121 protein-coding genes, 4 tRNA genes, 1 pseudogene and 1 other annotated feature (2 of these 127 running past the window's edge) are annotated in these 112,494 nt (G+C 60.6%); of the genes and pseudogenes, 26 read left to right on the top strand and 100 right to left on the bottom strand.

What is annotated here, in order from left to right; genetic code table 11:
* The 23 genes and pseudogenes from mutS to DXX99_RS01485 form a co-directional block, all read right to left on the bottom strand.
* Positions 1 to 1,930, bottom strand: partial view of a DNA mismatch repair protein MutS gene (gene mutS / locus DXX99_RS01600; protein ID WP_115791759.1) — the 5' portion only. The gene continues 668 nt to the left of window position 1, outside the view; 1,930 of the gene's 2,598 nt are visible here — the first part of the coding sequence; its start codon is at positions 1,928 to 1,930; the stop codon falls past the left edge of the window.
* Between the two features lie 85 nt (positions 1,931 to 2,015).
* Positions 2,016 to 2,402 carry a 50S ribosomal protein L7/L12 gene (gene rplL, locus DXX99_RS01595; RefSeq protein WP_115791758.1) on the bottom strand — a complete coding sequence of 129 codons (387 nt, stop codon included), beginning with the start codon at positions 2,400 to 2,402 and terminating at the stop codon, positions 2,016 to 2,018.
* 31 nt (positions 2,403 to 2,433) lie between these two features.
* On the bottom strand, positions 2,434 to 2,964 hold the full coding sequence (rplJ, locus tag DXX99_RS01590) for a 50S ribosomal protein L10 (RefSeq protein ID WP_115791905.1): 531 nt from the start codon (positions 2,962 to 2,964) through the stop codon (positions 2,434 to 2,436).
* Between the two features lie 22 nt (positions 2,965 to 2,986).
* Positions 2,987 to 3,164 (bottom strand) — a sequence feature (ribosomal protein L10 leader region).
* On the bottom strand, positions 3,159 to 3,857 hold the full coding sequence (gene rplA, locus DXX99_RS01585) for a 50S ribosomal protein L1 (protein WP_115791757.1): 699 nt from the start codon (positions 3,855 to 3,857) through the stop codon (positions 3,159 to 3,161). (Overlaps the previous feature by 6 nt.)
* 55 nt (positions 3,858 to 3,912) lie before the next feature.
* Positions 3,913 to 4,341 (bottom strand): 50S ribosomal protein L11, encoded by a 429-nt coding sequence (gene rplK / locus DXX99_RS01580; protein WP_015739886.1) that lies wholly within the window; start codon positions 4,339 to 4,341, stop codon positions 3,913 to 3,915.
* 29 nt (positions 4,342 to 4,370) lie between these two features.
* Positions 4,371 to 4,898, bottom strand: a complete 528-nt coding sequence (gene nusG, locus DXX99_RS01575) for a transcription termination/antitermination protein NusG (RefSeq protein WP_115791756.1) — start codon at positions 4,896 to 4,898, stop codon at positions 4,371 to 4,373.
* Positions 4,899 to 4,934: 36 nt separating this feature from the next.
* Positions 4,935 to 5,303: a preprotein translocase subunit SecE gene (gene secE / locus DXX99_RS01570; RefSeq protein WP_115791904.1), complete on the bottom strand. Its 369-nt coding sequence runs from the start codon at positions 5,301 to 5,303 to the stop codon at positions 4,935 to 4,937.
* Between the two features lie 29 nt (positions 5,304 to 5,332).
* Positions 5,333 to 5,482 (bottom strand): 50S ribosomal protein L33, encoded by a 150-nt coding sequence (gene rpmG / locus DXX99_RS01565; protein ID WP_015739889.1) that lies wholly within the window; start codon positions 5,480 to 5,482, stop codon positions 5,333 to 5,335.
* A gap of 246 nt (positions 5,483 to 5,728) precedes the next feature.
* Positions 5,729 to 6,229: pseudogene (locus tag DXX99_RS01560) on the bottom strand (UPF0236 family transposase-like protein); the annotation flags it as partial.
* Positions 6,230 to 7,157: 928 nt separating this feature from the next.
* The gene (locus DXX99_RS01550; protein WP_115791755.1) at positions 7,158 to 8,390 is read right to left on the bottom strand and encodes an RNA-guided endonuclease InsQ/TnpB family protein; all 1,233 of its coding nucleotides are present in this window, start codon (positions 8,388 to 8,390) and stop codon (positions 7,158 to 7,160) included.
* Between the two features lie 112 nt (positions 8,391 to 8,502).
* Positions 8,503 to 9,318, bottom strand: a complete 816-nt coding sequence (locus DXX99_RS01545) for a sulfite exporter TauE/SafE family protein (RefSeq protein ID WP_115791754.1) — start codon at positions 9,316 to 9,318, stop codon at positions 8,503 to 8,505.
* Positions 9,319 to 9,355: 37 nt separating this feature from the next.
* On the bottom strand, positions 9,356 to 9,682 hold the full coding sequence (locus tag DXX99_RS01540) for an ArsR/SmtB family transcription factor (protein ID WP_240610780.1): 327 nt from the start codon (positions 9,680 to 9,682) through the stop codon (positions 9,356 to 9,358).
* A gap of 120 nt (positions 9,683 to 9,802) precedes the next feature.
* Positions 9,803 to 10,147, bottom strand: a complete 345-nt coding sequence (locus DXX99_RS01535; protein WP_115791752.1) for a histidine triad nucleotide-binding protein — start codon at positions 10,145 to 10,147, stop codon at positions 9,803 to 9,805.
* 4 nt (positions 10,148 to 10,151) lie between these two features.
* Positions 10,152 to 11,462 (bottom strand): 30S ribosomal protein S12 methylthiotransferase RimO, encoded by a 1,311-nt coding sequence (gene rimO, locus DXX99_RS01530; RefSeq protein WP_115791751.1) that lies wholly within the window; start codon positions 11,460 to 11,462, stop codon positions 10,152 to 10,154.
* Positions 11,459 to 12,199: a helix-turn-helix domain-containing protein gene (locus DXX99_RS01525; RefSeq protein WP_115791750.1), complete on the bottom strand. Its 741-nt coding sequence runs from the start codon at positions 12,197 to 12,199 to the stop codon at positions 11,459 to 11,461. Before DXX99_RS01525 ends, rimO begins: the two co-directional genes overlap by 4 nt.
* Before the next feature lie 84 nt (positions 12,200 to 12,283).
* Positions 12,284 to 14,446, bottom strand: a complete 2,163-nt coding sequence (locus DXX99_RS01520) for an FtsK/SpoIIIE family DNA translocase (protein WP_115791749.1) — start codon at positions 14,444 to 14,446, stop codon at positions 12,284 to 12,286.
* 23 nt (positions 14,447 to 14,469) lie between these two features.
* Positions 14,470 to 15,159 (bottom strand): TIGR03936 family radical SAM-associated protein, encoded by a 690-nt coding sequence (locus tag DXX99_RS01515; protein ID WP_115791903.1) that lies wholly within the window; start codon positions 15,157 to 15,159, stop codon positions 14,470 to 14,472.
* Positions 15,131 to 16,990 carry a TIGR03960 family B12-binding radical SAM protein gene (locus tag DXX99_RS01510; protein ID WP_115791748.1) on the bottom strand — a complete coding sequence of 620 codons (1,860 nt, stop codon included), beginning with the start codon at positions 16,988 to 16,990 and terminating at the stop codon, positions 15,131 to 15,133. The genes DXX99_RS01515 and DXX99_RS01510 overlap by 29 nt, the downstream gene beginning before the upstream one ends.
* Positions 16,991 to 16,999: 9 nt before the next feature.
* A complete protein-coding gene (locus DXX99_RS01505; protein WP_115791747.1) occupies positions 17,000 to 17,665 on the bottom strand; it encodes a murein hydrolase activator EnvC family protein in 666 nt (221 codons plus the stop codon).
* A gap of 67 nt (positions 17,666 to 17,732) precedes the next feature.
* A complete protein-coding gene (locus DXX99_RS01500) occupies positions 17,733 to 20,171 on the bottom strand; it encodes an ATP-dependent Clp protease ATP-binding subunit (protein WP_115791746.1) in 2,439 nt (812 codons plus the stop codon).
* A complete protein-coding gene (locus DXX99_RS01495; RefSeq protein ID WP_115791745.1) occupies positions 20,171 to 21,247 on the bottom strand; it encodes a protein arginine kinase in 1,077 nt (358 codons plus the stop codon). Before DXX99_RS01495 ends, DXX99_RS01500 begins: the two co-directional genes overlap by 1 nt.
* Positions 21,222 to 21,755 (bottom strand): UvrB/UvrC motif-containing protein, encoded by a 534-nt coding sequence (locus tag DXX99_RS01490; protein ID WP_115791744.1) that lies wholly within the window; start codon positions 21,753 to 21,755, stop codon positions 21,222 to 21,224. The genes DXX99_RS01495 and DXX99_RS01490 overlap by 26 nt, the downstream gene beginning before the upstream one ends.
* A 24-nt stretch (positions 21,756 to 21,779) precedes the next feature.
* Positions 21,780 to 22,247: a CtsR family transcriptional regulator gene (locus DXX99_RS01485; protein ID WP_134642926.1), complete on the bottom strand. Its 468-nt coding sequence runs from the start codon at positions 22,245 to 22,247 to the stop codon at positions 21,780 to 21,782.
* A 165-nt stretch (positions 22,248 to 22,412) separates the two neighbouring features.
* Between DXX99_RS01485 and rph the strand changes: the two genes are divergently transcribed.
* From rph to DXX99_RS01455, 6 genes are all read left to right on the top strand, one after another.
* Positions 22,413 to 23,186, top strand: coding sequence for a ribonuclease PH (rph, locus tag DXX99_RS01480; protein WP_115791742.1), 774 nt, complete (start codon positions 22,413 to 22,415; stop codon positions 23,184 to 23,186).
* Entirely contained in the window at positions 23,158 to 23,748 is a 591-nt protein-coding gene (locus tag DXX99_RS01475; RefSeq protein WP_115791741.1) for an XTP/dITP diphosphatase, read from the top strand. The genes rph and DXX99_RS01475 overlap by 29 nt, the downstream gene beginning before the upstream one ends.
* A gap of 38 nt (positions 23,749 to 23,786) precedes the next feature.
* A tRNA-Gly gene (locus DXX99_RS01470) sits at positions 23,787 to 23,860 on the top strand.
* Positions 23,861 to 23,906: 46 nt separating this feature from the next.
* A tRNA-Arg gene (locus DXX99_RS01465) sits at positions 23,907 to 23,982 on the top strand.
* A gap of 46 nt (positions 23,983 to 24,028) precedes the next feature.
* Positions 24,029 to 24,718 carry a Crp/Fnr family transcriptional regulator gene (locus DXX99_RS01460; RefSeq protein WP_115791740.1) on the top strand — a complete coding sequence of 230 codons (690 nt, stop codon included), beginning with the start codon at positions 24,029 to 24,031 and terminating at the stop codon, positions 24,716 to 24,718.
* Positions 24,718 to 25,623 carry a radical SAM protein gene (locus DXX99_RS01455; protein ID WP_115791739.1) on the top strand — a complete coding sequence of 302 codons (906 nt, stop codon included), beginning with the start codon at positions 24,718 to 24,720 and terminating at the stop codon, positions 25,621 to 25,623. Before DXX99_RS01460 ends, DXX99_RS01455 begins: the two co-directional genes overlap by 1 nt.
* Here the strand turns inward: DXX99_RS01455 and DXX99_RS01450 are convergent.
* Positions 25,620 to 26,747 carry a tetratricopeptide repeat protein gene (locus DXX99_RS01450; protein ID WP_115791738.1) on the bottom strand — a complete coding sequence of 376 codons (1,128 nt, stop codon included), beginning with the start codon at positions 26,745 to 26,747 and terminating at the stop codon, positions 25,620 to 25,622. The genes DXX99_RS01455 and DXX99_RS01450 overlap by 4 nt on opposite strands.
* A 325-nt stretch (positions 26,748 to 27,072) precedes the next feature.
* On the opposite strand from DXX99_RS01450, the gene cbiM reads away from it, so the two are divergent.
* Genes cbiM through cbiQ form a run of 3 tightly spaced genes read left to right on the top strand, consistent with a single transcriptional unit; the run spans position 27,073 to position 28,967 of the window.
* The gene (cbiM, locus tag DXX99_RS01445; RefSeq protein ID WP_115791737.1) at positions 27,073 to 27,753 is read left to right on the top strand and encodes a cobalt transporter CbiM; all 681 of its coding nucleotides are present in this window, start codon (positions 27,073 to 27,075) and stop codon (positions 27,751 to 27,753) included.
* A 6-nt stretch (positions 27,754 to 27,759) separates the two neighbouring features.
* Positions 27,760 to 28,077 carry a PDGLE domain-containing protein gene (locus DXX99_RS11645; protein ID WP_115791736.1) on the top strand — a complete coding sequence of 106 codons (318 nt, stop codon included), beginning with the start codon at positions 27,760 to 27,762 and terminating at the stop codon, positions 28,075 to 28,077.
* Positions 28,074 to 28,967 carry a cobalt ECF transporter T component CbiQ gene (gene cbiQ, locus DXX99_RS01435; protein WP_115791735.1) on the top strand — a complete coding sequence of 298 codons (894 nt, stop codon included), beginning with the start codon at positions 28,074 to 28,076 and terminating at the stop codon, positions 28,965 to 28,967. The genes DXX99_RS11645 and cbiQ overlap by 4 nt, the downstream gene beginning before the upstream one ends.
* Here cbiQ and DXX99_RS01430 read toward each other — a convergent pair.
* Positions 28,959 to 30,020 carry a 3-isopropylmalate dehydrogenase gene (locus DXX99_RS01430; protein WP_115791734.1) on the bottom strand — a complete coding sequence of 354 codons (1,062 nt, stop codon included), beginning with the start codon at positions 30,018 to 30,020 and terminating at the stop codon, positions 28,959 to 28,961. The genes cbiQ and DXX99_RS01430 overlap by 9 nt on opposite strands.
* Before the next feature lie 121 nt (positions 30,021 to 30,141).
* Complete coding sequence (locus DXX99_RS01425) at positions 30,142 to 30,699, bottom strand: DUF5666 domain-containing protein (RefSeq protein WP_134642925.1); 558 nt, start codon at positions 30,697 to 30,699, stop codon at positions 30,142 to 30,144.
* A gap of 179 nt (positions 30,700 to 30,878) precedes the next feature.
* On the opposite strand from DXX99_RS01425, the gene DXX99_RS01420 reads away from it, so the two are divergent.
* The gene (locus DXX99_RS01420; protein WP_115791732.1) at positions 30,879 to 32,498 is read left to right on the top strand and encodes a methyl-accepting chemotaxis protein; all 1,620 of its coding nucleotides are present in this window, start codon (positions 30,879 to 30,881) and stop codon (positions 32,496 to 32,498) included.
* Between the two features lie 83 nt (positions 32,499 to 32,581).
* Positions 32,582 to 33,427, top strand: a complete 846-nt coding sequence (locus DXX99_RS01415; RefSeq protein ID WP_115791731.1) for a KaiC domain-containing protein — start codon at positions 32,582 to 32,584, stop codon at positions 33,425 to 33,427.
* On the opposite strand, the gene DXX99_RS01410 is transcribed toward DXX99_RS01415, so the two are convergent.
* From DXX99_RS01410 to DXX99_RS01370, 9 genes are read right to left on the bottom strand one after another with little or no spacing between them, the layout of a single operon-like run.
* The gene (locus DXX99_RS01410; RefSeq protein ID WP_115791730.1) at positions 33,424 to 33,660 is read right to left on the bottom strand and encodes a YlmC/YmxH family sporulation protein; all 237 of its coding nucleotides are present in this window, start codon (positions 33,658 to 33,660) and stop codon (positions 33,424 to 33,426) included. The two genes, DXX99_RS01415 and DXX99_RS01410, sit on opposite strands and share 4 nt — an antisense overlap.
* A 42-nt stretch (positions 33,661 to 33,702) precedes the next feature.
* Positions 33,703 to 35,277, bottom strand: a complete 1,575-nt coding sequence (gene murJ / locus DXX99_RS01405; protein ID WP_115791729.1) for a murein biosynthesis integral membrane protein MurJ — start codon at positions 35,275 to 35,277, stop codon at positions 33,703 to 33,705.
* 1 nt (position 35,278) lies between these two features.
* Complete coding sequence (locus DXX99_RS01400) at positions 35,279 to 36,679, bottom strand: phosphoglucomutase/phosphomannomutase family protein (protein ID WP_115791728.1); 1,401 nt, start codon at positions 36,677 to 36,679, stop codon at positions 35,279 to 35,281.
* Between the two features lie 16 nt (positions 36,680 to 36,695).
* Complete coding sequence (locus DXX99_RS01395) at positions 36,696 to 37,433, bottom strand: YetF domain-containing protein (protein WP_115791727.1); 738 nt, start codon at positions 37,431 to 37,433, stop codon at positions 36,696 to 36,698.
* A gap of 38 nt (positions 37,434 to 37,471) precedes the next feature.
* Positions 37,472 to 38,410: an SDR family oxidoreductase gene (locus DXX99_RS01390; protein WP_115791726.1), complete on the bottom strand. Its 939-nt coding sequence runs from the start codon at positions 38,408 to 38,410 to the stop codon at positions 37,472 to 37,474.
* 2 nt (positions 38,411 to 38,412) lie between these two features.
* Positions 38,413 to 39,285 carry a UTP--glucose-1-phosphate uridylyltransferase GalU gene (gene galU / locus DXX99_RS01385; RefSeq protein ID WP_115791725.1) on the bottom strand — a complete coding sequence of 291 codons (873 nt, stop codon included), beginning with the start codon at positions 39,283 to 39,285 and terminating at the stop codon, positions 38,413 to 38,415.
* A 45-nt stretch (positions 39,286 to 39,330) separates the two neighbouring features.
* A complete protein-coding gene (locus tag DXX99_RS01380) occupies positions 39,331 to 40,395 on the bottom strand; it encodes a glycosyltransferase family 4 protein (protein WP_240610763.1) in 1,065 nt (354 codons plus the stop codon).
* Positions 40,396 to 40,426: 31 nt separating this feature from the next.
* A complete protein-coding gene (gene fabZ, locus DXX99_RS01375) occupies positions 40,427 to 40,879 on the bottom strand; it encodes a 3-hydroxyacyl-ACP dehydratase FabZ (protein WP_338065862.1) in 453 nt (150 codons plus the stop codon).
* The gene (locus DXX99_RS01370) at positions 40,879 to 42,123 is read right to left on the bottom strand and encodes an LCP family protein (protein ID WP_115791723.1); all 1,245 of its coding nucleotides are present in this window, start codon (positions 42,121 to 42,123) and stop codon (positions 40,879 to 40,881) included. Before DXX99_RS01370 ends, fabZ begins: the two co-directional genes overlap by 1 nt.
* 139 nt (positions 42,124 to 42,262) lie before the next feature.
* On the opposite strand from DXX99_RS01370, the gene DXX99_RS01365 reads away from it, so the two are divergent.
* The 5 genes from DXX99_RS01365 to rpmB are packed head-to-tail and all read left to right on the top strand — an operon-like array spanning position 42,263 to position 47,382.
* Positions 42,263 to 42,766: a DUF4330 domain-containing protein gene (locus DXX99_RS01365; protein WP_115791722.1), complete on the top strand. Its 504-nt coding sequence runs from the start codon at positions 42,263 to 42,265 to the stop codon at positions 42,764 to 42,766.
* A 59-nt stretch (positions 42,767 to 42,825) separates the two neighbouring features.
* On the top strand, positions 42,826 to 43,890 hold the full coding sequence (locus DXX99_RS01360) for an acyltransferase family protein (protein WP_134642923.1): 1,065 nt from the start codon (positions 42,826 to 42,828) through the stop codon (positions 43,888 to 43,890).
* An 11-nt stretch (positions 43,891 to 43,901) separates the two neighbouring features.
* Positions 43,902 to 46,115 carry an acyl-CoA dehydratase activase-related protein gene (locus DXX99_RS01355; protein ID WP_205664597.1) on the top strand — a complete coding sequence of 738 codons (2,214 nt, stop codon included), beginning with the start codon at positions 43,902 to 43,904 and terminating at the stop codon, positions 46,113 to 46,115.
* Positions 46,116 to 46,117: 2 nt separating this feature from the next.
* Entirely contained in the window at positions 46,118 to 47,137 is a 1,020-nt protein-coding gene (locus DXX99_RS01350; RefSeq protein ID WP_115791719.1) for an acyl-CoA dehydratase activase, read from the top strand.
* A gap of 53 nt (positions 47,138 to 47,190) precedes the next feature.
* On the top strand, positions 47,191 to 47,382 hold the full coding sequence (rpmB, locus tag DXX99_RS01345; RefSeq protein ID WP_115791718.1) for a 50S ribosomal protein L28: 192 nt from the start codon (positions 47,191 to 47,193) through the stop codon (positions 47,380 to 47,382).
* On the opposite strand, the gene ribH is transcribed toward rpmB, so the two are convergent.
* The 13 genes from ribH to DXX99_RS01285 all read right to left on the bottom strand — a co-directional run bounded on the left by ribH (position 47,379) and on the right by DXX99_RS01285 (position 57,647).
* Positions 47,379 to 47,843 (bottom strand): 6,7-dimethyl-8-ribityllumazine synthase, encoded by a 465-nt coding sequence (gene ribH / locus DXX99_RS01340; protein ID WP_115791717.1) that lies wholly within the window; start codon positions 47,841 to 47,843, stop codon positions 47,379 to 47,381. The genes rpmB and ribH overlap by 4 nt on opposite strands.
* Complete coding sequence (locus DXX99_RS01335) at positions 47,836 to 49,071, bottom strand: bifunctional 3,4-dihydroxy-2-butanone-4-phosphate synthase/GTP cyclohydrolase II (RefSeq protein ID WP_115791716.1); 1,236 nt, start codon at positions 49,069 to 49,071, stop codon at positions 47,836 to 47,838. Before DXX99_RS01335 ends, ribH begins: the two co-directional genes overlap by 8 nt.
* Positions 49,072 to 49,088: 17 nt before the next feature.
* Entirely contained in the window at positions 49,089 to 49,739 is a 651-nt protein-coding gene (locus tag DXX99_RS01330) for a riboflavin synthase (protein WP_115791715.1), read from the bottom strand.
* Positions 49,740 to 50,822, bottom strand: coding sequence for a bifunctional diaminohydroxyphosphoribosylaminopyrimidine deaminase/5-amino-6-(5-phosphoribosylamino)uracil reductase RibD (gene ribD / locus DXX99_RS01325; protein ID WP_240610762.1), 1,083 nt, complete (start codon positions 50,820 to 50,822; stop codon positions 49,740 to 49,742).
* Positions 50,823 to 50,917: 95 nt separating this feature from the next.
* Complete coding sequence (locus DXX99_RS01320; protein ID WP_115791713.1) at positions 50,918 to 52,120, bottom strand: ABC transporter permease; 1,203 nt, start codon at positions 52,118 to 52,120, stop codon at positions 50,918 to 50,920.
* Entirely contained in the window at positions 52,110 to 52,802 is a 693-nt protein-coding gene (locus tag DXX99_RS01315) for an ABC transporter ATP-binding protein (protein WP_115791712.1), read from the bottom strand. Before DXX99_RS01315 ends, DXX99_RS01320 begins: the two co-directional genes overlap by 11 nt.
* Positions 52,803 to 52,820: 18 nt before the next feature.
* On the bottom strand, positions 52,821 to 54,113 hold the full coding sequence (locus tag DXX99_RS01310) for an efflux RND transporter periplasmic adaptor subunit (protein WP_115791711.1): 1,293 nt from the start codon (positions 54,111 to 54,113) through the stop codon (positions 52,821 to 52,823).
* Positions 54,114 to 54,237: 124 nt separating this feature from the next.
* The gene (locus DXX99_RS01305) at positions 54,238 to 54,954 is read right to left on the bottom strand and encodes a YIP1 family protein (protein ID WP_115791710.1); all 717 of its coding nucleotides are present in this window, start codon (positions 54,952 to 54,954) and stop codon (positions 54,238 to 54,240) included.
* Positions 54,955 to 55,021: 67 nt separating this feature from the next.
* Positions 55,022 to 55,729: an SdpI family protein gene (locus DXX99_RS01300; protein ID WP_115791709.1), complete on the bottom strand. Its 708-nt coding sequence runs from the start codon at positions 55,727 to 55,729 to the stop codon at positions 55,022 to 55,024.
* Positions 55,678 to 56,019, bottom strand: coding sequence for an autorepressor SdpR family transcription factor (locus DXX99_RS01295; protein ID WP_115791708.1), 342 nt, complete (start codon positions 56,017 to 56,019; stop codon positions 55,678 to 55,680). Before DXX99_RS01295 ends, DXX99_RS01300 begins: the two co-directional genes overlap by 52 nt.
* A 68-nt stretch (positions 56,020 to 56,087) precedes the next feature.
* The gene (locus tag DXX99_RS11405; RefSeq protein ID WP_165847644.1) at positions 56,088 to 56,432 is read right to left on the bottom strand and encodes a PH domain-containing protein; all 345 of its coding nucleotides are present in this window, start codon (positions 56,430 to 56,432) and stop codon (positions 56,088 to 56,090) included.
* 284 nt (positions 56,433 to 56,716) lie between these two features.
* Positions 56,717 to 56,932 (bottom strand): hypothetical protein, encoded by a 216-nt coding sequence (locus DXX99_RS11305; RefSeq protein WP_134642922.1) that lies wholly within the window; start codon positions 56,930 to 56,932, stop codon positions 56,717 to 56,719.
* Between the two features lie 304 nt (positions 56,933 to 57,236).
* Positions 57,237 to 57,647: a hypothetical protein gene (locus DXX99_RS01285; RefSeq protein WP_115791706.1), complete on the bottom strand. Its 411-nt coding sequence runs from the start codon at positions 57,645 to 57,647 to the stop codon at positions 57,237 to 57,239.
* A gap of 172 nt (positions 57,648 to 57,819) precedes the next feature.
* On the opposite strand from DXX99_RS01285, the gene DXX99_RS01280 reads away from it, so the two are divergent.
* A tRNA-Trp gene (locus DXX99_RS01280) sits at positions 57,820 to 57,896 on the top strand.
* Between the two features lie 75 nt (positions 57,897 to 57,971).
* Complete coding sequence (locus tag DXX99_RS01275; RefSeq protein ID WP_115791705.1) at positions 57,972 to 58,367, top strand: TIGR04086 family membrane protein; 396 nt, start codon at positions 57,972 to 57,974, stop codon at positions 58,365 to 58,367.
* Here the strand turns inward: DXX99_RS01275 and DXX99_RS01270 are convergent.
* The 43 genes from DXX99_RS01270 to flgB form a co-directional block, all read right to left on the bottom strand.
* The gene (locus DXX99_RS01270; RefSeq protein WP_115791704.1) at positions 58,350 to 59,552 is read right to left on the bottom strand and encodes a M24 family metallopeptidase; all 1,203 of its coding nucleotides are present in this window, start codon (positions 59,550 to 59,552) and stop codon (positions 58,350 to 58,352) included. The genes DXX99_RS01275 and DXX99_RS01270 overlap by 18 nt on opposite strands.
* Before the next feature lie 64 nt (positions 59,553 to 59,616).
* Entirely contained in the window at positions 59,617 to 60,624 is a 1,008-nt protein-coding gene (hypE, locus tag DXX99_RS01265) for a hydrogenase expression/formation protein HypE (protein ID WP_115791703.1), read from the bottom strand.
* Positions 60,625 to 60,627: 3 nt separating this feature from the next.
* Positions 60,628 to 61,734: a hydrogenase formation protein HypD gene (gene hypD, locus DXX99_RS01260; protein WP_115791702.1), complete on the bottom strand. Its 1,107-nt coding sequence runs from the start codon at positions 61,732 to 61,734 to the stop codon at positions 60,628 to 60,630.
* Entirely contained in the window at positions 61,679 to 61,951 is a 273-nt protein-coding gene (locus tag DXX99_RS01255; RefSeq protein WP_115791701.1) for a HypC/HybG/HupF family hydrogenase formation chaperone, read from the bottom strand. Before DXX99_RS01255 ends, hypD begins: the two co-directional genes overlap by 56 nt.
* Positions 61,942 to 64,263 carry a carbamoyltransferase HypF gene (hypF, locus tag DXX99_RS01250; RefSeq protein WP_115791700.1) on the bottom strand — a complete coding sequence of 774 codons (2,322 nt, stop codon included), beginning with the start codon at positions 64,261 to 64,263 and terminating at the stop codon, positions 61,942 to 61,944. Before hypF ends, DXX99_RS01255 begins: the two co-directional genes overlap by 10 nt.
* Positions 64,200 to 64,880 carry a hydrogenase nickel incorporation protein HypB gene (hypB, locus tag DXX99_RS01245; RefSeq protein WP_115791699.1) on the bottom strand — a complete coding sequence of 227 codons (681 nt, stop codon included), beginning with the start codon at positions 64,878 to 64,880 and terminating at the stop codon, positions 64,200 to 64,202. The genes hypF and hypB overlap by 64 nt, the downstream gene beginning before the upstream one ends.
* Complete coding sequence (gene hypA / locus DXX99_RS01240) at positions 64,834 to 65,232, bottom strand: hydrogenase maturation nickel metallochaperone HypA (protein WP_115791698.1); 399 nt, start codon at positions 65,230 to 65,232, stop codon at positions 64,834 to 64,836. The genes hypB and hypA overlap by 47 nt, the downstream gene beginning before the upstream one ends.
* Positions 65,233 to 65,295: 63 nt before the next feature.
* Positions 65,296 to 65,778: a hydrogenase maturation protease gene (locus DXX99_RS01235; RefSeq protein WP_115791697.1), complete on the bottom strand. Its 483-nt coding sequence runs from the start codon at positions 65,776 to 65,778 to the stop codon at positions 65,296 to 65,298.
* A 79-nt stretch (positions 65,779 to 65,857) separates the two neighbouring features.
* Complete coding sequence (locus DXX99_RS01230) at positions 65,858 to 67,321, bottom strand: Ni/Fe hydrogenase subunit alpha (protein ID WP_115791696.1); 1,464 nt, start codon at positions 67,319 to 67,321, stop codon at positions 65,858 to 65,860.
* Entirely contained in the window at positions 67,321 to 68,280 is a 960-nt protein-coding gene (locus DXX99_RS01225) for an NADH-quinone oxidoreductase subunit B family protein (protein WP_115791695.1), read from the bottom strand. Before DXX99_RS01225 ends, DXX99_RS01230 begins: the two co-directional genes overlap by 1 nt.
* Positions 68,281 to 68,283: 3 nt before the next feature.
* A complete protein-coding gene (locus tag DXX99_RS01220; protein ID WP_115791694.1) occupies positions 68,284 to 68,724 on the bottom strand; it encodes a hydrogenase iron-sulfur subunit in 441 nt (146 codons plus the stop codon).
* A gap of 250 nt (positions 68,725 to 68,974) precedes the next feature.
* Complete coding sequence (locus DXX99_RS01215; protein ID WP_115791693.1) at positions 68,975 to 71,281, bottom strand: O-antigen ligase family protein; 2,307 nt, start codon at positions 71,279 to 71,281, stop codon at positions 68,975 to 68,977.
* Positions 71,282 to 71,339: 58 nt separating this feature from the next.
* Entirely contained in the window at positions 71,340 to 72,416 is a 1,077-nt protein-coding gene (gene fliY / locus DXX99_RS01210) for a flagellar motor switch phosphatase FliY (protein WP_115791692.1), read from the bottom strand.
* Positions 72,417 to 73,400 (bottom strand): flagellar motor switch protein FliM, encoded by a 984-nt coding sequence (fliM, locus tag DXX99_RS01205; RefSeq protein ID WP_115791691.1) that lies wholly within the window; start codon positions 73,398 to 73,400, stop codon positions 72,417 to 72,419.
* 12 nt (positions 73,401 to 73,412) lie between these two features.
* Positions 73,413 to 73,784: a response regulator gene (locus DXX99_RS01200; RefSeq protein WP_115791690.1), complete on the bottom strand. Its 372-nt coding sequence runs from the start codon at positions 73,782 to 73,784 to the stop codon at positions 73,413 to 73,415.
* A 20-nt stretch (positions 73,785 to 73,804) separates the two neighbouring features.
* The gene (locus tag DXX99_RS01195; protein ID WP_165847643.1) at positions 73,805 to 74,410 is read right to left on the bottom strand and encodes a chemotaxis protein CheC; all 606 of its coding nucleotides are present in this window, start codon (positions 74,408 to 74,410) and stop codon (positions 73,805 to 73,807) included.
* 22 nt (positions 74,411 to 74,432) lie between these two features.
* Positions 74,433 to 75,203, bottom strand: a complete 771-nt coding sequence (locus DXX99_RS01190; RefSeq protein ID WP_115791688.1) for a CheR family methyltransferase — start codon at positions 75,201 to 75,203, stop codon at positions 74,433 to 74,435.
* A 6-nt stretch (positions 75,204 to 75,209) separates the two neighbouring features.
* The gene (locus tag DXX99_RS01185; RefSeq protein ID WP_115791687.1) at positions 75,210 to 75,707 is read right to left on the bottom strand and encodes a chemotaxis protein CheD; all 498 of its coding nucleotides are present in this window, start codon (positions 75,705 to 75,707) and stop codon (positions 75,210 to 75,212) included.
* A gap of 22 nt (positions 75,708 to 75,729) precedes the next feature.
* The gene (locus DXX99_RS01180; protein ID WP_115791686.1) at positions 75,730 to 76,515 is read right to left on the bottom strand and encodes a flagellar hook-basal body protein; all 786 of its coding nucleotides are present in this window, start codon (positions 76,513 to 76,515) and stop codon (positions 75,730 to 75,732) included.
* Entirely contained in the window at positions 76,412 to 76,876 is a 465-nt protein-coding gene (locus tag DXX99_RS01175; RefSeq protein WP_115791685.1) for a hypothetical protein, read from the bottom strand. The genes DXX99_RS01180 and DXX99_RS01175 overlap by 104 nt, the downstream gene beginning before the upstream one ends.
* The gene (locus DXX99_RS01170; RefSeq protein ID WP_165847642.1) at positions 76,873 to 77,631 is read right to left on the bottom strand and encodes a sigma-70 family RNA polymerase sigma factor; all 759 of its coding nucleotides are present in this window, start codon (positions 77,629 to 77,631) and stop codon (positions 76,873 to 76,875) included. The genes DXX99_RS01175 and DXX99_RS01170 overlap by 4 nt, the downstream gene beginning before the upstream one ends.
* A gap of 14 nt (positions 77,632 to 77,645) precedes the next feature.
* Entirely contained in the window at positions 77,646 to 78,302 is a 657-nt protein-coding gene (locus DXX99_RS01165; RefSeq protein ID WP_115791683.1) for a flagellar brake protein, read from the bottom strand.
* Between the two features lie 30 nt (positions 78,303 to 78,332).
* Entirely contained in the window at positions 78,333 to 79,184 is an 852-nt protein-coding gene (locus DXX99_RS01160) for a MinD/ParA family protein (RefSeq protein ID WP_115791682.1), read from the bottom strand.
* Positions 79,159 to 80,211: a flagellar biosynthesis protein FlhF gene (locus DXX99_RS01155; RefSeq protein WP_115791681.1), complete on the bottom strand. Its 1,053-nt coding sequence runs from the start codon at positions 80,209 to 80,211 to the stop codon at positions 79,159 to 79,161. Before DXX99_RS01155 ends, DXX99_RS01160 begins: the two co-directional genes overlap by 26 nt.
* Positions 80,201 to 82,252 (bottom strand): flagellar biosynthesis protein FlhA, encoded by a 2,052-nt coding sequence (gene flhA / locus DXX99_RS01150; RefSeq protein WP_115791680.1) that lies wholly within the window; start codon positions 82,250 to 82,252, stop codon positions 80,201 to 80,203. The genes DXX99_RS01155 and flhA overlap by 11 nt, the downstream gene beginning before the upstream one ends.
* Entirely contained in the window at positions 82,253 to 83,329 is a 1,077-nt protein-coding gene (flhB, locus tag DXX99_RS01145; RefSeq protein ID WP_115791679.1) for a flagellar biosynthesis protein FlhB, read from the bottom strand.
* Position 83,330: 1 nt separating this feature from the next.
* Complete coding sequence (locus DXX99_RS01140) at positions 83,331 to 84,098, bottom strand: flagellar biosynthetic protein FliR (protein ID WP_115791678.1); 768 nt, start codon at positions 84,096 to 84,098, stop codon at positions 83,331 to 83,333.
* A 6-nt stretch (positions 84,099 to 84,104) separates the two neighbouring features.
* Positions 84,105 to 84,377, bottom strand: coding sequence for a flagellar biosynthetic protein FliQ (locus DXX99_RS01135; RefSeq protein WP_115791677.1), 273 nt, complete (start codon positions 84,375 to 84,377; stop codon positions 84,105 to 84,107).
* A 14-nt stretch (positions 84,378 to 84,391) separates the two neighbouring features.
* Complete coding sequence (gene fliP / locus DXX99_RS01130) at positions 84,392 to 85,063, bottom strand: flagellar type III secretion system pore protein FliP (RefSeq protein WP_115791676.1); 672 nt, start codon at positions 85,061 to 85,063, stop codon at positions 84,392 to 84,394.
* On the bottom strand, positions 85,050 to 85,394 hold the full coding sequence (gene fliO, locus DXX99_RS01125; RefSeq protein WP_115791675.1) for a flagellar biosynthetic protein FliO: 345 nt from the start codon (positions 85,392 to 85,394) through the stop codon (positions 85,050 to 85,052). The genes fliP and fliO overlap by 14 nt, the downstream gene beginning before the upstream one ends.
* Positions 85,387 to 85,731 (bottom strand): FliM/FliN family flagellar motor switch protein, encoded by a 345-nt coding sequence (locus tag DXX99_RS01120; protein WP_115791674.1) that lies wholly within the window; start codon positions 85,729 to 85,731, stop codon positions 85,387 to 85,389. The genes fliO and DXX99_RS01120 overlap by 8 nt, the downstream gene beginning before the upstream one ends.
* A gap of 10 nt (positions 85,732 to 85,741) precedes the next feature.
* Positions 85,742 to 86,188: a flagellar basal body-associated FliL family protein gene (locus DXX99_RS01115; protein WP_165847641.1), complete on the bottom strand. Its 447-nt coding sequence runs from the start codon at positions 86,186 to 86,188 to the stop codon at positions 85,742 to 85,744.
* A gap of 15 nt (positions 86,189 to 86,203) precedes the next feature.
* A complete protein-coding gene (locus tag DXX99_RS01110) occupies positions 86,204 to 87,004 on the bottom strand; it encodes a flagellar hook-basal body complex protein (protein ID WP_115791672.1) in 801 nt (266 codons plus the stop codon).
* A 16-nt stretch (positions 87,005 to 87,020) separates the two neighbouring features.
* Positions 87,021 to 87,431, bottom strand: coding sequence for a flagellar hook capping FlgD N-terminal domain-containing protein (locus DXX99_RS01105; protein ID WP_115791671.1), 411 nt, complete (start codon positions 87,429 to 87,431; stop codon positions 87,021 to 87,023).
* A 16-nt stretch (positions 87,432 to 87,447) separates the two neighbouring features.
* Positions 87,448 to 88,551: a flagellar hook-length control protein FliK gene (locus DXX99_RS01100; protein WP_115791670.1), complete on the bottom strand. Its 1,104-nt coding sequence runs from the start codon at positions 88,549 to 88,551 to the stop codon at positions 87,448 to 87,450.
* A 5-nt stretch (positions 88,552 to 88,556) separates the two neighbouring features.
* Positions 88,557 to 88,997 carry a flagellar export protein FliJ gene (locus tag DXX99_RS01095; RefSeq protein ID WP_115791669.1) on the bottom strand — a complete coding sequence of 147 codons (441 nt, stop codon included), beginning with the start codon at positions 88,995 to 88,997 and terminating at the stop codon, positions 88,557 to 88,559.
* 3 nt (positions 88,998 to 89,000) lie between these two features.
* The gene (fliI, locus tag DXX99_RS01090) at positions 89,001 to 90,311 is read right to left on the bottom strand and encodes a flagellar protein export ATPase FliI (protein ID WP_115791668.1); all 1,311 of its coding nucleotides are present in this window, start codon (positions 90,309 to 90,311) and stop codon (positions 89,001 to 89,003) included.
* Positions 90,312 to 90,317: 6 nt separating this feature from the next.
* The gene (locus DXX99_RS01085) at positions 90,318 to 90,992 is read right to left on the bottom strand and encodes a FliH/SctL family protein (protein ID WP_115791667.1); all 675 of its coding nucleotides are present in this window, start codon (positions 90,990 to 90,992) and stop codon (positions 90,318 to 90,320) included.
* Positions 90,976 to 91,989 carry a flagellar motor switch protein FliG gene (gene fliG, locus DXX99_RS01080; protein ID WP_115791666.1) on the bottom strand — a complete coding sequence of 338 codons (1,014 nt, stop codon included), beginning with the start codon at positions 91,987 to 91,989 and terminating at the stop codon, positions 90,976 to 90,978. Before fliG ends, DXX99_RS01085 begins: the two co-directional genes overlap by 17 nt.
* Before the next feature lie 15 nt (positions 91,990 to 92,004).
* Entirely contained in the window at positions 92,005 to 93,510 is a 1,506-nt protein-coding gene (gene fliF, locus DXX99_RS01075; RefSeq protein ID WP_115791665.1) for a flagellar basal-body MS-ring/collar protein FliF, read from the bottom strand.
* Positions 93,511 to 93,527: 17 nt separating this feature from the next.
* The gene (fliE, locus tag DXX99_RS01070) at positions 93,528 to 93,812 is read right to left on the bottom strand and encodes a flagellar hook-basal body complex protein FliE (RefSeq protein ID WP_115791664.1); all 285 of its coding nucleotides are present in this window, start codon (positions 93,810 to 93,812) and stop codon (positions 93,528 to 93,530) included.
* 15 nt (positions 93,813 to 93,827) lie between these two features.
* Positions 93,828 to 94,244, bottom strand: a complete 417-nt coding sequence (gene flgC / locus DXX99_RS01065; RefSeq protein WP_115791663.1) for a flagellar basal body rod protein FlgC — start codon at positions 94,242 to 94,244, stop codon at positions 93,828 to 93,830.
* A gap of 14 nt (positions 94,245 to 94,258) precedes the next feature.
* Positions 94,259 to 94,660, bottom strand: a complete 402-nt coding sequence (flgB, locus tag DXX99_RS01060; RefSeq protein WP_115791662.1) for a flagellar basal body rod protein FlgB — start codon at positions 94,658 to 94,660, stop codon at positions 94,259 to 94,261.
* 437 nt (positions 94,661 to 95,097) lie between these two features.
* On the opposite strand from flgB, the gene DXX99_RS01055 reads away from it, so the two are divergent.
* Positions 95,098 to 95,934, top strand: coding sequence for a LuxR family transcriptional regulator (locus tag DXX99_RS01055; RefSeq protein ID WP_115791661.1), 837 nt, complete (start codon positions 95,098 to 95,100; stop codon positions 95,932 to 95,934).
* Here the strand turns inward: DXX99_RS01055 and DXX99_RS01050 are convergent.
* Positions 95,927 to 97,123: a DegT/DnrJ/EryC1/StrS family aminotransferase gene (locus tag DXX99_RS01050; RefSeq protein ID WP_165847639.1), complete on the bottom strand. Its 1,197-nt coding sequence runs from the start codon at positions 97,121 to 97,123 to the stop codon at positions 95,927 to 95,929. The two genes, DXX99_RS01055 and DXX99_RS01050, sit on opposite strands and share 8 nt — an antisense overlap.
* Positions 97,124 to 97,212: 89 nt before the next feature.
* Here DXX99_RS01050 and DXX99_RS11300 point away from each other — a divergent pair, with 89 nt between their 5' ends.
* A complete protein-coding gene (locus DXX99_RS11300; RefSeq protein ID WP_134642921.1) occupies positions 97,213 to 97,458 on the top strand; it encodes a hypothetical protein in 246 nt (81 codons plus the stop codon).
* On the opposite strand, the gene DXX99_RS01045 is transcribed toward DXX99_RS11300, so the two are convergent.
* Together DXX99_RS01045 and DXX99_RS01040 are read right to left on the bottom strand one after the other, a co-directional pair.
* Positions 97,370 to 98,290, bottom strand: coding sequence for a diguanylate cyclase (locus tag DXX99_RS01045; RefSeq protein WP_115791659.1), 921 nt, complete (start codon positions 98,288 to 98,290; stop codon positions 97,370 to 97,372). The genes DXX99_RS11300 and DXX99_RS01045 overlap by 89 nt on opposite strands.
* 4 nt (positions 98,291 to 98,294) lie before the next feature.
* Entirely contained in the window at positions 98,295 to 99,434 is a 1,140-nt protein-coding gene (locus DXX99_RS01040; RefSeq protein WP_115791658.1) for an FIST signal transduction protein, read from the bottom strand.
* A gap of 39 nt (positions 99,435 to 99,473) precedes the next feature.
* On the opposite strand from DXX99_RS01040, the gene DXX99_RS11400 reads away from it, so the two are divergent.
* The 5 genes from DXX99_RS11400 (at position 99,474) to DXX99_RS01020 (ending at position 103,099) form a co-directional block, all read left to right on the top strand.
* Positions 99,474 to 99,570: transfer RNA gene (locus DXX99_RS11400), tRNA-Sec, on the top strand.
* Positions 99,571 to 99,791: 221 nt separating this feature from the next.
* A complete protein-coding gene (locus DXX99_RS01035; protein ID WP_115791657.1) occupies positions 99,792 to 100,607 on the top strand; it encodes a basic amino acid ABC transporter substrate-binding protein in 816 nt (271 codons plus the stop codon).
* Positions 100,608 to 100,625: 18 nt separating this feature from the next.
* Positions 100,626 to 101,327: an amino acid ABC transporter permease gene (locus DXX99_RS01030; protein WP_115791656.1), complete on the top strand. Its 702-nt coding sequence runs from the start codon at positions 100,626 to 100,628 to the stop codon at positions 101,325 to 101,327.
* A gap of 11 nt (positions 101,328 to 101,338) precedes the next feature.
* A complete protein-coding gene (locus DXX99_RS01025) occupies positions 101,339 to 102,061 on the top strand; it encodes an amino acid ABC transporter ATP-binding protein (RefSeq protein ID WP_115791655.1) in 723 nt (240 codons plus the stop codon).
* Positions 102,062 to 102,076: 15 nt separating this feature from the next.
* Positions 102,077 to 103,099, top strand: a complete 1,023-nt coding sequence (locus tag DXX99_RS01020; RefSeq protein WP_115791654.1) for a radical SAM protein — start codon at positions 102,077 to 102,079, stop codon at positions 103,097 to 103,099.
* Here DXX99_RS01020 and DXX99_RS01015 read toward each other — a convergent pair.
* From DXX99_RS01015 to DXX99_RS00990, 6 genes are all read right to left on the bottom strand, one after another.
* Positions 103,096 to 104,790: a formate--tetrahydrofolate ligase gene (locus DXX99_RS01015; RefSeq protein WP_205664609.1), complete on the bottom strand. Its 1,695-nt coding sequence runs from the start codon at positions 104,788 to 104,790 to the stop codon at positions 103,096 to 103,098. The genes DXX99_RS01020 and DXX99_RS01015 overlap by 4 nt on opposite strands.
* A gap of 214 nt (positions 104,791 to 105,004) precedes the next feature.
* A complete protein-coding gene (ndk, locus tag DXX99_RS01010; protein WP_115791652.1) occupies positions 105,005 to 105,454 on the bottom strand; it encodes a nucleoside-diphosphate kinase in 450 nt (149 codons plus the stop codon).
* Between the two features lie 17 nt (positions 105,455 to 105,471).
* Positions 105,472 to 107,400, bottom strand: coding sequence for an ATP-dependent zinc metalloprotease FtsH (gene ftsH, locus DXX99_RS01005; RefSeq protein ID WP_115791651.1), 1,929 nt, complete (start codon positions 107,398 to 107,400; stop codon positions 105,472 to 105,474).
* A 117-nt stretch (positions 107,401 to 107,517) separates the two neighbouring features.
* Positions 107,518 to 108,933 carry a tRNA lysidine(34) synthetase TilS gene (gene tilS / locus DXX99_RS01000; RefSeq protein ID WP_115791650.1) on the bottom strand — a complete coding sequence of 472 codons (1,416 nt, stop codon included), beginning with the start codon at positions 108,931 to 108,933 and terminating at the stop codon, positions 107,518 to 107,520.
* 13 nt (positions 108,934 to 108,946) lie between these two features.
* Positions 108,947 to 111,319: a SpoIIE family protein phosphatase gene (locus DXX99_RS00995; protein WP_165847638.1), complete on the bottom strand. Its 2,373-nt coding sequence runs from the start codon at positions 111,317 to 111,319 to the stop codon at positions 108,947 to 108,949.
* 61 nt (positions 111,320 to 111,380) lie between these two features.
* Positions 111,381 to 112,292 (bottom strand): Ppx/GppA phosphatase family protein, encoded by a 912-nt coding sequence (locus DXX99_RS00990; RefSeq protein WP_115791648.1) that lies wholly within the window; start codon positions 112,290 to 112,292, stop codon positions 111,381 to 111,383.
* Positions 112,293 to 112,375: 83 nt separating this feature from the next.
* Between DXX99_RS00990 and hisG the strand changes: the two genes are divergently transcribed.
* Positions 112,376 to 112,494 carry the beginning of an ATP phosphoribosyltransferase gene (gene hisG, locus DXX99_RS00985; protein ID WP_115791647.1) on the top strand. 754 nt of this gene lie beyond the right edge of the window, so only the first 119 of its 873 coding nucleotides appear in the window; the start codon lies at positions 112,376 to 112,378; its stop codon lies beyond the right edge, outside the window.

The following is a 112,494-nucleotide window of genomic DNA, read 5'->3' as shown; positions in this document are numbered from 1 at the left end:
CCGCCGGGACAAAGCTCCCTATCTGCGCCATCAGCACGATTAAGGCCACCTGGCGCATGTAGGTGCTCTTGCCTCCCATGTTGGGCCCAGTTATAATGGCCACCCGCTTATCCGTTCCTCCAAGCCAAGTGTCGTTAGGCACGAAGTTTCCCGGCCCCAAAGCCCGCTCCACTACCGGGTGGCGGCCTTCCTTTATGCGGATAAGGTCGGAAGACGAGATGCGGGGGCGCACATAGTTGCCCTTCACGGCGGCCACCGCCAGGCTTGCCAGGGCATCGATCTGCCCTATGGCGCGCGCGGCCCGCAAAATGCGGTCGAGATGAGCTTGCACCTGATCCCGCACCCGGCAGAAGAGTTCGTACTCCAGGGAGTAAAGGCGCTCTTCCGCCCCCAGGATCATTTCTTCATACTCTTTGAGTTCAGGGGTCACGAAGCGCTCCGCCTGGACGAGTGTCTGGCGCCGCTGATAATCCGGAGGGACCAGGTGCAAGTTAGGCTTGGTAACCTCTATATAGTAGCCGAAAACTCGGTTGTATCCTATTTTAAGGGATTTTATGCCCGTCCGCTCTTTTTCCTTGGCCTCGAGCTCCGCCAAGTACTTGTGAGCGTCGCGCCGGATAGAGCGGAGCCGGTCCACCTCCGGATGATATCCTTCCCTAATAAGCCCACCCTCCTGAAGGGTGGCCGGAGGGTCAGGAGCGATAGCCTCCGCGATCAGGGAGGTGATATCATCAAGGTTTTCCAGTTGATCCCGCAGCCTTTCCAGTAGGCCTTTTGCCCCAGACAGCTCCTCCTTTATCTCCCCGGCCAGGATCAAGGAGTCCTTCAGGCTGAGAAGGTCGCGGGCGTTGGCCAGGCCGAAAGATAGGCGGGAAGCCAGGCGTTCCATGTCGCCCATCTTTTTGAGCCGGGCCCGGATCTCTTCTCGCTTCACCGCCTGCTCCACCAGGTAGGATACCGCTTCCAGACGCTCCTCTATGGCCGCCGGGTCGAGGAGGGGCTGCTCTATCCAGTCGCGCAGGCGCCTCCCCCCCATGCCGGTCAGGGTGTAATCTAAGACTTCCAGCAAGGTCCCCCGCCGGCTCCCGTCGGCCAGGGAGCGGGTGAGCTCCAGATTGCGCCTAGTGGCCGCGTCCAGGAGCATGAAGCCTTCTGGGCGGTAGGAGGAAATCTTCTTCAGGTGCTTCAGTTCCCGCTTTTGGGTCTCGGCCAGGTAGGCGGCCAGCACCCCCGCCGCTAAGACGGCCTCCGTTTTCCACTCCCCTTCCCGCTCGTAGCCCTCTAAGGCGGCTTCGGCCCGGGCGAGATCCCGGAAGAGCTCCTGCGGCCAGAAGGTGACCGCTGCCGCAGGTGCCGCCGCCCGCACCAGGTGCTTGAGTTCCTCGCTTCCTTCGGGGAGCACCACCTCGGCCGGCTGCAGCCGGAAGAGCTCGTCCATAAGCTTATCCTGTGCCCCCGCTCCGGCGAAACTGGTCACGCGGAACTCCCCGGTGCCGACCTCAGCGCTGGCCAAGCCGTAGGTCTTCCCGCTTCCCGGAGCTACGGCTGCTATATAGCTGTGGCTGGTCTTGTCGGTCGTTTCCCCTTCGAAGAAAGTCCCGGGAGTTATGACCCGCGTTACTCCACGTTTCACCAGACCTTTAGCCTGAGAGGGGTCTTCCAGTTGCTCGCACAGGGCTACTTTGAAACCGTGGCTCACCAGGCGGGCGATGTAGGAAGAGGCGCTGTGGCAGGGAACACCGCACATGGGAACTCTACCGAGACGACCCGCGTCCCGAGAAGTGAGGGCCACCTCCAGGATGGGGGCCGCCCTCACCGCGTCATCGAAGAACATTTCGTAGAAGTCCCCCAGGTGAAAGAAAAGAATGGCATCGGGATACTGCTTTTTTATCTCTAGGTACTGCTGCATCATCGGCGTGAGGTTGCTCATGCCAAGCCCCGCCCCCTCCTTCCCATTATAACAAAAGCGGAGGGGTCCCCCTCCGCCGATATGGCAAACTTTCCGCCTGTCAGTACTACTTGATTTCCACCGTGGCACCGGCCTCTTCGAGCTTCTTTTTGATGGCCTCGGCCTCTTCCTTGCTCACCTTTTCCTTCACCGGCTTGGGTGCGTTGTCCACCAAATCCTTGGCCTCCTTGAGGCCCAGGCCCGTGATCTCCCGCACCACCTTGATGACATTGATCTTCTTGTCGCCGGCCGAGGTCAGGATGACGTCGAACTCCGTCTTCTCCTCCTGCGGAGCCGCCGCCGGTGCTGCAGCTCCCGCCGCCGGGGCCGCCGCTACCGCCACCGGCGCCGCTGCCGTCACCCCAAACTCCTCTTCCAGGGCCTTGACCAGATCAGCCAGCTCCACTACTGTGAGCCCTTTAATGGCCTCGATGATCTCCGCCACTTTGGACATATTTTAAAACCCCCTTCTAAGAATTCAATTTTTAAGAAGCGGTAGCCTGCTTTTCCTTTATGGCCTCCAACACGTAGACCAGCTTGCGGATGGTACCGCTCAAAACTCCGACCAGGCCGTAAAGCGGGGCCTTCATGCCGCCCACCACCTTGCCGATGAGCACTTCGTAAGGCGGCAGATCGGCCAGGGCTTTAACCTGATCGGGCGTCAGAGCTTTCTTGCCCAATACCCCACCTTTGATCTCTAAAAGCTTGTACTCCTTGTTGAAGTCGGCCAAAATCTTGGCGGTCACCGCCGGATCGGCGAAACAGAAAGCCAGGGAAACCGGGCCTTTGAGAAAGGGTACCAGCTCCTCCAGGCCTACCTCCTGGGCGGCAATCCTTATTAAGGTGTTTTTGGCTACCTTGAGCTGACTCTGGTTCGACCTCAGACGCCGCCGCAACTCGGTAAGCTGGGCCACCGGTATCCCGGTGTGGTCAGCCACGAAGACCGCCTTGGCTTCCCGCAGCTTCTCTTTAAGCTCGGCCACGATCTCCTGTTTCTGAGCCCGCGCCAGTCCCAACCTTTCCTCACCTCCTTCCAGGTACTCAAAATAGAAAGGGCGGAACCGCCAAAAGCCGAGGTTCCGCCCAGTTAAAGGCTTGATTCTGAACTCAAGCAAACCCTCAACCAACTCAGCAGCACCTCGGTTGGCGGCGAAGCTTCTCGCCTTTAAGCCCTTGAAAGGGCACCAACTGTCTCAGGCAGAAAGGAATTTTATGAAGCCAGGAGCTTGGCCGGATTCACCTTTACCCCCGGGCCCATGGTGGAGGAAATGGTTATGCTGCGCAGGTACTGACCCTTAGCCGCCGGCGGCTTGGCCCGTACCAGGGCGTCCACCAGGGCTTTCAGGTTTTCCACCAGCTTTTCCACCTCAAAAGAAACCTTACCGATGGGGGCGTGCACGATCCCCGCCTTGTCCGTCCGGTACTCCACCCGGCCTGCTTTGGCCTCAGCTACCGCCCGGGCCACATCGAAAGTCACTGTGCCCGTTTTGGGGTTGGGCATAAGCCCCCGCGGGCCCAAAATGCGGCCGATGCGCCCCACCATGGCCATCATGTCAGGCGTGGCGATAGCCACGTCGAAGTCAAGCCAGCCTTCCTGGATACGGGCGATGAGGTCTTCCGCCCCTACATAATCGGCTCCCGCCGCTTCCGCCTCCTTGGCCTTCTCGCCTCGGGCGAAGACCAGCACGCGCCGCGTCTTGCCCGTGCCGTGGGGCAGCACTACCGCGCCCCGCACCTGCTGATCGGCGTGCCGAGGATCGACTCCTAGCCGCACAGCCACCTCCACCGTCTCGTCGAACTTGGCGGAAGCTAAGCGCTTGACCAACTCCAGTGCTTCATAGGGATCGTAAAGCTTGGTGCGGTCTACCTGCTTTTTTGCCTCCAGATACTTTTTGCCGTGCTTGGGCACAGTTTTCGCCTCCTTGTGGTACTGGCGGAGAAGATTCTCCTCCCACTTTCCTTGTTTAATCTTCCACGATCTCGATACCCATACTCCGCGCCGTTCCCTCGATCATCCGCATGGCCGCTTCGAGGGAGTTGGCATTGAGGTCGGGCATCTTGAGCTCCGCGATCTGACGAATCTGCGAGCGCTTGACCTTTCCCACTTTGGTTTTGCCCGGTTCTCCCGAGCCGGTTTCAATACCCGCTGCCTGCTTTAGGAGTACCGAAGCGGGCGGCGTTTTGCAGACGAAGGAAAAAGAGCGATCTTCGTATATGGTGATTTCTACCGGTATAATGGTCCCCGCCTGGGCCGCCGTCCGCTCGTTGAACTCCTTCACGAAAGCCATGATGTTTACTCCGTGCTGGCCTAGCGCCGGTCCCACCGGGGGTGCCGGCGAAGCTTTACCGGCCGGAATTTGTAGCTTTACTATTGCCTGCACCTTCTTGGCCAAGGATCTTTCCCTCCACGATCAAGCTAGTTTTATATCTTCTCCACCTGAGTATAGTCGAGCTCAATAGGTGTCTCGCGGCCAAACATGGAGATCATCACCCGCAGCTTGGCCTTTTCGGCGTTGACCTCCTCCACCACCCCGATGAAGTTTTGGAAGGGGCCCGAGGTCACCCGCACCTTTTCTCCAGGAGAAATGTCGATGCGGAAACGCGGCGCCTCTCCCCGCGTCCGCTTGAGGATCTCTTCTACTTCCTCCTCGCTTAGGGGAACGGGCCTGTTGCCGCTTCCCACAAAGCCGGTAACGCCGGGAGTGTTGCGCACCACGTACCATGACTCATCGGTCAAGATCATCTCCACCAGGATGTAACCTGGGAAGATGCGCCTCTTAGTGGCTTTCTTCTTGCCGTCCTTGATCTCGATAACGTCCTCTTCCGGGATGACGATATTAAAGATTTTGTCCTCCATGTTCATGGAGGCGATTCGCTTCTCCAGATTGGCCTTTACCTTGTTCTCGTACCCCGAATAGGTATGTATGACATACCAGCGCCTCTCGCCCACGATCGGGGGAAACTCTTCCCCTCCACCTCCTTCAAGCTACACCTTTAAGATAAAGCGCAGGATCTGGCTAAAGATAGAGTCCGCCAGCCAGATTATCAAGGTCACTAAGCCTACCGCTGCCAGCACCACTCCCGTGTAGATGAGAACTTCCCGCCGCGTGGGCCAGTGGACCTTTTTGAGCTCCTGCCAGACACTAAGGAAAAACTCACGGGTTTTGGCTATACTTGCCTTAATATCAACTTTTTTCTTGCTAGCCTCTTTGGCCTTGATGGGCGAAGCTTTAGCACCTTTGGGAGCCTTAGAGGCAGCCTCTCTTGCCCCTTTGCCCTCTTTAGGGCGCTTGAGCGGTACTAGCTTGCTAGCGGGAAGCGGGCCCTTACCGTTATCCTTTCCAAGTTTGACCATGCTCATTATCTCCCGCCCCAAAGCCCGGCCTACTTGGTCTCCCGGTGCAGGGTGTGCGTGCGGCACCAGGGGCAGTATTTGCGCAACTCCAAGCGGCCGGGGTCGTTACGCTTGTTTTTAGTGGTAGTATAGTTGCGCCGCTTGCACTCGGTGCACTCCAGCGTGATAATTACTCGCATAAACCCTATGTCACCCGCCCTTTTAAAGCAAAATAACAAAATGAGAGGGGAAAGCTGCGTTCTTAACCTTTTCCGCCCCTCCCAGGGTTCCGTCAGTAACCTCCCACCCTCGAAAGGGTGGGCCTTCCCGGCAGAGCTATTCGTAATTTAGCATACGTATATCCTGCTGTCAACCTCAAACTGGCTCTAGATCGTGTCAACCTACTGTAGGAGTCTCGAGCCCCACCATCCCCGGACCAGGACGAACTACCAGAGAAGATCGATGTTCCGGCTCAAAGCTTTGAGAGCCTTGGTTAGTGGAGTCACCGGACCTCGCAGCGCAGGAAGATTACCGAACACCTCACCCGATACTTTCCTCAGCCTCTGCCTTTCTCCCTCAACAGCTGCCTTATCGATCTCTAGAGCCTTCAAGCCCTCCCTCCATCGAGCTATATACTGCTCCTGCAAGGAAACACCGTTCGCCTTCGCTACCCGCAACCGGGCCATCCGGTCTACCCCACGAGCAAAGTCCTGAGCCATCGGCTGTGATGATAACCGCGCCGCTAAAACGCGACTTACGTGTCCCTCCGCACTCACCCCAAGCCGGGCCTCCGGGTAAAGCCAGTATGCCATTATCCCCTCCCAGTTCTGATCTATGTAGCGCCGACAATTCCGCACCGCCTTCCTCCGACCAGGTGTCTCCGCCTTCCTCACCGCTCCCTTCAGTACCTTCTCTACCCCCACCCGATCACCACGCCTCAACGCCGCCCTGGTCATCTTGAGAAAAGGGCTTGGCCTGAGCCCCGATCAGGCCGTAGGGCTGGATCGGCCCGAACTCAAGCCCCTAGAGAAGGAAGCCGCTGCGCGGGTACTGGGGAGCAACCCCTATATCCGCGTAAGCTTCCTTCTGTGCAAGGGGAAGCCCACCCTTTCAAGGGTGGGAGAAGGTCACGAGGCCTTCTTTCGGCCCCCATTTTTCGCATCCAGTCCTACTATCAGGACTAGCAAAGAGCCCGGAATGGAAGCAAGGCTGGGTGTGGAGAAAGTAACGGTGCCTAAAAAGGTAATTATTGCCGCAAAAATTCCCGCAATCAGCACCATCCGCCTGTTGCGGTACCGTGCAGCGCAGAGGGGGCAGTCCCGAAAATAATACAGTACCCGCCTACGTAAGCTACATCGAACGGGTAAAAACTACTGTGTTGTTTGAGAAAAATTACTACTGTCCAGCAACAAACGGCCAACCCCAGAACGCTGCCGAGAACGCCCAGCCACCGCTTCAATAGTGTTTCCTTCCTTTCCAGGCTTAAAGTGGCAAAGTGCTACGGTACGATATAATCTTGCCTGGTAGTTACAGTTCCGTTAGGAATATACCCATTGAGAGCGGTAACAAGCTCAGGGAGCATAAAATGTGAAAACAATACTAGATGCGAAAAAGCTTGTGGCCCCCTTTAAACATGCTTCTTACCTCCATTTCTCACAGATTTCAGAATTTAGCGAATGTCTCACGTTAACTCAGCCACCTCCCTTCCCCGAGAGATTGATGGTTCCTTATGGTCTATTGCAAAAAAACGGAGTCAAGGGTTTGTGGATGACTTTCTTGGCCCGCGGCGGCACGGGGCAGCTCTCCCGCTACCGGTCTCCACCCGTCCATAGGCCTGAGTGACGTCCTCTCCCCAATGAATTGAGGAGCATCCCTTTAAAGGGACGCACGCAGGGATTTGCCCCTGCGCCCCGGTTCGTGGACTCCGTGCCACCCCAGGTGGAGCGACAGGACCACAGGCCGCGCCACACGGCCATTACTCCCCTTCACGGGAGATACCTCGTACGCCCTCTCGAAGATGTTCAAAGAGCCGTTCACGTCCGCCTGCGCCCTCCAGCCGCAGGAACATGTGTATAACCCCCTGCTCTTCCGGTTGGAGGGCAGTACGCGCCCGCAGGCGTGACAGCGCGCGGACGTGTTCTTCTCGTCCACGTCGTCCCGGACCGCGATCCCGGCAAGCGCTCCCTTGTACTTGAGCATATTGATTAGCTTACGGTACGGCCAGGCATGTTGCCTTTGGTTGAGTTTGTCTCCGTAGTCGATGCTCTCGCGGAAGCCACGAAGATCCCCGATGGCTATCTCCCCCACGCCTCGCCTCATGCACTCCTCTATGAAGTGGGACGTGGCAATGTGGAGCAGGTGCTCCACTTGAAGCTTTTCCCGGTGGGCCACCTCCCTCCACCTGCGGGAGTTTGGCTTGAGACTCGCCCGCACCTTCTGCCAGTATCTCCTCACCGACTTAATGAACCTGCCCGAGTAGAGCAGCACGGTACCGTCCTCGAAGGCGGCCGCCATGAGGACGGTCTCCCCCAGGTCCAGGGCAGCTCTTTTTGTCCCAGGACACGGGTTCGCCTTCACCTCCACCACCAGACGGGCTTCTATCTGCCCGGACACCTTGTCGTAGATGATGGAGAGCTCCCGCACCCGCTCGTACTCCACGCCGGGACGGTGAGAGATGCGGAAGGAGACCTGTCTTACCCCGTCTTCCCGGCCGGTGCCCAGAGAAACCGTGACCTTGTCTCCTTCCACCCTGAAGCCGCTCTGGACGTACTTGAGCGGGGAGAGGTAGCTTTTCGGGCGAAATCCGGGGGCGCTGTGCCGCGTGAACCCCTTTTTCTTGAGGGCGAAGAAGGACCTGTACGCTTCTATCACTTCGTCCCTCGTGAGCTGCACGGACATCGAGTAGTAGCACTTCGCCCGGGGAAGTTTTTTTAAGATGCGGTTGAGATTACTGCGGGAAACATTTGTTTTTCCGGTCTCCTCGTACTCCTTCCGAAGATGCCAGAGGAGACCGTTGTAAACTTTGGTGGCGCAAAACATGGCGTCTTTGAGAACGGCCAGGGTCTCGGGGTCGGCGTGCACCTGGGCTTTGACGGTGACGAGGGGCACTCACGCTTCACCTCCTTCCCCTGAGCCTTTATGCCATTATACCGCGAGGGGGTCCGTGTATCCCCTCAATGAATTGAGGGGGGATTACAGCCCCCCGCGCTCCCCCGTTTTTCTAAATGGCAACGCCAAAGTAAATCAGGATGTACTTGAGCGCCACGTAGATGAAGACCACGCCGAAAAGCGCTTTCAAAGTCGCCGTCTTCACCCGGGCCACCAGCTTCGCCCCGTAAAGCGCTCCGATCACGGCGCCGATGCCAAGACACACCGCCGTCGGGATGTCCACCACGTGCTGGTAAAGCTTAAAAACGGCCCCCACCAGCGCCATCCAGATGAAGGAGGCCATACTGGTGCCGATGGCCAGCTTCATTGGGCCGCGCAGGACGTAAAGGAACGCCGGCACCAGCGCATAGCCGCCACCGAGACCGATGACTCCCGTCAGAAAACCGATTACCGAGCCGAGGACGCTCTTGCTCACCGGCGAGCCGGGCACCTTGGGAGGCGCTGAGTTCGTGCCGGGTGTTCCGGCAGCCTGTCCACCGGCTTTTGCCTGCCGCGGCGCCACAACCAGTCCCTCGTAAAGCATCCGCACCGCCGGAAGGATAAAAGCCAAACCCACGATGAGGTCGATCAGGTGCCCGTAAGGCTTCAGGTAGCCGAAAACGATGCTTCCCAGTATAACCCCCAGAACGCCGCTGTAGCCGACAATTGCCGCCGTCTCAGCATCCACATTCTTCATCTTGAAGTGCTGGTAGGCGCCGGAACCAGCCGTGAAAACCACTGCCGTAAGCGTGGTACCCACGGCCACCGCCGGGTCGAAGTGAAAGCCGAAGCGAATCACCGGCATCATCAGCACGCAGCCGCCGGTACCTAAGAGCCCACCTATTATGCCCGCCGGAATCCCCACTAAGAAAAAGATCAGGTATTGCACTTTTCTTTCCTCCCTTTTTCAACACTTTGATCGCCTCTTATTCCTCAGGAGGCTTTTGGAAACTCATAGCCACCTTGGCCAGCTCCCCAAGCCGCCGCGCCACGATCTCCCGCGCCAAATCGCAAAGCTCCAGCACCGCCGGGTCGCGGATGCGGTAGAGCACCCTTAAGCCATCCTTCCGGGCCTCAAGAATTCCCGCCTGCCGCAGCACCGATAGGTGCTTAGAGACCACCGACTGCTCCGCCCCTACCGCCGGGATGATCTCGCAGACGCACCGCTCGCCCGCCCGCAGAAAATCAAGTATCTTCAGCCGCAATGGGTGGCTTAAGGCCCGCAGTAACTCAGCTGCCAACTCCAGCCTCATCTCCTTCACCTCTTCCACCTCCTTTCCTATATGACTATATTAGCATATAGTCATATAACAAACAACCCCGGGAAGTGCTTTCTCCGGGGTTGCCGCCAAGTTTTCGGACCGAAAGAAGGTTTAGCCCGGAGGCCAGTTGAGCGGACGGCCGGCAATCAGGTGGTAATGGAGGTGGAAAATGAGCTGCCCGCCTCCACGCTGGCAGTTGGCCACTAGCCGGAAGCCCTGCTCCTCGAGCTTCATCTCTCGCGCCACTTGCACCACCGCCCGGTGCAAGCGCCCAATCAGGGCTTCGTCCTCCGGGGTGAGGTCGAAGAAAGTGGCGATGTGCTTTTTGGGTATGAAGAGCAGGTGAATAGGAGCTACGGGGTTTATGTCCTTGAAGCCTAGGATCTCCTCGTCCTCGTAAACGATAGCAGCCGGAATCTCTTTGCGTACGATGCGACAAAAGACGCAATCTTCCACCTTTTCACCTCCTTTCCAGCACCTCTGCCTCTAGGTCGTAAGTGCGCGCCTTGGTCACCCGGGCACGCACGAAATCACCCGGCTGCAAAGGCTCATCAGTCCGGAGGTATACCCACCCGTCGATCTCGGGAGCGTCGCCCTCACTCCGCCCTCGGTAAAACCTCCCCTTTTCCCCTTCCACCAGAACCGTGATTTCCTTTCCCACCAGTCGGCGGAGCCGCCAGCGGCTTAATTTTCTGGCCAGGAAAGCCAGGCGCCGGTAACGGCGCCTCTTCTCCTCTTCCGGAACCTGCTCCGGTAGAGAAGCAGCTGGAGTCCCCTCCTCCCGGTAGTAGGGGAAGATTCCTATCCGCTCAAAACCCAGCTCCCGCACTCCGCGCAAAAGGAGAGCAAAGTCCTCTTTCTCTTCTCCCGGGAACCCTACGATGAAGGTGGTCCGCAAGACCACCCCGGGCAGAGCTTTCCTTACCCTTTGCACCAGACGATAAGGATCGATAAGCGGGCGCCCCATACGCTTCAAAATCCGTGGAGAAAGGTGCTGCAAAGGGAGATCGAGGTAGCGACAGATTTTATCCTCTTTTGCCATGGCTTCTAAAAGCTCGTCCGTAATACTGGCCGGGTGGGCGTAAAGGATTCTAATCCACTTTACCTTTTCTAGAGTCGCCAGCTCCTGCAGGAGCAAGGCGAGCGAAGGTCGCCCGTAAAGGTCTATGCCCCAGGAAGTAGTGTCCTGAGCCACCAAGATGAGCTCTTTGACTCCCTTCTCCGCCAACTCTGCTGCCTCGCGCAAAACTTCTTCCGGCGGACGGCTGCGGTAAGGCCCGCGCAAGTAGGGGATGCGGCAGAAACTACACCGGTGGCTGCAGCCCTCGGCGATCTTGAGATAAGCATAGTAGGAAGGGGTGGAAAGGAGCCGGGGGGTGCCGTTGCCCAAGAAACCCGGAGGCGCCAAGTACACGGGCCGTCTTCCCTCCAGAGCCTCACCAACTGCGCTCACCACCCGGTCGAGCGCCCCCGTGCCGATAAGGCCGTCGATCTCCGGCATCTCCTCCAGAAGGGAAGAGCCGAAAAGCTCCACCAAGCATCCGGTTACCAAGAGCACCTGCCCTTTTTTCTTCTGCTGGGCCAGTTCCAGTATGGTGACCACGGCCTCGCGCTGGGCTGGCTCAATAAAGGCGCAGGTGTTGACCAGGATTAACTGCGCCGAGGAAAGATCGAGGGTAGGGGAAAAGCCTGCTTCCCGTAAAAGACCCAGCATTATCTCCGTATCCACCCGGTTCTTAGGGCAGCCCAGGCTGACCGCCGCTACCTTCAACCGCTACCACCTTCATGCACGGAAAACTGTCGGGTGACTACCTCTCCTGGCCTTCCTAGGTACCCTAGATCCTTGCCGTTGAGTGAGACGGCCACTGCTCCCGCGTTGCCCAGGCGCAGCTGGATGGTGTGGTTGGCCTGAAAGCTTTTCTCCTGTCCTGCCTGCAACTCCCCCTCAAAGGCTACCACTCCATCGGTCACCACCCGCATCCAGCAGCGGTCGTTGGTTACGCTGAGCTTTAAGGTAATGGACTTGGGAGTAACGCTCGGCTGAGACTCGCCAGCGGGCAGAGTGGTTTCCGGCGTCTTCGCTGGAGGCTTCTGCACCTCTTCCACCTGCGGAGGCTTCTCAGGCGTGCCTCCTTTAAGCCGCTGGTAGGCCTGATTGATGCCGAAAAGGAGGGCTATGGCCAGTAGCAGCACCAGTATGGTGCGTAGGCCTCTTAAGCCGCTCGGCTCCTCCTCTTCCAGGAGCCGGGCCGGCGGCTGATGGCCGAAGTCGGCAGGAGGAGGCCAGAGCGAATCGAATTCTTGGGCCAGCTGGATCTCGTCCAGCCCCAAGAAACGCGCGTAGGTGCGCAGAAACGCCTTAGCGTAGACCCTCCCGGGGAGGAGCTCAAAATCCTCTTCTTCCAGCGCCCTTAGGTACTTGCTCCTTATCTTTGTAGCCTCGGCTACCTCCTCCACCGAGAGGCCTTTCGCCTCCCGCGCTTCTCGCAGCCTCTCACCGAGGGACATGGGACACACACCCCCAAAGCGCACAGAAAGCCAATCGTACTATAGCACAGGTACTAGAACATAGTCAATTAGGGCGAAACAGGGCTATTTTTGGCGGCCGAAGAGGGTGTAGTACTGCTCCAGGGTGATGAGGACGGGACGCGGCTTGCTCCCCTCGAAAGGCCCGACTATCCCCTTGCGCTCCATGAGGTCGATGAGGCGCGCCGCCCGCGCGTAGCCTATGCGCAGCCGACGCTGCAGAAGCGAAGCCGAAGCCTGGCCGGCCCGTACCACGATTTCCACCGCCTGGGGCAAAAGCTCGTCCTCCTCCACCTCCGCCTCTTCCTCCAGCTCCTCCAGCGGCAGAGGCTCCGGCTTTTCCCCCTGAATTCGCTCCTTGAGGTACTCCACCACCGCCTCTACTTCTTTGTCGCTGACGTACGCCCCCTGGACGCGGATAGGCTTGGAGCTCCCCACAGGGCTGAAAAGCATGTCCCCCTTGCCCAAAAGCTTCTCCGCCCCTGCCATGTCCAGGATGGTGCGGGAGTCCGCCTGAGAGGAAACGGCGAAGGAGATGCGGGAGGGGATGTTGGCTTTGATAAGCCCGGTTATCACGTCCACCGAGGGGCGCTGGGTGGCCACCACCAGGTGGATGCCGGCAGCCCGCGCCATTTGCGCCAGGCGGCATATGGCGTCTTCGACGTCCACCGGTGCCACCATCATGAGATCGGCCAGCTCATCAATGACCACCACGATGTAGGGCAGGGGTTCCTCTTTCTTTAGCTGGTTGTAGCGGGCGATGTCCCGCATCCCCGCCGAGGCCAGAAGTTCGTAGCGCCTCTCCATCTCGCGCACCAGCCACTTAAGGGTGGCGGCCGCCTTCTTGGCTTCAGTGACCACTGGGCACACCAGGTGGGGAATGTCGTTGAAAACCATGAGCTCCACCATTTTGGGGTCGATGAGCACGAACTTCAAAATATCCGGGCCCGACTTGTAGAGGAGGCTTACAATAAGGGAGTTGAGGCACACACTTTTGCCCGCTCCGGTGGCCCCCGCTATGAGTAGGTGCGGGCAAGCGATGAGGTCGGCCACCACCACCTGCCCGGCTATCCCCTTACCCAGGGCAACGGTGAGGGGGGAAGGAGAATTCTGAAACTCTTTGCTTTCCAAAATCTCCCGCAAAGAGACCAGAGCCACCTCGCGGTTGGGTACCTCTATCCCTATGGCCGCCTTGCCGGGGATGGGAGCCTCTATGCGCACGCCCGAGGTAGCCAGGGCCAGGGCGATATCGTCGGCCAGGCTCACTATGCGGCTGACTTTAACCCCCGGAGCCGGCTGGACCTCGTAACGGGTAACAGCGGGGCCGCACGATACCTGGGTCACCTTGACTTTAATTCCGAAACTGGCCAGGGTGTCCTCCAGCAAGCGAGCGTTGGCGCTTATCTCCCTGCCGGCATCGGTCCGGGGACGCGGGGGTAAAGAGAGCAGCTCCAGAGGGGGAGGTTGGTAATCCGAAGGCGGAGATTTGGGTGCCACGCGCGGCTCTCTGCGGTTTTCTCCGGCAGTTGCCCTGGAAGGGGCCTCCGGCTCTTCCGTAATCAGCACCGGCAAAACCTCCTCCTGCGGCGGAGGAGGGAGTTCTTCCATTTTTCCCTTTTCCTTCTCCTCCACGTAAAGAAAGCCTTCCAGGCGCTGCTTGAGCCTGCCGGCGAAACTTTTGAGCAGCCATCCTCCCCGGCGGAAAAGTTCCGTGGGGTGGGTGGAGGTGACCAGCGCCAGGCTCAGCAAGGAGAGACCAGCCAAAAGGAGATAGGTGCCGGGAAGGCCGAAAGCCCAGCGCAAGGCGTAGCTCCCCAGAGCCCCCAGCGCCCCACCACCTATCCCCCACCAGCCGCGGACCAGGGCTTCTCCCAAAGAAGAGCTCGGCGAAGAGAACCAGAGGTCGATGAGCACCAGGACCGTGATTAGGAGCCCGGCGCCTCCTGCCAGGCGCAGCGCCTGCTCGGCCAAAGCGCCCTTTCTCAGCAAGAGATAGCCCGTCCAGCCCAGGAAAAGGGGGAAGAGGTAGCGACCCTCTCCCGCCAGGGAGGTAGCGGCGTATCTCAGCCCTTCCATGACGCTCCCCCCGTCGGGAAAGAGGAGGGCCACCGCGGCGAGTACGCCCAGCAAGACAAGGGCAAAACCGCCCACTTCGCGGTTGAGGGCGCTTTTGAGCCCCGGCTGGGCGCTCTTTTTCTTCCGGTTATTCCTCTTTCTCTTGCGCGCCACCCTTAAATTCGGTCCCCCTCAAATCAAAAGAGCGGTATCAGTTTTTCTCCCGGGCCTTTCGCGAAAAGCGCCGTGCGGCAGTAATAAAAGTCCTCTGGTTCTCCGGCAAAACCCCCGGTTTTAAGAAAAAGGGCCACCACTTCTTCCGGCCGTACATTCCCTTCCTGTCCGGCCCGTACCAGCATTTCCAAGACCACCTGCTCCCCTTTAACTTCCACCTGCAGCTGCCTGATTCCCGGACGCAGGTCAACTTCCTTAGCTCCTTTGGGCCCCCGGCGCTGGTAGGGAAGGGAAGAAGCCTCCAGGATCGCTTGCCTGGTGGTCTCTGCCTCCCTCGGGGTTATTCCCGCCAACTCTCCCTCCGCCCGGTAGGCAGCTCCCGCTACCAAGGAGGCAAGCGCCGGTGCTTCCAGAGGGACGCGCCTTACCCCCACTAAAGCCAGCCCTTGCGGGAGGACCGCTGCCAGCCGCTCTTGTATCAGAGCAGGGGAGAGGAGGGAAGAAAGGTAAACGTCTACCAGCTCCCTTAAACCCCTGACCCCCACGGGCAGAGGAGCGGCGAAGACCAGGCGGGGACGAGGATTAAAGCCGCCGGAGTAAACCACCGGAAGGGCGGAGCGGCGCAAGGCCTGCTCGAAGAGGCGCACCAGGTCTAGGTGCCCCACCCAGCAAGCCGGGCTCTCCTTACGGAAGGCTAGCCGATAGCGATACACTCTTCCCCTCCTCCGCCAGCACTGGGCGCACTCCCAAGCTCGGGCAGACCCCGCAGCCCACGCACTTACCTTCCCGGCAGTCCGGGGTCGTTTCTCCCCGGTAGGCCCGCTGGTGCTCCGCCACCAGGAACTCCTTGCTCACCCCCGGATCCAGGTGGTCCCAGGGAAGAGCTTCGTCGTAGGCGTAACGGCGGTAGGCGTAAGCGTAAGGATCTACGCCCGCCGCCGCAAAAGCCTCCTCCCAGCGGGGGAAGGAGAAGTGCTCTCGCCAGCCGTCGAAGCGGCACCCGCGCCGCCAGGCTTCCAAGAGGGCGGGAGCCAGGTTCCGGTCCCCCCGGGCGAAAACCGCCTCCAGCAGACTCATGCGTGGTTCGTGCCAGCTGAGCTCCACCCTCTTTTCCCGTCGCAACTCCGCCTGCAGGAGCCTGAGCCTTTTTTGCAACTCCTCCTGGCTTATCTGCGGCTCCCACTGGAAGGGGGTATGGGCTTTGGGCACAAAGCAGGCCACGCTTACCGCCACCCGCAGGCGCCCGCGCGGTACCCCGCACCTCTCGCCCACCGCCAGCACCGCCCGGACCAGCTCTCCAATCCCCCTGACATCTTCTTCCGTCTCGGTGGGGAGGCCTACCATAAAGTAGAGCTTGAGGCGTTGCCAGCCGGCCTTGAAGGCGGCTTCGGCCGCCCGCAACAAATCTTCTTCCGTCACTTTCTTGTTGATGACGTTGCGCAACCGCTGCGTGCCCGCCTCCGGAGCAAAGGTGAGGGAGGACTTCCTCCCTGCCATCAAACCCTCGGCCACCCCTACGGCAAACGCGTCCACCCGCAGAGAGGGGAGAGACACCGTTAAAGGGTGGGAGAGCTTGAGCTTTTTAAGGCCGTCCAGGAGGGGGAGAAGGCAGGTGTAGTCCACGGTGCTGAGCGAAGTCAGGGACAGTTCGTCATAGCCGGTGTGCCGAATCACTTCCTCCCCTTGCCGCACCAGAACCGGTACGGTTCTTTCCCGTACCGGCCGGTAGATCATCCCCGCCTGGCAAAAGCGGCAGCCGCGCGTGCAGCCGCGAAAGACTTCGATCATCGCCCGGTCGTGCACCACTTCCACCCAGGGGACCACCGGCCTGAGGGGAAAGGATGCCCGATCAAGCTCCGCCACTACCCTTTTTTTGACCCGCGCGGGCACATCGGGATGAAGGGGAACCACCCCTCTGCCCTCCTGCCGGTAAAGGGAAGGGACGTAGAAACCGGGGCGGCGGGCAAGCTCGCGCAGGAAATCCTGCTTCCTCCCTCCCTGCCGCTTGACCTCCCGCCAGAGATCTATGAGCTCGTGAACGGCCTCTTCCCCGTCACCTAGAACGAAAAGATCAAAGAAGGGGGCCAGCGGCTCGGGGTTAAAGGCGCACGGCCCTCCTCCCACCACCAGGGGCTTGTCCTCTCCCCTATCTCGAGCCAAAAGCGGAATTCCCGCCAGGTCGAGCAGGTTAAGGATGTTGGTGTAGGTGAGTTCGTACTGTAAGGTGATGGCTAAGATATCGAAGTCCTTAACCGGCCGGTGCGACTCCAGAGTGAAAAGGGGGATCCCCCTGGAGCGCAACAAGGCCTCCATGTCCGGCCAGGGAGCAAAAACGCGCTCCAGCAGGGCGTCCGGCCGGGAGTTCACTACGTGGTAAAGTATCTGCAAGCCGAGGTAGGACATCCCTACCTCGTAGACATCGGGGAAGGCAAAGGCTATCTTTACTTCCACCCCACCCCAGTTCTTACGCACCGAATTGTATTCCCCGCCCACGTAGCGAGCCGGCTTACTCACCCGGGGCAAGAGCTTTTCCAGCGCAGGCAAAATCGAGTATCACCTCGTGTAACCCAGCTTTTTCAGAGGATCCACCGGCTTCCCTCTCTCCCGGTACTCGAGGAGCAGCTCTCCCTTGGCTCCAAGCCTTCCCAGCACTTCCCCCTGCTTGACCTTCTGCCCTACCGCCACTGCCACCTCACCGAGTTGCCCGTAGAGGACCACCACGCCGTTCCCCTGGTCCACCAGGACGTAGTTTCCTAAGGTGGGATCTATGCCCACCTTGACCACCAGGCCCTCCGCCACTGCTTTAACCGGTGCGCCCCCCGTACCGGCAATTAGTATACCTGAGCTAAAGCGCTCCAGCCCGTCCGCGTCCCGGTACCAGCCGAAGGGGCGCACCACCTTACCCGAGACCGGCAAAAGCGGAGAGGAAGGCTCCGGCCCCCCTACCGGGCGCGCCACCTCTCCTAGGAAGGGTATCTGCAGGTTGACCATTTCCAGCCCGTGCCGCAGGACGCGTTCTATCACCGGACGGTAGTTCCACTCGGTGGTGAGTACCCAGCGAAGCCCCTCTTCTACCCGCGCACTCCAGGAGGAGTCGCTCTTCTTCAAGCCCCAAATTATCAGAAAAAGGACCAGGGCCGCAACCACTTGCAGGACAAGGGAGCGCCCTGGTCTTGGCCGGACGGGGGAAAGTTGAGGCCGGTATCCTAGCTTGGGCATGTCCTCCCCCTCCCCTAGGGATCTTCGTAACCTCAATTTACGAGGGGGAGGAGCAGAATATTACCTTCTAAGCCCCGGCCCCCACCGGCTCCCGCTTCACCACCACTTCGCCGTTCTCCACATCCACCAGTACCTTATCCCCCTTGGCAAAGGTGCCCTTGAGCATCTCTTCCGACAGCTTGTCTTCCACCAGGCGCTGGATGGTGCGCCTGAGGGGTCGAGCGCCGAAGTTCTCGTCGTATCCCTTCTGCGCCAGCAGCTCCTTCAGGGCGTCGGAGAACTCGACCTCCACCCCCTGCTCCTTGAGGCGCTTGGCCACGTCCTTGAGCATGAGGTCGACTATAGCCCGGATGTGCTCGGGGGTAAGAGGATGAAAGACGATGATCTCATCCACCCGGTTGAGGAACTCGGGGCGGAAGGTCCGCTCCAACTCCTTCAAAATCTTTTCCTTCATCGACTCGAAGGCCGCCTTCTCATCCTCCGTGCGGAAGCCCAAGGGCGACTCCCGCTTCAGGAAGCGGGCACCGATATTGGAGGTCATGATGATCACCGTGTTTTTGAAGTCCACCGTGCGCCCTTTGGCGTCGGTCAGGCGCCCGTCCTCCATTATCTGCAGCAGGATGTTAAACACGTCGGGGTGCGCCTTCTCAATTTCGTCCAGGAGGACCACCGTGTAGGGACGGCGCCTGACCGCCTCGGTAAGCTGCCCTCCCTCCTCGTAGCCCACGTAGCCAGGAGGAGCCCCCACCAACCGGGAAACGGTGTGCCGCTCCATGTACTCCGACATGTCGATGCGCACCATGGCCTCTTCGTCGCCAAAGAGGGCTTCTGCCAGCGCCTTGGCCAGTTCCGTCTTACCTACCCCGGTAGGCCCGAGGAAGATAAAGACGCCGATGGGCCGCCGCGGATCCTTGAGCCCCGCTCGCGCGCGCCGGACGGCCCGCGCCACTGCCGCCACCGCTTCGTCCTGCCCCACGATCCGCTGGTGCAGAATTTCCTCGAGCTTGAGCAGGCGCTCGGCCTCCTCCATCTTGAGCTGCTTCACCGGAATCCCCGTCCAGCTGGAAACCACCTCGGCTACGTCTTCCGCCGTCACCACCAGCTCCCCGTCGCTCTGCTTCTGCCGCCAGGCCTCGCGCGCGGCCTCGATCTCCGCCTTGATCTTGGCCTCTTGATCCCGCAGCTGCGCCGCCTTCTCGAACTCTTGGGCCGCCACCGCCGCCTCTTTCTCCTTCCTTATTTCCTCCAGCTTCTGCTCCAGCTCCTTAAGGTCCGGGGGCGGAGTGAAGGCCCGCAGGCGCACCCTCGAAGCCGCTTCGTCGATGAGGTCGATGGCCTTGTCGGGCAGGAAGCGGTCGGTGATATAGCGATGGGAAAGCTTGGCCGCGGCTTCTATGGCCTCGTCCGTTATGCGCACCCGATGGTGGGCTTCGTAGCGGTCGCGCAAGCCCCGAAGAATGGCGATGGTCTCCTCCACCGTAGGCTCACCCACCATGACCGGCTGGAAGCGGCGCTCCAGGGCAGGGTCGCGCTCGATGTGCTTGCGGTACTCGTCCAAAGTGGTGGCACCGATGGTTTGCAGTTCGCCCCGCGCCAGAACCGGCTTTAAAATGTTGGCCGCGTCTATGGCTCCCTCGGCGGCACCGGCTCCTACGATGGTGTGCAGCTCGTCGATGAAGAGAATCACGTTCCCCGCCGCCTTGACCTCGTCCACTATCTTCTTGAGCCTTTCCTCGAACTCACCCCGGTATTTGGTGCCGGCCACCACCGAAGCCAGATCCAGAGCCACCACCCGCTTATTGAGCAGCACCTCCGGCACCTGACCTTTGGCTATACGCTGGGCCAGCCCCTCCACAATGGCCGTCTTGCCCACACCGGGATCGCCTATGAGCACTGGGTTGTTCTTGGTGCGGCGGCTGAGGATTTGGATCACCCGCTCGATCTCCTTCTCCCGTCCCACCACGGGGTCAAGCCGGTCTTCCCGCGCCAGCCGGGTGAGGTCGCGCCCGAACTGGTCCAGGAGCGGGGTCTTGCTCCGGCCGGCGGGACCAGTCTGGGCCGCGCCGGGTGCCCCGGTGTTTAGCATCTCCAGCACCTGGGCCCGCACCTTATCGAGATCGGCGCCGAACATGGTGAGGACTTGGGCCGCCACCCCTTCACCCTCGCGGATGAGCCCCAGAAGCAGGTGCTCGGTGCCCACATAGTTGTGCCCCAACTGCCGCGCCTCGTCCACCGCCAGCTCCAGCACCCGCTTGGCCCGCGGGGTCAAGGTGACCTCGTGCAGTACCGGCTCCTCCCCCCGCTCCACTATCTGCTCCACTTTCTCCCGCACGGCCTCGGCACTTATTCCCAGGTTCTGAAGTACCTTGGCCGCTACCCCTTCGCCCTCGCGCAAAAGCCCCAGCAAAATGTGCTCCGTCCCGACGAAGGGGTAGTTCATGCGCCGCGCCTCTTCCTGCGCTAAAAGCAGAACTTTCTGCGCTCTGCGGGTAAACCTCCCAAACATCACTTCACCCCCTTGATATTCTCCAGCCTCTCCCTTATGAGCCGGGCCCGCACCACGTCCCGCTCACCGGGAGAAAGGTTCTTCCCCACCGTCTTGATGACGAGAGCCGGCTGGATGAGCACCATGAGCTCCGTCACCAGGCCCAAGGGTACCCCTTTTATGATTCCCAGCGCTACCCCCAGGCGCAGGTCGGAAAGTAAGCGCATCGCCTCCTGGGAAGTGATGGCCCGGGCGTAGCGCAGGATGCCGTAGGCGCGAAAGACACGGTCCTCCAGTTGCTCCCTCTGCCGGTAAAGCGTTTCCCGGCTCTCCCTCTCCTGAGCGATGAGCTTGCGAATTATGCCGTAGAGGTGGCGGACTATCTCTTCCTCGCCTCTCCCTAAGGTTATCTGGTTGGATATCTGGAAGAGATCTCCTGCCGCCCGCGTTCCTTCTCCGTAAAGGCCGCGCACCGCCAGCCCCAACTTACTGAGGTTGGTTATCATCTCATCTATGGCCCCCACCAGCACCAGCCCCGGCAGGTGTAGCATACTCGACACCCTGAGCCCCGTACCCACATTGGTGGGGCAGGCAGTCAAGTAGCCGTAATTCTGGTGGTAGGCGTAATCCAGGGTGAGCTCCAGGGCATCGTCTACCTGATCGGCCAGTTTCCAAGCAGCTTCCAACTCCAGCCCCGGGAGAAGACACTGGATGCGCAGGTGGTCTTCCTCGTTAATCATGACGCTTACCACTTCATCCTCCCGCAGGAGCAAACCCCGGCCGGTCAGATCCCCCTTAATGAAGTCGGGACTTACCAGGTGCTTTTCCACCAGGATCTGCCGCTCCACAGGAGTGAGGTCGACCAAGCGCACCAATTCCAGCTTGCCCACCCGGGAAGCCACCTCGGGCCGGCTGGCTGCCACCCAAACGGCGTGCAACACCTCTTCCTTCTGGGTCGGCTTCAGCCGGTGGGGAAAGAGGAAGTCCTTCAAGTTACGGGCCAGACGCACCCGGCTGGAAACCACCACGTCGGCCTCCGGCCCGTCCCCGTCCATCCAGCGGCTTCGGGGGTTAGTCAGAGTTTCCCTTAGACCCATTCTCCGCCTTCCCTCCAGTGTTCTTCTCCAGCTCCCTTATCCTGTCGCGCAACTCGGCCGCCCGCTCGTACTCTTCCCTGCGCACCGCTTCGGCCAGCTCCCGGCGCAAGCGTTCGATCTCCGTCAGCTTGCCCACCACCTCTTTTTGCCGCCGCGGCGCTTTGCCCGTGTGCCGGGCTACTCCGTGAACCCGCCGCAGCACCTGCTCTACCGCCGGACGTAGAGCGCTATAGCACTGGGGGCAGCCCAGGAGCCCTCTAGCAGCAAACTCCCGCTCGGTCAGGCCACAGCGCGGGCAGCGAACCTCTCTTTCCGCCTCTACCTCTTCCCCCGCTGGGAAGAAGAGGCCGCTTAAGAGGCTGTGGAAAGGAAACTGCGGCGGAAAGCCGAAGCTTACCCCCATTTCCCGGGCGCACTCCTCGCAGAGATGCAACTCCTTCTTCTGGTTATTTACTATTTCGGTATAGTGTACCGTGGCCGGCCTCTTGTGGCAACGCTCGCAAAGCATAAGTTTTACCACTCCTCACAGGTCTTAGTCCTGGCCGCCCAGCGCCGCGCCTATCAGCGCCCGCAACAAGCTCGCCCGCAGACGCGAGCGCCAGATTGGGGGGAGCTCCACCAAGCCGTGGGTGAGCACGTGGCGCATCAGGCGAACCTCCCGGTTAGATAGGATTCCCTCTTCTTGCAAGCGGGCGAGAAAGTTTAAAGCCTCTACCTCCCCTATACTCCCTCCCAGAGTCTGCCACAATTTGCGCAAGAGTTCCCGGTAATCCGGGGGGCAGAGGCGGGAAATGCGCAGAAATCCCCCTCCGCCCCGGCGGCTTTCTACGCAGAAGCCGTGCCAGGCGGTGAAACGGGTGCTTAAGACGTAGTTGATCTGCGCCGGCGTGCAGCCGAACTTGCTCGCCAGCGCGCTTCGCCTTACCACCACCTGACCGGTAGGGCTTTGCGCCAGCAGCTGCCGCAGATAAGCTTCGATCTCGTCAGCCAGAGAGCGCATTTCCACCACCGTTTCTAACCTTAACTTACCTTTACCTTTCAGTATAGCGCCGGCTGGCAGGTCAAGCAAGAGTTACCGCTGAAAAACAAGGAAAGCTTGCGCTCCCGCAGGAACAGCGGGTACAATGAAGGCCAGGTGCAGATAAGGAAGGAGGTCCACACTACTTTGCGGCTGGACGGTCGGGGAACGGGGGAACTGAGGCCGGTAAAGATGATCCCCGGCTACAACAAGTATGCTGAGGGCTCCTGCCTCATTGAAATGGGAGATACGCGGGTTCTCTGCACCGCCTCCATCGACGACAAGGTGCCCCCCTTCCTCAAAGGCACCGGCAAAGGCTGGGTGACAGCTGAGTACGGCATGCTTCCCAGGGCCACCGAGAGCCGCAACCTGCGCGAGGTAACCAAGGGGAGGCCCAGCGGTCGGACTCTGGAAATCCAGCGGTTAATCGGCCGCTCGCTGCGGGCAGCGGTGGACCTGGAGGCTCTGGGAGAGCGCACCATCATCGTGGACTGCGATGTGCTCCAGGCCGATGGCGGCACCCGCACGGCCGCCATCACAGGAGGATTCGTAGCCCTGGTCTACGCCCTGGACTGGTTGCGCAACGAAGGAGCGATCGAGTCTCTGCCGGTGAAAGATTTGGTGGCGGCCGTGAGCGTGGGCAAGGTCAAGGATACCTATCTTTTGGACCTCACCTTCACCGAGGATTCCGTGGCCGAAGTGGACCTCAACGTGGTGATGACCGGCAAGGGGGAGCTGGTGGAGGTGCAGGGAACGGCGGAGGGAAAGCCTTTCACCCGCGAGGAGCTAAACTTGATGCTCGACCTGGCCGCCCAGGGGGTGAAGGTGCTCATCGAAAAGCAGCGGGAAGCTCTGGGAGTGCTAGCGAGTTTCATCGGGAGGCAGGACGAGAATGCGGAAGATAGTACTGGCCAGCCGTAACGAAGGCAAGCTACGGGAACTAAAAGCGCTTCTTTCCCCTCTGGGCTGGGAAGTAGTGCCTCTAACCTCTTACCCCGATCTCCCGGAGATAGAGGAGACGGGCGAAACTTTTGCCGCCAACGCCCTCGCCAAGGCCCGGACCGTGGCTTCCCTCACAGGTGAGGTGGCGCTGGCCGACGACTCCGGCCTAGAGGTGGACTATCTCGGGGGCGCCCCCGGCGTTCGCTCCGCTCGCTTCGCCGGCCGCCAGGGAGACGACGTCGCGAACATAGCCTTGCTTTTAAAGCTCTTGGAGGGTGTGCCCTGGGAAAAGCGCAAAGCCCGCTTCCGCTGCGTTATCGCCGTGGTCACCCCTGAAGGTAGGGAGTACCTGGCCGAAGGAACGGTGGAAGGATACATCTTAGAGGAGCCACGGGGAAGAGAAGGTTTCGGTTACGACCCTGTTTTCTTCCTCCCGGAGTATGGCCGGACTTTCGCCGAGCTCCCTTTGGAGGTGAAAAACCAGATCAGCCACCGCGCTCGCGCCCTGGCCAAGATAAAGGAGATTCTGCGCTCACTTTGACTAGCACCCGACCTTTAGGTATAATGGTATATGAGCATGCGGGTGTAGCTCAGTGGTAGAGCACCGGCCTTCCAAGCCGGCTACGTGGGTTCGATTCCCATCACCCGCTCCAGGTGGAAGAGCAAGTGGCCTTAAAGGCCACTTTCCATATATGAAGCGTCCCGGTAGCTCAGCGGACAGAGCAGCAGCCTTCTAAGCTGTTGGTCGGGGGTTCGAATCCCTCCCGGGACGCCATAATTTTGCCCTCTTCCACCTGCCTGGGGATGGAGGTTACGCCGGTATGACTCAGAACTTGCAAAACGAAGCTTCCCTTCGGCGCGAGCCGCTCTATCTGAGCGAAGATGAAAAGGAACTACTGCGCAGCCTGGGGACCACGGTGAGCTACCCCAAGGGGCATATCCTCTGGGCCCCGGAGGAAATAGCCGACCGGGTCTACCTTCTGGAGAAGGGCTGGGTCAAAATCTACCGTCTCACCGCTAACGGGCGGGAAGTAACCGTGGGGGCCATCCGCAACCCCGGCGAGCTCATAGGGCTGGCGGAGGCCCTTTACCACGGCAGGCGCACCTGCTTCGCCGGCGCCATCACCGACGTCACCCTCACCATCGTCAGCAAGAGCGACTTCGTAGAGCTGCTCACTGAGAACCATCGCTTGGCCCTGAAAGTCAGTAAAACCTTGGCCGCTCGGATGCGGGAAGCAGAGGCGCTGGTGCATGAACTCGTCTGCTGGCAGGTGCCGGGCCGGCTGGCCCTACTCCTTCTCAAAATGGGGGAGAGTTGCGGCATAAGGGACGAGGAGGGCATACACATCAAGCTGCGCCTCACCCACGAAGAGCTGGCCGGTATGATCGGTACCACCCGCCAGACAGTGACCTCCCTCCTGAACACCTTCAAGAAAGAGGGCTCTATCGAGATGGAGGGAAGGGAGATAACCATACGCGACCCCCAAAAACTGGCCAGCTGGGTGGTTTAATGGACTTTATCCCCGCCTATAAAAAGCTTTCTCCTCAGGAATTCTCCCGCCGGATAGCCGAAGGCTTCCGCCGCCTGCAGGCCTGCAACCTCTGCCCGCGCCGGTGCGGGGTCAACCGCCTGCAGGGCGAAAGAGGGATCTGCCGGGCCGGACGGGAAGTGGTGGTGTCCAGTTACGGCCCCCATTTCGGCGAGGAAGCCCCGCTGGTAGGGCTCTTCGGCTCCGGCACCATTTTTTTTACCTACTGCCCTCTCAAATGCGTCTACTGCCAGAACTACGAAATAAGCCAACTCGGAGAAGGAAGCCCGATAAGCATAAGGGAACTTAGCCGCATCATGCTAAGGCTTCAGGCTCGAGGCTGCCACAACATAAACCTGGTAACCCCCACCCACTTTGTTCCCCACATCCTAGCCGCTCTTTACCGCGCCAGCAAGCGGGGCCTGGCTCTCCCCATAGTCTACAACACCAGCGGCTACGAGTCCCTGGAAACCTTAGCTTTGCTCGACGGCATTGTGGACATCTACATGCCCGACTTCAAGTATGCCGACGCCAGGGCGGCAGCCAAGTACTCCGGAGTGCGTGACTACCCTGAGGTGGCCAAAGCGGCACTTAAAGAGATGCAGCGGCAAGTGGGGGATTTAGAAATCGACGAGCGGGGCCTGGCGGTGCGCGGGCTTTTGGTGCGCCATCTGGTTTTGCCAGAAAACCTGGCTGGCACGGAGGAAGTGATGGAGTTCCTGGCCCGGGAAGTTTCCCCGCGCTGCTTCGTCAACGTCATGGCCCAGTACTACCCCGCCTACCGCGCCCACGAGTTCCCTCCTCTCAACCGTCGCATTACCTCCCAGGAGTACCGTGCCGCCGTGGAAGCGGCTTCAAAGCGGGGCCTGCGGGTCTACCGGGACTAGCCAGTGAGGCCAAGAGCTCGGCGGTAATACTCGGTAGCCGCGGGAACTTCGCCCAGCTCGGCCGAGATACTGGCCCGCAGGCTCCACAGGCGCCGGTCGTTCACCTTACCGGCCAGCCGGTGGCACAGAGCCAGAGCTTCGGCGTAGCGCCCCAGATCTACCAAGCAGGAAGCCAGGTTCAGAAGATAAAGGTGATTCTCGCCCTCACCGGCCAGCTCCGCCGCCTCCTGATAGAGCTTGAGAGCTTCCTCCTTTCGGCCGCAACTTTCCAGGGCAAAGGCCAGGTTGTTGAGCAGCACCGGATCGCGAGGGTACCGCTGCTGCAGCTTCTCCAGGAGCCTCAAAGCCTCCTCCGCCCTTCCCATCTTCAGGTAGCAGGCGGCCAGGTTGCTCCCCACCTCGATATCACCGGAGGACAGGCGGTAGGCCTCGGCAAAGTGAAACTCGGCCTCCTGGTAGCGGTGCAGGTGATAGAGGCAAAAGCCCAGGTTGTTGTGAAGCTCCGCCCCTCCAAATCCCAGCCGCCTGGCTTCCTCATAGTAGCGCAAGGCTTCCCCGTAGCGCCCCAAGCGGCTTAAGGCCACGGCCATATTGAAGCTGAGAGCCGCGTTTCTGCCCCCTAGAAGCCGCGCCTCCTGGAAGTTACGCAGGGCCTCTTCCACCGAACCCAGCGCTAGCAGGCAAAGACCGCGGCTAGAAAGGAGCGCCGCGCTGGCGCAACCCAGAGCCAGGGCCCGATCGAAGAAGGACAAAGCCCGCCTCGCCTCCCCCTTGCGCCGCCAGTAATCCCCCACCGTAGCCAGGATCCAGGCGGCGTCCCGCCGGGGCAGGTTGCCGGCCAGAGTCCCGATCCTTTCCCCCGTAAGCTCCTCTTCTCCCAGCCGAGGCCAAGCCGCCAGGAGGTGGAAAAACGCCCGCTGCAGCCGCCCCAGCTGAAAGCAGAGCCGCCCCGCCCACAAATGAAGGCGACGGTGGCGGGGAAAGCGCCCGAGCAACTTCTCCAGAAACCACAGGGACGCGCGCTTGGCCCCTACCGCTTCGCTTAACCTCGCCGTCAGCAGGAAGAACCCCTGGTGCAGCCCGTGCTTCACCGCCGTCCAAGGGTTGCCCCAAAAATGTATCATCACCAGCTCCTCCTTTTCTGCCCATTGTTTACCATCAATAAAATTAGCGGTGATAGCGGACTTATCCTGCTAATTTACGGGCAAAATATTGCGACAAAGATCTTATTCGCTCGCACACCGGAGTTCAAATTCGGAGGCGCAGATTGACGAGAAGACGGAGGCGGCACTACGATTTCTTCACCTTCTGGAATAAGCTGGCTGGAGCCAGCGAAAAACCGGCCACGGAGGCCGCAAGGGTGGCTTGCCGTGGCTTTTTTGCCGAGGGGGTGATAAAAGAAGGCTGGAAGCGTGTTACCCAAAAACCTTTTAAAGGGAGGAAAAGGTTATGCACATCCCTGACGGCTATCTTAGCCCCTCTACCTGTGCGGTTTTTTATGCAGCCATGATCCCTATCTGGGCCGCGGCGGTCAAGAAAACCAGAGAAACCCTGAAGGCCAAGCAGGTGCCCCTGCTGGCTCTGGCGGCCGCTTTCAGCTTCGTCATCATGATGTTCAACGTGCCCGTCCCCGACGGCACCACCGCTCACGCGGTGGGAGGGACGCTGGCCGCTATCGTCCTCGGACCGTGGGCCGCCTGCATCGCCGTTTCTATTGCCCTCATCATCCAAGCTTTAGTTTTCGGCGACGGTGGAATCTGGGCCATAGGAGCCAACTGCTTCAACATGGCCTTCGTCCTGCCCTTTCTGGGCTACGCCGTATACCGGGCTTTAAACGCTGGCGGCAAGCGCCGGGTATTAGCTAGCATGGTGGGGAGCTACGTGGGGATCAACGCCGCCGCCTTCTGCGCCGCGGTGGAGTTCGGCGTTCAGCCGCTTCTATTCAAGTCCCCCACCGGCGTACCCCTTTACTGCCCCTACGACCTCAGCAAGTCCATACCGGCCATGATGTTCGCCCACCTGACCGTAGCGGGAATAGTGGAGGCCATCATCACTGGCCTGGTGGTCTACTACCTGCAGAAAGCCCACCAGGAAGAGCTCTTCTTCGACGCCGCCCTGGAAAGGAGGTAGGCGGGTATGCCGGTGTACCGTAAGCTGTGGTTCTGGATAGTGGTACTCATCATCCTTTCTCCTCTGGGGCTCTTGGCCAAAGGAACTGCCTGGGGGGAGTGGGGCAGCGACGAGCTTAAGGAAATGTTGGGTATGGTGCCGGAAGGGCTGGCCAAACTAGAAGAGACGTGGCACGCTTTACTGCCGGACTATAGCATTCCAGGATTCGACAAAACCTTCGCCCAGCAAGCTGTAGGGTACATCGTAGCCGCCGTGGTAGGAGTGGTGCTGATAGCGCTGGTAGCCTACCTCCTGGGCCGTCTCCTGGCCCGATCGGAGAAATGAGCGCGAAGCCTGCACCCCGGTGCCGAGGTGCAGGCTTCGTAGAGAAAAACCTGAAGGAAATCCATCGGGTTTTCGCCGACGAACTCTTCGCCACTGCTATGGCCCGGCAACCGGGGCTTTACCAATCCCTCGATCCCCGCACCAAGGTGGTGGCCACGGTGGCCTTCATAGGGGTGGTGGGATTGGCCCACCACCTCACCACCCTGGTGCTGCTGAACCTTCTAACGTTGGCGGTAGCCTTTCTCTCACGCCTCCCCCTCAAGCTTTACCTGGCCAGGGTGTGGCTTTTTATCCCCCTCTTCACCGGCGTGATGGCCTTCCCCGCCATTTTTAACTGGATAACGCCGGGAGATCCCGTCTGCACCCTCATACCGGAAGTGAGCTTTCACCTAGGAAATTACCACTTCCAGGCACCGCTTACCATCACCGTCCAGGGACTGCAAGGGGCGGCCACCATCGTGCTGCGAGCCGCCGACTCCGTTTCCTGGGTGATTCTCCTCACCCTTACCACCTCTTGGCCCCGGTTGCTCAAGGCGCTCCGCGTCTTCCGGGTGCCCCAGCTCTTCATCCTCATCTTGGAGATGACCCTGCGCTACATCTTCCTGCTGCTTCAGCTCTCAGTGGAAACTTTCGAAGCTTACCGGTTTCGCCTAGTGGGACCGCCACCGGCCAAAGAAAAGAGGCGCTTCCTAGCCTCCCTAATCGGGAATGTGCTAGTGCGAACTCAAGCTCTAAGCGAGGAGGTTTACCAGGCCATGCAGGCCAGGGGCTACACCGGCGAGCCCCGCTCCTTAATACCCTACCACTTTGGCCGCGCCGATCTGGTCTTCAGTCTGACCTCCCTTGCCCTGGTGGCCGCCCTACTTTATCTGGACAGGTGCTTACTTTAAATCGAGGTAGCGCACCACCAGGTCCCCTACCTCGCTGGTGGTGTAGCCCATGCGCCCCGCCGCCAAGCTCTTGAGGTGCTTGGAGCAGACCTCCTGCACCGCCCGCTCTATCCGGGCCGCTGCCCTTTCCTCTCCTAGGTGCTCCAGCAGCATGGCCAGAGCCAGGATGGCCGCCAGCGGGTTTATCTGGTTTTTGCCGGCGTACTTGGGAGCCGAGCCGCCAATGGGCTCGAACATGGATACTCCTTGGGGATTGATGTTGCCGCCGGCAGCGATGCCCAGGCCCCCCTGAATTATGGCACCCAAGTCGGTTATGATGTCGCCGAACATGTTGTCGGTGACGATGACGTCGAACCACTCGGGATTCTTCACCATCCACATGCAGATGGCATCCACATGGGCGTAATCACGGGTGATGTCCGGATACTCCTCCCCTACGGCGTGGAAGACCCGCTCCCAGAGGTCGAAAGCGTAGGTCAGGACGTTGGTTTTGCCGCAAAGAGTAACCTTCTTTTTCTTGTTACGCTTGCGGCAATACTCGAAAGCGTAGCGGACGCACCGCTCCACCCCTTTGTAAGTGTTGATGGAAATCTGGAGGGCCACCTCATCCCTGGTGCCGCGCCGCAGAAAGCCCCCGGCTCCGCAGTAAAGCCCCTCCGTGTTCTCCCGCACTACCACGAAGTCGATGTCCTCCGGACCTTTATCTTTGAGCGGGGTCTCCACCCCGGGATAAAGCTTCACCGGACGGAGGTTGATATACTGATCGAGCTCGAAGCGCAGCCGCAGAAGAATCCCTTTTTCCAGAATGCCCGGCTTAACGTCCGGATGGCCGATAGCACCCAGGTAGATGGCGTGAAACTGCTTGAGCTCCTCGATGGCGCCGTCCGGCAAGGTCTCCCCTGTGCGCAGGTAGCGCTCCCCGCCAAAGTCGTAGATCACAGTTTCGTACTTGAAGCCCTCGAGCTGCGCCACCGCTTCCAGCACCTTAAGTCCTTCCCGGACCTGCTCCGGCCCCGTGCCGTCCCCTGGAATCACCGCAATCCTATAAGTCAAACTCCTCTAACCCCCCAGTATTCCGGAATTTAGCCGCAATTTTACCCCCTCCCAAAACTCTTGTCAATGAAAAAGGGGGAGCTTGCTAAAGCTCCCCCCTTTAAGCCGACCCGACCGGAAGCTATCTAGCTACTTCGACCTTAACTTGAGCTCCTGAGTTCCCGTGCCCTCCAGCCCGGAACTTGGCAGCCGGCAGTATGCGCACCTCCAGAGCTTTCCCCTCCTTGGTGGCCTTAACCTTTACCCGCTGCCCCCGCTCCAAGGTGGCGCTGCCCTTCCCCTTGGCTTCAATCTTGGTGTCAGACGTCAAAGTGAAGGTTTTGCTCTCCTGGCCACCCTTCTTGCCGCCCCGGGTCACGGTGAAGGTGTTGCCCGAAACCGCACTCACCTCGCCGGAAAATTCCACGGTGGGCTTAAGCTCCTTTATCCGGAGGTGCACCAGCCGGTCCAGAGCCCTAAGCTGCTCCAGGTTCAACTTCTCCACTGCCGTCACCAATTCCGGAGGTAGGCTCTTTTCCGCGTAAACCTTGGCCTCCACCGAGGTGCAATCGCGCAGTCGGTCCCGCTGGTGCAGGCGCAAAGTGTCCCCTCTGCCCTGATCGGCCAGAGCCGGCCAGACCGCCGCTGCTAGGAGGGCCAGGACCAGAAGCCCACTTACCAGCAGTTTAACTCGCCTCACCCTTACCACCTCACTTAGTCAGAGTTTGGTCCCCCGGTCACCTTCTCGCCTCCGCTCCCCTTTTCTCACCTCCCATCGGTTAATTACGAACTTCTCGGCGCCTTTCTGAGGGTCTCCCGGTAAAGTTTTGCGCCAGCTGAAACGATGAATTCTCAAAAAATCTACTGGAGGGAGAAGGCATGGCCCAGCCGGAGCCGAAGCAGAGGAAAGAGCGTTTCTTCAGCGTGCGGCTCAAACTTTTCGGCAGCTTCGCCGCGGTGTTGCTGCTCCTGGTAGTCACCATCGCCGCCGGCCTCTGGGGACTGAACAGGGTGAGGACCCAGTACGACGCGGTCATAAACCGCGACTACTCTTGGGCCTACCAGAGCCAGCAGGCGATGGTCTTAATGCTTCTGAGTAACCTGGACCTGCGCGATTATATGGGCACGGGCAATCCGGCCTCCTGGACCGCCCTTAAAGAGAAATTGACGCAGGCTAACAAGCTTCTCCAGGGAGTAAGCGACGCCAGCCAAGATCCTAAGGTGGACGAGCTGGTGGGGCAGGTTCAGCAAAAGCTCTCCCTTTACGAGAAATCCGCCGAGAAAGTAAGGGAACTCCAGGACCGAGGGCAGAAGGAAGCCGCCACCCAACTCAACCGCACCGAGGTAAACGGCAACCTCAAAGAAGCCGCCAGGATAGCCCAGGAGCTGCAGGACTACCTGCACCAAAGGGCTGAAGGCCGGATAGCGGAGGCGCGCCGGTACGAAGGACACACCGCCCAGATGGCCCTCTGGGGAGGGGTTTTGTCCGTCCTGGTGGGTATGGGCCTGGCCTACCTCATCGGCAAGCAGCTGGTCAACCCGATCAAAGAACTGGAAGCGGCAGCCATGCGCATAGCCGAAGGGGACCTCATGGTGAAGCTTCCGCGGATAAAGAGTCATGACGAGCTGGGGAGGCTCATCCGGGCCATAGCCTTCATGCTGGGAAGCCTCCGCCGCCTGGCAGCGGAGCTTAATGCCAGCGCCCAGAAGCTGGCCGAGGAGGCCAGGAACATAAGCCAGGGGGCGGAGCAGGCGGCCAACGCCGCCACCACCAGCGCCACCAGTGCCACCCAGATAGCCGCCGCCATCGAGCAGGTTTCCGCCAGCGCTCAGAACTTGGCCGGCACCGCCCAGGACATGGCCCGCCACGCCCAGGAAGGGCAGGGGGAGCTTGACCGCATGGTGAAGCAGATGAACGCCATCCAGGAGGTAACGCGCAATGCCAGCCAGGCCATGCACAAGCTCAACCAGAAGGCGGGTGAGATAAACCGCATCGTGGAGGTCATCACCTCCATCGCCGACCAGACCAACCTCCTGGCCTTAAACGCCGCCATCGAAGCCGCCCGGGCCGGGGAGCAGGGCCGGGGCTTCGCGGTGGTGGCGGGCGAGGTGCGCAAGCTGGCGGAGCAGTCGGCCAACGCCGCCAAGGACATCTTGAAGCTCATCGAGGCCATCCAAGAGGAGACGCGCGAGACCACCTCCCTCATGGACCGCAACCAGCAGGTGGTCCAAGAAGGAACGAAGATAATGCAGGGGGTAGCACAGCGCTTCCGGGAAATTCTGCAGGCGGTGAACGAGTTTACCGCCCAGACGGAGGAGATCGCCCGCGCCGCCCAAGAGGTGGCCGGGAACGCCACCAACGTAGCCGCAGCCGCCCAGGAGCAGACGGCCACCAGCGAGGAAACAGCCTCGGCCACCCAGCACCTCACCCAGCTGGCGGAGAAGCTCAAGGCGGTGGTGGGGAGGTTCAAGTACCAGGCAGCAGCCAAAGCCTCGTGAAAGCGGGCCGGGCGTTTGCCCGGCCCTTATTGTTTGTCCTTGGCCTTCCAAGGTAAAATTTTACCTTGGGGGGTGAAAAAAAAATGAAGATTGTCCGGCTTAAAGAGATGCGCGACCGGATACCCAAGCTTTTCGGCATTCCTTCCGGCGTACCCGGGCTTGACGATCTCTTTTTCACGGTAACCTTCGAGGAGGAGGGGTACCGCCGCGTCTCCCTCAAAGGCATCCCCTCGGCGGCAGTTGTTCACCTCACCGGGGTGCCGGACACCGGCAAATCGCTCATGGCCGAGCAGTTCGCCCTGACCCAGGCGGCGCGAGGCTTCGCCACCCTCTACGTGACGGTGGAGGTTCCTGCCCACTTCCTAGCTCAGGGGCTGAAGCTGCGGGCGCGCGCCATGAACCTGAGCTGGGAAACCATAGAGGAAGGGCTTTATCTCCTTGATCTGGCCCGCATGCCGGAAGAGAAGGAGAATATCGGGGAACTCTGCGAGTCTCTGGCCAGGATTATCCGGGAAGAGGAGATCAAGGCCTGCGTGATCGACTCGGTGACCGGGCTTTACGAAGGCAGGGAGACGGCGGCCCGCACCATCGTCCGCCGCCTCTACGAAGTGATGAAGGAGCACTACCAGACGGCCATATTCGTCTCACAGAAGCGCAGCAGCCACGAAGAGATGTCGGCGGAAGCTGCCGGCGGCTACGGCGTTTCCCATATTCTGGACTGCACCATCGTGCTGGCCAAGATGGTGGTCAGCCGCAGCACCGCCTCCTTTTACGGCAAGGCGCCGGGCGAACTGGTGCGCACCCTGCGGATAGACGGCTGCCGCCTTTGTGGCCACGACACTCGCGTACACCTCTTAGAGATAGACGACGCGGGCATCGTTAGGGTGGGACCACCTCTCAGCGAGCTGGCCAGCGAGGCACGCCTCTAAGCTTCCTCCGCCTCCACCAGCACGGCATCCACCCCGATCTTTTTCACCTGGCTCCAGGGAATTACCACATCTTTGCCCCAGGGGAAAATGCCCAAGAATCTTTTGCCGCTGTGCAGCACCACAGCGGTGATCATTCCTTTTTCGTCCACATGCACGTCTTTGATGGCACCCAGGCGCCGCCCGTTAAGCACGTTGATGAACTGCCGACGGGTGAGCTCAGAAACCTTGAACATTCCTTTACCACCCCCGCCTTCCCAGGTTATGCAGGGGGAGGTTTAAAGGTTACGGTTGAGCAGGCGGACCCGGCAGAGCTCGCTTCCCAGCCGCAAGAAAAAATACCACTCTTCGAAGCGCAGGAGATAAAGGCTTAAGGCATAAAGGGCCACTCCCCCGACAATGGCGCTGCCCAGGCTCAGAGCTTCCCCCCAGAAACCGGCGGGAGCAATCCCTCCGACGAAGCGGTATATTACCCAGGCGGCCAGGGCCAAGAGGGCGCAGGCCAGCAGGGAGCGCAGGGCGAAAGAAGACCAGGCCTTGATTTTGCGCAGGGCCGGTAAACGGCGGGCCAGAAAATAGTAGAGAAGGAAGGTGTTCACCCAGGCGGCCAAGGAGTTGGCCAGGGCCAAACCCGCGTGCTTCAGCGGGTGCATGAGGACGAGGCTCAAGACCAGGTTTACAAGCACCGTCACCAAGGTGAGCTTCACCGGGGTCTTGGTGTCGTGCAGAGCGTAAAAGCCCCGGGTCAGCAGGATGTTGGCCGCGTACCCGACCATGCCCACGGCGTAGCAGAGAAGGGCGGCCGCGGTCATGGAGGTGGCCCGGGCATCGAAGGCCCCGCGTTCGAAGAGAAAGGAAACTATGGGGTAGCGCAGCACCATGAGTCCTACCGCCGCCGGCAGGGTGAGCAGCAGGTTAAAGCGCAGGGCACGGTCGAGAAGCCGGGCCACCTCCTCGTGTTGCCCCTCAGCCGCCCGATGGGTTAGGGTGGGGAAGACTGCCGTCCCCAGGGCCAGAATGAAAAGGCCTATAGGCAGCTGAACTAGCTTGTTGGCGAAGTTGAGGGCGGAGATGCTCCCTTCCGCCATGCCGGAAGCCAGGATGCGGTCGATGATAACGTAAGCCTGGTTAATGGAAACCCCCACCGCCACCGGCACGAGCAGGGCAAAAACTTTTTTCACGCCCGGATGCCGCCAGTTAATCTCCGGCCGCCAGAAAAAGCCGACGCGCCTTAAGGCCGGCAGCTGGATTAAGGCCGCAGCCACCATGCCCAGTACCGTTCCCCAGGCCAGCCCCCGGATACCAAAGACCCTCCCCAGAGAAAGGGCCGAGGCTATAATCACCAGATTGTTGACCGCCACGCTGGCGGCCGGCAGGCCAAAGATCTGGTTGGCGTTTAGAAGTCCGGTGAAGTAGTTGGCCCAGCCGAAAAAGAGCAAGATGGGAAGCATGATGCGGGTGAGCTCCACTGCCAACCGCATGGTTTCCGGTGGGAGGCCGGGGGCCACCAAGAGAACCAGCCAGGGGGCCAGAGGCAAAGAAAGTAGCAGGGTAAGGAGCAGGGCCAGGGTGAGGAGGTTGAAAACCCAGTTAAAAACCCGCCACCCCTCCTCCCTCCGCCCGGCGGCCGCGTACTCGGCAAAAACGGGAACCACCACCGTGGCCAAAGCGCCCGTCACGATAGCCAGGAGGAGGTTGGGTATGGTGAAGGCCACCAAGTAGGCATCGGTAGCAGCCGAAGCCCCGTAAAGATGGGCGATCACCACATCCCGGAAGAAGCCCAGAAGACGGGCCAAGAGACTGAAAAAGGCGATTACCAGCGTAGCCTTAAAAACCAGACGTCCCGTTGTCACTTTATAACCCCAACTCCGCCTTCACCGTTTCGTGCAGCCGATCCACCTTTTCCTCGGTGGAAGCCTCGACGTACACCCGGAAAACCGGTTCGGTCCCCGAGGCCCGCACCAGTACCCAGGAGCCATCCGCCAGCACAAGCTTCACCCCGTCCATGGTAATCCTCTCGACCACCTTCTGCCCGGCCAGCTCCTCCCGCGACTCGGCCCAACTGGCCAATACACGGAGGATCCGCTCTTTGTCCTCCGCCGAGGTGCGGTAGTCCCGCCGCTGGCTTACCACCTCTCCGAACTTTTCCCTCACCTCTTCCCAGAGACGCCAGAGAGAACCACCGTGCACCGCTGTCATCTCCACCACCAGCAACCCCGCCAGAATGCCGTCCTTCTCCGGGACATGCCCTCTGATGGAAAGGCCGCCGCTCTCCTCCCCCGCACAGAGGCAGCCCTCCTCCCGCAGCAGCTTGCCCAAATACTTGAACCCCACCGGCGTCTCCTTCGTCGCCACCCCGAAGGCGGAGGCGATACGGTCCACCAGGTGGGTAGTGGCCACCGTGCGGGCCACCGGCCCCCGCCAGCCTCGGTAGGAGAGGAGGTGGTAGCAGAGAAGGGAAAGCACCTGGTTGGGGGTTACGAAGTGGCCTTCTCCCGTGATCACGCCCAGCCGGTCGGCATCCCCATCCAGAGCCAGACCTAGATGGGCACCGGTCTCCTTCACCTTGGCGGCCAGCTCTCCCAGTCTAGAGGGCACCGGATCGGGCAGGTCACCGCCGAAAAGGGGATCGCGCCAGTCGTGAATGGTGACCACGCTCACCCCGCAGCGCCTGAGGACCTCTTCCAGGTAGCCTATACCCGCCCCGAACATGGGGTCAACCACCACTTTGAGCGAAGCGCGGGCAATTTTGTCCCCCTCCACCAGGCGTAGAAGGTGGGCGAAGTAATCCTCCTGGGGGCGGAAGGGGTGACGCAGCGCCCTCCCCACCCCGGCCGGGGGAGAGGGAGGGGATTCGATCAGGCTCTCGATGCGCTCGGTAACGTCGGGAAGAGCTGGCCCGGCGTACTCGGGGATGAACTTTATCCCGCAGTACTCGGGAGGGTTGTGGCTGGCCGTGATGACCACCGCACCCCCCGTCTGGTAGTGCCTAATGCCAAAGGCCACCACCGGTGTGGGCACGGAGCGCTCGGGGAAGTAAACGGGAATGCCCCACCTAAGAAGTACTTCTGCCACCGCTTCGGCAAACTTATCCGCTAAGAAGCGGTTATCGAAACCCACTATGGCACCGCGGGCAGCCTGGCTCTTCTCGCTAAGGTAGGCGGCGATGGCCGCGGCTACCCGTTCCACGTTGGCAAAAGTGAAATCGCGGGCGATTACCCCCCGCCAGCCGTCCGTACCAAACTTGATTCGCAAAGGCTTCCCCCCTTGCTCACTGTCCGTTTTGTCCCGGTAATTTATCGGTCACATCGGTGAGGTGCTCCAGCTTGTCCTGGCGTTTGTCGAGGTAAAGCCTCCCTTCAGAGTCAAGAGAGGCGTAGAGTACCTCTTTTAACGACTTCACCCCCTGCTTCTCCAATTCCTTCAAGAGCCACTCTTCCGTAAGGTTGTTCTGCACCAGGTTCTGGTAGATTATCTGGCCGTCTACTATGAGCTCGGAAGGCACCCCCTCGTACTTAGTGGGGATCCCTAGATCCTCCGGCGTCACCGGGCGCTTCTGCGACTTGGGAAGGACGCTCAAAGCGCCGTTGGGTTCCACGATGGCGAACTCTACGTCGGCCAGGTTGAAGTAGCCTTTTTCACGTAACTGGGACATCAGGTCGTCCACGTTGTAGCGCATGCGGGCCATGTTGCGCTCCAAGATACACCCGTTGTGGACTACCACCGTGGGCTCGTCCAGCAAAAACTTGCGCGCCGGGCGGTAAATCAGGCTCACATACTGCACCAGGATGGTGAGGGAAGCGAAGACGGCCAGTCCGAAAACATAATACCAGGGGTTTTCTTTGATGTCGGTGGCCAGGCAGGCGGCTATGGAGCCGATAACTATGCCGTTGACATAGTCGGAGATGGTAAGCTGCCCCACTTGGGACTTGCCCACCAGCCTGGTGATGAAGAGTACCCCCATGAAGGCCCCTACCGCCCGCAAAAGAATCTCCAAAAAAGGATTCATTAACCAAATCCCCCTTGCCTTAAAGCCTCTCCGATAAATTAAAGTTCGCCTCCCTCCCCTCGGCTATACTTGAGCCACCAGTCCCAGGTGGTCTTGAGCCCCTCTTCCAGAGAACGACGGGGAGACCAGCCCAACTTTTCCCGGGCTTTTAAAGGGTTCAGGACACTGTGCCTGATATCTCCCGGCCGCGGTGGGCGGTAAACCGGAGCAAGCTTCCTGCCGCCTACGCGGGACAAAATCTCCCACAAAAGGTTGACGCTCACCCCTTCCCCTGTGCCGATGTTGAGCACCTCTCCCTCGCCAGCGGTGAGCGCCGCCAGGATGGCTTCCGCCACATCTTCCACATAGATGAAATCTCGCGTCTGCTCTCCGTCCCCGTAGATTTCCGGCGGCTCCTCGGCCACCATCTTCCGGCAGAATACGGCCACCACCCCTCCCTCCCCTTCCTCCCCCTGCCCCGGGCCGTAAACGTTGGCCAGACGCAAAACCACCGGGGTGATGCCGTAAAGGCGCCGATAGGTGAAGAGATAAACCTCGGCCGCGTACTTAGAAGCGCCGTAAGGAGAGAGGGGACAGATAGGGTGCTCCTCGTCCACCGGCAGGTAAAGAGGGTCACCGTAAACAGCCGCCGAAGAAGTGTAGACGATTCTTTGCACCCCCGCCCTGACCGAGGCTTCCAGGAGGCGAATGGTTCCCAGTACGTTGGCTTCGGCGTCAGCCACCGGCCGGACAAGGGAAAGGGGAGCAACCGTTTGGGCCGCCAGGTGGACCACCACCTCCGGTTGCTCGCACCGGAAGAGCTCCTCCAGCGACGAGGAAGCCAGGTCGAGAAGATAAAACGGGACGCCGGGAGGAATTCTCTCCCGCCGCCCCGTGCAGAGATTATCCATAACCGCTACCTCGTGGCCGCTTCTTTGCAGAAGTCTTACCACGTGCGCGCCGATAAAACCGGCTCCGCCGGTCACCAGCACCCGCATATTTAAAGCTTCTCCACCACCGTACGCAGGTACTCCCGGAAAGCCGGGCCAAGATCCTCGCGCTCCAGCGCCAGCTCCACCGTGGCCTTGAGGTAGCCTAGCTTGTCGCCGGCATCGTAGCGCCGGCCGGTGAAGGCGTAGGCGAAAAGTTTATCTTCTTTGGCCAGCACCCTCAGGGCATCGGTGAGCTGGATTTCCCCGCCGGCGCCCGGTGGCGTCTCGCGCAGAATGCCGAAGATGCGGGGAGTGAGGACGTAGCGCCCCGCCACTCCCCAGCGGGAAGGGGCCCGGTCCGGCTGGGGCTTCTCCACCAGATCGCGCACGGCGAAGACCCTGGACCTTATTTCCTCCCCGTCTATGATGCCGTACTTGGAAACTTCGCTTAAAGCCACGCGCTCCACCGCCACCACCGGCGCCTGCACCTCTTCGTAAAGCTCCAGCATCTGGGCCAGGCAAGGCGGATCGGAAACCACCACGTCATCGCCCAGAACCACGGCAAAAGGGTCTTCCCCCACGAAGTTTTGGGCGCAGAGCACGGCGTGCCCCAGCCCCAGGGGCTCCTGCTGCCGCACATAATAAATGTTGGCCATGGTGGCGATGCGGCGGATCTCCTCCAACCAGTCCCACTTGGCGCGCTTCTCCAGGTAGTACTCCAGCTCCAAGCAACGGTCGAAGTGGTCTTCGATCGCCCGCTTGCCGTGGCTGGTGATGATCAGTATATCTTTGATGCCCGAACTTACGATCTCCTCCACTATGTACTGGATTATAGGTCGGTCTATAAGGGGGAGCATCTCTTTAGGCTGGGCCTTGGTGGCTGGCAAAAAGCGCGTCCCCAGTCCAGCAGCTGGAATTACCGCCTTTCTTACCCTCTTCATCTGCCTCCTCCTTTGCCCTGGTTTTGTCCAGCAGTGCAAAAGGCTTCAGCCTTTGAGAACGTCCTCCGCCGCCCGGTGCCGCTTTAGGCTCACCCAGCGCTTTCCTATAACCCCCAGACGCAGGGCGGCTAAGAAAAGCAGGGTGACCACACCGGCCAGGAGCAAGAGACCCTGGGGGAGGGTCAGTTGGGTGAGAAGTACCGCCGTAAGGCCCAGCAGGGCGCTCACGGCGTAGATAAAAAGCACCGCGCCGCGGTGGCTGAAGCCGATAATTAGCAGACGATGGTGTAAATGCTCCCGATCCGGGCGAAAGATGTGCCGGCGGGAGTGGACGCGCCGGAGGATGGCGAAGAAGGTATCGAAGAGGGGTATGCCTAAGATCACCACAGGAACCAGGAGGATGACCGCCGTGGCCGTTTTGGCCACTCCCTGCACGGAGGCTCCGGCCAGGAAGAAGCCCGCAAACATAGAGCCACAGTCGCCGAGGAAGGTACGGGCCGGGTGAAAATTGAAAGGGAGAAAAGCCAAGAGGCAAACGCTTATCACCAGCGCCGGACCGATCCCCTCCGTACTTCCCGCCAGGCCGGCAGCTGCTGCCAGGGTCAAGCCAGCTATGCTTCCCACCCCGGCCGCCAGCCCGTCCAGGCCGTCGATGAGGTTGACGGCGTTGGTCACCGCCACCAGCCAGAAAACGGTGAGGGGAAGGGCCAACCCGTCGAGGGGGAACACCTGCCCCTCGTGCAGCGGATGCCCGACAAAAGAGAAGAGTACCCCGCTTCCGGCCGCCACGGCCGCCGCCAAGATCTGTCCTAAAAGCTTAAGCCAAGGGCTAAGCCCCCTTATGTCGTCTGCCAACCCACAAAGGAAAACCAGTGTGGCTCCCGCAAGCAGCCCTAACCACTCGGTTGGCGCCCCGGCCACCAGCCACCCGGCCCATACACCAGCAAAGATCGCCAGGCCTCCCAGCCGGGGCATAGGCTGCGAGTGCACCTTGCGCTCGTCCGGTTCGTCCATAGCCCCCAATTTCGGGGCCAGGCGTATAGTCAGAGGTACCGTCAGGCCCGTTACCGCTGCCGCCACCCCTAAACCGCAGATAAGTTTTAGGTCCAAAACCTTTTCCTCCTCGGTCACCCACCGTATCCTATATTCCGTCTTTTTCTTCCTCAGACTTCCTTTCTCCTGCCGCGAAGACGATCTCCGCCTCCGCCGCCAGCTCCTCCCCCACCCAGGCCTGGCCTTTCGCCTTCCCCACCATCCCCTTTAGGCGCAAAACCTCAACCTCCAGGCGCAAAGTGTCACCCGGGAACACGGGGCGGCGAAAGCGGGCCTTATCAATGCCGGCCAGCAGGGGAATCTTATCCTGAAAATCGGCAAGCTTTAAGACCGCCACAGCAGTAAGCTGCGCCAGAGCTTCCAGTATCAGCACGCCGGGCATGACCGGGTAGCCGGGGAAGTGCCCGGTGAAGAAGGGCTCGTTGACGGTGACGTTCTTTATCCCCACTGCCCGCTTGCCGGGTTCCAGGAGAGTGACCCGGTCCAGCAAGAGAAAGGGGTAGCGGTGGGGAAGGAGCTTCTGAATGGCGCGCACGTCCATCAAGGCTGTGCCCCTCCCGCCGTCTTGTCGCCGGCAGCACTTTTACCTGAAGGAGGAGGCTGCGAAACCTCGGTCTGCTCCTTGCCGGCAGGCGAAGACTCGCTACTGCTGCCGGAGGAGGGCTGGCCGGAAACGGGGCTCGTCGGCTCTATCTTCACTTCTAATGGTTGAGTCTTTGCCGGAGACGTCTTTTCCGGAGGAATGGAAGTGGTTTTCCCAGCGCTGGTCTCCTTGGAGTTGGCAGCCGGGGGGGAGCCCTTCTTCTCAGGCGAAGTCAGAGTTCCTTTGTTTTTGGAAGCACTTTCCTGGCTGTAGGTGTGCGAAGGAACGGTGGTGGGCACCGTCCTGGGACTGGTCCTTACCTCCACCCCAGCAGGAGTTTCCAGGATGAACTGCTTGATAGGCTCGCCCTCCATAAGCCGGGCCACCACTTCCCGAGCCTCGCGGGGATCGACGTGCCAGTAAGGGTCGTTGCCGAAATACCCAGGAAGGGTGCCGGTTACCACTTGCACATCATGCAGGTCCGCGGCCAGCTTGGCCAACGCCACTGCCTGATTAAAGGGCAGGTTGGTAGTGAAGCAATCCCAGATCTTGGGAAGGAGGATGGGCAGGCGCAAGAGGTTGGAGGGTTTGGTCATCTCCTCCACCAGGGCCCGCAGGAACTTCTGCTGCCTCTCTACCCGGGCGATGTCCCCCAGGGGATCGCTGCGGTAACGCACATACATGAGGGCGTGGCGCCCGTCCAGGTGCTGCTTGCCTTTCTTGAGGTTTATAGAGTAGATTCCGCCGTCCTGGGGATCGTAGTGGTACATGTCCTTCTCCACGTCTATGGTGATGCCGCCCAGAGCGTCGATCAGCTTGACAAAACCTTCGAAGTTGAGCACCACATAGTAGTCAACCGGCTGACCTATGAGGTCGGACACCACCCGGCAGCTGAGCTCCGGGCCGCCGTAGAACATAGCTTCATTGATGCGGGTGCGCCCATGGCCTGGAATGTTCACCAGGGTGTCGCGGGGAATGGACAGAGCTATTATCCGCTTCTTGCCGGGATCGGCACAGAGGTACATTATGCTGTCGCTGCGGGCCCGGGTCTCCCCCTTACGGGCATCGGAGCCCAAGACCAGCAGATGGATCTTCTCAGCTGCCAGAGCATTTTCTCCCATGCCTGGAATTAAGCCTTTAGGAAGGAGGTACTGCCACGCTCCGTAGGCTCCGGCTGCTACCAGTAGGAGCAGCAAGGTCAAAGTAAGCCACAGCCTTCTCGGCGACTTTAGTCTGCGGGCCAAAATTCCATCTCCTTTCTGGCGTTGACGTTGGCAAAAGCTTTGCGCTAAATTATAATTCGGTTGGCCCGGGCAAGCTTTTTAAGGAGGATAAGACTCCATGCAACTGATCGACGAAAAAGGAAAGCTTTTTGGCCTCGTCAACGTGCTCGACCTTTTCCTTATTCTCCTGGCGCTGCTCATCGTCGGAGGACTCACCTATAAGCTTCTCCTTCCGCGCTCCTCAGTGGCGCCGACCAAAGTTACCTTCGTGGTGCGGGTACCCGCCGTTCCGCCGGAAACGGCCCAGATGATCCACGTGGGAGACCGCATGGTAGCCGGTGCCGAGTACACTGGCGTCAAGGTGATTGACGTTAAGGTTGAGCCCGCACTCACAACCGAAACTAACTCCCAGGGCCAAAAGGTTCTGGCGCGCGACCCTTACTTTAAAGACGTCATCGTGACCCTTCAGGGAGAAACCCCTTTGACCTCGGCCGCCATAAGAATGGGCAACCAGGAAATAAGGGCCGGCCGCGAATATTACGTCAAGTCACTAACGTATGAGCTTAGAGGTACTATCATAAAAGTATCACTGGAGCCGGCACCGGACAAGCCCCGCTCTTGAAAAATTTCCCGAAAGTTAGCACCTGGACTCTCTTCCGGTCTAATCCTAGCGCGCCTGAAATGCTTAAGCCTAAAAGGGATCCCTGGCTTGATTTCCTGAAGACGCTGGGCTGTTTCTTAATGTTGCTGGCCCACTCTCACGTAGAGACGCGTACCCTTTTGAGCCACTACGCCGTCTTCGTGGGCACCTTCGCCCCGGTCTTCTTCTTCGGGGTAAGTGGGGTTACTACCCTTCTGCAGCTTGCATCCCGGCCCCTAAGCTATTTTCTGATCTTCTATCCTCTTCTTTTCGTCTACGGCCTCAGCTTCAACGGGGCCAAGGGGGTAAACTTCTGGCAGGAACCCCAATGCGAAGTGATCCAGGGGATAGCCCTAGGGATACTCGTCTCGGCCCTGCTCCTCTCCCGGTTCGGGGAAAAGGTAAGTCTTCTCTTCCCCCTGCCCTTTCTCCTGCACCTAGGGGTAAAGAAGCTCGGGCTCAACCTTCCTGGGATAACCGGCTTCCTTTTCCCGCCGGGTATTTTCCCCCTTTTCCCCTGGCTCTCCTTCTTCCTATGGGGGATCCTGTGCCACCGCTACCGAACCCTGGGACTCACCCTCACTGTGGCAGCCGGCGCAGCCTACTTCGCAATGGCTCTCGCCGGGTACGGGCACTGCGAAAAGTGGGAAATGAACTCGCCCTTTTTCCTCCTGGGCCTGAGCCTGTACGGTTTCCTAGCCCTTATGGACAGATTCGCTCCCCTAATACCCGACCAGCTCAACTACCTGGGCCGCCGCTCCCTCCTCTTCTTTTACGCTCACTACCTGGTTTTGCAGTGCTGGCGCGCGGTTGGCTTCCCCCTGGTTCCCGCCCTCACCTGGACCGGTGCGCTGGCCGGAGCGGTCCTCCTGTGCTGGGTGACGGAACGACTCAATTTCCTTCTAATCGCCAGGTTTTCTTCCCATATATGGTTCTGGGTTTTTCTGCTGACTCTGGTTCTGTTGCCCCCTCTCTTTCTGCCCCCGGCCGCCTTCACCGCCACGTCTTACCTGAGCGGCTTTCTTTTCGCCCTCAACTACCGGCAGCTCCACCAACTGGCCTCCCCCAAACCTCCGCAAATTGACGCTGGTGATAGATTTTGTTAAACTGATGGAAGATGCATAGTCTGGCTATGAGCGTGGGGATGTTCTATAGTGTAAGCGAGGGGTTGAGTATGCTAACTTTGGGCTTTCCCCGGGCGATGAGTTACTACTACCTCTACCCTCTTTTTCGCACCTTTGTAGAGTCCCTAGGCGGAAAGCTGGTCGTCTCCCCACCCACCACCAAGACCACCCTGAACAAGATGGAGTTCTGCCCCACCGACGAGCCCTGCGTGGCGGTGAAGTTGCTTTTCGCCCACGCGAAGGAGCTTTTGGATACAGGGCTCGATTACCTGCTCATCCCCTCCCTCGTGAGCGTGGAACCGGAGAACTTTTGCTGCCCCAAGTTCATCGGGGCACCCTACATGGTTCACAACGCCCTGCGCAATGGTGGACGGGTGCTCATTCCCTATATCGACCTTTATCACGGCGACACCCGCTGGCAGGAATCCTTCGTAACCCTGGCTCGCGAGCTGGGGGTGGAGTCGCGCGAGCAGGCCCTTCAGGCCTTGAAACGCGCTTTGAAGGTGCAAGCCGCTTTCGAAGAAGCTCTGGCTCGGTTCAAGCTCACCTACGCCGAAGCCTATGAGCTTTTCGACCAAGGGAAACTCTGGAGCCTGAGCTCCTCTCCCCAAGGGGAAGCGGAGAACACGATCGGCGTGGTAGGGCATCCCTACGTTCTCTACGACGCCATAAGTCTGGGCCTCGTCCCCAAGGTGAGGGAGTACGGCAGGGTGATAACGCCGGAGATGATCCCCTTTGCGGTAGCGCGGGAGGAGATGAAGGATATAGCGGAGGGGGAAAGGCTCTGGAGCTTCGAGGCCCATCTCTTGGGCGCGGCTCTTTACCTCCTGCGCCACCGGCTGGTAGACAGGCTTATCCTGGTAAGCTCTTTTGAGTGTGGTCCCGAGTCGATAGTGGAGTCCTTCATCGAGGAGGAGGCGCAACGGCAGGGCATCCCCTTCCTGCTCCTGACCGTGGACGAGCACACGGGCGAGGCCGGGCTGGTGACCCGGATAGAGGCCTTCATGGACATAGCGCCGCTCAAGAGCGCCGCCGCCGATCCTTTCCCGACCACTGCTCGGCGTCTTCCCACGCCGATACCTGGTCCCCAGCCCAGAACTATGAAAGTGGGTTTTCCCTCTATGGGACACCTGGATCTGGCGATAAGGGCGGCCCTCAAGGAGTGCGGGATCGAGTGCCTCCCCACCCCACGCGCTTCGAAAGAGATCCTGGAACTGGGCAAAGAGCTTTCTCCCGAGTTCGTCTGCCTCCCCTTCGTCATCACCTTGGGGCAGATGCGCTACCTGCTCGACCGGGGCGCCACCCACATCTTGATGGTGGGGGGTAAGGGCAAGTGCCGCCTGGGCTGGTACGCCCAGATCCAGGAAAAGCTTCTGCGCAAGCTAGGCTACGACTTCGAGATGATCATAATCGATTCGCCGGTACCCTTCGCCACCCGCTGGCCCAAGTTCCGGGAGGCCATCAAAAGGGCCACCGGCAACGCCTCCTGGTGGCGGGTAATAAGAGCTTTGTACAACGGCTACCACCGCATCGCCGCCATCGACCGGGCGGAGAAAGAAGTCCACCGCCTCCGCGCCTTTGAGCGCGACCCGGGAACGGCAGACAAGCTTTTCAAGAAGTTCGTCCGCGAGGTAGAAAGGGCGCCTTCCTCCCAGATGGTGCGGGAGCTGCTGGAGGACTTCCTGGAAACGGCCCGGCAGATACCGGTAGAGGATACCGACCCGGTGCGCGTGCGCATAGTGGGGGAAATATGGGTGGTGCTGGAGCAGTACGTGAACCTTGAGCTCGAACGTATGCTAGGACGCTCCACCGACCCACGCGTCTGGGTGGACCGGGAAATTTCGGTCACCAACTGGTTCCACCAGCACATCTTCCCCACCAAAGAAGCGCTGAAGCGACGGGAGGAGATAAAGAGGGCGGCAGAACCCTACCTGGGGATCGAAGTGGGAGGGCACGGGCATGTGAGCATAGGTTTAACCGTGCTGGCCAAGCAGGAAGGGATTGACGGGATAATCCACCTCATGCCCTTCACCTGCATGCCGGAGATCGTGGCCCAGAACATCCTGGTGCGCCTAAGCGAAAAGTTAGATCTTCCCATCCTCACCCTGATCATCACCGACCAGACGGGTGAGGCTGGAATAGAAACGCGGGTAGAAGCTTTCCTGGACGTACTCAAAGAGCGAAAACTGATTAAAGGCAGGGGGTAAGTATGCCCTACTTCCTGGGTATCGATGTAGGCAGCGTGAGCACCAAGCTGGTAGTGATCGACGAGACGGGGGAAATTAAGTTCGAGACCTATCTGCGCACCGAAGGGGGGCCCATCCAGGCTATTCAGAAGGCCTTCCGCCAGCTTAACGAAGCCATGGGGGAAATCGAAGTGGCCGGCGTGGGAACCACGGGGAGCGGCAGGCGGCTGGCGGGAATCATGGTAGGGGCCGACGTCATCAAGAACGAGATCACCGCGCACGCCACGGCCGCCCGCTGGGTGGAGCCCAACGTGCGTACGGTCATCGACATAGGGGGGCAGGACTCCAAGATAATCTTCTTCCAGAACGGGGTGCCCGTGGGTTTCAACATGAATACGGTGTGTGCCGCTGGCACCGGTTCCTTCCTGGACCACCAGGCGACCCGGCTGGGCATCCCTATAGAGGAGTTCGGTGAGTACGCCCTGCGTTCCAAAAGCCCCATAAAGATTGCCGGGCGTTGCGGGGTGTTCGCCGAGTCCGACCTCATCCACAAGCAGCAGATGGGTTATAAGAAGGAGGATCTCATCGCCGGCCTCTGCCTGGCTCTAGCCACCAACTTCCTGGCCAACGTGGCCCGGGGGAGAAAGATAGAACCGGTGGTGCTTTTCCAGGGAGGGGTGGCGGCCAACGTGGGTATGCGGGCCGCTTTTGAGAAGAAGCTGGGGCTAGAAATAGTGGTGCCGCCCCACTTTAAGGTGATGGGGGCTTGGGGAGCAGCTCTCCTGGCCAAGCGGAACTACGAGCGGAGGAGAAAGCCCTCTAACTTCCGGGGAGTGAAGTACATAGCTTCCTTTACTTGCACCCCACGCACCTTCATATGCGGGGACTGCGCCAACAACTGTGAGGTCAACGAAGTCTACATCGGTGGCGAGTTGGTCAGCCGCTGGGGCTCCCGGTGCGGGAAGTGGAACAACTTAAGCCTTTCCTCCAGCGACCGGCCGGAGAACCGCTGGGACTCGGGGCTGAGTCTGCGCCGCGCTTGAAAAGAAAAAGGCCCAAGTGATAGAATAACCCCCGGTAAAGGGGGTGAAGCACCGTGGCACGCAGGTGCGCTATTTGTGGACGGGGCATCAGTTTCGGCAACCAGAGGAGCCACTCCAACAAGGCCAGCGGACGCATCTGGATGCCCAACCTGCAGCGGGTGAAGGCCATCGTGGACGGGCAGCCCCGGCGGATAAGGGTGTGCACCCGCTGTCTCAAAGCGGGTAAGGTGGTGCGGGCTCTCTAGAGCTGCCGCATGAGGTTGGCCATTTCGATGGCACTCATGGCCGCGGCGAACCCTTTGTTGCCCGCCTTGCTGCCGGCCCTCTCTATAGCCTGCTCCAGGTTGTCCGCCGTGATGATGCCGAAGACGACCGGAACGCCGGTGTCTAAAGCTGCGCGGGCCACCCCCTTGGCCGCTTCGGCTGCTACGTAGTCGAAGTGGGGGGTGGCCCCGCGTATTATAGTGCCCAGACAGATAACAGCATCGTACTTGCCGCTGGCCGCCAGCCGGCGGGCTACCAGGGGTATCTCAAAAGCCCCGGGAACCCAGGCCACCACGATATTTTCTTCTGCCACTCCATGACGGTAAAGGGCGTCGAGCGCCCCGTCCAGGAGCTTCTGGGTGATAAACTCGTTGAACCGCCCCACCACCAGGGCGAACCTTAACCCCTCACCTAAAAGCTTTCCTTCCAAAAACTTAGGCATTACCTCTGCTCCTTTCTTCCTGCTGGTCTACCAGGGTCAGAAGATGGCCCAGCTTCTTCTTCTTGGTAGCCAAGTAAAAGCCGTTTTCCTTGCCCGGAGGTATTTCCAGAGGAACCCGCTCCACGATTTCCAGACCGTAACCCTGGATACCTTTTATCTTACGAGGGTTGTTGGTCAGGAGGCGGATCTTCTTAAGGCCCAGATCCACCAGAATCTGAGCTCCTATACCGTAGTCGCGCAGGTCGGGAGGAAAGCCCAAAGCCTCGTTAGCCTCCACCGTATCCTTGCCCCGATCCTGCAGCTCGTAAGCCCGGATCTTGTTGAGTAGTCCGATGCCGCGCCCCTCCTGGCGCATGTAAAGGAGCACCCCCACCCCTTCCGCCGCGATCATCCGCAGGGCCCGCTCTATCTGCTGGCCGCAGTCGCAGCGCAGGGAACCGAAGACGTCGCCGGTAAGGCACTCGGAGTGTACCCGCACGAGAGGCGCCTCCACCGAGGAAAGGTCTCCCATTACCAGCGCCAGGTGACCTTTGCCGTCAAGCAAGCTTTCGTAAGCCACCGCCGTGAACTCCCCGTACTTGGTCGGCAGGCGGGCCGCCCCTACCCGCTTCACCAGCTTCTCGGTGCGCCTCCGGTAGCTTATGAGGTCGGCGATGGTGATGATCTTGAGGTTATGGCGCCGGGCGAACTCCATGAGCTCCGGTACCCGGGCCATCGCCCCGTCGTCCTTCATGATTTCGCAGATGACCCCAGCCGGGTAAAGGCCAGCCAGGCGGGCCAGGTCCACTGCCGCTTCGGTATGCCCGGCCCGACGCAGCACCCCTCCCTTCTTGGCCCTTAAGGGAAAGACGTGCCCCGGGCGTCGGAAGTCGTGCGGACCCGCCTTGGGATCGATGAGCTTTTTAATGGTGTGGGCCCGCTCGTGAGCGGAAATACCCGTGGTCACTTCCCTGGCATCCACCGAGACGGTGAAGGCCGTGCCGTGAGGATCGGTGTTGTGGGGAACCATGGGGGCAAGGTCCAGTTCGTCGGCCCGCTCCTCGGTGAGCGGCACGCAGATGAGACCCCGCCCGTAGGTGGCCATGAAGGTAATGGCCTCCGGTGTCACTTTCTCCGCCGCCATCACCAGATCCCCTTCGTTTTCTCGGTCCTCGTCGTCCACGACGATTACCATCTTCCCCTCCCGTATGTCGGCAATGGCCTCCTCGATGGTGTTGAACTTAAACATAAAAACCGCCTCCCGCACTATACATCGGTGAAACCGGAGTTCCTCAGGAACTCCCAGGTAATCCCCTCTTTTTTCTCCTGGAGAACCTCAAGAAAGCGCCGGACATACTTGCCGATGAGATCGGCTTCCAGGTTTACCTTATCCCCCGGGCCTTTAGAGCCCAAGACAGTGTGGTCGGCGGTGTGGGGGATAAGGGCCACCTTGAAGATATCCCCTTTCACCTCGACCACGGTGAGGCTTACCCCATCCACCGCCACCGAGCCCTTCTCGATGAGGTAAGGGGTCACCTGGGACGGAGCAGCTATGGACAATACCCAGGCCACGTCCTCTCTCTCCTTGCGAAGTATCCTCCCCACGCCGTCCACGTGTCCGGTGACCAGGTGTCCCCCCAGTCGGTCGCCCAGGCGTAGGGCCCGCTCCAAGTTGACTCTGTCCCCCGGCCCGAGCTCCCCCAGGTTGGTGCGCCGCAGAGTCTCCGCCATGGCGTCGGCCCAAAAGCTCCCGGAACCGAGCCGGGTCACGGTAAGACAAGCGCCGTTCACCGCTACGCTGTCCCCCACCCGCAGGTCCTCCAGCACCCGGCGCGCCTCGATCTCGAGCTGCGCCGAGGCCGGGCCGCGGACGATCCGGCGCACCCTACCCACTTCCTCCACTAACCCGGTGAACATCTACCTCTCCTCCGGGTATTCCGGGTAGCCCTCAAAGCAAAAATCGGGCCCCAGCTTTTTCACCGTCAAGTCCTTCAGCCGCAGGGCTTGGTCGGGGTGCTCCACCCCTTCCCCTCCCACCGGCCCGGGGGCCTTCGTCCCCCCGAAGATCTTGGGAGCCACCATCCAGATAACCTTGTCCACCAGCCGGTCCGCCAGGAAGCTGGCGTTTACCGTCCCGCCTCCCTCCACCAGCACGCTGGTTATCCCTCGCCTGCCCAGCTCCTTGAGCAGAAGCTTCAAGTCCACCTGGGGGCCGGGACCGCACACCAGCACTTCCGCCCCCTTATCCTGCAAGGCCTTAATCCGAGAAGGTGGAGCCTGCTCCGTGACCGCCACCCAGGTGGGGGCGGGGGAATCGAGGTTCAGCACCCGGGCAGAAAGGGGAAGATCGGCATGGCTTGAAAGGATAACCCGCACCGGGTCGCGTCCCCCCGGAAGGCGCGTAGTTAAAGAGGGATCGTCTTTCAGCACCGTGCCTCTTCCCACCAAGATGGCGTCGTAGGTGTCGCGCAGTTCATGCACATAGGCCCGGGCTTCCGGGCTTGTTATCCAGCGGGCCTCCCCCGTGCCGGTGGCGATCTTGCCGTCCAGGGTCATGGCCACCTTGAGCACCACGAAAGGCTCGCGGGTGGTGATGAACTTTATAAAGACTTCATTCAGTCGCCGGGCCTCCTGCTCCAGGACCCCTACCGTCACCTCTATTCCTGCCTCCTGCAGAGCCTTTATCCCCTTCCCCGCCACCAGGGGGTTGGGATCCTCCATGGCCACCACCACCCGCTTCACTCCCGCCGCGATGATGGCCTCCGTGCAGGGGCCGGTGCGTCCTACATGGCAGCAGGGTTCCAGGTTGACGTAAAGCGTGGCTCCCCTCGCCTCTTCCCCGGCCGCCCGCAGGGCCTCTATCTCGGCGTGAGGCATCCCAGCCCGGCGGTGGTAGCCCTCGGCGATCACGCGCCCCTCCTTGACCAGCACCGCCCCCACCATGGGGTTAGGGCTGGTCCTACCCCGGGCCTTCAAGGCGAGTTCCAAAGCCCGCCGCATGAAAAATTCGTCTTCCCTCAGGTTCTCCATGCGCTTGTCTTATCCAGTCAGGGTTTAAGACTTATTATAGAGCAATGAAGCGCTTTAAAGAAAGCCTACTGGTGCCGCAGGGCCTCGGCTGGGCTCAAGCTCGCCGCCCGGCTGGCCGGGTAAAGGCCGAAGACGAGACCCACTGCGCTGGCGAAGGCAAAGGCCAGAAGTACGGTCTTAAAAGAGATCAGAGGTGGCCAGTGGGCGAAGTGGGCCACCGCCCAGGCACCACCCGCTCCTATAAGCACGCCGAAAGCCCCTCCTGCCAGGCAGAGGGCCACCGCCTCGGCCAGAAACTGCTGCAGAATGTCCCGCCGGCGAGCCCCCAGGGCCATCAACAACCCCACCTCCCGCGTGCGCTCGGTGACCGCCACCAGCATGATGTTCATCACCCCCACACCCCCCACCAGCAGGGCGATGGCCGCCACCGAGCCGATGATGAGGGTCATGATGCCGGTGGCCTTTTCGATGAGGCTCAGCATGTCCTTCATCGACCGCCCCACGTAGTGGGTATGGAGTCCGGGGTGACGTCGCTCCAGAATTTTGATGCAGTCGGAGATGGCCTGCGGCACAGCTACCTCACTCACCGCCACCCCGTTGAGGGCCTGGATGACGCGGGTATTTAAGACTTCCTGAGCAAAAGTTATGGGCACAAAAGCGTAGTGGGTCATGGCGGAAAAGAGGCCGGAGGAGGGGCTTTCCACTATGCCGACGATGGTGGCGGGAGTATCCTGGATGAAGATCTGCCGGCCTAAGGCGTGCCCATCGGGGAAGAGGCTCCGGGCCAGCTTGGATTCCAGCACCACCACCCGCCGGTGCGCCTGCACGTCCGTTTCCGTGAAGAAGTGCCCGGCCACCAGCGGCAGGTTCATCACCGCCTGGATGTCCGGCGTGGTACCTATGAGGTCGCAATAAACTGATTTGCCCTGGGAGGAGGGGGAGCGCAGGCTGATGAACATGCCCGAGGTAACCGGCGCCAGCTTTTCCACCGCTGGAGAGAGCTCCTTGATGAGGCTTACGTCCTCCAGCCGGAAGGTGTCGGCAGTGGGCGCTTCCCCTCGCTCCACGTCCACCGAAATGCGAAAGCCCCGGCTGGAACCCATTTTCTCTATCTCCCCCAGCAGGGCCGCCTGCCCTCCCTGTCCCACCGCCACCACGGCGATGACCGCCGCTATCCCGATAGCGATCCCTAAAGCCGTCAGTGCCGCCCGGAAGCGGTGCGCCCGTAAGTTGTCCAGGGTCAGGAGCAAAAGGTCGTCAATCTTCATTTTGTCTCTCCTCCCGCACCACCCGGCCGTCCAGGAAGTGAAGGATGCGCTGGGCGTAACGGGCTATCTCCGGATCGTGGGTGACCATGACTATAGTGCGCCCCTCTTCGTGCAGCTCTTTGAAGAGGCCCATGATCTCAAACCCGGTGCGGCGGTCCAGGTTCCCCGTAGGCTCATCGGCCAGGATGACCGCCGGATCGGTGACCAGCGCCCGGGCAATGGCCACCCGCTGCTGTTCCCCGCCCGATATATTGGGCGGCTTGTTATACAGCCTGTGCCCCAGCCCCACCCGCTCTAAAACGGCCACCGCCTTCTGCCGGCGCTCCCGGCGAGAAACCCCGGCGTAGATGAGGGGGAGCTCCACGTTGCGCACCAGGTCGAAGCGCGGCAGGAGGTTAAAGGCCTGGAAGACAAAGCCTATCTGGCGGTTGCGCAGCTCGGCTAAGCCCTCCTCGTCTAAAGACGTCGTGTCGCGCCCGGCGAAGTAGTACTTGCCGGAAGTGGGCTGCTCCAGACAGCCGAGAATGCTAAGGAAGGTGGACTTGCCCGAACCGGAAGGGCCCATGACGGCCACGAATTCCCCCCGCCTGATGGTGAGGGTAACCCCCCTGAGCGCGTGAACCGCCGCCTCCCCCCTGCCGTAGACCTTGGTGAGATCCTCTACCCGGATGACTTCCTCCACGAGGCATACCTCCAGCAATCACGAGCCTTTGCGCTGGCCAGCAAGGGTTTCGGGGCGCACCCGCTCCCCCTCTTTGACCTGCCGGGGGTTGAGCACCACCATGGTCCCCGGCTTAAGCCCTTCCTTTATCTCGGTGTAAAGCTCGTTGCTCCCGCCCACCGCCACCTTCTGCCGCCGCGCCACTCCGTTTTCCACCACCATAACGAACTTCTCCTTATCGGTGCCGAACACGGCCTCTAAAGGAACCAGCACCGCCTTCCGGGGCGGAGTGCGGTAGATAGAGACGTCCACCCGAGCTCCCGGCAAAAGCCCTTCCTTCTCCGGTCGGAGATAGACCTTGTAGATGCTCTCTGCCGTCTGGTCGGCCTTCCGTGTGACGGTGGGGCTCAAGCGCTCCACCACAGCCGGCCACTCCTTTCCCGGGTAGGCCGACCAGGTCACCACCCCTTTCTGCCCTGCTTTTATGCCGGCGAGGTCCTGCTCGCTGAGCTCCGCCACTACCCGCACCCGGTTCACATCCCCCAACTTCAAGATAAAGGCCCCGGGCTGCAGGAAGTCTCCCTCGCGGGGGCCTACTTGCAGCACCACTCCGTCCGTCGGAGCGGTGATCTTGGCCTTGGCCAGTTGGCTGCGGGCCTCCTCCAGCGCCACCCGGGCCTGGTTTACCCGCGCCTCCTGCACCGCTATCTTCTGGGGGTCGGGGTTTTTCAGGGCTTGAAGCCGAGCTTGGGCCGACTCCAGCCGGGCCTCGGCCGCCCGCACCTGGGCCTGGGCCCTGGCTGCTTCGGTCTCCACCGCCTCCAACTCAGCTGCCGACACCGCCCCGTGGCTCCGGAGGAAGCGATAGCGCTCCAGCTTCTTCTGGGCGGTATCTGCCACCGCCTGCGCCTCCTTTAAGAGTTCCTCCGCTTCTCTAACCCCCGCTTCGGCCTGGGCAACATCCTCCGGCCGTACGTTTTTTAGCGCCGAGAGTTCCGCCTCCGCCACCGCGAGCGCTGCCTCGGCACTCTTTACTTTGTTTTCCAGGTCACCGGTATCGAGCTCCGCCAGGAGCTGGCCCGCCTTCACCCGGTCTCCCTCCCGCACTGCCAGCCGCAAAAGCTTGGCTGCCACGGGCGAAGTTACATCGATCTCTCCTTCCGGCTCCACTTTTCCTGTAGCCAGCACCTTATCCTCGAAAAGCCTTTCCTCGGCTAAAGCCACCTTCACTGGTGTTCCCGGGGGGTTGAGCCCCCGCCACACGGCTGCTACCACCACGCCCGCTCCCAGCAGCACGGCCAAAGCTATCCCCACTTTCGCCGCCCGCGACAACTCCTCCCCTCCCCAAAAGGTTAAACATTTAAAGTAAGTCTGGCTTCGTCACCGAAGGGCAAGATTCCTGCTCTTTAAACAAAAGAAAAAGGCTCCCACCAAGTGGGAGCTAGCAGCTCGGGCCTCAGGCCGCTCCGGGAGACAGAGTGCCCAGCGCGGCCAGCAGCAGGGCCACCAGGAGCCAGAGCCCGAACATGTAGAGAACGGGGCCGGAAGGTTTGGTGCGCATGGCCACTGCGCCCCCCAACCCCCACAGGACCAGCGACCACCAGGTGAAAGGGTTGCACTGGGCCAAGAAGTTGTAAAGGAGGGTCTTCTGCTGGGGCAGAAAGGCCGCCAGACTCAAAGTTACGTGGGGCAGGCTCTGAACGGGTAAAGCTAAAATCAGGACGTAAGCTATGATCGACCCTAAGAAAACAGGAAGGTAGCCGAAAACTGCCACGGCGAAAAGAGTCCGGTATGGCGCCTCTTTCGTCGAGAAAGCAGCGTAAATTTTGAGGGCCAGCGCCACCAGCAACCAGATAACCCAGGGGAAGAGCACCCCGCTGGCCACGCCCCCAATAGCCACCTGCTTGGGCAAAAGGGCGCGCACCCGCTCAAGCTCCTCCGGAGGTACGGGGGGAGGGTTCTGCTCGAACATGTGCAGGGTCAAAGCCTGAAGCTTGGGCAAGGCGACTACGACCAGGACGAGATTGATGGCCGTCAGGGCCAGGGCCATGGCCAGAAAGCTCGGCTTATCGGCGAGCTCCTCAAAGAGCTGGCGCGGGGCGTAAAAAGCGCGCAAGAAGCGGCAGCCGCCGGAGCGCTTCTCCCTTTCCACTATCTGCGGATCTTGGGCCAAAGTTTACCCCCTCCTTCACAGAGTTTAACTCTTTCGACCGAACCAACTCTCACCATGAAAGCCCCTTTCACCCCCTTTGCTCGCCAGACCCCTTGGCTTCCAGGGAGCGGTAACACAGAAAGGAAAACACTACCGGTACCAGGACCATCAGGGTGGTGACGGCGAAAAAGGTTATTTCGGACCAGAGCCCCTGAAAGAAGGCCAGTAAGAGGCAGATGAGGCTTCCCAGCACCCAGACTCGGCCTGCTAGGCGGTGCGTCCGCCGCCACACTTCCTCGCTGGCCAGGGTCCAGGGAGTTCTTATGCCCACGAAGTAGTTGTGCCGCACCTGCCCCATCACGTTGCCGGCAGTGAGAAAAAGCAAGCTTATGCCCATCTTGACCGCCAGCCCTATGTCCACAGGGTAGCCCAGGGCCGCAGCCATCCACACCCCGTAGATGCCGGCCATAAAGAGCACGAAGCCCCAGCGCAGCAAACGGTAGGCGCCGGAAAAGCGCGCGTAATTGCGGCGGCGCGGATCTATGAGGGGAGTTACCAGCATCAGGAGGTAAATTCCCAGCGCCAGCAAAGGTGCGGTGAAGGCGCCTTGCAGGCGCGTGCCGTAGCCGTCCACTTCCCCCCTCCAGTTCCAGTGCACCGGTACCCGCTCCGGCAGCAAAGGATAAAGGATGAAGGCCGCTGCCAGCATCCCTCCCAGCACCAGCCACAGGGGCCAATCGGGCTTCAAGCTTCCCCAGGAAAGAGTATAGTCCTGGGCCGCGTCTTCCCTCGGCACTTACCCTCACCCTCCTTTTTCCGTTCCCTCTCGACCACCAGATTCATCACCCAGCCCACCACCTCCTGAAAGACGGTAGTGTTCAAGGAGTAGAAAATGTTCTGGCCCTTGCGGTAGTCCTGCACCAGATGAGCCTGCTTGAGGACGCTTAGGTGGTGGGAAATGGTGGGCCAGGAGAGCTCGAAGTGCGCCGCGATCTCCCCGGCCGTCAAATCCCTCTCCTGCAAAAGCTGCAAGATCTGCCGCCGCGTATCGTCGGCCAGTGCCTTGAACACCCGGCTTAAAGACATAAGGCTAGCCCACCTTTAGAAATTTAGAAAACGATCTAAATGGATTCTAACCTGGTAGCCCGAGATTGTCAAGGCTCCGTCTTATGAAGGCGCTGCTTCACCGCTTCCACGAATTTCTCCGGCTCCGCCGGGGAAAGGTAGAAGATCTTCCCATCGGTGGTCTCGATGCGGACCATGTTCCTGAGGTTGGTGGCATAAATTCGTACGGTCCGGTTATCGTCCTCGCTGAAAAAACGCCCGTAATAGCCCCACATCGCTGCGTAAGCCAAAACTCTAAACGCAATGCCCGGTTTCTCAACTACAGCCACCGAGTTGATGGTAGCTAGAGGAATACCAAAGGACCCCAGCACCTTTCTAACGATAATAATTTCGGAGAAACTAATTATGTAGTAACCAACGCTTAGCATATACATAAGAACAAAAACACCCGCAATGAATAAGAAAAACACAACTACAATACAGGCATCTATCCACAAACCTTGGGCACAATAACTACTGAAGTCGGAATAGCACTTAGCGGCTAAAGCAATGAATAGTAGCGGAGTAAGAACATAAGTAAACACCACGGTAAGCCTATCGTACGGATGAGCCTCAAACCGAGTAATTTCATTCATTAGCGTCCACCACTCTCAAAAGTGAATCCATAAGGGGAGGATCAGGCCTAAACCTTAACCCTCCCCTCATTTTATCCCTAGTTTTAACTATAAATAACCTGCAAGCGATACTGATATACCCGTATCCAGTGATAGTAACCAATTGATACAACATCAACAACAGCTGCTACTGCATTATACACAACCGGGATATGCACGAACGGAATTAGCGTCACCAACGCCCTTGCTCTATTACCAGAAGGATTATTTGCCTTTACCGACACTGCATCTACCGGGCGATCGAGCTCGAACTCGCGCACTCTCCTTCACCTTACCGATCACCTTTGCCAGCACCCTCAGCAGAGCCTGCCGGCTACATGCCTCAAGCTCCCTGTTATCCTTCCCCAAGGCTTCATTCAACTCCTCTCCCTCCCCTGATTATAACAGTTCTCCCTTTCTTTCCTGCCTTCCTGCTTCAGGAAATATCATAGAAGCAAAAAAAACAAGAGCTTAATTCCCCTATTTTATGCCAAATCCCCGGGTTAGAGGCCAACGTTGGCACGTTACCTGCCGAAAAGAAAACAAAACTCCTTATACCTTCCTTTTTAGTAAAGACATAAAAAACTACTGGTTTTTCGGCGCAGGAGGGGAAGTCTCGGCAAAGCCTTTCTTAAGGAAAGGAAGGCGGATCACTTCCGCCAGCTTGGAGACGGCATAAGGAGCGAAGAGTCCCGCCTGGCAGATAAGAAAATAGTTCACCTTGTCGAGCTCCGGGAGGGGAGCTCCCTCCGCCAGCCGGTGAAGGATCACGGTGGCGATGCCGCCGTCCACCGCCAGGATGACGATAAGACCGGCCAGGGCGATGAGGCGGCTGGAGCTGGGCACCAGCACCGGCTCCCCTTCCCGGCAATCGACCACTTCCGAAAGGGCTTTCTTAAGAAAAGAAGGATCGGACCGGAGCATCCGGACGACCGGGTAAATGAGGGAACTGAAGATCAGAAGCATCACGCCGAAGGCCAGCCCAAAAGAAGACAAGCACTACCCACTCCTTTATTCTAGAGCTTCCGGTACACTTTATGCACTGCCCTCCGGTAACTGCACCCTCTTCCGAGCCAGCTATGGAGGACGGAGACTGGATCTTGACACGGACACCGAGCTTGCCCAGGTTGACTTTCCGGCAGGGGGAGCTTATAATAAAGCCAGAAGCGGGGGAGTAGCTCAACATGGTAGAGCAGCGGCCTCCAAAGCCGCGGGCTGTGGGTTCAAGTCCTGCCTCCCCCGCCATTTTGTTTTAATCTAAAGGAACTTCTAACCCTCTCCGCTCCCGCATAAGGTTGTTACGGAGGAGGGGGTTAGAAATTGCGTGGACACGAGGAAAAGGGATCTTTTAGCTTGTCCGCCGTGGGACAGGGCGTCTTCGGGGCGGCTTCCTTCGTCCTGGGTTTCACCCTTTTGACCGCCGCGCTCTTCTATTTCGCTCCTTTACCCGAAAGGCTTCTCCCCTATTTCGCCAGCTCCGGGCTTTTCCTGGGGAGCTTCGCCGGCGGGGTCCTAGCAGCCCGCCGGGCGGCGAGCAAGGTGCTGCTGCACGGTCTTACCGTGGGAACGGTCCTTTTTATCCTCCTTTGGTTTACCTCCCTCATTTTCTACCCGGGGCCGGTGGTGACTGCTCACCTGTTGAAGAAGCTCTTCCTGCTCCTCCTCGGCGGCGCTTTAGGGAGCACGCTGGGAGCAACTTTAATTCCTTCCCGATAGGATCTGGACGGCATCAGGATAGTTGGTGAGGCGCCGGGCACCGGAAGGAGTGACCACCACCGTGTTCTCTATCCCCACCGCTCCTTCCCCGGGAAAGACGAACTTGGGCTCGATGGCTATCACCATCCCTGCTTCCAGCGGCTCCTCCACGCCGGGAGCCAGCACGGGGAGGTCGTTGAGCTCAAGCCCCACGCCGTGCCCGATGAAGCGCACCGGTTGCTGCCACCCCTGGAAGTATTCCTTTAGCCCCGCCTTCTCGCTCATCCGGCAGGCCAGCTCGTAAAGAGAAGCCGGGCTTTTACCGGGACGGATCTCCTCCAGCAGGGCCTGCTGGATTTCCAGGGCCACCTGGTGGGCTCTTTCCAGCTCCGGCTTTAACCTCCCTACGACGTAGACCCGGGTGGCATCAGTTACATAGCCCCGCCAGGCGAAGGCGTAATCCACATAGATAGGCTCGTTTTCTGCCAGGCGACGCCAGCTCGGGCCAAAGGCGAAGGAAGGATCTAGGCCCGGCCCGGACACCGGGCCGTCGAAGTAGGAAGGCTCGGCAGCGCTGGGGCCGGTGAGGAAGTGCCCCATGAAAAAGTCGGGGTTGAAGCCGCGGAAGCGCACCAGCCCCTGGTGCCCCAGGCGGCGGGCCTCCCCTTCCAGGCGCCCCGCCAGGGCCACCTCCGTCTCGCCCAGCTCTACTAGGCCAGGAACGGCGGCCAGCATTTGGTCGAGCCGCCGGCCGCTCTCGCGCAAGAGCTCCAGTTCATAAGCCGATTTTACCGCCCGCTGCCGGCGGATGATGGGAGATACGTCCCGGAACTGGGTATGGGGAAAAAGCTTCTGGTACTGAAGAAAGTAGCTCACCGGAAGAATGTCGAGTTCCAAACCCAAAGTCCGGGGGAGCTTAAAGCCGTGCTCCTGAAGCAGGGCCGGGATTTGCCGGAAGCTTTGAAGCTTTACCACCCGCCCGCAGAGGGTGGTGGCACGCGCTCTCTCCACGCTACGGCGCACCAGGTAAATGGGCTCTCCTTCCACCGGCAGGTAAAGGTGGCCGTTCTGAAAAGTACCGGTGTAGTAAAATATGTCGGCGCTTTGCACCAGCAGGGCCCCTTCTATCTCCTGCTCCTGCAAAGCTTTTTGTAGCTTCCTCACTCTGGCGACGACGTCCTGCTGCCAAGCTTCTCTATCGGTCAAGGCTTTCCCCCCTGCCAAAAGCCGTTGAGCCTTTACTCTTCGCCGGCAGGAAGAGAAATTCCTGCTAGCAGATGCGGGGAAGGGGAGCGCCGGCCAGCATGTCCATGAGCTTGGTTCCTCCGAAAGCCGTCCTGAGGTAGACATTGCCCTTGCCCTCCCGCACCTCCCCGACGATGGCGGCCTCCTTTCCCAGGGGGTGCTGGCGTAGCACCGCCAGGGCTTTTTCCGCCTCCTCAGGAGCCACTATGGCCATGAATTTGCCCTCGTTGGCCAGGTAAAGGGGGTCAAGCCCCAGAAGGTCGGCCGCCCCTCGCACTAAGCCGGAAACGGGGATCGCCTCCTCTTCCAGCAGAAGGTCTTTACCCGTGGCCAGGGCGATCTCCTTGGCGGCCGTGACCAGGCCCCCCCGGGTGAGATCGCGCATGAGCTTCACTCCTGGCACCGCAGCCAGGAGATCGGCGATTATGCCGTTGAGCGGGGCACAGTCGCTTTTGAGTTGCCCGGCGAAGTCCAGGCCCGAGCGCAGGGCTAGGATGGCCAGCCCGTGCTCCCCCATCCCGCCGTTTACCAAAATGCGGTCTCCAGGGGCCACGCGGTGGTAGCCCAAGTCCACCTCCGGCGGGATGATCCCCACGCCGGTAGTGCTGATGAAAATCCGGTCGAGCTTTCCCCGCTCCACCACCTTGGTATCCCCCGCCACGATCTCCACCCCCGCCTCTCGGCAGGTGGCGGCCATGGAAGCCACCACCCGCTCCAAGTCTGCCAGGGAAAGCCCCTCCTCCAGCAAGAAAGAGGCGGTCAAGTAAAGGGGGCGGGCACCGCTCACCGCCAGGTCGTTAACGGTGCCGCAGACCGCCAGCTTCCCTATATCGCCTCCGGGGAAGAAGGGGGGACTCACCACGAAAGCGTCGGTGCTCACCGCCAGCCTGCCCGCCGGCAAATCTAAAGCTGCGGCGTCGGTGAGGGCTTGCAGGGCCTGACCAGGGAAGTAGCGTAAAAAAAGATCTTTTACCAGTCGGTAGGTAAGTGCTCCGCCGTCGCCGTGAGCCAGCAAAATCACGTCCTGAGCCAATTTCTAAACCTCCCGTTCGTAGCGGTAGTAGGCGGCGCAGGCACCTTCAGAGGACACCATGCAGGGGCCAACGGGATGTGTGGGATGGCAGGCCCGGGCGAAGAGGGGGCAATCTTTGGGGGTAAGCTTTCCCTTGAGGATCTCCCCGCAAGCACAGCCCGGTGGCACGCGCACCTCCACCGGGGGAAGCTCGAAGCGCCGCGCAGCGTCAAAGGCGGCCAGCTCCTCTCTAAGCCTGAGGCCACTTTGCGGTATGCATCCGAAGCCTCGCCAGGAAGCGTCGCAGACAGTGAAGACCTCCGCCAAAAGCTTCTGCGCCCGCAGGTTGCCTTCCTCCCGCACCACGTGGGAGTAAGCGTTGCGCACCTCCGCCTTGCCTTCGAGTAGCATCTCAAGTAACTCTCGAACGGCATCCAAGATTTCGTTGGGTTCAAACCCAGCCACCACCGCCGGCATACCATAATCCTCCAGGAAGAGGTAGGCGCGGCGTCCTATAATGGTGCTCACATGCCCCGGCAGGAGAAAACCGTCAAGCTTTATTTCTGGATCAACCAGCAGGGCCTTTAAGGCCGGGGGGATGAGTTTGTGGGAGACGTAGACGCTGAAGTTCCTAAGTCCCTTCCGGGCCGCCTCTTTAATGCTCAGCGCCACGCCGGGAGCGGTGGTCTCGAAGCCCACACCCAGGAAGACCATTTGCCTGGAGGGATTGGCCTCCGCCCAGGCTACCGCTTCAGCGGGAGAGTAAAAGATCTTCACCTCGGCCCCCAGAGCTCGCTCGCGCTCCAGGGAAGAGAAGCTCCCCGGCACCCGCACCATGTCGCCGAAAGTGCCCACCACCACGCCCTCCAGCCGCGCCAGAGCTATCATGCGGTCGATGTCCGCTTGATCGGTGACGCACACCGGGCAGCCGGGACCACTGCGCAGCTCCAGGTAATCCTTCAAGAGACTTCTTATGCCGGAGCGGGAGATGGCCATGGTGTGGGTGCCGCAAACCTCCATGAAAATAAGCCGCCGCCCCAAGCGGTCGCTTACTTGAGCGGCCAACTCCTGCACCCTACCGGCCAGTTTCCGTCCGGTCGCCGGGTCTCTCAGTCTCTCCCATATCTGCATACCTTAATATTTCCTCCCAAAGCTTAAGGCGCTCCTGGGCTTCTTCCACATCCACCTTCTCAATGGCGTAGCCGGCGTGCACCATGACGTACTCCCCCACCTCCACCTCACCGATGAGGAAGGTGCTGATGCGCTGGCGCACGCCGAAAGTTTCGATCACGGCCACGTGCTCTTCGGGGTAGACCTCCACGATCCTCCCCGGTATTCCTAGACACACTCTTCCCACCACCTCTTATAAGCTACGGCTGCCTGGCCTAGACACAGGCCGCCGTCGTTGGCCGGCACTTGCCGGTGGTAAAGCACTTTAAGCCCCAGGGCCTCCAAAGACTCCCGGGCCAGAGCGAAAAGGTAGGGGTTCTGCCAGGTACCCCCGCTCAGGGCCACGGCGGTAAGCCCGGTACTTCTTGCCACTCGGGCCACCGCCTCCCGTACCATGGCAACCACGGTGTTGTGGAAACGGGTGCTGATGATCCGTTTGTCTTCTCCCCGCGCCAGATCGGCCAGGAGCTCCAGGAAGAGGGGAGCCGGGGATATCTCCTCCCCTCCGAAGGCGAAGGGGTAAGGAGGAAGGCGCTTGCCTTTTTCTAGCGGCAGGACCATTTCCCCCAGCTCTATCGCCGCCTGCCCCTCGTAGCTTATCTCCCACCTCACCCCCAAAAGGGCGGCCACTGCGTCGAAGAGGCGGCCGCAGCCGCAAGCCAGCGGGGCGTTTATCCGCTGGGTGATTATTTTTTCCACCAGGGAAAGCTCTTGCTCCTTGGCGCCGAAGAGCCGGCGGGACCACTCTCGTCCCTCCTCCCCTAGAAAAGTGAGGAGGTAGGAGACGGCTATCCGCCAGGGGTGCTTTATGGCCGCCTCCCCACCCGGGAGGGGGACGTAAGCCAGGTGGTAATGGCGCTCGAACCGGCTGAAATCGCCGGTTAGGATCTCAAAGCCCCACAGGCATCCGTCGGTACCGTAGCCGGTCCCATCCAGAATTACCCCGATGGCAGGTCCCTCAACCCCATTTTCGGCCAGGCAGGACGCCATGTGAGCGTGGTGATGCTGGACGGCAAAGCGGTATTTGGCCTCCAGCTCCCGCGCCAGGCGGGAAGAGCGGTAGTCGGGGTGCAGGTCGTAGCCTATGACTTCCGGCTTAACCCCCAGAAGCCTGGTGAAGTTCTCCAGGCTGGTCTTTAGGTTCTCCTCCCCTTCCACCGTGTCGAGCTCCCCTATGTGCTGGCTCAAGAAGGCTTCACCCCGCCGCAGGAGGCAGAAGGTGTTCTTCATCTCCCCGCCTATTCCCAGCACCACCGGCCCTTCCCCCGTCGGTACCTTGACCGGTTGAGGGACGTAGCCTCGCGAGCGCCGGTAAAAGACGGGTGTATCCCCCATCACCGCTACTACCGAGTCGTCGCAGCGGTTGACGATGTCCCGGTTGTGAATGAGGAAGTAGTCGGCAATATCTCCTAACTCCTCCCAGGCTCGCTCGTTGTCCTTGCAAAGGGGCAGGCCCGAGCGGTTGCCGCTGGTCATGACCAGCAAGGGAAGGGGACCTTGCAGGAGCAGGAGGTGTAGCGGCGTGTAAGGCAGCATGACCCCCAGGGTTTTAAGGCCGGGAGCCAGCTCCTCTGGAAGGCCCGCCTCCGGGCGTCGCTTCAGCACCACGATGGGCGCCGCCGGGGAGGTCAGAAGCTCCTCCTCCAGAGGTCCAAGCTCGCAGAAGCGGCGCACCACCTCCACATCCCGCGCCATGACGGCCAAGGGCTTGTGGGGACGCCGCTTGCGCTGGCGCAGTAAAGCTACCGCCCGCGGATCCAGGGCGTTACAGGCCAAGTGAAAGCCGCCCAAGCCCTTAACCGCCAGGATCTTCCCCGCCCGCAAAAGTTCCCAGCAGTTCTCCCGCCAGTCACCCTCCACCGATCTCCCCTGAGCATCGTAAAGCTCGAGCTGGGGGCCACAGCGCGGGCAGGCCACCGGCTGGGCGTGGAAGCGCCGGTCCAAGGGGTCGTGGTACTCGCGGGAACAGTCCGGGCACATGGGGAAAGAAGCCATGGAGGTGCGCGCCCGGTCGTAAGGGAGTTCCCGCACGATGGTGAAACGGGGGCCGCAGTTGGTGCAGTTAGTAAAGGGGTAAAGGTAGTGCCGGTTCTCGGGATCGAAAATCTCCCGGGCACAATCGGGGCAGATGGCCACGTCCGGAGGAACCAGCGCCTCCTTCTCCGGAGCCGCACGGCTCGAATCTATCTCAAAGGCGGAGTAACCCGCCGGCGGCAGCACCTCCACCAGAAGCTCAGCTATCCGGGCCAGGCGCGGGGGGTGCTGGCGAAGTTCCTTGCAGAAGCGCTTGACCTCCTCCTCCCCACCCTCCACTTCCACATAGACCCCCTGAGCGTCGTTGCGCACGAAGCCCTTAAGCCCGTACTTCATGGCCAGGTGGTAGACGAAGGGACGGAAGCCCACGCCCTGCACCGTGCCCTTGACGGTCAGGCGGTAACGGACGCGGCCTCCTTTTTCTGCCGAAGCCGCTCTTCCAGCCACTGGCACCATGCTTCCAGCCCCTCTCCGGTCTTAGCCGAGGTGACTATGATCGGAACCTCAGGGTTTAGGCGGTGTACGTCTTTCTCTACCTCCCCCAGATCGAACTCCAGGTAGGGGATTAGATCTCCCTTGGTTATGAGAACGAGCTGGGCCTGCTCGAAAACCAGCGGGTACTTCGCCGGCTTATCCACTCCCTCCGTAACGCTCAAGAGGGCCACCTTAGCATCTTCTCCTAGATCGAATTCGGCCGGGCAGACCAGGTTCCCCACGTTTTCCACGAAGATGAGGTCGAAAGGACCTTCCCCCAGCTCCTCCAGCGCCTTGGTCACCATGGAGGCGTTGAGGTGGCACACTCCTGCCGTGTTGATCTGCACCACCGGGACCTCAAGGTGCGCTATGCGGGCCGCGTCGCGGACGGTGTAGACGTCCCCCTCGATCACCCCTATGCGCCACCGGTCCTTCAGGCGCTTTAAAGTAGCCTCTAAAAGGGTGGTTTTGCCCGCCCCGGGGGAGCTTATGAGGTTCACCATGAGGCAGGCGCTTCTTGCCAGGCGCTCCCTAACCTTCTGCGCCACTTCTTCATTGGCACGAAGCAGCCGTTGCCCCATCACCACTTTTATCTCCATGTTCCTCCTCCTCCGTATCCCCTTCGTAGAAGTCCACGTAAAGCTCTTTCCCGCTCACGACCTCGCAGCGCCCCCCGCAGGAAGGGCAGGCATACTGGATGTACTCCGGCTCAAAGGTTTCCCCACACTGGCGGCAGCGCATGACCAAGGGGCGCTCCTCGATCTCCAGCACTGCCTCTTCGAATATGGTGTCTGGCTTCAAAGTGGCGAAGGCGAATTGCAGAAGATCGGGCTGGGCCAAGGTAAGCTGCCCTACCACCAGCTTAACCTTGGTCACCCGGCGCACCCGGTTGGCAGCGGCGCTCTCCTGTATTAGCTCCATCATCGACTGCACGATACTGAGTTCGTGCACTTTTTCGCCCCCTCTATAGCTTTCGAGCCGAACGGGGCCTTTCCTTTAAGTCAATTTTAGTACTTAAGATTCATTTTGCAAAAACCGCTCGATTTCGCGTCTGGCCAAGGCTACCGCCCTGGGCACCGCTTCCTCTACCTCCGGGGAAAGGGTCTCCTGCCAAAGCCCCATTTGCCTCCCCACTATCCCGATGACGATCAACTCCTCGGGCATCGGCACCCCCACCTCCCTCCCCCAGGCCAGAGCCTCGCGCACGGTGACGTCGTGGGCAGAAAGCCTCCTCGCCCCTTTAGGCAGATCCGCCTCGGTCAGGCGCAGGACCGATCCCGGCGGCAAGTCGGCCACCATCGCGTCCACCAAGATAGCCTTCTCGGCCCCGTAAAGAAAGTCCAAGATTCCCAGACCCGCCGTGCTGCACTCTACAGCCTCCACCCCGGGCGGCAAACCCTCCTCTCGGAGGCGCCGCACCACCTCCAGGCCCACGGCGTCGTCGCCGCCGTAAGGATGGCCGCAGCCCAAAACCACCACGCGCGCCTTCCTTTCCATGCTCCCTCCTCCGGGGGAAAATCAGGGCCTCCCCAGAGGCTTTTTCCGGGGAGGCCCTGGGCTTCATGTCTGCTCCACTTCACTGCCGGTGGATCTGCTCCACCAGCTCGCCGTAATGGTTGTAGATGTTCACTACCAGCGGGAGCTCCCCCATAAGGGCGTGGGTGGCGCAGCTGAAGCAGGGGTCGAAGGCCCGGAAAGCCATCTCGATCATGTTTAACAACCCCTCCTTAATGGCCACGCCGGGCCGGATGAGTGCCTGCGCCGCCTTCTTCACCGCCATGCAGATGGGGGCATTGTTGTTGGTGGTGCCGACAATGAGGTTGGCCTTTACGACAATGCCCCGCTCGTCGGTCTGGTAGTGGTGAGTGAGGGTGCCGCGCGGCGCTTCGATGATGCCCACCCCCTCTCCCGCCACCCCCTCGGGGATGTTGCGGATGTCAGGGCTGGTTATCTCGGGATCGCGCGCCAGATCCAGGAGCTCCTCAGCCGCCTGCAGATTCTCGATCAGGCGAGCCCAGTGAGTAGCTAGGATGTTATGCACCGGCCGGCCGCCAAAGAATTCAAAGAACTTCTGCCGCTCCTCTTCGGCCAGCGGCGTCTTCATGGCGTCGGCCGCGTTTATTCTGCCCAGCGGAGCCGCCTGGTAGATCGAAGTGCCGGGCCCCTCCACGAATCCCTTCCAGCCAAGCTTCTTAAGGAAGGGGAACTTGAGGTAGCTCCAGGGCTCCACGTGCTCCGCCACGTGCTCCAGGTACTCCTCTTCCTTGTAGCGGCCGATCTCCCGCCCCTGGGTGTCCACGTAGCGGATTTCGCCATCGTAGAAGTCCACCCGGTTCTTTTCGTCCACTATTCCCATGTAGTTGGTCTCCAGGCGGTAGGCGTCGCTCTGGATGAGCTCCAGATACTGCTTGTTCTTGAGCACCACGTCCTCGAAGAGCTTCAAGGAGAAGCGGGCGAACTCCACCTCGAACTCGGCCCACTCCTCTATTTGACGCCGCTCCTCTTCGGTGAGCCCTTTACTCACCCCGCCAGGAACCATGAAGGCAGGATGCACCGGCCGGCCTCCCAGCATGGTCTGAATTTCCTGGGCCAGCCGCCGCGCCTTGATCACCTTCCCCCCTATCTCCAGACCCACCTTGCTGATGAGACCCACGATGTTACGCACCGGTGGGTCGGCCTCGGGGCCCACGACGAAGTCGGGAGCCGCCAGGGCGTAGAAGTGGGCTAGGTGGCTGTGGATGTAGTGGGCGCTGTAGAAGAGCCGGCGCAGCTTCAGGGCCGTGGGGGTGGGTTTCACGCCGAACACCTTGTCTACCGCTTTGCCCGCGCACACGTGGTGCGTGCCCGAGCAGACCCCGCAGATACGGCTGACAATCCGGGCCACTTCCTCCGCCGGGCGCCCCTCCACGAACTTTTCGAAGCCGCGAAGCTCGGGGATCTGGAAGTAGGCGTTTTCCACTTCACCCCGCTCGTTAAGGAAGATTTCTATTTTCCCGTGGCCTTCGAGCCTTGTTATCGGATCAATCGTGATCCGCTGCATCACTTCCTCACCCTCCTCAGGAGCGAAGCCGGCAGGCCGAACCAATAGAGCATCCCCGCCGGGTCGGCAATCTGGTCTAGGATCTTGGCCGCTTCCTCCGGGGTGTTCGCATCTATGACCGAAGCCAGAGCGCTTATGTACTTGGCCCCGTGGTCGACCACCCCGTCCAGAGGACCGTAACAGCCCCGGCAGGGCTGGTTGGCCACCGGACAAGCCGCCCCGCAGCCGCCCCGGGTGGCGGGCCCCATACAGGGAATGCCCTGCTCCAAGAGGCAGCGCTCCGGGTCGGGGATGATCTCGTGTACGCGGTAGAAGCGCTTGATGGCCTTATTCTCTTTTATCCGGGGGCACTCTTCGCAGACCGACTTGGTGGAAGCGCCGACTATCGACCCCTTGGGCGGAAGGTTACCGGCTACTATGGCCTGGAAGACGTTCCAGATCTGGTGGGAAGCCGGGGGGCAGCCGGGCATGAAGTAGTCTACGTCCACCACATCAGCCAAAGTTTTTACCTCTTCGTAGAAGGCGGGCAGGGTAAGAACCCCTTCGCGCACCTGGGTTTCCGTCTGGGGAAGAACCTTGTCGGGGTTATCGGTGGAGGGACTTTCGAAGTAGACGCGGCTTAAAATCCCTTCCCGATCCTTAAAGTTGGCCAAGCCCGGGATGCCTCCCATCATGGCGCAGCTGCCAAAAGCCACCATTACTTTGGATTTGCGGCGCAGGAGCTTAGCCATGTGCTCGTTTTCTGAGTTGCGAATAGCACCGTGGAAGAAGCATACGTCGATGTAGCCGTCTGGGAAGGCCTCCACGTCCTTTTCCTTAATGTCCACCGCGATGGGCATGAAGACGATGTCGGCCGCCTGCACTATGTCCAGGAACTTTTCGTGCGTGTCGAGGATGGCTACGTCGCAGCCGCCGCAGTCGGCAGCCCAGTAAGAGGCTATCTTAAGCTTTTCCGCCATGCGCTACGCCCCCTTCCCTGCCGAAGCCGCTTTTTCCTTGAACTTGGAAGGTCCCAGACGCCGGATGGTCTCGGTGAACTCGGTGACCACCTGAGCAAAGCGAGCTCCCTCTGCCGCCGAGATCCACTCCAGCCGCACCCGCTCGTCTTCCACGCCGAATTCCTTGAGCAGCTTCTTCAGGTAGAGGTAGCGGCGCATGGCCTTGTAGTTGCCGCTCTCGTAGTGACAGTCACCGGGGTGGCAACCGGCGATGAGAACCCCGTCCGCCCCTTCTTTCAAGGCCTTCAGCACGAAGGAAGGATCGACACGACCGGAACACATGACACGGATGATGCGGATGTTGGGAGGGTATTGCAGGCGGGAGACGCCGGCCAGGTCCGCGCCGGCATAGCTGCACCAGTTGCAGAGGAAACCGATAATCTTGGGTTCAAAGCTCTGCTCCATGCTCCTTACCCCTTTCTTCGTTAAAGGGTTTCCGCAAAAAGCTAAGTGCCGGCGGAAGGCAGAAGACCCTTTACTTTCGCGGTTTCACCCCCATCCGTTGGAAGGGTTTTATGTTCGCGAACAGGCTATCTGGTTGAGTTAGGTTTTCGCCTTAAGTCCAAGCCTCTTCGGAGGCTTGCCTTTACTATAACAAAAATCGGAGGGCGGTGCAAGCCCTCCGCGAAAGAGCGGCATAGTATTTTAAAACCTCTCAGCTCAGCACCGGGAGCTTGCGGGTCTGCTCCAGCCACTGGCCAAATCCGGAAAAGAGCTGCTTACCTTCCTCGGTGTACTTCCGGACCGCCTCTTTATCCCCCGATTTTTCCGCCAGCAGGGCGAGCCAAAGCAGCGCCTGGGCCTTTAACATTTTATCTTTGTCTTCCTTCAATTCCGGCAGGGCGGAGGTGAGGTACTTCTGTGCTTCCTCCCCTCGACCCAGGAAGTAGCAAGCTCCTCCTACCGCCACCTGGATGGTGGGAGTGGGAGCAAGGTAAGGAGCCACCACCCACAGCCGCTTTTCCTGCGGGGTGACCATGGCCATGCGTTCTCGGATTAGCTTAGGCACCTCTACCACTTTATTAAAGAAGAAGCGAGCCTCGTCTTTCTTACCGTTAGCAAGCTCCATGTAGCCGCCGTAAAAAGCGGTATTGGCCAGCAGCTCGTAGTTCTGAATGCGGAAGGGTGCCATACGAACCGCCGTTTCCGCTGCCTGCACCGCCTCGCGGTAACGGCCAGCCTGGTTTAAGGCGTTGGCCAAGAGGGCGTAGCTGGCCTCGCTGTAACGGCTGAGCCTCACCACCTCCTGTGCCTCTTTCACGGCCGCCTGCGGGTTTTGCTCCATGAGATAGATCTGCACCAGCAGGGCCCGGTAGTCTGCATTCAAGGGGTTATAAGTCTGGGCTTTGAGGGCCAGCGCTCGGGCCTCGCTCAGGTTATGCTGCTGCAAGGCTTGAGTCGCGGCCAGAGCCGCATTGCCGGCTACCGCCAAAGAAGTGCCCAGAGCCGCCAGCGCCAAAGCGAGGGAAGAGACCAGGACTAAAGGTGCTGGGGAAGGGCGGACAAGCCGCGCCTTAGCCCGCCGGGCCTTCCTCCCCTCCTCCTGGGGCTGACGGGCAGAGAGCTCTAGCCCCGTGACCACGCCGAAGAGGGAAAAGAGCAGGAGAGCCAGGGCGGAAAGGGAAAGGTTGAAATCCACGGCAGCGTGAACCCCTATGGCCAGGGCCGCCACCGTAGCGAGCCAGACGAGGAGTCGCTCCCGGGGACCGGAGGCGGCGTGGTAGAGGCGGTGGGCAGACCGCAGAAAAAGTACCCAGATGGCCAGGAGCACTAGAAGGCCCAGTATCCCCGTCTCTACCCCTACCTGCAGGTAGTAGCTATGTACCTGGGTGGAGTTGTAGAGGTAGTGTTGGAAATGACGGTAAGCTTCCTGCCAACCTCCTCCTCCCCAGCCCAGCCAGGGGCGGGCTGCCATCATTTCCAGAGCATCGCGATAAAAATAGAAGCGTTCGATGGCGTTTCTGGCGTGCAGCAAATCCCAAAGGCGCGACCGCCAGAGAGGATGAGAAAGAACCACCACCAAAGGGGCGAGCAGAACGGTGCTTAAGCCCACCCACCAGAAAAGCGAGGGAATTCGTGCCAGGGGGTTGGACCAGCCCCGGTAATTTCCGTAGTCCACGAGCAGTTGACAGCCCAAGGAGAGGATAAGGCCCAAAAAGATAACTCCCCAAGCCGCGTCGTAACCGCCAGCTGAAGCCAGGCGGGTGAAAGCGAGGCCGGAAAGGAGTCCCCAGAAATTGGCCTGCAGAAGGTGTAGACCCCAGGGGATTCTTACCTCTTTGGGAAGGCGCCATAAAAGCAGCGGAGCTATTACCAGCAGGGTGAGAACCCCGCCGTGGGATTTGGCTCCCCAAAAGACGGCAGCCAACAAGAAGTTCCCCAGGGCCAGGGAGTAAGAAGAATAGGGGAAACCCCGCCAGCGCGGCCCCTCTCTCCAGGATCGGTACCAAAGGTAGGTCCCTACGAGCAAAAGGGCCAGAAGGAAGCTGGCCAGCGCGTTGGGGTACTGAAAGGAGGAGTAAATGCGCCCGTTAAGGAAGCCGTCGCGGATGAAGATTATCTGGGTGGCTGTACCCAGGCCCGCCAGCGCCACTCCTACCCCGGAAAACCAAAAGGCGTACAAGAGCTTTTCCGCCTTGTCCACCGTGTCCACCAAGCGGGCCACCGACCAGAAAATGGCGAAGTAAAGGGCGTTCTTCACCAACTCGTTAAGCGCCAGCCCTTTGTTCACCGCCACTGGCAAGCTAGCCAAGTAGACAAACAAGAAGGCCAGAACGGCCCAGTCCAGCGGACGTTCCAGGAAGCGGGCCTTCCCCTTGAGCCAGCGCTCCAAGTAGACCAGGAAAAAGCACACCGCCGCCACCACCAGGGCCCTCTCCTGCTCCGGCGGAAAGAAAAGCCCCCGGAAGTACGGCGCAAGAAAGAGAAGAGCTAAAACACCCCACCAGGCTACCGCCGCCACCTCGACACCATCCTTTCCTGAGCTTTCCCTAAAATTTTAAGGCCAAGCCCGGAAGAGATCAACGCTCCCGGGGCCGAGCCAGGTAGCGGAGGCGCTCCTGGGGGGTGACTATGCTGGTGATGCGCACGCCAAAATTCTCTTCCACCACCACCACTTCGCCGCGGGCCACCAGCACCCCGTTCACCAGAATTTCCACCGGCTCATCGACCAAGGCGTCCAGCTCCAAAATGCTTCCCGGGCCCAGACTCAGAATCTCTTTTATAGGACGGCGCGTGCGCCCCAGCACTACCGAGACCTTGAGCGGAATGTCCAGGATAAGCTCCAGGCGGGAGCGGTCCACATCCAGGGATGGGGAAGTAGGAGCGAAAGCCGGGGCGGCAGTGGCCGCCGCTTCCTCTGCAGGAAAAGACTCCTGAGGAGAGAGTTCTTCCTTTTTTTCACCCCCCTCGCCGTAAACCCCCTGCCAGAGGAGAGAAGCCTCCTCTTTGGCCGTGCCCACCGACAGCACCCTCATGATCTCGGTGTCGAGCAGATCTTCTATCGTCATCCGGAAGGAGATCACAGCGATGGGGTCTTCCACCCCCAGATCGTCGGTCGTAGCCTCCCCTTCCTTGGAAAAAATGCGCACCTGCGGAGGAGCAATGCCCACCGTGCGGTGGTAGATATCGGCCAGGGAGGTGGCCGCCGCCCCCATCATCTGGTTCATGGCCTCCGCTACCGCGCTTATCTCTATCTCGCCCAAAGTATCGGAGCGCTTGCCTTCCCCCCCCATCATGAGGTCGGCCACGACCGAAGCGTCCTCCACCTTTACCACCAGGAGGCTGGTGCCTTCCAAACCTTCGGTGTAGGAAACCGAAACGATAAGGTAAGGTACGGTGAAGCTCCTGAGCAGTTCCTCCTTGGTGGTTACCCACACATGGGGGCTGGTGATGGTGACCCGCCGCCCCAGGATCTCCGAAAGGGCGGTGGCCGCCGCCCCCATGGCGATGTTGCCTATTTCGCCTAAAGCGTCCTTTTCTTCCTCGGTGAGATCGGGACCCTCCCCGGCGGTCTTAGAGCCCTCGTCCGGGGAAGTACCGGCCCCCTTCAAAAGGGCATCGATTTCCTCCTGGCTCAAGAAGTGCTCATCTTTCAATCAAGCTTCGCCCCCTTCCGCTAGGCCCGTAATCTGCACGGCCAGATGCCGACCCAAAAGCCCGGGTTGGGCTCGAAAACGCTTGACCTTGCCCACATAAACGTCGAGATCCTCGCCGAAGCGCCGCTCGAGTACCAGAACATCCCCCACCTCCAAATCCAGGAACTCCTGGACGGAAAGGCTGGTCTCCCCCATCACAACCGAGACTTCCACCGGCACTTTCTCCAGCCAGTAGCGAAGGTTGCGGGTGGCGGAGGCGTCCGGGGGCTCGGAGGGGCGCATGTGGTAAAAGCGCGAGAGCTGGCTTAAGACCGGCTCCAGCATCATGTGGGGAAAACAGAGGTTGATGAGCCCCCGCGATTCGTTTCCAACGGAAGTGGTGAGGGTGATCACCGCCACCACCTCGCTGGGAGAGATGATCTGCTGCAGCCGGGGGTTGGTCTCCACCCCTTCTACCGCGGGGGTAACTTTAAAAACGTCGCGCCAGGCGAAGGAGAGGTTCTCCAGAAGTTTCTCGGCCAGCCTGCGCCCCACCGAAATCTCTATCTCGGTAAACTCCCTTATCCTCTCCGGCATCTCTCCCGGCCCGCCGAAGAGGAGGTCGATGACCGGGAAGAGAAAGCTGGGGTTGGTTTCCATTACTGCCGCTCCCGGCAGGGGCTCCAGAGTGAAAACCACCAGGAGCGTAGGGGTGGGGAGGGAGCGGATAAAATCATCAAAGGTCAGTTGATCAACGCCGCTTACCGCCACCGATATATTGGTACGCAGGTAGCCGGAGAGGAAGCCGGAAAGAATGCGGGCCCAGTTTTCGTGCAGGAGCTGTAAAGTGCGCAGCTGCTCCTTGGAAAACTTGTTGGGGCGGCGGAAATCGTATTTCTTGGGTGCCGCCTTCTCCCCGGAGGGCAGCTCCTTTTCCGGCAGCTCTCCCGAGGCCAAAGCGGCCAGCAGGGCATCGATTTCTGCCTGCGACAGAACCTCCGCCATGCTCTCCCCCCTCTAGTCGTCGCGAGCTAGCACCCTCTCCAGCGCCTGCAGAACCCTCTCTTGCTGGAAAGGCTTTACGATGAAGTCCTTGGCCCCTGCCTGGATGGCCTCCATCACCATGGCCTGCTGCCCCATAGCGCTTATCATGATTATCTTAGCGTTGGGGTCTATGGCCCTTATAGCCTTAACCCCCTCGATGCCATCCATTTCCGGCATGGTTATGTCCATGGTGACCACGTCGGGTTTGAGCTGTTTGTAAAGCTCCACCGCTTCCCGGCCGTTGGCCGCTTCTCCCACTACTTCGTACCCGTGCTTGGTGAGAATGTTTTTGATCATCATCCGCATGAAAGCCGCGTCGTCTACTATGAGAACTCTTTTGCCCATATCTGCCAATCCCTCCTCGTTTAAAGGTTCTCGGCCGCCAGGCCTAAGGACTTAAGCAGTGTGGCCAAGGAAGGGGGGGTCAGGAAGAGGAAGAAGTGGGCGGTAATCGCTTGGCCGTCGAGCATGAACTCGGTCTCGAAAAAGAGCACCCGATCCGCTATCACTTCTCCTGCCACCAAACTGGTGGAGACTATGGAGCCCAGCATGTCGTAAGTGTAAAAGGGCACCTCGGGCACGAAAGTAAGCCCGGTAAACTCGCTTATGGCGGTGAGAAAGGCTCCCGTTAAGATGTTGCCGATCTCCTGCAAGACCGAAGCGGCCTCCGGAGTTAAGGAGAAAGGATCAGAAAACCCCTCCCCCAAGAGCCGCCTTATCAGCTCCATCGCGCTGGGGGCGGAAAAGGCGAAGAGCACCGTCCCTTTGATCTCCCCGCCCACGCGCACCAGTACCCCGGCCACCGGCTCCTCGGCGTCTCCCACCATATTGAAGATCCCCTCCAGCGGGACAAAGGTGGCTTGGGGGACGCTTATCAGCACCTTAGTCCCTATGAGCTCGGCCAGGGCGGTGGCCGCGTTACCTACGCCTATGTTGCCTATTTCCTGCAGAACTCCCAGGTAAGCTTCCAAATGACACCCTCTCCTTTGATTTCTAACTAATCTTCTGGTAGATAGAGGGAAAGCGCCGCTCAAAGCCCATCTCCCGGTAGTTGAGGATGGTTTCGCTCCCTCCCAAGAAAAGGTAGCCACCCGGGCGCAGAGCACGCTGGAAGCCGGCGAGCACCCGATCCTGCGCCTCCTTAGTGAAATAGATGAGGACGTTGCGGCACAGGATGAGATCGTATTCCTGCCCGTAAGGGTCGCGCAGGAGGTCGTGCTGCCGGAAGAGCACCCGGGAACGGTACTCCGGCCGGAAGGCGTAGCGCCCGTCGAGCGGGGTGAAGTACTTGGCCAGGCGCCTGGAATCGACGTGGCGCAGCAACTCGGCGGAGTAAACCCCCTCGCGGGCCACGGCCAGGATCCGGGGATTGACGTCGGTGGCCTCTATCCGGTGGCGTCTTCCCGGCGTGAGGTCTTCCAAAATCATCACCACCGAGTAAGGCTCTGCTCCGTTGGCGCAGGCCGCGCTCCAGACTTTGAGCAGAAACCGCTCCTGTAAAAGTTCCGGCAGCACCTTGTCCTCCAGCAACTTGAAAAGATGCGGGTCGCGAAAGAACTCGGTAACGCTTATGGTGAGGTAAGCCACCAGCTCCTGCAGGCTTTTAGGGTCACGCTTGAGCCTTTCCAGGTACTCCTCGTAGGAGGCAACCCCCTGCCGGAGCATGAAAGCCTCCAGGCGTCTTCTCAGCTGGTTTTCCTTGTAGCTGCCCAGGTCGAACCCCAGTTGCTCTTTAACTTTTGCGCGAAAGGTGTAGAAATCCACGCCTCCTTACAGCTCCTTCGGCGAACTCCCCAGAGTCTTGATGATCACCTTACCTGTGGAGGTGTCAAGAATCATAGTCCTTCCCCGATTACCCCCTACGTCTTCCGCCACCAGCCGCAGGCCTAGAGCGGCCAGAGCCTCTTTCACCGCTTCCACGTTGCGCTCGCCTATGTTGACCATCCCCTCGAACATCTGGGCTCCCCCGGCTATCTTGGCCTCCAGCACGCGCTTGTCTGCCCCCAGCTTCAAGACCTCGGCCAGCAAGAGGGGAACTCCCGTGTCGGCGAACTTGGCCGGGTGGGAGTTGCGGCTGAACTCGGTCGAGCGGGGAAGCATGACGTGCAGAAGGCCCCCTATTTTCCTCACCGGGTCGTAAAGGGCCACCCCCACGCAGGAGCCTAGACCCAGGGTGATGAGTACAAGAGGCGCATGCCCGACCTTGAGATCGGCGATGCCCACGTAAATCTCGTTAGTGCTTTTGGCCGAAAGCTCTTGCGAAGCCAAGTTCTAGCCCCCTAAGGCCTTTTTACACACTTTTGGCCGTCTGGTTTATTATGCGGTTCAAAAGCTCGTCGTGGGTTTTTAGCGCCCGGCTGGCGAGCTGATAGGCTCGGAGGCAGGTACAAAGCCGGCTCATCTCCCCGGCCAAGTCTACGTTGGCCGCCTCTAGCCACCCCTGCCGTACCAGGGTGCCGGTGGCCGGGACCGCGTTGTAGCCCGGCATCAGCCGGTAGTAGTTCCTACCCTCCTTGCCCAGGATTCCGCTGTCCCAAATCGGGAGCCTTCCCTCCTGCTGCTGGGGGTTTATCACCCGCACCACCAGCAGACGCCCCGCCACCTTGCCGGCCACCTCCACCGTGCCGTCGGGCAGGATGGTGAAGGGCTCTTCTCCCACCTGGATGGGTCTCCTGTCCTCCCCCAAGACCCGGTCGCCGGTAGCCGTCGTCAGGTACCCCTCCCGGTCGACGAAGAGGGTGCCGCTGCGGAAGTAAAGCTCCTCCCCGCCGACTGTGGCCACCAGGAAGCCCTCACCGGCCAGAGCCACGTCCCGGTAATTGCCCGTCTCCACAAGGGCCCCTTGCGAAAAGTCGGTCCAGGAGTTCTCGGGCAGAGCGCCGTAGTTGGTGGTGCCGATGGGTGCGGTTCCCTCGCGTTCCAGGCGGTAAAGCAGAACCTCTGAGAAAGTGGTGGCCGTCAACCGGTCTTGCTTAAAGCCGGGCGTGGAAAGGTTGGCTAAGTTGTTGGCCGTCACGTCCAGCAGCGCCTGCTGCAGGTTCAGCCCCGAAGCCGCTATGTAGATGCCCCTTATCATGCGTTCTTCCCTCCCTCAGGCGACCTAAACGCAGCATGAGCTCCACTTCTCCCTTGGTTTTCCCCCACCTGCGGGCCAGTTCGACCAGCTCTTCCTTTCCCGCCTCCCTTCGGCTCTCCTTCTGGGTCAGGAGCAGCTCCAGGCGCTGCCCCTGCTCCTTAATTTCTTGGAGGGTCTGGGCCAGGGAATAAAGGCGGTTTTCCAGGTTGGCCAGGCGCGACTCCCAATCCAAGTCTTCCAGGGAGAGCTCCTCCAGCACCCGTTGGAAGATGCCCTGGCGCCGCCGCCAGAAGATAATCCCGGCCAGCACCGTAAGGCAGATCCCTAAAAGGAAGCCCAGTATGCCGGCGGCCAAGGTCAACTTCTCCCCTTCCTCCTTTCTTCCGCCAGTATTTCCCTAAGCTTGGCCAAAGCCCGGGAGTGGAGCTGGCAAACGCGCGACTCAGAGATCCCCAGCACCTCGCCTATCTCCTTGAGGGTAAGCCCTTCCTGATAGTAGAGGGCTAGGATGAGTTGTAGGCGCTCCTCCAGGCGCCCTATCGCCTCCGCCAGGTGCTCTAGGTCCTCCCTCTCCAGGAGCTCCTCCAGCGGGTCGTTACCGGCGGGATCGGCCAAGAACTCCTCCCAAGGGGAGCGCCCCTCTGTCGACCGGGTTTCCTCCAGAGAAAAGGAGTTGAAGGCGGCGAAGTAACGGCCCAGCCGGTCCACCTGCGCCGGCTCCCAGCCCAGCTCCTGGGCCACGTCATGGGCTGTGGGCCGGCAGCCCTTCTCCCGCTCCCAGCGCTCCTGCACCCTGAGCACCGCCTGCATCTGCTGCCAAGTGCGCCGGGAAAAGCGAGCCCAGCGCCGCACCTCGTCCAGCATGGCCCCCCAGATGCGGTAGCGGGCGTAGGACTCGAACTCCACCCCCTGGGAAGGGTCGTAGCGCTCCATGGCAGAAAGCAGCCCCAGGATGCCCGCCCCCTCTATGTCCTCCAGTGAGACCCAAGGCGGGAGCCGCACCGCCAGTCGGCCCACCAGGTACCTCACCAGGGGAAGGTAGCGCCTTACCAACTCCTCCCTGCTGGTAGCGTCCCCCTTCTGCTTGTAGGCCCGCCAGGCCTGATCGATGGCCAAAGCAAATACCCCCTTCACCTTAGCCGCCGCTGCTCCATCATCCGCCAGAACACGTAGCTGAAGATCTTGTCTTTCTGGCTGCGCGAAAGGTTAAGAAACTCCAGGCCCAGGTGGTAAAGCTTCTTCCCCTCCAGCACCACCGGCTCGCAGCGCACCACCCGCGCCGGCGTAGCCAGGGTGAATTCCTCGTTGCGCAGGGGCAGGCTGAATTTTATCCACAGAACGGTCCCCGGCTCGTAGGGCCGGGGCGAAGCTATTCTTATTCCTCCCGCGCTGAGATCCAGCGCCAGCGTGGGCTTGAAATCCGGCTCCTCCCCCTCCCGGTAAGGGGCGAAAAAGACCTGCATGGTCTCGTAAAGCCTGACATCCCGGCGCCGCTGGACGCGCTTGATGGTGGAAGGCAGGGCCAGGGCGTAAAGAATGACTTTTCCTTCCTCCAGCCGGGATTTGACCACCGTGGAGAACCAGAAGCACTCGTTCTCCCCGGGGAAGAGCACCTTCACCCGATCCCCCGCCTCTAGCAGCAGGGGATGGCGCTGGCGGTAGGGGAGGGCGATGAAGATGGCGTCGTCGGTGATGTCCTCTACGGTGGAGACGTAATACTCTTCGCTCTCCTCCCGGGCGACCTGGATGCGCTGACTCACCGCCAATTCCGGCAATTTCGCGTTCATAAGCTCTAATTTTCCCTCCTCGCTTCCTGGTTAGCCGAAAAACAGTCGGGCCAGGCGGTGAAAGAACCGCTCCACCCCTTTGCCCGAAATTCTTTTACCCTCCAGCTCATCGGCTATCTTCTCCAGTTGCCTGGCGGCAGGAGAGAAGGGGAAGTGTAGCACCAGGGGCTTTTGCTCCTTGGCCGCCTGCACCATCCCCCTGTCCTCGGGTAAAAATCCCAGGTAGGTGGGCTCCCAGCCCAGAAAGCGCCGGCAGGCGGCCCGCAGGCGCAGGCTCGTCTGCTCCGCCTCCTTCGCTCCCCCGGCCCGGTTGACCACCAGAAAGGTCCGAGGATGGATCTTCCGCCGGTGCAGCACCTTGAGCAGGGCGTAGGCGTCGGTGAGGGAAGTGGGCTCGGGGGTGAGCACCAGCAGAACCTCTTCCGCCGCCGCCACGAATCCCAGCACCCCTTCGGCTATGCCCGCACCGGTGTCCACCAGGAGGAAGTCGGCCTGCTCCTGCAGGTAAGGGAGCAAGGCCAGGAGGCGCGCCCGCCCCCGCTCGTCCAGCCGCGCCAGCTCCTCCACCCCCGATCCCCCGGAGATGAACTTGACCCCGCCCGGGCCGGCGCTTATGAGCTCCTCTATCCTCCTCCCCCGGTAGAGGTAGTCGAAAAGGGTGCAGGCAGGGGTTACCCCCAGCAAGACCTCGGCGTTGGCCAGGCCTAGATCGGCGTCGAAGAGGATAACCCGTCTACCCCGCCGCGCCAGCAGGATACTAAGGTTCACCGCCAGGCTGGTTTTCCCCACTCCCCCCTTACCGGAAGTGATGGCCAGCACGCGGGACCCAGGAGTTGTCTTTTGCCTCACCAGCATCTTAAGCCTGTGCGCCTGGTCGTACATGCCGCTCTCCTCCCTCGATGAGGAGCCGAGCCAGCCGGCGGGGGCTCAGGTGCTCAATGTCGTCCGGAACGCTCTGACCCGTGGTAACGTAAAGGGCGGGCAGCTTCAGTCGGTAAACCAGGTTGAGCATCGGCCCCCAGGAGTCGGTTTCGTCGAGCTTGGTGAAGATCAACAGGTTGGGGTCAAGCCCGCGGAAGGCCTCTGCCGTTCGCACCAAGTCCCGGTAGCGGGTATTGAGGCTCAAAACCAGTCCCACGTCCCTGGGAGGGGGCAAAACCGCCAGGAACTCTTTGAGCTCCGCTATCTCCTCCCACCTGCGCCCGGGGCGCCCCACGGTGTCCACCAGGAAGTGATCGGCCTCCGGGTACCGCTCCAAGATAGTTCGCAGCTCCGCAGGGGTCATGGCCACCCCGAAGGGCACCCCCATAACCTCCGCGTAAGTGCGCAGCTGCTCCACCGCCCCTATGCGGTAGGTGTCGATGGTGATCAGGACGACGCGGCGGTGCTGGTAAAGACTGAGGCGCGCCGCCAGCTTGGCCAGGGTAGTGGTCTTCCCCACCCCCGTGGGACCTACCAGGGCGAAGACCCGCGCCACCTCCGCCCGAGAGTAAAGCGGGGCCACCAGATCCATGATGCGCTCCTCCAGCGCCATCACCTCGTCCCCGGCTCCCTCCAGCCGCTGCAGGATGAGCCCTATGAGCTCGTCCTCCACCTCCAAAGCGGCGAGGCACTCCTGCCAGCGCCTGACCTGAGGAGGAAGATGGTCGTCCTCCCCGTTGCGGCCGAGCCTGGCCAAGCGGTGGATTAAGCTCTTGACCTCCTGCAGTTCCCTCTCCAGCCGGCTTTCCAGGGAAGGCGGCGGCTGCCGGTCGTCCACCGCCGCCACCACCTCAAGACTGCTCTCCCAGAAGCGGGGCAAGCCCCGCACCCGGCGCGTGGAGATGATCACCGCGTCCGGCCCCAAGTCGCGCCTAATAAGGTTTAAAGCTTCCTGCATGTCGCGCACCCGGTATTTTTTAACCCGCATTCCAGTCCACCGTCCCCACTGCCTCTACCGCCACCTGCGGCCAAACCTCCCGGTAAGAGATGACTGCCACCTGCGGGAACTTGGCCGCTATCAGCCGCCGCAGCAGGAGGCGCGCCCCGGGGGCGCAGAGGATGACGGGAGCGACACCCCGGCGCAGAGCTCCCTCTACCGCCTGCCCTACCTTCTCCAGCAGACGCTGCACCTCCCGGGGTTCGAGCACCTTGCCTTCCTCCTTAGCTCGGGAAAGCCTCTCTTCCCAGCGCGGGTGCAAGGTCAAGACCGAAAGTTTGTTGTCCCGGGCGTACTGCTGGGTTATCACCCGCGATAAAGCCGCGCGTGCCTGCTCCAGCAAGAAATCGGGATCGCGGCTGACCCGGGCCGCGTCGGCCAGCGCCTCCAGGATACTCACCAGGTCCTTTATCGGCACCCGCTCTTCCAGAAGCCCTTGTAGCACCTTTTGCACCTCCCCCAAGCCCAAGAGCCCCGGAACCAACTCCTCCACCAGAGCGGGGTACTTCTCTTTTATCGCGTCGAGCAGTTCGCGGGTCTCCTGCCGGCCCAAAAGTAGAGGGGCGTTTTGCTTGATGAACTCGGAAAGGTGGGTGGCCAGCACCGCCGAAGGCTCCACCACGGTGAAGCCCGCTGCCTCCGCCCTTTCCTTGTCCGCCGGGCTTATCCACCAGGCCGGCAGGCCGAAGACCGGCTCCTTAGTAGCAATCCCTTCCAGTCTGGCCTCTCCCATGGGGCTCACGGCCAGGTAGTAGCCCGGCATGAGCTCCCCCCGTGCCGCTTCGACACCTCGCAGCCGGAAGAGGTAGACGTTGGGAGGGAGCTGCAGGTTGTCCCTTATCCGGATGGGGCGCACGTAAATGCCCAGCTCCGCCGCACACTGCCGCCTGACCGCCGCCACCCGGGCCAAGAGGTCCCCGCCCTGCTCCTCCTGGGCCAGGGGCACCAACCCGTAGCCCAGCTCTATCTCCAAGGGCTCCACTTGGAAGTAGGTGAGCACATTTTCCGGCTCCGTCCGCTTCTCCTTGGGAGGAGCAGGGGGGGCAGCGGCTTTAACCTGTTTTTTCCGCTCCTCCTCCAGGAAGTACCCCAGCGCACCCGTGGCCCCGCCGATGCTCAGCAACAGCAAGTGCGGCAGCCCGGGCACCAGGCCCAACAGGAAGAAGATAGCCGCCGCCACGAAGAGAATGCGGGGAAAGGCGGCCAGCTGGCGAGGGAACTCCCGGCCAAAGGCGGCCTCGGCCCCCGAGCGGGTGACCAGCACGCCGGCAGAGGTGGAAACCAGAAGGGCGGGGATCTGGGTGACCAGACCCTCGCCTATGGTGAGGAGAGTATAGGTGCGCAGGGCGGTGGTGAGGTCCATGCCCTTGAGCACCATCCCCACGGCGAAACCCCCCAGGATGTTGATGAGGATGATCACCAGGCTGGCGATGGCGTCTCCCCGCACGAACTTAGCCGCGCCGTCCATAGCCCCGAAGAAGTCGGCCTCGCGCTGCAACCGCCGCCTTCTCTCCCTGGCCTCCGCCTCGGTTATGAGGCCGGCGTTGAAGTCCCCGTCGATGGCCATCTGTTTGCCCGGCAGAGAGTCCAGGCAGAAGCGAGCAGCTACTTCCGCCACCCGGTTGGCCCCGTTGGTGATCACCACAAACTGAACCACGGTGATGATGAGGAAGATGACGAAGCCTACCACATAGCTGCCGCCCACCACGAAGCTGCCGAAGGCGTGGATAACCGCCCCGGCGGAAGCCTGGCCCAGGATGAGCCGGGTAGCCGCCACCTCCAGAGCCAGCCGAAAAAGGGTAAGCACCAGCAGAACCGTGGGGAAGACCGAAAACTGCAAGGGCTCCACGGTGAAAAGAGTGACCAGCAGGATCACCAGGCTCAGGGCCAGGTTGGTGAGGAGCAAAAAGTCGAGAACCACCGGCGGTAGGGGGACAATGATGAGCAGCACCAACCCCACCACCAAGCCGGCGACCACCAGATCTCCGTAACGGCTAAAAACTCTGTCCAAAGCCGAAAGAATCCCGAGCATCTACCTTGAACCTCCGCTTGCTTGGCGCCGCAGGCGATAGACCATGGCGATGATCTCCGCCACCGCCTGGTAAAGGGCGGGCGGGATCTCCTGCCCCACCTCCACCCGCCGGTAGAGGAACTGGGCCACCGGCGGGTTCTCTACCACCGGCACGCCGTTGGCACAGGCGATTTCCTTTATCTTTTGCGCCAGGAATCCCGCCCCTTTAGCCACTACCTTGGGCGCGTTCATGGGGGGCTCGTATTTTAGGGCCACCGCCAAGTGCAAGGGGTTGGTCACCACCACCGTGGCTTTGGGGACTTCCTGGCGAATGCGGTTGAGCGAAACCTGGCGCAGCCGGCGCCGGATCCAGCCCTTCACCAGGGGGTCTCCCTCCGTCTGCTTTAGCTCCTCCTTGAGCTCGGCCTTAGTCATCATGAGCTCCTTTCGGTAGCGGTTCCGCTGGTAAAAGAAGTCCAGAAGGCCCAGGGCCAAATAGGCCAGGCCCACCGTCACACCCAGGCGCAGAAGGATTCCCGCCACCAGGGTGAAACCGGCCAGAGGTGGCATCTCCAAGAGCAGGAAGAGACGCGGGACCTCCTGCCGGACGACGAACAAGGCTACACCACCCACAATCACCAGCTTGAAAAAGGCCTTGCCGAGCTCTACCAACCCCTGCAGGGAGAAGATCCGACCCAACCCCCGGGTAACACTTATCCGGTCGAGCTTGGGGAGCAGGACCGAAGGGGAGAAGACGAAGCCCACCTGCGCCAGGTTCACCCCTATGGCCAGCACCAGGGCCGTTAAAAAGAAGGGGGCCAGGAGCTCAAGCAGGATCTTGCCCCAGAAGTTCAAAGCCGCGGCGGCCGAAACAGGGGTAAGGTCCCCCGCCAGGAAGGAAAGGGAATGGCACATCCCCCGGGTCAGGGTTAAAAGCGCCCGCCCTTTCAAGAGGTAGCAGACGAAGACCAGCGCCAGGCAGGCTAAAGCGCCTGAAAGCTCGGCCGAGCGGGCCACCTGCCCCTTGCGCCGCGCCTCCTCCAGTCTTCGGGGTGTTGCCGGTTCGGTCTTCTCCTGCCCCGGCCCGAAAAGAGACATCCTAGCTCAACCCCCTGGTGAGCAACAACAAGTCGTGCGCCACTTCCTGCAAGAGCCTCCCTATGACCGTGCCGAGCGTGGTGGCCAGCAGCCCGAGGAGCAAAAGGGAAGCTCCGATCTTGAGGGGGAAGCCGAGCATGAAGACGTTAATCTGGGGCACCATGCGCACGAGCAAACCCAAGGAGGCGTCTATGAGCACCGTCACTGCCAGCACGGGTGCCGCCAGCTGCAAAGCTGTCGCCAGCATCCCCCCCACGAGCTTCACCGCAAGCCAAACCGCCTCCCCTTTAACCACCGCACCCCCCAAGGGCAGTACCTCGTAGCTCTGCACCAGGGCTCCGATCAGGTACTGGTAGGCGTCGGTGGTAAAGAAGAGAACCGTCCCCAGAAGGAAGAGAAATTCCGCCAACATGGTCTCCGGTACGCCCCCCAGGGTCAGAAGCTCCGCCATGCCGAAGCCCATCTGTAGCCCCATGAGCTGGCCGGCAACCCGCAGGGCCTGGAAGACGAGCCCGGCCACGAAGCCCATCCCCAGGCCCAAAGCGAACTCCCCCGTCCAGGTCAGGGCCCACTCCCACGCCCCACCCGGGAAGGGGCGATCCGGCGGCAGAAGGGGGGTGACGAAGAGGGAAAGGCTCGCAGCCACTCCCAAACGCCAGAGCGCCGGCAGACCGGGCAGGGCCAGAGGAGGGAAGGCCAAAGTGAACCCCAAAAGGCGGGCCCAGACCAGGAGGTAGAGGAGACAAAGCTTGGCTAGGGCCTCCGGCACAGCTCTTCACCCTCCCGTTATCCCGGCGAAGCGGGCCATGATCTCTTGAGTGAAGCTGATCATCAACCGCAGGAAGAGGGGAAAGCAGAGGGCCAAGGTGAGGAACACGGCCACGATCTTAGGCACAAAGGAGATCATCTGGTCCTGGATCTGGGTGGTGGCCTGGAGGATGCCCACCACCAGCCCCACCAAGGCGCTGACCAGAAGGGCCGGTCCCGCCAGGAGCAGGACCAGGAGAAGGGCCTTGGTTACCAGATCAAGGGCCATGGCCTGCGACATGCGGCTTTACCCCCTCAATGGAAGCTTTCTACCAGGGACTTGACCACCAGGTACCAGCCGTCCACCAGTACGAAGAGCAGGAGCTTGAACGGAAGAGAAATCATCACGGGCGGCAGCATGAACATGCCCATGGACATGAGCACGCTGGCCACCACCATGTCGATCACCAGGAAGGGCAGGTAGAGGAGGAAGCCCATGGCGAAGGCCGTCTTGAGCTCGCTTATGAGGAAGGCGGGGATTATCACCCGCAAGGGGAGTTCCTCTTTGTTGACCGGTTGGGGAATGTGGGCCAAGTTCACGAACAGAGCCAGATCCTTTTCCCGCACCTGCCGGAGCATAAACTCCTTCAAGGGCCTAAGCCCCCTTGCCTGCGCCTCCTGGCGGGTTATCTGGTTGGCCAAGTAAGGTTTAACCGCCTCCTGGTTTATGCGCTCGTAAACCGGGGCCATGATGAAGACGGTGAGGAAAAGGGCCAACCCCACCAACACCTGGTTGGGAGGGGCCTGATGGGTGCCCAAAGCGCTGCGCAGAAGCGAAAGCACGACCACGATGCGGGTAAAAGAGGTCATCAGGATGAGGATGGCCGGCACCAGGGAGAGCACGGTGAGCAGGAGCAGTATTTTTACCGCATCGATCACCTGGGCGGGATTGCCCGTCCCGCCGATGCTGATGCTAATCGGAGGCACGCCTCTTCCCCTCCTGGAGACGCCTCAGCCAGTGATTGACCAAGGAGGGGAAGGGCTCCACCGGCGCCGCCGCGAACTTCCCCTCCAGTTCCTTGAGCAGGGTGACTGCCCCCTCGCCGTGCCCGATGAGATAATAGCGCTCCCCCACCCGCACCAGGCTCAGAACCGCCTTGGGTCCTAGAGGTATCTGCTCCACTACCTCCAGGTGCTGCCCCCGGCCGGGAAGGAGGCGACGCCCCAGGCCGTGGCGCAGCGTCAGGTAAAGCAGCCCCAGCACCAGAGGGAGGAAGATTATGAGCTTGAGCAAAGCCCACAAAAGCTCCCTATCCACCCTTCTCCTCCCCGCCTTCGGCCTTGGGCTCCTGGGGAGGAAACACCTGCAACACCCGCACCACGAAGCGCTCGTTCAGGACCATGACCTCCCCGCGCCCAAACTTCTGCCCGTCGAGCAGCAGGTCCACCGCCTCCCCCGCCACCCGGTCCAGGCGTATAACTGAACCTTCCCGCAGCTCCAGAAGCTCCCGCACGGTGAGGGTGGCCTCCCCCAAAAGCGCCGTCACCTCCAGGCTGACTCCGTACAGGAGCTCTAAAGCCGTGGTAGCCCTCGTCTCCCACGCCTTCTCCGCCGGGAAGGGAGAAAAGACCACCTTAGAGATCTTGGTCTGCATGCTCTGCCCCCTATTGGGCCAGGTACTCGGTGAAGTAGATCTCCTTCACCTTGTCCCCGCCCAGGTAAGCGTTGATCTTCTGCTTGAGCTCCTCCTTGAGCTTGGTCGGGTAGTCGGGCTTCATTACCTCAGCAAAGGTCTTGTGTCGCAAGAACTGGATTATGAGATCCCTGAGCTCCACCTTCTTGGCCTCGACTTCCTTGGCCACCTTCTCCTCGGCGGGAACGGCCAGCACCACCGTCACCCGCAGGTAGTGGTTGGTGTCGCCGTCCGCCAAGTTGACCACGATGCTGTCGAGCGACACGGTCTTGAGCGGGGGCGGGGGAGGCGGCTGGGCGGGCTTTTTCCCCCCGGCCAGCTTCACTCCCAGAAAGACCCCTCCCCCGGTTAGCCCCGCCAGCGCCAGGACCAGGAGAAGGACCAGACCCAGCTTGCTCTTTTTACCCTTCTCCGCCAAATTTCTCACCCACGTTTAGCGCTTGAGATCTACCAGCTCCCGCAGGAGCTCGTCGGAAGTGGTGATCACCCGGGCGTTGGCCTGGTAGCCCCGCTGGGTGATGATCATGTTGGTGAACTCCTGCGCCAGGTCCACGTTGGACATCTCCAGGAAACCGGAGCGGATATACCCACGGCCGTCCGTTCCCGGCGTCCCTGGAGTAGGAGTATCAGGATCAGTGACGTTAGGCGTTACGTCCCATATATTAGCTCCCACTCGCTGAAGGCTTTCCGGGTTTTTAAAGGTAACTAGCCCAATGTTGTATGTATTTTTTGTACCATCACTTTTTACTACCGATATTACACCGTCAGAACCTATACTAATGCTAACAATCTTATCTGGGTCAGCGATTTGAATATCCGCGTTATTTGTAGATTGCAACCTATATCCTTGAGCATTGACTATGTAGCCACTTTTATCTATGTAAAAAGTGCCGTCACGTGTGTATAATGGGTGGTTAACAGAGCTGCCACTACTATCGACCGGCTTGACCACAAAAAACCCGTTCCCTTCAATGGCTAGGTCCAAGGCCCGGCCGGTGGCCTGGAGCGCCCCCTGGGTCATGATGTTGTCGATGGCCGCTAAGCTCACGCCCAGGCCCACCTGGGTGGTATTGACCGCCGAGCGCCCCAGGGTCTGGGAAAGAATATCCTGAAAGTCGGCCCTGGCCGCCTTGAAGCCCGTGGTGTTGACGTTGGCGATATTGTTGGCAATGACGTCCATGCGGATCTGGTGCACTCTCAGCCCGGAAACGCCGGAGAAAAGCGAACGCAGCACTTTAAATCCCTCCCTTTCACCAGACTTCCTTGACCGCCGCCAGGGGATACTCCTGGCCGTCGACCACCAGGCGAATCTTCCCGTCCTCCAGACGGACCTTTTCCACCGTTCCCGTCACCGCCGACCCGCCCGCGTCCACCGTCACCTTCTTCCCGACCAGGCTGGCTCCCTGACCCAGCTCCAGCCACCTGCTGAAGCTGTCCAGGCTGGAGGTCAAGCGCATCATTTGCTCCAAAAGGGCCAGGTTGGACATCTCGGCAATGATGTTTTCCGGCTTGGGGGGCGAAAAGGGGTCAGGGTGGCTAAGCTGGGCCACCAGGATCTTGAGGAAGGTGTCCTTGCTCCAGCGAAAAAGGGAACTTGTCGCCTCGGCCGTGCTTGCCGTGCCCGCGCTTGCCGCAGGAACCATGAGGGTGCTCACATCCACACCATCGCCTCCTTTCTTAAGCCCAGTAACTGAGCCCTTTATCCTGCTCTTTCTCCCGCCGGGCCACCGAGCCGGAGGGAAAAGCCCGTGGACGGGGCTCGCTCCCCTCCCGTGGCAGATCTCCGCCACCTGTTCCCACCAGCACCGCCACCTCGCCCAGCTCCACTCCCACCCGCGTAAGCTGCTGCTGAAGCTCCGGCAGAGTGTGCAGGATGATCTCCTTTATCTCCGCCTCCGGCGCCCAGAAGCGAAGCTTGAGGTTTCCCTCCGCGAAGGTGAGGTGCGCCACGATCCGTCCGAGCTCCGGGGGCTCCAGCTTGAGTTCCAGGCGTAAGGTCTCCCCTTCCCGCCGCCAGGAGGTAACATGGGCCACTATCTCCTGGGTGAGCCTCTGAGGAAGCTGGTGAAGTCCGCAGGGCTTGTCCGACACCATTTTTCCCACTTCGCCGCTTAAAGTGGGAAGCTCAGCAAAAGAGCTAAGCCTTTCTTCCGCCCGCCCCACTTCCTTCACGGCCCCCGGTAGATCTTGGGTCCCCTTCTCACCCTCTGCCACCGGGGAAGGAGACGCCGGAGGGGCGGCGCAGGTTTCTTCCGGCTGAAGGCCGGGCCAGCTGAAGGGGGCGGGGCTATCGGATTTAAGCGGCGCGGTCTGGGAATCTAGGAGCTGCAGAACCGGTGCGGTGGCGGCTTCAGGCGGCAAGGGACGATCGGGAGCCGGGAACTGGCTGGCAGAAAACCCAAGCGTATTCACCGGGGGCTTTTCCGGCAAATAGTTCTGTCGCATCCAAAAGTTTTGCAGCACACCCTTCAGGGAAGAGCCGGGAATGTAGGGCCCTGGCCTTCCTTCCCCGAGCGGTTCCGCTGGCGACTCCGGCAAAGTGGCGTTCGAGAGGCTTGGGGTAGGTTCTGCTCCCGCCTCCTTGCCGGGGATGGAGCTACTTCCCCCGCCCGGCACCGCCCCTTCGGGCTGGGGGTTCACCGCCGGCCAACCCGAAAGGAAGAGGGCCATCAGGAGGGAGAGCAGAGAGGCGAAGTCCTCTTCGCCCTTGCCCCCGGCCGGAAGGGGAAAAGCAAGGCCCGACCCCGGAAAGACACCGGACGCCACGGGCGGTGTAGCCATTTTGTTCACCTCCTTTCTTCTTGCAAGCGATGGTTGAAGGAGAGGCAGCTGACCTCGTCCAGCAAGCGGCTTTCTTTTAACCTCTCCTCCGCCAGGAAGGCGGCGTAGCGGTGCTCCTTGAGCTTTTCCACCGTCAGCCGCTCCTTGCGGGCCGAAAGCACGTTTTCCCGCTGCCGCTCCTCAGCGTGCCGGGCCTCCGCTACGGCCTGGGCGGCCCGGCGCACCTCCCGGCGCAGGGTCTCGCGGTAGCAGGATCCCAGCCACCGCTCCCACCAATCTCCTCCCATTTCCTCCTGAGAAGCTTCGTAGAGGTCCATCAACTGGCTAAACCTAGCTTCCTCTTCCTGCGCCCGGCGCCTGAGCTGCGCCAGTTCCAAAATCTCCCTTTCTTCTCTGGCCGCCCGCAAGCGCAAGACGGCCTCCAGCCGGAAAACGAAGCGCCCCAAGCTTTACCTCCCCCTTTCCGCCAGCTCTTTAAGCCTCTCGACGCATTCGGGGAAAGAGGTCTGTTCCTCCGGCTTTTGCCGGAGGAAGGCGACGAGTTCTGGGTAGAGGGCAATGGCCCGATCCACGGTAGGGTTGGAGCCAGATACGTAAGCGCCGATGTTGATGAGATCCTCGTTCTGCCGGTAGGCGGCCAGCAGGCTCCGGAGAAGGTCGGCCGCTTCCCGGTGCTCCGGCGTGACCACCGCGCTCATGAGCCGACTGACGCTACCAAGCACGTCTATGGCCGGATAGTGGTTGGCCTGGGCTAGCTGCCGGCTTAAGACTATGTGTCCGTCCAGGATGCTGCGGGCGGCATCGGTTATGGGCTCGTTGAGGTCGTCCCCTTCCACCAGGACGGTGTAGAAACCCGTGATGGAGCCCTTCTCCGCATTGCCCGCCCGTTCCAGGAGGCGGGGGAGCAAGGCGAAGACCGAAGGTGTGTAGCCCCGGGTGGTGGGCGGCTCTCCCACCGCCAGCCCCACTTCCCGCTGGGCGAGGGCGAAGCGGGTGAGGGAGTCCATGAGTAAAAGGACGTGCCTCCCTGTGTCCCGGAAATACTCCGCGATGGTGGTGGCCACGAAGGCTGCCCGTAGCCGCAAAAGCGCCGGCTCGTCCGAGGTGGCCACTACCACTACCGACTTGGCCAGCCCCTCCTCTCCCAGGTCCTTCTCGATGAACTCCAGCACTTCTCTCCCCCGTTCCCCCACCAAGGCGATGACGTTGACGTCGGCGCTGCTGAAGCGGGCAATCATGCCCAGAAGGGTACTCTTCCCCACGCCGCTGCCGGCAAAGATCCCCATCCTCTGCCCTTGGCCACAAGTGGTGAAGGCGTCGATGGCCCGCACGCCGGTGACGAAGACCTCCTCGATGCGACGCCGGGTCAGAGGAGAAGGGGGGCGGTTGTTGACCGGAAGCGGCATGCCAGAGGGAAGGGGCTTGCCATCGATGGGCTCCCCCAGGCCGTTGAGCACCCTGCCCAAGAGGTGCTCCCCCACGCGCACGGTAAAGGGGCGGCGGCGCGGGTAGACGCGGCAGCCGGGCCTTATTCCCGTAAGCTCCCCGAAGGGCATAAGGAGCACCACATCTTCCCGGAAGCCGGCCGCCTCGGCCACCACGTACCTGCCGGGGGAGACCTCCACCAGGCAGACCTCCCCCACGAAGGGCTTTATCCCCTTGACCTCCAGGGTAAGCCCCACCACTTTGCTTACCACCCCCACCTGCTGGCAGAGGGTGGGGACCTCTTCCACCCGGCGCTGGTAAATGCCTAGGTTCACCGCTCTCTACTCCTTCAAACTCTCTAGCAGAATCTCCCAACGAGCCTTGAAAGTCGCGTCCACCACTCCCTGGTCGGTCTCCACCTGGCACTCCCCCCTACCGAGTCGGGGGTCGGGAAGCAGGCGCAGGACCGCCCCCTCCGGCAAAAGCACTTCCAGCTTCTGGCGGTTCGCCTGGCAAAGGGGCAGGTCTTCGGGGTTTACCAGGAGGAGAACGTAGGGGCGGTCGCGCACCAGGGAAAGGGCCTCCTTGGCCACATTCAGCACTACTTCCGGGTTAAGTTTGAGCTCGGCCGCCACCAAGCGGCGGGCCATGGTCACCGCCAGGTTAACGAGCTCCGGCTCAAGCTCGGCCATCAAGCGGCGGCGCTCCTCTTCGGCGGCCCTTATCGCCTCGCGCGCCTGCTCGACAAGCCTTCCGGCCTCCCGGCGGGCCGCCTCCAGCTCGGCCACGGCTTCGGCTTTTAGCCTTTCGGCCTCCGCACGCGCCTGGGAAACCAGGGCTTCTGCTTCGGCCCGCAGAGAGGCTATGACCTCTTCCTCCGAGGGAGTGGGCTCGGGCTCCTCCCGAACTTCCTCCCTTTCCGGAGGAGGGAGTTCTTTGAGAGGAAGGGGACGTAAGTTTACCCGGCCACTCTCCCAGCGCCGCAAAACGCGCAAGCTCTTACAAGACCAGGGCATCCTCGCCACCCCTTGCGATGACTATCTCTCCCGCTTCCTCCAGGGCCCGGATGATCTTCACTATCTTTTGCTGGGCCTCCTCCACCTGGCGCAGGCGCACCGGTCCCATGTACTCCAGCTCGTCCTTGAGCATTTTGCCCGCCCGCTGGGAGAGGTTGCGGAAGATGCGGTTCTTCACTTCTTCCGTGGCCCCCCGCAGGGCCACCGCCAGGTCCTTCATGTTCACTTCGCGCAGCACCCGCTGGATGGACATGTCGTCCAGCTTGACGATGTCCTCGAAGACGAACATCCGCTTCCGCACCTCGTCCGCCAGCGCTGGATCGCGGGCCTCCAGCTCCTCCAGAAGGTTCTTCTCGGTGGCCCGATCCACCATGTTGAGAATAGCAACCAGCGACTCTATTCCCCCCACCTGCGACTGCTCCGGAGCAAAGACGGTGGTGAGCTTCTGCTCCAGCACCCGCTGCACTTCGCTTATGATTTCGGGGGAGGTACGCTCCATGGTGGCGATGCGCCGGGCCACGTCCACTCTTAGCTCCGGTGGAAGGGCCGAGAGGATGGCCCCCGCCTGGGCCGGGTCCAGGTGTGCAAGGACCAGGGCAATAGTCTGGGGATGCTCGTTGCGCAGGAAGTTGAAGAGGTGCTTGGGGTCGGCCTTGCGCAGAGAGCGGAAGGGAATGATGGCTGCCGTCTGGGTGAGCCTCCTTATGATTTCCTCGGCCTTGTGCGGCCCCACCGCCTTCTCCAGAATCTCCCTGGCCCTCTTCACCCCGCCGTGGATTATATGGGTGCGCGCCTCCTGGAGTTCTAAAAACTCCTCCAGGACGGCGTCACGCACCTCGGGAGGAACGCGGCCGAGGTTGGAAATGGTATAGGTGAGTTGCTCGATCTCCGCCTCGGAAAAGCCGTGGCGCAGCACTTTGGCCGAGAGATCGGTGCCCAAGGTCAAAAGCAGTATGGCAGCTTTATGTAGCCCCTTGAGGTTAAGCTGCGGCGCCATAGCCTTCCCTCACCCTCACTCTTCCGAGCGAAGCCAGACTTTGATGATCTCCGCCACCTCTTCCGGCCGCTTTTCCGTGAGCTCCTTTACCTGGGCGAACTTCTGGTCGGTCGGGGGTGGTGGCGGAACAGCGGTGACGGCCACCGGCACTACTTCTTCCACCGCCGGCGCTTCGGGCGCTCGCCGCAGGCGTCTTAGGAGTACAAGAAGCAGCACCAGCCCCAGAAGCCCGCCCGCCCCAGCGCCTATCAAGGTGTAAAGCCGCCGCTTGGCCGCTTCCTGCCGGGCCTTGGCCTCCGCTTTGGCCATCTCCGCCTCCATCTGGCGCTGGTAGGTGCGGTCGAAGGCGAAGCTGTCCACCGTTATCTGGTCCCCTCGCTGGGGGTTGTAGCCCAGAGCCCCGGCTACCAGGTTCTGGATCTTCTGCATGGTAACCGGATCCAAGTTGCCGTCCACCACCACCGAGGCGGTCAGGCGCCTGAGCCTTCCTGGCACCTCTATGACCTTTCTGCGCTCCTCCCCCACCTGGTAGTTGCGCGTGGTCTCCTGCTTGGAGTAGTTCTGCCCTCCTGCCCCTGGAGCGACATACTGGGAAGCTATACCCGCCGTACCTTGAGCCGTCTGGGCCGCCCCTTGCTCGGTTAGGGTGCGCTCGCTCACCGGCACCTGGCCCTGGGGTAGCACGGTGACCACTTCCTGCCGGCTGAAGTCGAAGTCGGCGTTGACCATCACCGCCGCCTTGCCGGGGCCCAAGATCTGGTCGAGCAAGTTTCTCACCCGCCGCTCGAGCTCCCGCTCGAAAGCCAGCACGAGCTCCTGCTGGTTCCTGATCGCCCCTACCTCGCCGCCCTGAGCCGGCGGGGTGAGCACTTCTCCCCGCGTGTCGATTACCCGGACATCCTCGGGCTTGAGCCCCTGCACCGCCCCGCTCACCAGGGCCACGATCCCCTCCACCTGTTCCGGCTTGAGCTTTTCCAAAGGCTTAAGCTTCAGCACCACTGAAGCCGAGGGCTTGGGTTTCTCGGTAACGAAGGGGCTGCGCGGCGGCAGGACCAGGTGCACCCGCGCATCCTCCACCCCGTCGAACTGCAGGATGGTGCGGCGTAGCTCCTCCTGCAAGGCCCGCTGGTAGTTCACCTGCTCCTCGAAGTCGGTTATCCCCAGCCTGGTCTTGTCAAAGAGCTCAAAACCTTTGCCCGCCCCGGGTAAAGCTCCTTTAGCCGCCAGCTCCGCCCGCACTTTGTAGACCTGATCTTTGGGTACCAGGATGGCGGTGCCGCCGTCGGCCATCCGGTAGGGAACCTTCATCTCCTCCAGCTTCTGCACCACCGCTCCGGCATCTTCCGGGCGCAGCCCTCTGAAGAGAGGGGCGTAGTTGAGCTGCGCCAGGTAAAGGGGGAGAAAGACGCAGCAGGCGACGAGTGCCACCCCGGCTACCACTACGGCCACGCGCTGGGCCGGGGTAAAGGATGCCCAGCGGTTCCTCCAGCGCTCCCACACTGGCTTTGTAGCCAACGCCACCTTTTCCCCCTACACCCCTAGATTTGCATGCGCGATATCTCTTGGTAGGCTTCCACCAGCTTGTTGCGCAGCTGCACGGTCAGCTCCAACCACAGGCGGGCTTCCTGGGCCGCGATCATGACGGTGTGCAACTCCGCTTTTCCCGTGAGAAAGTCGCGCAAAGCGGAGTCAGCCTCGGCTTGAGCCTTTTCCAGTCGATCCAGGAACTGATTCAGATAATCGGAGAAGGAGGAACCTCGGGGAGAGACGCTGGCCGACAAAGCACCTGCTCCTGTTGAGGAAGTTATCGAAGTGATCGGCAAGGCTTCGTACCTCCTTTAAGCTCGCCCTATCTCTATGGCCTGCCGGGCCATTTCCTTGGCCGTCTCCAGCACGGTGGCGTTGGCCTCGTAAGCCCTGGCCGCCCCTATCATGTCCACCACTTCGTCGGCCACGTTGACGTTGGGATAGCGCACGTAGCCCCGGGGATCGGCATCAGGATGGCCGGGGTCGTAGACCACCTTGAAGGGGCTCTGGTCCTCCACTATCGCCACCACTCGCACCCCCATCCCTACCATCCCCTCTTTGCGCGCCTCCAGCACCTGGGCGAAAACAGGCACGCGGCGCCGGTAAGGCTCGTTTGCCGGCGTGCGGGTGGTATCGATGTTGGCCAGGTTGTTGGCCACCAGGTCTAGGCGCAGCCTTTCGGCCGTTAAACCCGAGCCGCTTATCCGGAAGGGATCGACAAAGGCCACCTACATCACCCCCTTTAGCGGCCGCCGTTTATGACGTAGTGCCAGGAAGCATAGCGCCCAGCTACTACCTGGGTCAGCGCGTGGTAGGAGAGGGCGTTAACCAGCAGGTTGACCATCTGCTCGTCCACATCCACGTTGTTACCGTCGGCGCGCATGCTGGTGAAGTAGTCGCGTTCCACCCGGGGCGAGACTTCTTCTAGAGGAACGGGGGAGGGGAAATGACGGGGATCGGTGGTTTTCAGGGGCAAGGGAACATTCAGGGCCCGCTTAAGCTCTTCCTCGAAGCGCACCACTCCCTTCTTGAAACCGGGAGTATCCACGTTGGCCAGGTTGTCCGCTATAACCCGCTGTCGCAAGGCAGCAGCGTCCAGGGCCTTTAAAAGCGCCGTCTGCAGCGGGGAAGCGAAGAGTTCCACTGCGCTCTCCCCCTTTTTCGACATTTACCGCTAATTCTTCAGCTGATCACCTTTAATTCGACACCAAATGACCAATTCCTTCTTGTATTATGTATGTGCTGGCAAAAAAATTGGCGGGGGGAGGCTGCACTGGCTTTCAGGACCAATCTCCCGGAACATCGGTTCTGCCTCTTTATGCCTTCCCAAACGGTTGTGTCTTACCCCTTTTTTGGGTAATTGGCGAGCGGAAGGGCTATTGCTAAGATAAAACCCGAGAAGTGACTTAAAAGAAACCAAAAGTTAGTTCCACCCCAAAGAGGAGGCATGAAGCCTTTTCATGCTTCCTCCTCCCCCCGTTTTTTGAGCCCTTTTCTCCTTGTACTCTCCGGCGGAAATCTGCTATAGTGAAGGGAAAGCAAACTATTCCAGCAAGCGGTAATAGGGCGGAGGGGCTAGCTTTGGCTCCCTTCAGCAAAAAAAGCGGGATTTCTGACGAGGATTACTTTCCCCTTCTTTGTTCTCCGGAGGAACTGGAAGCTTCTTACGCCCGCTGCCGCGCCTGCGGCGTGCCTCAAGATCTGACCCGCCCCCGAGAAATCCTCGATCCCGCCGCCTTAGCTCCCCGTCTTAAAGCCGCCGAACTCCTTATCTCCCTGGCCGAGAAGACGGTGAGGCCGATCTGCACCACCGATCCTCAGCGGAACTTCATCTGCATCCTCTGCGACCCGGAGTTGGTTGCCCTCAAACTCTACGCCTCGCCCGAGATTCTGGAAGCCGCCCGAGATTTAGGCGTGGTCCCGGGCACGGTCTTCACCGAGAGAAGCTGCGGTACCAACGCCCTAGCCATGGCGCGGGAGCTCGGCCGGCTGGTGGCCGTTCGCGGTGAGCAGCACTTCTGCCGGCTCTTCCACAACTGGTGGTGCGTGGCGGCCCCCGTGCGGGGCCTCGGCAATTCCATCTTGGGGTACCTAGACATATCCATGCACGCCGAAAGGGAACTCGGCTTCGCCGTGACCTTCCTTAAAACCCTGCTCTTACTTATGGAAAAAGAACTGGCGCTCGCCCGCGAGATCCCCTCGCTCCCGCCGGAGCTCGAGCGCCGCCTTTCTCCCCGCGAAAGGGAGATTTTATTCCTCTTACTTCGCCGGCTTACCAACGAAGAGATCGCCGCCTACCTCAACCTTAGCGTTTACACCGTGAAAACCTACCGCAAGTTCATCTACCGCAAACTCGGCGTCAGCAGTTTCAACGAACTCCTGGCGAAATACCGAGCCGTAACCGAAAAGCTCAACTAACTTTAAGCCGAGAAAGCAGCACCCGGCTTAATGCCGCTATCACTTCTCCCTGCTCCTCGTCGGTCATGGCCGGGTAAAGGGGTAAGGAGAGGAGTTCCGGGTAAACGGCCTCTGCTTTGGGGCAGGGGGGGCCCTGGCCCAAGGTGCAGACGTTGGGATCCCCTATCCACCCGTAAAGCGGGTGCAGATAAAGAGGCAGGTAGTGCACCCCCACTTCGACCCCCTCAACCCACAGGGCAGGGTAGATTTCCTCCCGGCCCGCCCGCAGAGCCTCCAAGTTAAGCCTTACCGGGAAGAAGGTCCAGGCCGGCTGGGAGTTCGGCGGATAGGAGACCGGATGCAGAGGCAGGGAGGACAAAGCTTCGAGGTAGCGGGCAGCCAACTCCCGCCTCCGGGTCAGCATCTCCTCAAGCCGACCCAGCTGTGCCAGCCCCAAGGCCCCTTGTATCTCCCCGGGGCGGTAGTCGAAGCCCACCTCCTGCACTTCGAAATGCCAGGGACCCTCCTTCCGCACCCAGTCGGCCAGCGAGCGCACTATTCCCAGGGAAGTGAAGAGCCTTAGCCACCGGTAAATTTCGGGGTCGTCGGTCACCACCGCCCCTCCAGTCCCGGTAGTGAGGGTGGAGTCGGGGGAAAAAGAAAAGGCGGCTACCTGCCCGAAACTTCCCACCGGCCGCCCTTTATATGTGGCTCCCAAGGCGCAGGTTGCGTCCTCGATGAGCGCCAGTTCGTTCTCGGCGGCAAACGCGGTCAAGGGCTCGAGGTCCGCCGGTAACCCGGCGTAGTGCGTCACTATCAGAGCGCGGGTCTGGGGAGTCAAGTTACGTTTGACCTCTTCCAGGTCAAGGGTCAAGGTTGCGGGATTAATGTCGGCGAACACCGGCTTGGCACCCAGGTAAAGGATGGCGCTGCCCACCTCTGGCGGGGCAAGCGGAGAGAGGATCACCTCGTCTCCCCGGCTTATCCCTACGGCGTAGAGGGCCGCGTGCAAGGCCGCTGCCCCGCTTGCCACCACGACGGCGTACTTTACCCCTAGCCAGCTGGCTAGACGCTCCTCAAAAGCCCGCACCCGTGAACCGGACTCCAGTCTCCCTTCGCGCAAGACCTCGCGTACCGCCTCTTCCTCCTCGGGACCTAGGTAAGGCCGGCTGAAAGGTATCCTGGCTCTCCCTCTTCGCTCCGCGACCAACGTTCGTCCCACTCCTTTTGAGGTTTGGTTTGTTCCTTCATTACCGTTTATAATAAGAAAAACGAGAGATCGTCCAGGAGGCCAACAGTATGGCTAACATTCGCTGCCCCCGCTGCGGCTCCAGCCGCATTGTGCCGGTGGGGCAAAACGACAAGTTCATCCTCTACGGTTTCGGCGGCACGGCGGTACTCTTCGGTGGCGGCTTTTTCTTCCCTCTCCTTTGGGCCTTTATCCCAGCCTGGTGGTTCATAGATCTGCTCTTCTATCTACGCCGCCCCCTGGCTGCCTGCGAAGAATGTAACCACATGTGGGATCCGAGGAGCCGTTCCTCTTAACCGCCTCTTTGTGCCGCACCTTGTTGCGGTACATCGCACGGTCGGCCTCGTCCAGTCCCTGGCGCAGGCGCTCCGGTGAAGAAGCCGTCCCCGCCCCTACGGAGATACTCAGGGGAAGATGGGGGTGCTGGGTGTTGTGGGCAGCCAAGCGTTTCTTTATGCGCCGGGCCACCTTGAGGGCCGCCTGGCGCCCCGTCCGGGGAAGCACCACTACGAACTCGTCTCCCCCTACTCTGGCTACCACGTCACTCTCGCGCACCGACTCTTTGATGAGTCTGGCCGCCGCCCTTAAAAGCTCGTCCCCAAAGCTGTGCCCCCTGCTGTCGTTGGCCTCTTTGAGGTTGTCCAGGTCGCAAACGATGAAACTCACCGGGTAGGCAAAGGTCTCTTTCAAGCGCTCCAGTTCCGCCTCGAAGTAAGCTCGGTTGGGAAGGCCGGTCAAGCAGTCGTGGCAGGTGAGGTACTGCAGCCGCCGGTACCAGTAGAAAGTGCGCAGGTTCTGCCCTAGCTGGCAACCCAAGACGTTCAGCAGCCGTCGGGCCCGCTCATCGAAGCCTTGCGGGTGAACGAAACTCACTTCGAGTTCGAGCTCGGCATCCCTCCAGGAGTAGCGGTGCTGAGGCTCCACTCCTCCCTTACCCCACCGCCAGACCTGGGGGGCAGGGGAACCAGGAACTTTCACTTCCACCGAAAAACCGGTCACCCCGAAAAGCCGGCTGGTCTTGTCGATAAACCAGAGTAAGATCTCCTCTTCCGAGTGCGGAAAGCGCCAGCTGGTGATTTCGTAAAGAGCCAGCAATTCCAGCATCATGGACGAAAGCTGCGCCGCCAAGTCACTATTCCCTCCCCAAGGCCACGGTGACCGTCTTATTCTGCACGAAGGGAACCGCTCCCTTCGCGGCTATTTCGCCGAAGCTCAAAAAGCCTAGATAAGGGACCTCGCCCCACAAGCTTAGCATCCCTTCTGTCGATTTGGAGGCAAGCCAGTGGTGCGAAAGGCAATAGGCTATGAGGCCGAAGCTGGGCTCAGGCGAAAGCTCGAACGCTTTTTTTACCACCCTCTCCGCCACTGCCGCCAGATCCTCCGCCTGCATGAGAAAAGCAGCGCTATTGTAGGGGACTTCGCTTACAAACTCTATCGCTCCCCCGGGCAGTTCCCTTAAGGGATCGCGTAGCAAAAATTCCCCTGTCAGCCGGGGAAAGCCCAGGGGATGAGCGATTCCTATTTCGGATATACTTCTGCCCCTTTCCTTCACCAGGTCGAGGTAAGCCTCCCGGGCCGGGAAGCCGTTGATGCCGGTTACCGTCCTTCCTTCAGCCCGCGTGACGAAAAAGGGACTGGCCTTGGGCCGCCACCCATGCCCCGCCAGCACCACTGTCTCCAGTCCTCCCACTCCTACCACCACCGCCGCTCCGGTAGTCCAACCCCCCTCCGTGAGCTGAACCGATCCCTTTCCAAGGGAATGTTCCCCTCCTCCCCCTCCTACATAGGTGAAGTCGGGCCCCAGCACGCCGTAAAGCCCCCAGAGGAAGGGGGTGATGCCCTCAGCGTAGCCGTCGTAAAAGACGAAGATGGTCCCGGGAGGTCTTATCCCCTCTGCCAGCAGCTCCTCCCCCGCCTCCTTCCCGGCCTGGAAGGCGGCCAGCCGCCCTAATTTAGCCATGGAGGTCACTATTACCAGCCCTTCTCCGGATATGCGGAGCAGCCCCAGGCCCTGCTCCCATACCCCCCGGGGGGAAATGATCCCGGCCGTAGAAAGACCGGCCAGCCGCCAGGAGGGGTATTCATAAAGGAGAAAGTTTAGATGGGAGAAGACCTCGTCAGGAGAGTAGTCAGGGGTGAAGAAACAGAGAAAAAGAGAAGGCCCTACCTCTCCCGGCACCACCTGCGTCCAGGCCTCGCGAACCGCTTCCCGGGGGTACCGCCGCTTGCTCGCTCCCCAGGCCGCTTTTACCCTCCGGCCCCCGTTTGACAAGACCTTACCCCCACCGCTATAATCGTAAGCAAGGGAAGCGGGAGTGGACGGGTCCTGGTGGATCTCCTGGCCTTCAAAGCCAGCTGGCGGGCAGGAATAGGTCCGCGGTAGGTTCGATTCCTACCCACTCCCGCCAAGGTGCGCAATGCAGCTGTTCTCCCCGATTATACTGGCAAAACTCCTTCCTTAGCAACTTTCACGTTTCCCGACCCTGGGTCAGAAAGCGCCTCACTTCTTTTGCTTCAACTTCCGGCCGAGCGAATTTCCAGAAGGAACTTCTGGCTTAACGCCGTATTTTCTCAGATGATTGTTGCGTTACGTTTCAGCACTACAAAATTTGCAAGGGGAGGACGAAAAATGAAGAAGTTGTGGTCGAGCTTGTGCATGGGGCTTGTGCTGGTGACCGCTATCCTTTTTTCCGGTTGCGGGGCACCCGGCAGCAAAACCGCTGCCGAAAGCCAAAAGTCCAAGTATGTGGTGGCCACCGAGGCCTCTTTCGCCCCCTTTGAGTTCCGCGACGACAAGACCGGGCAGATAACGGGCTTCGACATTGACCTCATGAAAGCTCTGGCGGCCACCCAAGGCTTCGACGTGGAGTTCAAAGACATGGGGTTTGACGGCATCATCGCCGCCGTAAAAACGGGAAGCGTGGATATGGCCATATCGGCCATCAGCATCGACGAGGAACGGAAAAAGCAGGTCAACTTCTCCCTGCCCTACTACCAGTCCGGGCTCCGCGTAGCCGTGCGGGCAGACAACCAGGACATCAAGACCCTAAAAGACCTCGAAGGGAAGAAAATAGCAGCCCAGCTCGGCACCACTGGGGCAAAGTTTGCCAAGAGTATCCCTGGAGCCAAAGTCGTCGAGTTTAACACGGCCAACGACGCCTTCATGGAACTCATCAACGGCGGCGTGGACGCCTTCATTAACGACTACCCGGTGACCGCTTACTTCATCAAGCAGGGACACCCGGAGGTGAAGGTGGTCAAGGACATCTGTATCAATAGCGAGTTCTACGGCATCGCCGTTCCCAAGAACCGGCCCGAGCTCTTGCAGCAAATAAACGAGGGACTGAAGAAGCTGAAAGAAAACGGCCAGTATGCGGAAATCTACCGCCGCTGGTTCGGGGAAGATCCTCCGAGCTTTCTCCCCGGAGAGCCCCCGGTCAAGTAAGACCAGAGGTGGCCTGCGGTGGAGTTTATCTGGCGCAATCTCCCCTATTTGCTCTTAGGAGCGGTAGAAACCTTAAAGATAACCTGCTTGGCCGTTTCCCTGGGTTGCGTTTTCGGCCTCATCGTGGGGCTAGGGAGGCTTTCCCGGAACCGGGTGATTCGCTTTCTTTCCACCTGCTACGTGGACTTCCTGCGGGGAACCCCGCTTTTGGTGCAGATCTTCATCGTCTACTTCGGCCTCCCTCAGCTATTGGAGCAGCTGCAAAGCTTCCTGGTGGAGAGCTGGGGCCTGCCCCGGCTCTTCACCAGCACCCACATCCCCGCCTTTGCCGCCGCCATTATTGCCACCAGTCTTAACAGCGGTGCCTACGTGGCCGAGATCTTCCGTGCTGGCATTCAGTCCATACCGAAAGGGCAGATGGAAGCCGCCCGCAGCCTGGGGATGACCTATCGCCAGGCCATGCGCTACGTGATTCTCCCCCAGGCCGTAAGGAACATCATCCCCCCTCTGGGGAACGAGTTCATCGCCATGCTGAAAGATACTTCCCTGCTCTCGGTGATCGGGATCGTGGAGCTCACCCGGCGGGGGCAGATCATAATTGCCAGCACCTTCCGCCCCTTCGAGATATGGCTGACCGTAGCCTTCATTTATTTGATTCTTACCTTGTCCATATCCCGTCTGGTAGACTATTGGGAGAAAAGACTGCGGGTGAGAACCTGATGTCTACAAGTATGATCGAGGTAAGGGGACTATACAAGAACTTCGGGAAGTTAGAAGTGCTGCGGGGCATCGATTGCCAGGTAGCGGCCGGCGAAGTGGTGGTGATTATCGGCCCTTCGGGTTCGGGCAAGAGCACCTTCCTGCGCTGCCTCAACCTCTTGGAGGAGCCGACGGCGGGCTCCATTATCATCGACGGGGTGGAGCTTAACAACCCCTCCACTGACATAAATCTCATTCGCCAGAAGGTGGGGATGGTCTTTCAAAGCTTCAACCTCTTCCCCCACAAGACGGCGCTGGAGAACATCGTTTTAGCTCCGATGGTGGTGAAAAAGATGTCCCGCCAGGACGCCCAGGCCAAGGCCTTCGAGCTTCTGCGCAAGGTGGGCCTGGAAGAAAAAGCCCACACCTATCCCGACCAACTTTCCGGAGGGCAGCAGCAGCGGGTAGCCATCGCCCGTGCCCTGGCTATGGAGCCTAAAGTGATGCTTTTCGACGAACCCACTTCGGCGCTCGACCCGGAGATGGTGGGAGAGGTGCTGGCTGTTATGCGGGATCTGGCTTGTGAAGGCATGACCATGGTGGTGGTAACGCACGAGATGCGCTTCGCCCGCGAGGTGGCCGACCGGGTCATCTTCATGGACGAGGGGCGAATAGTGGAAGAGGGCCCGCCGGGAAAGATCTTTCGCGAGCCGGAAAACCCCCGCACTCGCGCTTTCTTGAGCAAATTCCTGTAAAGGAGCTGCTTAAGCTTGTCGGAGTTTGTTTTCCCCGGCCTATCCGAAGAGCGCTTCGACTGGCTACAACTGGAAGTAACCTCTTACTGCAACGCTTCGTGCCTCTATTGTCCCCGCACCGTATACCGGGAACAGTGGGACAACCGGCATCTGCCGGAGGCTTTGTGGCAAAAACTCATACCGGTCTTTCCCCGCACAGACCTGGTCTATCTCCAGGGCTGGGGGGAGCCGCTTTTGTACCCGGAGTTCTTCAACCTGGCCCGGAAGGTACGCGAGGCGGGAAGCCAGGTGGGTTTTACCACCAACGGCATGCTGCTCGACCGGCCGAAGATGGAGCTCATCCTGGATCTCGAGTTTTATGTGGTGGCTTTTTCCTTGGCTGGCATCCGCCGCAACGACACAGTGAGGCGCGGGACCAAGCTCGAGCAGGTGCTAAGCGCTTTGGAAGCCTTGGCCTCGCTCCGGGAAAGGCGGGGGCTTAAATACCCCCGCCTGCACGTGGCCTACATGCTTCTGCGCCCCGATCTGGAAGAGCTGCCGGAGGTACCTCGCTTGCTGGCCGCTCGGGGAGCCGATGAGGTAGTGATCAGCACCCTGGATTTCGTCCCCTCGCCGGAGCTGGAAGGGGAAGCCCTTCTGCCCAAAGACAAAAGGGAGCTGCGGCAGGTAAAACGCTACTTGACGCTCGCGGTCAAGGCCGGGCGCAAGGCAGGGATAGCCGTCCACTACCACCTGCCTTACCCCTGGAAACGACGTCTCTACTGCACGGAAAACGTCTTGCGGGCAGCTTTTATAGGCGTTAAGGGCACGGTCGCCCCCTGCACTTTTACCAACCTACCGGTGACAACCGCGCCCTCCTTTGTCCGCCAGAGCGAGATCCTAACTTACGAGCCGCTCATTCTAGGGGATCTCAACCACAACTCCTGGGAAGAAATCTGGTCCAGTCCCCTTTACCAGACCTTCCGCGCCTCCTTCCGGAAGAAAGAACTCTTCCCTCCCTGCCGCGAGTGCCCCAAGCTCTGGGGCGAGACCGTTTAGAAAAGCCCCACCGTGCGCCCCTGTTCGTCGATATCCACCTTGAAAGCTGCCGGCTGCGAAGGCAGCCCCGGCATGGTCCGCATGGCTCCCGCCAGCGGATAGAGGAAGCCCGCTCCTACGGAAGCCCGAATGTCGCGGATGGGAAAGATGTAGTCGCGCGGCACGTTCTTGAGGCTGGGGTCGTGCGAGATGGAGAGGTGAGTCTTGGCCATGCAGATGGGGAGGTGTCCCCAACCGTGCTCCTCGAAAAGGGCAATCTTTTTCTCGGCCAGCGGCTCGTAGCGAACTCCAGCCGCATTGTAAACCTTGGTGGCCAGGATCTCGATCTTCTCCTTAATGCTCAGGTGGTCGGGATAAAGGAACTGGAAATTGGTGGGCTTCTCGCAGGCCTCGACCACCGCCTTGGCCAGATCGATGGCCCCGGCGCCGCCGTCAGCCCACACCGTGATGGGGTAGGCGCCCTCCGCTCCCGCCTCCAGTGCTTTCTGACGTATCGCTTCGATCTCCGCCGGCGTGTCGGTGGTGAACTGGTTTATGGCCACCAACACAGGGACGCCGAAGTACTTGGCGATCTTGATCATGTGGGCCAGGTTCTCGCAGCCTCTCTCCACCGCCGGCACATTCTCCTTGAGAATCTCGTCTGGCAGGGGCTTGCCTGCCACCACGTTGCCCACGCCGCCGTGCATCTTGAGCGCCCGCACCGTGCAGGTTACCACCACGCAGTTAGGCCGGAGCCCGGAGTAGCGGCACTTGATGTTCATAAACTTTTCCATCCCCAGGTCAGCCCCAAAGCCGCTCTCGGTCACCACGTAGTCGGCCAGCTTAAGGGCGATCATATCCGCCAGGATAGAACACTGGCCGTGGGCTATATTGGCGAAGGGACCGGCATGCATGATGCAAGCCTGCCCTTCCAGGGTCTGGACCAGGTTAGGTTTGATGGCCTCCTTGAGAATGACGGTCATAGCGCCGGCAGCCCTCAGATCTTCCGCCGTCACGGGCTTGCCGGAGTAACTGTAACCGACGACGATCCTTCCCAGCCTTTTCCTCAGATCATGAAGCCCGGTGGTGAGGGCCAAGATGGCCATCACTTCCGAGGCCACCGTAATATCGAAGCCCGTTTCCCGAGGATAGCCGTTCTCCCGGCCACCCAATCCGATGACTATCTGGCGCAAAGCCCGATCGTTGACATCAACCACCCGGGGCCACATAATGCTCAGGGGATCGAGGCCCAAAGGGTTGCCGTGCAGGATGGAGGCATCGATCATTGCCGCCAAGAGGTTGTGCGCCTGACCCACGGCGTGGATGTCACCGGTGAAGTGGATGTTGATGTCCTCCATAGGAACCACCTGAGAGTAGCCCCCACCTGCCGCCCCTCCCTTTATGCCAAAGACGGGACCCATAGAAGGCTGGCGCAGGGTGCAGATGGCTTTCTTTCCCAGTCTTCCTAAGGCCTGGGTAAGACCGATGGTGGTCACCGTCTTTCCCTCGCCCAACGGTGTCGGAGTGATGGCGGTGACGTCAATGTACTTGCCGTTGGGCCGGTCGCGAAACTTCTCCAGCACTTCCAACCGGATCTTGGCCTTGTACCGCCCGTAATATTCAATGTCCTCCTCGTCCAAACCTATGGAAGCGGCGATGTCTTTTATGGGGATGAGTTTGTGCGCCTGGGCTATTTCTAGATCGCTGGGCACCTGACGCATGAATCGCTACTCCCCCTTCGGCAAGGATATTTTCGGTCCCAACTACTATAGCAAGTTTCTGTCATCCGCCTCCAGACCCAGCCCTTCAAAAGGCGCGCTCGTCCGATCAAGCGCTAAAAAGGGAGGCCGAACGGTTGGAAAAAGAAGTGAGGGGGTGGAATGCAGCACCCCCTCTTAAACCCCAAAGGGCAGGCTCTCCCGGCGGTCATTCGTAGATCCAAACGTCCAGGTTGCGCTCGTAGGCCACCAGCTCCTCCGGGGAGAAAAAGAGGTTTATCTCCCGCTCGGCGGTGGCCGGGGAGTCGGAGCCGTGCACCACGTTGCGCCCGATATCTATGCCGTAAGTGCCTCGGATGGTGCCGGGAAGGGCCTTCTGCGGGTCAGTGGCCCCCATCATTTCCCGCACCGCCGCCACCACGTTCTTCCCCTCCCACACCATGGCCACCACCGGCCCGGAGGTGATGTAGCTTATGAGCCCAGGGAAGAAGGGCTTACCTCGGTGCTCGGCGTAGTGCCTCTCGGCCATTTCCGGGGTCAGGCGCAGCATCTTGAGCCCTACGAGTTTATACCCCCGCTTCTCCAAACGGCTTATGATCTCCCCCACCAGGCCTCGCTGCACCCCGTCGGGCTTTACCATGACGAAGGTTCTCTCCACGCTCCATTCAAACCTCCTTAACTCGAGCTAGTTTGGGGTTGAGGTTTTATGGTCACGGCCGGCTCTGGTCTGACGGCGGGTAGAGGCTCTTCCGCCTTGTCCTCCTCTTTGCGGAAAGAAACCTGAGGTACGGCCTTCTCCTCCCGCCCCTCCACCAGGGCCAGGAACTCACTGGCTTCCAGCGTCTCCCTTTCGAAGAGGGCCCGGGCCACCCTCTCGAGTTTCTCTCTATTCTCTATCAGCAGATTCTTGGCCCGCTCGTAACAGGACTCGATTATCCTCCGCACCTCCCGGTCGATGGCCGAGGCCACCTCCTCGCTGTAGTTGCGGTCCCGCGCCAGATCTCTGCCCAGGAAGGGAGTGTCGTGCTTGTAGCCGAAGGTCAGGGGCCCCAGCTCGTCGCTCATGCCGTACTCCATCACCATCCGCCGGGCAATCTCTGTGGCTCGCTCCAAGTCGTTCTGGGCCCCGGTGCTAACCTCCCCCAGCATGAGGTCCTCCGCCACCCGGCCCCCCAGCAGCATGGTTATCTGGTCCAGCAGCTGGGAGCGGGTCATGTAGTAGCGGTCCTCCTCTGGCAAGAGCAGCGTGTAGCCCCCGGCCCGCCCGCGCGGGATGATGGATATCTTGTGCACAGGGTCGGTGTGAGGCAGAAGGTAGCCTAGCAGGGCGTGTCCCGCTTCGTGGTAAGAGACCAGCCACTTCTCCCGCTCACTTATGACCCGTGACTTTTTCTCCGGACCGGCGATCACCCGCTCGATGGCGTTTTCGAAGTCCTCCATGTGGATCCGCTTGCGGTTACGGCGGGCGGCCAGAAGCGCCGCCTCGTTCACCACGTTGGCCAAGTCCGCACCGCTGAAACCGGGTGTGCGCCGGGCTAAGACGTCCAAATCCACGTCCTCCGCCAGCGGCTTGCCCCGGGTGTGCACGCGCAGGATAGCCTTGCGCCCGTTTATGTCGGGCATATCCACCACTATCTGCCGGTCAAAGCGCCCCGGCCGCAGAAGGGCCGGGTCGAGAATATCCGGCCGGTTGGTCGCCGCGATGACAATGATTCCCTCGTTGGGGCTGAAGCCGTCCATTTCCACCAGCAGTTGGTTCAGGGTTTGTTCCCGCTCGTCGTGCCCGCCGCCCAGGCCCGCCCCCCGCTGGCGCCCCACGGCGTCTATCTCGTCGATGAAGACGATACAGGGGGCGTTTTTCTTAGCCTGCTCGAAGAGGTCGCGCACCCGCGCCGCACCTACGCCGACGAACATTTCTACAAAGTCGGAACCGCTGATGCTGAAGAAGGGAACCCCTGCCTCGCCGGCCACTGCCCGCGCGATGAGAGTCTTGCCCGTGCCCGGCGGCCCGTAAAGTAGCACGCCTTTAGGGATACGGGCGCCCAGTTCGCTGAACTTGCGCGGGTTTTTCAAAAACTCCACTATTTCCTGCAGCTCTTCCTTGACCTCGTCTATGCCCGCCACGTCATCAAAGGTGACCCGCTTGCGGTCATCGGGGGTATGAAGCCTGGCCCGGCTTTTTCCGAAGGACATCACCCGGTTGCCCCCTCCCTGGGCTTGTTGCATCATGTAAAAGAAGATTCCCAAGACCAGCAGCATGGGCAGAATGGCCAGAATAAGGTTGGACCACCAGCCGGTCTGCGGAGAGGGCTGCTGCTCTATGGTTACCTTCTTGGACTCAAGCAGGGGCAGGAGCGTGTTGTCGAAGATCGGCCCTACCGTCTCGAACTTGCTCCCGTCCTTCTTCTTCCCCGTGATGTAGTTGACCGAGTTCTCAGTCCGGATGGTTACCTCCTTTACCTCCCCCTGGGCTACCGCCTCCCGGAAAGCCGAGTAGGTGAGGTGCTCCGAGGGCGAGGAGACCGGCGTAGCGTACCGGAGAAGGGCCACCACCCCCAGGACCAGTAAGAGATATATGACCAGACTCTTAAGCCACCTCGGCAAAAGCTTTCCTACCTCCTACAAGGTTTCGGGATAACCCCTTTAACTAAAAAATTATACCGCATTTTTGGAACTCTGATAAAGCACTTCTAAAGCTTTGTTTCGCCAACAGCCAACTTTTCACCTGCCTCCGGTATCATTTTCCTGCGCCGAAAAAGGATAAAGCCGGAGGTGAAGGCCCACACGAGTCTCCGGCTTCACCGCAACCCTGGCACTTATCCTCACTCCTCCCACCCAGACTATGCCCTCGGCATCTTCCACCAGGGGCAGGCGATCCCGCTTGTAGCGGGGGATCTTTTGATTTATAAGGAAGCTTTTGAGTTTGACCGGCGCCGGATAGCCAAAGGGGTGAAAGCGATCTCCCGGCAGCCGGCGCCTCACCCGCAAAGGGGGAACCAGCGCTTCCCAGTCCAGCAGAGCCTCGGTAGAGGGAAGTCTGCGGGGGTCGCCTAACTCCCAAGGCGCAATCAGACGGGCCTCCAGAAGCAGGCCAACCTCGGGCAGGTAGGTGATCCCCGGAACCCTTAAGGGGTAGGCGTAAAAGGGCACAGGAGAGAACTCTGCCTGGGGAGGAAGAAAGACCAGGGAATCGTATTCCCGCACCACCCTCACGTTCTTGGGCAAAGAAAGCTCCTTTCCGGCCGGACGGTAAAACCATTGCCTCACCGCCTCCACGTGCTCGAAGGGGAGCTCCGTCCCCACTAACTCCCGGTAGGCCAGCCGCACCACCCGCCTGGCCAGAGCCAGGGGAAGGGCCTTCAGCGGCTCTAAAGCCAAGCTAAGGCCTTCCTCCCCTTCCCGCCGCAATTCCTGGTAAGCTCTGCGCGCCTCTCTTTCCAGAAACTCGTCTTCTTCCCGGATTATTTCCGCTAGGCGGCAAAGGACCTCCACTATGGAGGGGTTGTACTCCCGCGCCAGTAGGGGAAGCAGTTGGTGGCGAATGCGGTTGCGGGTGTACTCCAGCGACCAGTTGGAGAGATCGTAGCAGGGTTTAAGCCCCCGCCACCGGCAGTAAGCTTCTATCTCTGCCCGCCGCACACGCAAAAGAGGCCTTATAAAGGGACCGCGCACCGGCAGAATCCCTTTAAGCCCGGAAAGTCCCGCGCCGCGCAGGAGATGCAAAAGTAGCGTTTCCGCCTGGTCGTCAGCCTGGTGCCCCAGGGCTATCCTGTTGGCTCCAACCTCCCCAGCCACCCCCAGCAAGAAGCGGTAGCGTAGCTCCCGCGCGGCGGCCTCTATGGAAAGCTTGCTTTGCCGCGCGTGCTCCTTCACATCAACCCTGTCCAGAAAAAAGGGGAGGCCATACTTCTGGGCCAACTCGGAGACCATGGCTGCCTCCGCTTCCGCCTCCGCCCGCAGGCCGTGGTGCAGGTGTGCCACGTAAAGGGAAAGCCTCTTTTCCTCCCGCAGGCGACAGAGGAGATCGAGCAGGGCCACGGAATCCGGTCCTCCCGATACCCCTACCACCACCTTATCGCCGGGGAGGAGCATGTGCCACTCTTCCACGGCGGCCTTGAACACGGGAAGAAGGTCCAAAAGTCCCAACTCCTCAGGCTGATAGTAGCCGGGCCGCTACCACCGTAGCATCGTCCTGTAGGCGGCCGCCCCCCGCCAGCCGGGCGCGGTCGAGGAGGAACTTCCCTACTGATTCCGGATCTTCCTCCTTAAGCTCCTGCAAAACTTCCGCCCACCAGGTCTCTTTATTCTCCCCCCGGTAAGCTTCCAAAAGGCCGTCGGAGACCAGCACCACCAGGTCGCCGGGGCGGAGCTCCCGCTCCACCACCACCACGTCGATGGGGCTCAAAATCCCCGCCGGTAGAGAAGGTTCCCTTATTATTTCTACCACACCGTCGCGGCGGTAGACAAATCCTGGAGATGCCCCTATCTTCACCCACTTGAGCTTACCCGTGTAGAGGTCCACCACCGCCATGTCCAGGGTGGCAAAGCCGTCCCCCGGTGAGCGGAAGAGAATGAGGGAATTGGCAAGTTTCACCGCCAGCTCCTCGTCAAAGCCAGCCTGCAGCAAGAGTTCTAGCAAAGAGACCGCCGTAGCGCTCTCCATCGCCGCCCCCGTTCCGCTTCCCATGCCGTCGCTCAGGACCAAGGCGCAGCGCCCGCCGGGCAAGGAAATAGTGGTGTAAGTATCGCCGGAAACCCGGTTTAGGCTTGCGCTCGCCGCCCCCAGGGCCAAGCGGTAGCGCAGGGAAGGGTAAAGTACGAAGCGGCACTCCTCTGTCCCACGGCGCAAAGGGCAGTTGGCGTAGGCCACGGCGTAGGGCCAGCGGGCCACCCGGGACACCAGGTCGGCCATATCGCGCTGGCAGAAGAACTCGCCCCGGCAAGCCCGAGCCACCACCTCCACCTCCACCCGGCCGTCCGGGCGCAGGTGGACGTTCAGTTCCTTTACCCGCAGCCCGCCGGAAGCCACCAAGCGTAGGAGTTCCTCTTCCACTACCGCCGCCCGCTTGAGGTTCTCCCCTAACTCCCCCACAAAGCTTTGCAGTGCGCGGGCAAAGCCCTGGAATTGCTCCGCCACCACCGCCCGGCTTTCTCCCACCTTGCGGCACCAGAAGCGGTTGGTTCGGTAGAGCTCCCAGAGGAGGGAAAGGGTGAGGGTGAGGTCGGAGAGGCGCACGCACCTCTGTGCAAAGTAGGGAGGAAACCCCTCCGGGCCAATGCTCCCCTTGCGGCGGATAATACTTAGGGCCTCGCGGTACAAAGCCCGTGTTTGCTCCCCTTCCCTTTCCCAGCAGACCTTGAAAAGGGGGCAATGGGAGCAGACCCGGTTCTTGGCCTCCTCCACGATCTCCTCCTCCCCCTTCGGCAGCACCGGCCGACTCTCGCGCTCGGCGACGCTGAAGGTGGCCGCCAACTCTTGATAGACTCTAGACCAGCTATCAAGCCGCCTGGTCACCCAGGAATCGAGCCGGACCAAGTTTTGGCCGGAAGGAAGCGAGGCACCGGCATAGGCCGCCCGCAGGCCAGCATACCAATGCATTGGTATTAGTAGGTAAAGCACTATGGAGAGCCCGGTCTCGGCCACAATCGCAGTTAGTGCCTCCAGGCTGGTCGAGTCGGGTAGCACCAGCAGGACGTTGCCCAAACCAAACCCCAAGATCTGGCCCACTCGGCCGAAGCTTCGGAAACTGCCCGCCAAAAGGCCGATAAAGGCGTAGTTAGGGATCGCCTGAGAAAGGGGGGAAAAGGAAAGGCCCGGTATGGCTCCCAGAAGCGCCCCTACCGCCGCACCGGCTCCGGCCCCTCCTGCCTGGGCCGCCAGTAAAAGGCTGAGTCGGGTGAGTATCCCTTTGAGCGAGACCACCCCCCAGGAGATTCCCCCCGCACCCGCTATGATTCCGGCTCCCAGGATGGAAAGGCAGAAGAGTTCCTCTACCGAGAGGTTAAACCCCTTCTCCCGCCAAGCGGTAAGCCCCCGCAGGAAAAGGTAGGTGAGGACGCCGGTGAAAAGTCCTTCGAAGAGGAGGCTTATGTACCCGTGTGGCGTAGGATGACCTAAAACCAAAAAGAAAGAGCGTAGAACAAGGCTGCTTGCTCCCACCAACAGGGAGGTGTTCAGCGGCTGGCGCAAAGGTCCGGCCGGTACCACCCCCAATATAAGAGCAGTGCCCAGCAAAGTTATCGCTCCGGTCAAGCGCCCCTCAGGGGCTAAGGACCAGAACTCCCCCAGAAGGACTGCCGGCCACACCGGCCAAAAGTTCCAGCCGAAGACCAAAGTCACCGCCGCCGCGTAGGCCGGGCCAAAAGGGGTCAGGTGGTTCAAAAGCAGAGCCCGGCCCAGGAAGAGACCTATCGAGTAAAGAACCAGGTGTTTCCAAAGGCTCTCCGGTGCTTTCGCCTTCACCCCCTTGACTTTAGGGATGGTAGCAGGACCCGCCACTCTAAGTCGCCCTCTAGCTGGCAAAGTATCACCTCCGCCTTGCCCTTTACCCGGGAATTATAACTGGCGGAGGTGGAAATGATTGTCAAATAAGGTTGGGTTCCTTTCCAACCCCTTCGACACACCCAGCAGCTGCCAAGGCCACGCCCCAAAGAAGGTCGTGTTCACTCACCGTGAGGAAAGGAAGCCGGGTGAGCTCCAGCACTGCCACGACAATAGCCGTCCCGGCTACAATGATATCCGCCCTTTCGGGTGCCAGCCCCGGAACTCGTCGCCGCTCCTCCAGAGAAAGCCCTTTTAGGTAAGCATAGAGCTCCTTCGTCTGGGCCGCGGTCAAGCGCTGGCCGTGAACGCAACCCGGATAGTACTCTTTCACCCCTCCAGCTATGGCCGCTAGGGTAGTAACCGTTCCACCGGTAGCCACCAACTCCTTCCGACCAAGCCGGGAAAGAAGAGGAGCCAGCTTCTCCTTGGTCTTTTCGAGGTACTCCTCTTCCCGAGCCTCCAGGGTCAGGCGCACCGCTCCAAGCGGTAGGCTCGCAAGCTTAAGCTTCCCGCGCTCCTGCCAGATGAACTCCGTGCTCCCGCCACCCAGATCCATTACCAGAGCATTGCGCGGCGAAAGAGAGGGCATCCCGGCGAGCACGCCGCGAAAGGTGTAAAAGGCTTCTTCCTCTCCGGAGAGCACCTGGAGCTCCAGCTTGGTGGCCTGCTTAAAGAGGCGACAGAACTCCTCCCGGTTGGCCGCCTCCCGCACGGCACTGGTGGCCACCGGCGCCACGATCTCCGCTCCCGCCACCTCTGCCCTACGCCAGAAGGCCACAACTGCCGCCAGAGTGCGGGCCATAGCCCGCTCCCCCAGCCGGCCCGAGGTCATCTCCTCCCCCAACCGGGTGATCTTGAGGTCGGCCTCGAGCAGCTGGGCCTTACCGCAGGCGACCTCAGCCAGCAGGTAGCGGGTGGAATTGGTCCCCACATCGATAACGGCCACGCGCATTTTCTCCCCCCTTGACCAGAGCGATCCCCCTTGGTTAATATTACAGGAGCCTGAGTTCAGCCGATTTTAGGAGGAGAAAGAACGTGAAAAAGTTGCGGCTCGGCCTGCCCAAGGGCAGCCTGCAGGAAGCCACCTTTAAACTGTTCGAGCGGGCGGGTTACCATATAACCGCCACGGGGCGCTCTTACTATCCCCACATCGA

The sequence above is a fragment of the Ammonifex thiophilus genome, from assembly GCF_003368535.1.
Classification (GTDB): Bacteria; Bacillota; Desulfotomaculia; order Desulfotomaculales; family Ammonificaceae; genus Ammonifex; species Ammonifex thiophilus.
This window is presented reverse-complemented; position numbering and strand designations above follow the sequence as displayed.

Coding starts and splice junctions, on each gene's coding strand:
- rplL (WP_115791758.1), bottom strand. CDS start 2,402: ATGTCCAAAGTGGCGGAGATCATCGAGGCCATTAAAGGGCTCACAGTA.
- secE (WP_115791904.1), bottom strand. CDS start 5,303: ATGGTCAAACTTGGAAAGGATAACGGTAAGGGCCCGCTTCCCGCTAGC.
- rpmG (WP_015739889.1), bottom strand. CDS start 5,482: ATGCGAGTAATTATCACGCTGGAGTGCACCGAGTGCAAGCGGCGCAAC.
- DXX99_RS01540 (WP_240610780.1), bottom strand. CDS start 9,682: ATGAGGCTGGAGTTGGCAGCTGAGTTACTGCGGGCCTTAAGCCACCCA.
- DXX99_RS01525 (WP_115791750.1), bottom strand. CDS start 12,199: ATGTCCCTCGGTGAGAGGCTGCGAGAAGCGCGGGAGGCGAAAGGCCTC.
- DXX99_RS01505 (WP_115791747.1), bottom strand. CDS start 17,665: ATGCCCAAGCTAGGATACCGGCCTCAACTTTCCCCCGTCCGGCCAAGA.
- DXX99_RS01500 (WP_115791746.1), bottom strand. CDS start 20,171: ATGTTTGGGAGGTTTACCCGCAGAGCGCAGAAAGTTCTGCTTTTAGCG.
- DXX99_RS01495 (WP_115791745.1), bottom strand. CDS start 21,247: ATGGGTCTAAGGGAAACTCTGACTAACCCCCGAAGCCGCTGGATGGAC.
- DXX99_RS01490 (WP_115791744.1), bottom strand. CDS start 21,755: ATGCTTTGCGAGCGTTGCCACAAGAGGCCGGCCACGGTACACTATACC.
- DXX99_RS01485 (WP_134642926.1), bottom strand. CDS start 22,247: ATGCGCTCTCTGGCTGACGAGATCGAAGCTTATCTGCGGCAGCTGCTG.
- DXX99_RS01475 (WP_115791741.1), top strand. CDS start 23,158: ATGCGGAAGATAGTACTGGCCAGCCGTAACGAAGGCAAGCTACGGGAA.
- DXX99_RS01460 (WP_115791740.1), top strand. CDS start 24,029: ATGACTCAGAACTTGCAAAACGAAGCTTCCCTTCGGCGCGAGCCGCTC.
- DXX99_RS01455 (WP_115791739.1), top strand. CDS start 24,718: ATGGACTTTATCCCCGCCTATAAAAAGCTTTCTCCTCAGGAATTCTCC.
- DXX99_RS01450 (WP_115791738.1), bottom strand. CDS start 26,747: ATGATACATTTTTGGGGCAACCCTTGGACGGCGGTGAAGCACGGGCTG.
- cbiM (WP_115791737.1), top strand. CDS start 27,073: ATGCACATCCCTGACGGCTATCTTAGCCCCTCTACCTGTGCGGTTTTT.
- DXX99_RS11645 (WP_115791736.1), top strand. CDS start 27,760: ATGCCGGTGTACCGTAAGCTGTGGTTCTGGATAGTGGTACTCATCATC.
- cbiQ (WP_115791735.1), top strand. CDS start 28,074: ATGAGCGCGAAGCCTGCACCCCGGTGCCGAGGTGCAGGCTTCGTAGAG.
- DXX99_RS01420 (WP_115791732.1), top strand. CDS start 30,879: ATGGCCCAGCCGGAGCCGAAGCAGAGGAAAGAGCGTTTCTTCAGCGTG.
- DXX99_RS01415 (WP_115791731.1), top strand. CDS start 32,582: ATGAAGATTGTCCGGCTTAAAGAGATGCGCGACCGGATACCCAAGCTT.
- DXX99_RS01410 (WP_115791730.1), bottom strand. CDS start 33,660: ATGTTCAAGGTTTCTGAGCTCACCCGTCGGCAGTTCATCAACGTGCTT.
- DXX99_RS01395 (WP_115791727.1), bottom strand. CDS start 37,433: ATGAATCCTTTTTTGGAGATTCTTTTGCGGGCGGTAGGGGCCTTCATG.
- DXX99_RS01390 (WP_115791726.1), bottom strand. CDS start 38,410: ATGCGGGTGCTGGTGACCGGCGGAGCCGGTTTTATCGGCGCGCACGTG.
- galU (WP_115791725.1), bottom strand. CDS start 39,285: ATGAAGAGGGTAAGAAAGGCGGTAATTCCAGCTGCTGGACTGGGGACG.
- fabZ (WP_338065862.1), bottom strand. CDS start 40,879: ATGGACGTGCGCGCCATTCAGAAGCTCCTTCCCCACCGCTACCCCTTT.
- DXX99_RS01365 (WP_115791722.1), top strand. CDS start 42,263: ATGCAACTGATCGACGAAAAAGGAAAGCTTTTTGGCCTCGTCAACGTG.
- DXX99_RS01360 (WP_134642923.1), top strand. CDS start 42,826: ATGCTTAAGCCTAAAAGGGATCCCTGGCTTGATTTCCTGAAGACGCTG.
- DXX99_RS01355 (WP_205664597.1), top strand. CDS start 43,902: ATGCATAGTCTGGCTATGAGCGTGGGGATGTTCTATAGTGTAAGCGAG.
- DXX99_RS01350 (WP_115791719.1), top strand. CDS start 46,118: ATGCCCTACTTCCTGGGTATCGATGTAGGCAGCGTGAGCACCAAGCTG.
- ribH (WP_115791717.1), bottom strand. CDS start 47,843: ATGCCTAAGTTTTTGGAAGGAAAGCTTTTAGGTGAGGGGTTAAGGTTC.
- DXX99_RS01335 (WP_115791716.1), bottom strand. CDS start 49,071: ATGTTTAAGTTCAACACCATCGAGGAGGCCATTGCCGACATACGGGAG.
- DXX99_RS01330 (WP_115791715.1), bottom strand. CDS start 49,739: ATGTTCACCGGGTTAGTGGAGGAAGTGGGTAGGGTGCGCCGGATCGTC.
- ribD (WP_240610762.1), bottom strand. CDS start 50,822: ATGCGGCGGGCTTTGGAACTCGCCTTGAAGGCCCGGGGTAGGACCAGC.
- DXX99_RS01320 (WP_115791713.1), bottom strand. CDS start 52,120: ATGAAGATTGACGACCTTTTGCTCCTGACCCTGGACAACTTACGGGCG.
- DXX99_RS01295 (WP_115791708.1), bottom strand. CDS start 56,019: ATGTCTTTAAGCCGGGTGTTCAAGGCACTGGCCGACGATACGCGGCGG.
- DXX99_RS11405 (WP_165847644.1), bottom strand. CDS start 56,432: ATGTATATGCTAAGCGTTGGTTACTACATAATTAGTTTCTCCGAAATT.
- hypD (WP_115791702.1), bottom strand. CDS start 61,734: ATGCAGATATGGGAGAGACTGAGAGACCCGGCGACCGGACGGAAACTG.
- hypF (WP_115791700.1), bottom strand. CDS start 64,263: ATGGTGCCAGTGGCTGGAAGAGCGGCTTCGGCAGAAAAAGGAGGCCGC.
- hypB (WP_115791699.1), bottom strand. CDS start 64,880: ATGGAGATAAAAGTGGTGATGGGGCAACGGCTGCTTCGTGCCAATGAA.
- DXX99_RS01235 (WP_115791697.1), bottom strand. CDS start 65,778: ATGGAAAGGAAGGCGCGCGTGGTGGTTTTGGGCTGCGGCCATCCTTAC.
- DXX99_RS01230 (WP_115791696.1), bottom strand. CDS start 67,321: ATGCAGCGGATCACGATTGATCCGATAACAAGGCTCGAAGGCCACGGG.
- DXX99_RS01225 (WP_115791695.1), bottom strand. CDS start 68,280: ATGGCGGAAAAGCTTAAGATAGCCTCTTACTGGGCTGCCGACTGCGGC.
- DXX99_RS01220 (WP_115791694.1), bottom strand. CDS start 68,724: ATGGAGCAGAGCTTTGAACCCAAGATTATCGGTTTCCTCTGCAACTGG.
- fliM (WP_115791691.1), bottom strand. CDS start 73,400: ATGGCGGAGGTTCTGTCGCAGGCAGAAATCGATGCCCTGCTGGCCGCT.
- DXX99_RS01200 (WP_115791690.1), bottom strand. CDS start 73,784: ATGGGCAAAAGAGTTCTCATAGTAGACGACGCGGCTTTCATGCGGATG.
- DXX99_RS01180 (WP_115791686.1), bottom strand. CDS start 76,515: ATGATAAGGGGCATCTACATAGCGGCTTCGGGGCTGAACCTGCAGCAG.
- DXX99_RS01165 (WP_115791683.1), bottom strand. CDS start 78,302: ATGAACGCGAAATTGCCGGAATTGGCGGTGAGTCAGCGCATCCAGGTC.
- DXX99_RS01160 (WP_115791682.1), bottom strand. CDS start 79,184: ATGTACGACCAGGCGCACAGGCTTAAGATGCTGGTGAGGCAAAAGACA.
- DXX99_RS01155 (WP_115791681.1), bottom strand. CDS start 80,211: ATGCGGGTTAAAAAATACCGGGTGCGCGACATGCAGGAAGCTTTAAAC.
- flhA (WP_115791680.1), bottom strand. CDS start 82,252: ATGCTCGGGATTCTTTCGGCTTTGGACAGAGTTTTTAGCCGTTACGGA.
- flhB (WP_115791679.1), bottom strand. CDS start 83,329: ATGTCTCTTTTCGGGCCGGGGCAGGAGAAGACCGAACCGGCAACACCC.
- DXX99_RS01135 (WP_115791677.1), bottom strand. CDS start 84,377: ATGTCGCAGGCCATGGCCCTTGATCTGGTAACCAAGGCCCTTCTCCTG.
- DXX99_RS01120 (WP_115791674.1), bottom strand. CDS start 85,731: ATGCAGACCAAGATCTCTAAGGTGGTCTTTTCTCCCTTCCCGGCGGAG.
- DXX99_RS01100 (WP_115791670.1), bottom strand. CDS start 88,551: ATGGCTACACCGCCCGTGGCGTCCGGTGTCTTTCCGGGGTCGGGCCTT.
- DXX99_RS01085 (WP_115791667.1), bottom strand. CDS start 90,992: ATGCCCTGGTCTTGTAAGAGCTTGCGCGTTTTGCGGCGCTGGGAGAGT.
- fliG (WP_115791666.1), bottom strand. CDS start 91,989: ATGGCGCCGCAGCTTAACCTCAAGGGGCTACATAAAGCTGCCATACTG.
- DXX99_RS11300 (WP_134642921.1), top strand. CDS start 97,213: ATGGCTAACATTCGCTGCCCCCGCTGCGGCTCCAGCCGCATTGTGCCG.
- DXX99_RS01035 (WP_115791657.1), top strand. CDS start 99,792: ATGAAGAAGTTGTGGTCGAGCTTGTGCATGGGGCTTGTGCTGGTGACC.
- DXX99_RS01025 (WP_115791655.1), top strand. CDS start 101,339: ATGATCGAGGTAAGGGGACTATACAAGAACTTCGGGAAGTTAGAAGTG.
- DXX99_RS00990 (WP_115791648.1), bottom strand. CDS start 112,292: ATGCGCGTGGCCGTTATCGATGTGGGGACCAATTCCACCCGCTACCTG.